The sequence below is a fragment of the Pseudooceanicola aestuariicola genome, from assembly GCF_045763785.1.
Lineage (GTDB): Bacteria > Pseudomonadota > Alphaproteobacteria > Rhodobacterales > Rhodobacteraceae > Pseudooceanicola.
On record NZ_JBJGSF010000006.1, the window covers coordinates 1 to 113,756 of the forward strand.

The 113,756-nt window shown below is 60.5% G+C and carries 110 protein-coding genes and 1 pseudogene; 66 read left to right on the forward strand and 45 right to left on the reverse strand.

Annotated elements, in window-relative coordinates; all coding sequences use genetic code 11:
* Window positions 1-163: 163 nt before the first annotated feature.
* The 16 genes and pseudogenes from ACI3GR_RS16840 to ACI3GR_RS16915 all read left to right on the forward strand — a co-directional run.
* Window positions 164-586: pseudogene (locus ACI3GR_RS16840) on the forward strand (IS66 family transposase); the annotation flags it as partial.
* Window positions 587-640: 54 nt separating this feature from the next.
* Window positions 641-1,921 carry a CaiB/BaiF CoA transferase family protein gene (locus ACI3GR_RS16845; RefSeq protein WP_255552484.1) on the forward strand — a complete coding sequence of 427 codons (1,281 nt, stop codon included), beginning with the start codon at window positions 641-643 and terminating at the stop codon, window positions 1,919-1,921.
* Complete coding sequence (locus tag ACI3GR_RS16850) at window positions 1,918-3,084, forward strand: acyl-CoA dehydrogenase family protein (protein ID WP_185959053.1); 1,167 nt, start codon at window positions 1,918-1,920, stop codon at window positions 3,082-3,084. Before ACI3GR_RS16845 ends, ACI3GR_RS16850 begins: the two co-directional genes overlap by 4 nt.
* A 104-nt stretch (window positions 3,085-3,188) precedes the next feature.
* A complete protein-coding gene (locus ACI3GR_RS16855) occupies window positions 3,189-4,043 on the forward strand; it encodes an SDR family oxidoreductase (protein ID WP_407496255.1) in 855 nt (284 codons plus the stop codon).
* 37 nt (window positions 4,044-4,080) lie between these two features.
* Window positions 4,081-4,887 carry an ABC transporter ATP-binding protein gene (locus ACI3GR_RS16860; RefSeq protein ID WP_036538081.1) on the forward strand — a complete coding sequence of 269 codons (807 nt, stop codon included), beginning with the start codon at window positions 4,081-4,083 and terminating at the stop codon, window positions 4,885-4,887.
* Complete coding sequence (locus tag ACI3GR_RS16865; RefSeq protein WP_204114532.1) at window positions 4,880-6,799, forward strand: AMP-dependent synthetase/ligase; 1,920 nt, start codon at window positions 4,880-4,882, stop codon at window positions 6,797-6,799. Before ACI3GR_RS16860 ends, ACI3GR_RS16865 begins: the two co-directional genes overlap by 8 nt.
* On the forward strand, window positions 6,800-7,687 hold the full coding sequence (locus ACI3GR_RS16870) for a branched-chain amino acid ABC transporter permease (RefSeq protein ID WP_142494382.1): 888 nt from the start codon (window positions 6,800-6,802) through the stop codon (window positions 7,685-7,687). It begins immediately after the preceding gene.
* A 3-nt stretch (window positions 7,688-7,690) separates the two neighbouring features.
* Window positions 7,691-8,764: a branched-chain amino acid ABC transporter permease gene (locus ACI3GR_RS16875; RefSeq protein ID WP_028095207.1), complete on the forward strand. Its 1,074-nt coding sequence runs from the start codon at window positions 7,691-7,693 to the stop codon at window positions 8,762-8,764.
* A gap of 10 nt (window positions 8,765-8,774) precedes the next feature.
* Window positions 8,775-9,584, forward strand: a complete 810-nt coding sequence (locus ACI3GR_RS16880) for an ABC transporter ATP-binding protein (RefSeq protein WP_043753147.1) — start codon at window positions 8,775-8,777, stop codon at window positions 9,582-9,584.
* Between the two features lie 33 nt (window positions 9,585-9,617).
* Window positions 9,618-10,856: an ABC transporter substrate-binding protein gene (locus ACI3GR_RS16885; RefSeq protein WP_407496257.1), complete on the forward strand. Its 1,239-nt coding sequence runs from the start codon at window positions 9,618-9,620 to the stop codon at window positions 10,854-10,856.
* 97 nt (window positions 10,857-10,953) lie between these two features.
* Window positions 10,954-12,204 carry an ABC transporter substrate-binding protein gene (locus ACI3GR_RS16890; RefSeq protein ID WP_043753095.1) on the forward strand — a complete coding sequence of 417 codons (1,251 nt, stop codon included), beginning with the start codon at window positions 10,954-10,956 and terminating at the stop codon, window positions 12,202-12,204.
* Between the two features lie 79 nt (window positions 12,205-12,283).
* Window positions 12,284-13,060, forward strand: coding sequence for an enoyl-CoA hydratase/isomerase family protein (locus ACI3GR_RS16895; protein WP_028284927.1), 777 nt, complete (start codon window positions 12,284-12,286; stop codon window positions 13,058-13,060).
* A gap of 11 nt (window positions 13,061-13,071) precedes the next feature.
* Complete coding sequence (locus tag ACI3GR_RS16900; protein ID WP_142494381.1) at window positions 13,072-13,854, forward strand: enoyl-CoA hydratase/isomerase family protein; 783 nt, start codon at window positions 13,072-13,074, stop codon at window positions 13,852-13,854.
* Window positions 13,855-13,896: 42 nt separating this feature from the next.
* Window positions 13,897-14,655: an electron transfer flavoprotein subunit beta/FixA family protein gene (locus ACI3GR_RS16905; RefSeq protein WP_028284925.1), complete on the forward strand. Its 759-nt coding sequence runs from the start codon at window positions 13,897-13,899 to the stop codon at window positions 14,653-14,655.
* Window positions 14,655-15,581, forward strand: a complete 927-nt coding sequence (locus ACI3GR_RS16910; protein ID WP_142494380.1) for an electron transfer flavoprotein subunit alpha/FixB family protein — start codon at window positions 14,655-14,657, stop codon at window positions 15,579-15,581. The genes ACI3GR_RS16905 and ACI3GR_RS16910 overlap by 1 nt, the downstream gene beginning before the upstream one ends.
* Before the next feature lie 207 nt (window positions 15,582-15,788).
* Entirely contained in the window at window positions 15,789-16,946 is a 1,158-nt protein-coding gene (locus tag ACI3GR_RS16915; RefSeq protein ID WP_081979662.1) for an acyl-CoA dehydrogenase family protein, read from the forward strand.
* A gap of 21 nt (window positions 16,947-16,967) precedes the next feature.
* Here ACI3GR_RS16915 and ACI3GR_RS16920 read toward each other — a convergent pair whose 3' ends face one another.
* Window positions 16,968-18,134 (reverse strand): CaiB/BaiF CoA transferase family protein, encoded by a 1,167-nt coding sequence (locus ACI3GR_RS16920; RefSeq protein WP_142494379.1) that lies wholly within the window; start codon window positions 18,132-18,134, stop codon window positions 16,968-16,970.
* 30 nt (window positions 18,135-18,164) lie between these two features.
* A complete protein-coding gene (locus ACI3GR_RS16925; RefSeq protein WP_142494378.1) occupies window positions 18,165-19,310 on the reverse strand; it encodes a CaiB/BaiF CoA transferase family protein in 1,146 nt (381 codons plus the stop codon).
* Window positions 19,311-19,414: 104 nt separating this feature from the next.
* Here ACI3GR_RS16925 and ACI3GR_RS16930 point away from each other — a divergent pair, with 104 nt between their 5' ends.
* From ACI3GR_RS16930 to ACI3GR_RS16975, 10 genes are all read left to right on the forward strand, one after another.
* Window positions 19,415-19,792 (forward strand): Zn-ribbon domain-containing OB-fold protein, encoded by a 378-nt coding sequence (locus ACI3GR_RS16930; RefSeq protein ID WP_057796766.1) that lies wholly within the window; start codon window positions 19,415-19,417, stop codon window positions 19,790-19,792.
* 3 nt (window positions 19,793-19,795) lie between these two features.
* The gene (locus tag ACI3GR_RS16935; protein WP_142494377.1) at window positions 19,796-20,947 is read left to right on the forward strand and encodes a thiolase family protein; all 1,152 of its coding nucleotides are present in this window, start codon (window positions 19,796-19,798) and stop codon (window positions 20,945-20,947) included.
* Window positions 20,948-20,970: 23 nt separating this feature from the next.
* Complete coding sequence (locus tag ACI3GR_RS16940; RefSeq protein WP_185959052.1) at window positions 20,971-21,828, forward strand: MaoC/PaaZ C-terminal domain-containing protein; 858 nt, start codon at window positions 20,971-20,973, stop codon at window positions 21,826-21,828.
* Window positions 21,829-21,838: 10 nt separating this feature from the next.
* Window positions 21,839-22,975: a CaiB/BaiF CoA transferase family protein gene (locus ACI3GR_RS16945; protein ID WP_142494376.1), complete on the forward strand. Its 1,137-nt coding sequence runs from the start codon at window positions 21,839-21,841 to the stop codon at window positions 22,973-22,975.
* Between the two features lie 63 nt (window positions 22,976-23,038).
* Window positions 23,039-23,758 carry a transglutaminase-like domain-containing protein gene (locus ACI3GR_RS16950; RefSeq protein WP_028284916.1) on the forward strand — a complete coding sequence of 240 codons (720 nt, stop codon included), beginning with the start codon at window positions 23,039-23,041 and terminating at the stop codon, window positions 23,756-23,758.
* A complete protein-coding gene (locus ACI3GR_RS16955) occupies window positions 23,755-24,204 on the forward strand; it encodes a MaoC family dehydratase (RefSeq protein ID WP_027264320.1) in 450 nt (149 codons plus the stop codon). The genes ACI3GR_RS16950 and ACI3GR_RS16955 overlap by 4 nt, the downstream gene beginning before the upstream one ends.
* Entirely contained in the window at window positions 24,191-25,315 is a 1,125-nt protein-coding gene (locus ACI3GR_RS16960) for an acyl-CoA dehydrogenase family protein (protein WP_142494375.1), read from the forward strand. Before ACI3GR_RS16955 ends, ACI3GR_RS16960 begins: the two co-directional genes overlap by 14 nt.
* On the forward strand, window positions 25,312-26,463 hold the full coding sequence (locus tag ACI3GR_RS16965) for an acyl-CoA dehydrogenase family protein (protein WP_136340186.1): 1,152 nt from the start codon (window positions 25,312-25,314) through the stop codon (window positions 26,461-26,463). Before ACI3GR_RS16960 ends, ACI3GR_RS16965 begins: the two co-directional genes overlap by 4 nt.
* Window positions 26,464-26,491: 28 nt before the next feature.
* Window positions 26,492-27,301 (forward strand): enoyl-CoA hydratase/isomerase family protein, encoded by an 810-nt coding sequence (locus ACI3GR_RS16970; RefSeq protein ID WP_028095226.1) that lies wholly within the window; start codon window positions 26,492-26,494, stop codon window positions 27,299-27,301.
* A gap of 27 nt (window positions 27,302-27,328) precedes the next feature.
* Window positions 27,329-28,525 carry a phenylacetate--CoA ligase family protein gene (locus tag ACI3GR_RS16975; protein WP_229669281.1) on the forward strand — a complete coding sequence of 399 codons (1,197 nt, stop codon included), beginning with the start codon at window positions 27,329-27,331 and terminating at the stop codon, window positions 28,523-28,525.
* Between the two features lie 225 nt (window positions 28,526-28,750).
* Here the strand turns inward: ACI3GR_RS16975 and ACI3GR_RS16980 are convergent, their stop codons facing one another.
* On the reverse strand, window positions 28,751-29,728 hold the full coding sequence (locus ACI3GR_RS16980) for an FAD-binding oxidoreductase (protein WP_169739214.1): 978 nt from the start codon (window positions 29,726-29,728) through the stop codon (window positions 28,751-28,753).
* Here ACI3GR_RS16980 and ACI3GR_RS16985 point away from each other — a divergent pair.
* From ACI3GR_RS16985 to ACI3GR_RS16995, 3 genes are all read left to right on the forward strand, one after another.
* Window positions 29,679-29,990 carry an SDR family NAD(P)-dependent oxidoreductase gene (locus ACI3GR_RS16985; RefSeq protein WP_185959051.1) on the forward strand — a complete coding sequence of 104 codons (312 nt, stop codon included), beginning with the start codon at window positions 29,679-29,681 and terminating at the stop codon, window positions 29,988-29,990. The two genes, ACI3GR_RS16980 and ACI3GR_RS16985, sit on opposite strands and share 50 nt — an antisense overlap.
* A gap of 133 nt (window positions 29,991-30,123) precedes the next feature.
* Window positions 30,124-31,320 carry an IS256 family transposase gene (locus ACI3GR_RS16990; RefSeq protein WP_142495134.1) on the forward strand — a complete coding sequence of 399 codons (1,197 nt, stop codon included), beginning with the start codon at window positions 30,124-30,126 and terminating at the stop codon, window positions 31,318-31,320.
* A gap of 72 nt (window positions 31,321-31,392) precedes the next feature.
* Window positions 31,393-31,746 (forward strand): SDR family NAD(P)-dependent oxidoreductase, encoded by a 354-nt coding sequence (locus ACI3GR_RS16995; protein ID WP_268987217.1) that lies wholly within the window; start codon window positions 31,393-31,395, stop codon window positions 31,744-31,746.
* A 10-nt stretch (window positions 31,747-31,756) separates the two neighbouring features.
* Here ACI3GR_RS16995 and ACI3GR_RS17000 read toward each other — a convergent pair whose 3' ends face one another.
* Genes ACI3GR_RS17000 through ACI3GR_RS17010 form a run of 3 tightly spaced genes read right to left on the reverse strand, consistent with a single transcriptional unit; the run spans window position 31,757 to window position 34,983 of the window.
* Window positions 31,757-32,923 (reverse strand): acyl-CoA dehydrogenase family protein, encoded by a 1,167-nt coding sequence (locus ACI3GR_RS17000; protein WP_142494837.1) that lies wholly within the window; start codon window positions 32,921-32,923, stop codon window positions 31,757-31,759.
* A 16-nt stretch (window positions 32,924-32,939) separates the two neighbouring features.
* Window positions 32,940-34,178, reverse strand: a complete 1,239-nt coding sequence (locus ACI3GR_RS17005) for a thiolase family protein (RefSeq protein ID WP_027264384.1) — start codon at window positions 34,176-34,178, stop codon at window positions 32,940-32,942.
* Window positions 34,179-34,194: 16 nt separating this feature from the next.
* Window positions 34,195-34,983 carry an enoyl-CoA hydratase/isomerase family protein gene (locus ACI3GR_RS17010; RefSeq protein ID WP_028288592.1) on the reverse strand — a complete coding sequence of 263 codons (789 nt, stop codon included), beginning with the start codon at window positions 34,981-34,983 and terminating at the stop codon, window positions 34,195-34,197.
* A 113-nt stretch (window positions 34,984-35,096) separates the two neighbouring features.
* Between ACI3GR_RS17010 and ACI3GR_RS17015 the strand changes: the two genes are divergently transcribed.
* Complete coding sequence (locus tag ACI3GR_RS17015) at window positions 35,097-36,200, forward strand: CaiB/BaiF CoA transferase family protein (protein ID WP_036540260.1); 1,104 nt, start codon at window positions 35,097-35,099, stop codon at window positions 36,198-36,200.
* Window positions 36,201-36,225: 25 nt separating this feature from the next.
* On the opposite strand, the gene ACI3GR_RS17020 is transcribed toward ACI3GR_RS17015, so the two are convergent.
* The 18 genes from ACI3GR_RS17020 to ACI3GR_RS17105 all read right to left on the reverse strand — a co-directional run bounded on the left by ACI3GR_RS17020 (window position 36,226) and on the right by ACI3GR_RS17105 (window position 56,971).
* Entirely contained in the window at window positions 36,226-37,014 is a 789-nt protein-coding gene (locus ACI3GR_RS17020) for an SDR family NAD(P)-dependent oxidoreductase (RefSeq protein WP_028288590.1), read from the reverse strand.
* Window positions 37,015-37,027: 13 nt separating this feature from the next.
* A complete protein-coding gene (locus ACI3GR_RS17025) occupies window positions 37,028-37,819 on the reverse strand; it encodes an ABC transporter ATP-binding protein (RefSeq protein ID WP_028288589.1) in 792 nt (263 codons plus the stop codon).
* A gap of 61 nt (window positions 37,820-37,880) precedes the next feature.
* Window positions 37,881-39,119: an ABC transporter substrate-binding protein gene (locus tag ACI3GR_RS17030; protein ID WP_051630972.1), complete on the reverse strand. Its 1,239-nt coding sequence runs from the start codon at window positions 39,117-39,119 to the stop codon at window positions 37,881-37,883.
* 34 nt (window positions 39,120-39,153) lie between these two features.
* Complete coding sequence (locus ACI3GR_RS17035; RefSeq protein WP_336245362.1) at window positions 39,154-40,086, reverse strand: branched-chain amino acid ABC transporter permease; 933 nt, start codon at window positions 40,084-40,086, stop codon at window positions 39,154-39,156.
* Between the two features lie 123 nt (window positions 40,087-40,209).
* Window positions 40,210-41,094, reverse strand: coding sequence for a branched-chain amino acid ABC transporter permease (locus tag ACI3GR_RS17040; RefSeq protein WP_028288586.1), 885 nt, complete (start codon window positions 41,092-41,094; stop codon window positions 40,210-40,212).
* A gap of 15 nt (window positions 41,095-41,109) precedes the next feature.
* On the reverse strand, window positions 41,110-43,065 hold the full coding sequence (locus tag ACI3GR_RS17045; RefSeq protein ID WP_233145719.1) for an AMP-binding protein: 1,956 nt from the start codon (window positions 43,063-43,065) through the stop codon (window positions 41,110-41,112).
* Between the two features lie 46 nt (window positions 43,066-43,111).
* Window positions 43,112-43,891 (reverse strand): ABC transporter ATP-binding protein, encoded by a 780-nt coding sequence (locus tag ACI3GR_RS17050; RefSeq protein ID WP_028288584.1) that lies wholly within the window; start codon window positions 43,889-43,891, stop codon window positions 43,112-43,114.
* 211 nt (window positions 43,892-44,102) lie between these two features.
* Window positions 44,103-44,942, reverse strand: a complete 840-nt coding sequence (locus tag ACI3GR_RS17055) for an HTD2 family dehydratase (RefSeq protein WP_028288583.1) — start codon at window positions 44,940-44,942, stop codon at window positions 44,103-44,105.
* Window positions 44,943-44,952: 10 nt separating this feature from the next.
* On the reverse strand, window positions 44,953-46,116 hold the full coding sequence (locus ACI3GR_RS17060) for an acyl-CoA dehydrogenase family protein (protein WP_028288582.1): 1,164 nt from the start codon (window positions 46,114-46,116) through the stop codon (window positions 44,953-44,955).
* A gap of 3 nt (window positions 46,117-46,119) precedes the next feature.
* Window positions 46,120-46,914 carry a citryl-CoA lyase gene (locus tag ACI3GR_RS17065; RefSeq protein ID WP_100160969.1) on the reverse strand — a complete coding sequence of 265 codons (795 nt, stop codon included), beginning with the start codon at window positions 46,912-46,914 and terminating at the stop codon, window positions 46,120-46,122.
* Window positions 46,914-47,828 carry an SDR family NAD(P)-dependent oxidoreductase gene (locus ACI3GR_RS17070; RefSeq protein WP_028288580.1) on the reverse strand — a complete coding sequence of 305 codons (915 nt, stop codon included), beginning with the start codon at window positions 47,826-47,828 and terminating at the stop codon, window positions 46,914-46,916. The genes ACI3GR_RS17065 and ACI3GR_RS17070 overlap by 1 nt, the downstream gene beginning before the upstream one ends.
* Window positions 47,829-47,840: 12 nt before the next feature.
* Window positions 47,841-48,800: a hydroxymethylglutaryl-CoA lyase gene (locus ACI3GR_RS17075; RefSeq protein ID WP_028288579.1), complete on the reverse strand. Its 960-nt coding sequence runs from the start codon at window positions 48,798-48,800 to the stop codon at window positions 47,841-47,843.
* 4 nt (window positions 48,801-48,804) lie between these two features.
* Window positions 48,805-50,811: an acetyl/propionyl/methylcrotonyl-CoA carboxylase subunit alpha gene (locus ACI3GR_RS17080; RefSeq protein ID WP_142494836.1), complete on the reverse strand. Its 2,007-nt coding sequence runs from the start codon at window positions 50,809-50,811 to the stop codon at window positions 48,805-48,807.
* A gap of 10 nt (window positions 50,812-50,821) precedes the next feature.
* Window positions 50,822-52,429, reverse strand: coding sequence for an acyl-CoA carboxylase subunit beta (locus tag ACI3GR_RS17085; RefSeq protein ID WP_028288577.1), 1,608 nt, complete (start codon window positions 52,427-52,429; stop codon window positions 50,822-50,824).
* Window positions 52,426-53,847, reverse strand: a complete 1,422-nt coding sequence (locus ACI3GR_RS17090; RefSeq protein WP_407496267.1) for a phenylacetate--CoA ligase family protein — start codon at window positions 53,845-53,847, stop codon at window positions 52,426-52,428. Before ACI3GR_RS17090 ends, ACI3GR_RS17085 begins: the two co-directional genes overlap by 4 nt.
* Window positions 53,844-55,004 (reverse strand): acyl-CoA dehydrogenase family protein, encoded by a 1,161-nt coding sequence (locus ACI3GR_RS17095; protein WP_088652160.1) that lies wholly within the window; start codon window positions 55,002-55,004, stop codon window positions 53,844-53,846. The genes ACI3GR_RS17090 and ACI3GR_RS17095 overlap by 4 nt, the downstream gene beginning before the upstream one ends.
* A 9-nt stretch (window positions 55,005-55,013) precedes the next feature.
* Complete coding sequence (locus ACI3GR_RS17100; protein WP_407496269.1) at window positions 55,014-55,793, reverse strand: enoyl-CoA hydratase/isomerase family protein; 780 nt, start codon at window positions 55,791-55,793, stop codon at window positions 55,014-55,016.
* On the reverse strand, window positions 55,790-56,971 hold the full coding sequence (locus ACI3GR_RS17105) for an acyl-CoA dehydrogenase family protein (RefSeq protein WP_407496270.1): 1,182 nt from the start codon (window positions 56,969-56,971) through the stop codon (window positions 55,790-55,792). The genes ACI3GR_RS17100 and ACI3GR_RS17105 overlap by 4 nt, the downstream gene beginning before the upstream one ends.
* A gap of 126 nt (window positions 56,972-57,097) precedes the next feature.
* On the opposite strand from ACI3GR_RS17105, the gene ACI3GR_RS17110 reads away from it, so the two are divergent.
* Entirely contained in the window at window positions 57,098-59,098 is a 2,001-nt protein-coding gene (locus ACI3GR_RS17110) for an NADPH-dependent 2,4-dienoyl-CoA reductase (protein WP_142494838.1), read from the forward strand.
* Between the two features lie 26 nt (window positions 59,099-59,124).
* Complete coding sequence (locus ACI3GR_RS17115; RefSeq protein ID WP_028288571.1) at window positions 59,125-60,645, forward strand: class I adenylate-forming enzyme family protein; 1,521 nt, start codon at window positions 59,125-59,127, stop codon at window positions 60,643-60,645.
* 461 nt (window positions 60,646-61,106) lie between these two features.
* On the opposite strand, the gene ACI3GR_RS17120 is transcribed toward ACI3GR_RS17115, so the two are convergent.
* On the reverse strand, window positions 61,107-61,811 hold the full coding sequence (locus ACI3GR_RS17120) for a glutathione S-transferase family protein (RefSeq protein ID WP_204114574.1): 705 nt from the start codon (window positions 61,809-61,811) through the stop codon (window positions 61,107-61,109).
* Window positions 61,808-62,242, reverse strand: coding sequence for a DoxX family protein (locus ACI3GR_RS17125; protein WP_028288569.1), 435 nt, complete (start codon window positions 62,240-62,242; stop codon window positions 61,808-61,810). The genes ACI3GR_RS17120 and ACI3GR_RS17125 overlap by 4 nt, the downstream gene beginning before the upstream one ends.
* Window positions 62,243-62,340: 98 nt before the next feature.
* On the opposite strand from ACI3GR_RS17125, the gene ACI3GR_RS17130 reads away from it, so the two are divergent.
* Window positions 62,341-62,769, forward strand: coding sequence for a MarR family winged helix-turn-helix transcriptional regulator (locus ACI3GR_RS17130; RefSeq protein ID WP_043753647.1), 429 nt, complete (start codon window positions 62,341-62,343; stop codon window positions 62,767-62,769).
* A gap of 87 nt (window positions 62,770-62,856) precedes the next feature.
* Here the strand turns inward: ACI3GR_RS17130 and ACI3GR_RS17135 are convergent, their stop codons facing one another.
* The 6 genes from ACI3GR_RS17135 to ACI3GR_RS17160 form a co-directional block, all read right to left on the reverse strand.
* Complete coding sequence (locus tag ACI3GR_RS17135; RefSeq protein ID WP_204114573.1) at window positions 62,857-63,357, reverse strand: DNA-3-methyladenine glycosylase I; 501 nt, start codon at window positions 63,355-63,357, stop codon at window positions 62,857-62,859.
* 305 nt (window positions 63,358-63,662) lie between these two features.
* A complete protein-coding gene (locus ACI3GR_RS17140) occupies window positions 63,663-64,118 on the reverse strand; it encodes a PaaI family thioesterase (protein WP_027264411.1) in 456 nt (151 codons plus the stop codon).
* A gap of 21 nt (window positions 64,119-64,139) precedes the next feature.
* Window positions 64,140-64,865 carry an AraC family transcriptional regulator gene (locus ACI3GR_RS17145; protein WP_028288568.1) on the reverse strand — a complete coding sequence of 242 codons (726 nt, stop codon included), beginning with the start codon at window positions 64,863-64,865 and terminating at the stop codon, window positions 64,140-64,142.
* Window positions 64,849-65,703, reverse strand: a complete 855-nt coding sequence (locus ACI3GR_RS17150) for an SDR family oxidoreductase (protein WP_218394044.1) — start codon at window positions 65,701-65,703, stop codon at window positions 64,849-64,851. The genes ACI3GR_RS17145 and ACI3GR_RS17150 overlap by 17 nt, the downstream gene beginning before the upstream one ends.
* Window positions 65,700-67,637: an AMP-binding protein gene (locus ACI3GR_RS17155; protein ID WP_204114571.1), complete on the reverse strand. Its 1,938-nt coding sequence runs from the start codon at window positions 67,635-67,637 to the stop codon at window positions 65,700-65,702. Before ACI3GR_RS17155 ends, ACI3GR_RS17150 begins: the two co-directional genes overlap by 4 nt.
* A 113-nt stretch (window positions 67,638-67,750) precedes the next feature.
* The gene (locus tag ACI3GR_RS17160; RefSeq protein WP_204114570.1) at window positions 67,751-68,512 is read right to left on the reverse strand and encodes a glucose 1-dehydrogenase; all 762 of its coding nucleotides are present in this window, start codon (window positions 68,510-68,512) and stop codon (window positions 67,751-67,753) included.
* An 89-nt stretch (window positions 68,513-68,601) separates the two neighbouring features.
* Here ACI3GR_RS17160 and ACI3GR_RS17165 point away from each other — a divergent pair, with 89 nt between their 5' ends.
* Complete coding sequence (locus ACI3GR_RS17165) at window positions 68,602-70,002, forward strand: TetR/AcrR family transcriptional regulator (protein WP_407496275.1); 1,401 nt, start codon at window positions 68,602-68,604, stop codon at window positions 70,000-70,002.
* Here the strand turns inward: ACI3GR_RS17165 and ACI3GR_RS17170 are convergent.
* From ACI3GR_RS17170 to ACI3GR_RS17195, 6 genes are read right to left on the reverse strand one after another with little or no spacing between them, the layout of a single operon-like run.
* On the reverse strand, window positions 69,984-70,385 hold the full coding sequence (locus tag ACI3GR_RS17170; RefSeq protein WP_204114568.1) for a PaaI family thioesterase: 402 nt from the start codon (window positions 70,383-70,385) through the stop codon (window positions 69,984-69,986). The two genes, ACI3GR_RS17165 and ACI3GR_RS17170, sit on opposite strands and share 19 nt — an antisense overlap.
* Entirely contained in the window at window positions 70,385-70,867 is a 483-nt protein-coding gene (locus tag ACI3GR_RS17175) for a PaaI family thioesterase (RefSeq protein WP_204114567.1), read from the reverse strand. Before ACI3GR_RS17175 ends, ACI3GR_RS17170 begins: the two co-directional genes overlap by 1 nt.
* 12 nt (window positions 70,868-70,879) lie before the next feature.
* Window positions 70,880-71,683, reverse strand: a complete 804-nt coding sequence (locus ACI3GR_RS17180; RefSeq protein WP_204114566.1) for an enoyl-CoA hydratase-related protein — start codon at window positions 71,681-71,683, stop codon at window positions 70,880-70,882.
* Window positions 71,676-72,530 (reverse strand): SDR family NAD(P)-dependent oxidoreductase, encoded by an 855-nt coding sequence (locus tag ACI3GR_RS17185; protein WP_057796873.1) that lies wholly within the window; start codon window positions 72,528-72,530, stop codon window positions 71,676-71,678. The genes ACI3GR_RS17180 and ACI3GR_RS17185 overlap by 8 nt, the downstream gene beginning before the upstream one ends.
* Window positions 72,531-72,539: 9 nt before the next feature.
* Window positions 72,540-73,739, reverse strand: a complete 1,200-nt coding sequence (locus tag ACI3GR_RS17190) for an acyl-CoA dehydrogenase family protein (protein WP_204114565.1) — start codon at window positions 73,737-73,739, stop codon at window positions 72,540-72,542.
* Window positions 73,740-73,752: 13 nt separating this feature from the next.
* Complete coding sequence (locus ACI3GR_RS17195) at window positions 73,753-74,967, reverse strand: acyl-CoA dehydrogenase family protein (protein WP_204114564.1); 1,215 nt, start codon at window positions 74,965-74,967, stop codon at window positions 73,753-73,755.
* Window positions 74,968-75,101: 134 nt separating this feature from the next.
* Here ACI3GR_RS17195 and ACI3GR_RS17200 point away from each other — a divergent pair, with 134 nt between their 5' ends.
* Genes ACI3GR_RS17200 through ACI3GR_RS17220 form a run of 5 tightly spaced genes read left to right on the forward strand, consistent with a single transcriptional unit; the run spans window position 75,102 to window position 81,303 of the window.
* On the forward strand, window positions 75,102-75,887 hold the full coding sequence (locus tag ACI3GR_RS17200; protein WP_204114563.1) for an enoyl-CoA hydratase-related protein: 786 nt from the start codon (window positions 75,102-75,104) through the stop codon (window positions 75,885-75,887).
* 21 nt (window positions 75,888-75,908) lie between these two features.
* Entirely contained in the window at window positions 75,909-77,708 is a 1,800-nt protein-coding gene (locus tag ACI3GR_RS17205; protein ID WP_043753627.1) for an acyclic terpene utilization AtuA family protein, read from the forward strand.
* Between the two features lie 12 nt (window positions 77,709-77,720).
* Window positions 77,721-79,190, forward strand: a complete 1,470-nt coding sequence (locus tag ACI3GR_RS17210) for an acetyl-CoA carboxylase biotin carboxylase subunit (protein WP_043753624.1) — start codon at window positions 77,721-77,723, stop codon at window positions 79,188-79,190.
* Window positions 79,190-79,693 carry an acyl-CoA carboxylase biotin carboxyl carrier protein subunit gene (locus tag ACI3GR_RS17215; protein ID WP_233145717.1) on the forward strand — a complete coding sequence of 168 codons (504 nt, stop codon included), beginning with the start codon at window positions 79,190-79,192 and terminating at the stop codon, window positions 79,691-79,693. The genes ACI3GR_RS17210 and ACI3GR_RS17215 overlap by 1 nt, the downstream gene beginning before the upstream one ends.
* Before the next feature lie 2 nt (window positions 79,694-79,695).
* Window positions 79,696-81,303 carry an acyl-CoA carboxylase subunit beta gene (locus ACI3GR_RS17220; RefSeq protein WP_138424259.1) on the forward strand — a complete coding sequence of 536 codons (1,608 nt, stop codon included), beginning with the start codon at window positions 79,696-79,698 and terminating at the stop codon, window positions 81,301-81,303.
* Window positions 81,304-81,414: 111 nt separating this feature from the next.
* Here ACI3GR_RS17220 and ACI3GR_RS17225 read toward each other — a convergent pair whose 3' ends face one another.
* Window positions 81,415-82,026, reverse strand: coding sequence for an acyltransferase (locus ACI3GR_RS17225; protein ID WP_204114562.1), 612 nt, complete (start codon window positions 82,024-82,026; stop codon window positions 81,415-81,417).
* 253 nt (window positions 82,027-82,279) lie between these two features.
* Here ACI3GR_RS17225 and ACI3GR_RS17230 point away from each other — a divergent pair, with 253 nt between their 5' ends.
* The 11 genes from ACI3GR_RS17230 to ACI3GR_RS17280 all read left to right on the forward strand — a co-directional run bounded on the left by ACI3GR_RS17230 (window position 82,280) and on the right by ACI3GR_RS17280 (window position 93,650).
* Window positions 82,280-83,464, forward strand: a complete 1,185-nt coding sequence (locus ACI3GR_RS17230; protein WP_204114561.1) for a lipid-transfer protein — start codon at window positions 82,280-82,282, stop codon at window positions 83,462-83,464.
* A 24-nt stretch (window positions 83,465-83,488) separates the two neighbouring features.
* Window positions 83,489-84,319, forward strand: coding sequence for an SDR family NAD(P)-dependent oxidoreductase (locus ACI3GR_RS17235; protein ID WP_204114560.1), 831 nt, complete (start codon window positions 83,489-83,491; stop codon window positions 84,317-84,319).
* A gap of 179 nt (window positions 84,320-84,498) precedes the next feature.
* Entirely contained in the window at window positions 84,499-85,128 is a 630-nt protein-coding gene (locus ACI3GR_RS17240; RefSeq protein WP_057817049.1) for a TetR/AcrR family transcriptional regulator, read from the forward strand.
* Window positions 85,129-85,132: 4 nt separating this feature from the next.
* Window positions 85,133-86,731, forward strand: coding sequence for an acyl-CoA carboxylase subunit beta (locus ACI3GR_RS17245; protein WP_204114559.1), 1,599 nt, complete (start codon window positions 85,133-85,135; stop codon window positions 86,729-86,731).
* Window positions 86,732-86,740: 9 nt separating this feature from the next.
* Complete coding sequence (locus tag ACI3GR_RS17250; protein WP_138424255.1) at window positions 86,741-87,535, forward strand: crotonase/enoyl-CoA hydratase family protein; 795 nt, start codon at window positions 86,741-86,743, stop codon at window positions 87,533-87,535.
* Window positions 87,532-89,535 carry an acetyl/propionyl/methylcrotonyl-CoA carboxylase subunit alpha gene (locus ACI3GR_RS17255; protein ID WP_284483209.1) on the forward strand — a complete coding sequence of 668 codons (2,004 nt, stop codon included), beginning with the start codon at window positions 87,532-87,534 and terminating at the stop codon, window positions 89,533-89,535. Before ACI3GR_RS17250 ends, ACI3GR_RS17255 begins: the two co-directional genes overlap by 4 nt.
* Entirely contained in the window at window positions 89,532-90,698 is a 1,167-nt protein-coding gene (locus ACI3GR_RS17260) for an acyl-CoA dehydrogenase family protein (protein ID WP_036540250.1), read from the forward strand. The genes ACI3GR_RS17255 and ACI3GR_RS17260 overlap by 4 nt, the downstream gene beginning before the upstream one ends.
* Window positions 90,699-90,746: 48 nt before the next feature.
* Window positions 90,747-91,313, forward strand: coding sequence for a biotin transporter BioY (locus ACI3GR_RS17265; protein ID WP_043753595.1), 567 nt, complete (start codon window positions 90,747-90,749; stop codon window positions 91,311-91,313).
* Between the two features lie 132 nt (window positions 91,314-91,445).
* Window positions 91,446-92,333 carry an MBL fold metallo-hydrolase gene (locus ACI3GR_RS17270; RefSeq protein WP_308423374.1) on the forward strand — a complete coding sequence of 296 codons (888 nt, stop codon included), beginning with the start codon at window positions 91,446-91,448 and terminating at the stop codon, window positions 92,331-92,333.
* Window positions 92,334-92,541: 208 nt separating this feature from the next.
* Window positions 92,542-92,796: a hypothetical protein gene (locus ACI3GR_RS17275; RefSeq protein WP_141102078.1), complete on the forward strand. Its 255-nt coding sequence runs from the start codon at window positions 92,542-92,544 to the stop codon at window positions 92,794-92,796.
* 107 nt (window positions 92,797-92,903) lie between these two features.
* Window positions 92,904-93,650: a hypothetical protein gene (locus ACI3GR_RS17280; RefSeq protein WP_088626515.1), complete on the forward strand. Its 747-nt coding sequence runs from the start codon at window positions 92,904-92,906 to the stop codon at window positions 93,648-93,650.
* 140 nt (window positions 93,651-93,790) lie between these two features.
* On the opposite strand, the gene ACI3GR_RS17285 is transcribed toward ACI3GR_RS17280, so the two are convergent.
* Together ACI3GR_RS17285 and ACI3GR_RS17290 are read right to left on the reverse strand one after the other, a co-directional pair.
* Window positions 93,791-94,048: a helix-turn-helix domain-containing protein gene (locus tag ACI3GR_RS17285; RefSeq protein ID WP_043753586.1), complete on the reverse strand. Its 258-nt coding sequence runs from the start codon at window positions 94,046-94,048 to the stop codon at window positions 93,791-93,793.
* Between the two features lie 156 nt (window positions 94,049-94,204).
* Window positions 94,205-94,468 carry a hypothetical protein gene (locus tag ACI3GR_RS17290; RefSeq protein WP_202076281.1) on the reverse strand — a complete coding sequence of 88 codons (264 nt, stop codon included), beginning with the start codon at window positions 94,466-94,468 and terminating at the stop codon, window positions 94,205-94,207.
* A gap of 201 nt (window positions 94,469-94,669) precedes the next feature.
* Here ACI3GR_RS17290 and ACI3GR_RS17295 point away from each other — a divergent pair, with 201 nt between their 5' ends.
* The 16 genes from ACI3GR_RS17295 (at window position 94,670) to ACI3GR_RS17370 (ending at window position 107,430) form a co-directional block, all read left to right on the forward strand.
* Complete coding sequence (locus tag ACI3GR_RS17295; protein WP_028093938.1) at window positions 94,670-95,026, forward strand: hypothetical protein; 357 nt, start codon at window positions 94,670-94,672, stop codon at window positions 95,024-95,026.
* Window positions 95,027-95,069: 43 nt separating this feature from the next.
* Window positions 95,070-95,690, forward strand: coding sequence for a lytic transglycosylase domain-containing protein (locus ACI3GR_RS17300; RefSeq protein WP_222481127.1), 621 nt, complete (start codon window positions 95,070-95,072; stop codon window positions 95,688-95,690).
* Complete coding sequence (locus tag ACI3GR_RS17305; RefSeq protein ID WP_009803468.1) at window positions 95,687-95,977, forward strand: TrbC/VirB2 family type IV secretion system protein; 291 nt, start codon at window positions 95,687-95,689, stop codon at window positions 95,975-95,977. The genes ACI3GR_RS17300 and ACI3GR_RS17305 overlap by 4 nt, the downstream gene beginning before the upstream one ends.
* 12 nt (window positions 95,978-95,989) lie before the next feature.
* Window positions 95,990-96,268: a VirB3 family type IV secretion system protein gene (locus ACI3GR_RS17310; RefSeq protein WP_088652952.1), complete on the forward strand. Its 279-nt coding sequence runs from the start codon at window positions 95,990-95,992 to the stop codon at window positions 96,266-96,268.
* Entirely contained in the window at window positions 96,258-98,633 is a 2,376-nt protein-coding gene (locus ACI3GR_RS17315; RefSeq protein ID WP_222481128.1) for a VirB4 family type IV secretion/conjugal transfer ATPase, read from the forward strand. Before ACI3GR_RS17310 ends, ACI3GR_RS17315 begins: the two co-directional genes overlap by 11 nt.
* Complete coding sequence (locus tag ACI3GR_RS17320) at window positions 98,630-98,797, forward strand: hypothetical protein (RefSeq protein ID WP_222481130.1); 168 nt, start codon at window positions 98,630-98,632, stop codon at window positions 98,795-98,797. The genes ACI3GR_RS17315 and ACI3GR_RS17320 overlap by 4 nt, the downstream gene beginning before the upstream one ends.
* 10 nt (window positions 98,798-98,807) lie before the next feature.
* A complete protein-coding gene (locus ACI3GR_RS17325; RefSeq protein WP_407496319.1) occupies window positions 98,808-99,941 on the forward strand; it encodes a lytic transglycosylase domain-containing protein in 1,134 nt (377 codons plus the stop codon).
* Window positions 99,941-100,768, forward strand: a complete 828-nt coding sequence (locus ACI3GR_RS17330; protein WP_222481134.1) for a type IV secretion system protein — start codon at window positions 99,941-99,943, stop codon at window positions 100,766-100,768. The genes ACI3GR_RS17325 and ACI3GR_RS17330 overlap by 1 nt, the downstream gene beginning before the upstream one ends.
* A 12-nt stretch (window positions 100,769-100,780) precedes the next feature.
* Window positions 100,781-101,437, forward strand: coding sequence for a VirB8 family type IV secretion system protein (locus ACI3GR_RS17335; RefSeq protein ID WP_222481136.1), 657 nt, complete (start codon window positions 100,781-100,783; stop codon window positions 101,435-101,437).
* A gap of 123 nt (window positions 101,438-101,560) precedes the next feature.
* Window positions 101,561-102,229 (forward strand): TrbG/VirB9 family P-type conjugative transfer protein, encoded by a 669-nt coding sequence (locus tag ACI3GR_RS17340; protein WP_286200799.1) that lies wholly within the window; start codon window positions 101,561-101,563, stop codon window positions 102,227-102,229.
* A complete protein-coding gene (locus ACI3GR_RS17345) occupies window positions 102,226-103,608 on the forward strand; it encodes a TrbI/VirB10 family protein (protein ID WP_222481140.1) in 1,383 nt (460 codons plus the stop codon). The genes ACI3GR_RS17340 and ACI3GR_RS17345 overlap by 4 nt, the downstream gene beginning before the upstream one ends.
* Before the next feature lies 1 nt (window position 103,609).
* Window positions 103,610-104,608 carry an ATPase, T2SS/T4P/T4SS family gene (locus tag ACI3GR_RS17350; protein ID WP_407496283.1) on the forward strand — a complete coding sequence of 333 codons (999 nt, stop codon included), beginning with the start codon at window positions 103,610-103,612 and terminating at the stop codon, window positions 104,606-104,608.
* Window positions 104,595-104,786, forward strand: coding sequence for a hypothetical protein (locus ACI3GR_RS17355; protein ID WP_407496285.1), 192 nt, complete (start codon window positions 104,595-104,597; stop codon window positions 104,784-104,786). The genes ACI3GR_RS17350 and ACI3GR_RS17355 overlap by 14 nt, the downstream gene beginning before the upstream one ends.
* Window positions 104,783-105,187, forward strand: a complete 405-nt coding sequence (locus ACI3GR_RS17360) for a hypothetical protein (RefSeq protein ID WP_407496286.1) — start codon at window positions 104,783-104,785, stop codon at window positions 105,185-105,187. The genes ACI3GR_RS17355 and ACI3GR_RS17360 overlap by 4 nt, the downstream gene beginning before the upstream one ends.
* Before the next feature lie 6 nt (window positions 105,188-105,193).
* Window positions 105,194-106,273, forward strand: coding sequence for a TrbL/VirB6 family protein (locus ACI3GR_RS17365; protein WP_407496287.1), 1,080 nt, complete (start codon window positions 105,194-105,196; stop codon window positions 106,271-106,273).
* Window positions 106,274-106,866: 593 nt separating this feature from the next.
* Window positions 106,867-107,430: a hypothetical protein gene (locus ACI3GR_RS17370; RefSeq protein ID WP_222481153.1), complete on the forward strand. Its 564-nt coding sequence runs from the start codon at window positions 106,867-106,869 to the stop codon at window positions 107,428-107,430.
* A 70-nt stretch (window positions 107,431-107,500) separates the two neighbouring features.
* On the opposite strand, the gene ACI3GR_RS17375 is transcribed toward ACI3GR_RS17370, so the two are convergent.
* The 4 genes from ACI3GR_RS17375 to ACI3GR_RS17390 form a co-directional block, all read right to left on the reverse strand.
* Window positions 107,501-109,516, reverse strand: coding sequence for a type IV secretory system conjugative DNA transfer family protein (locus ACI3GR_RS17375; protein WP_407496321.1), 2,016 nt, complete (start codon window positions 109,514-109,516; stop codon window positions 107,501-107,503).
* Window positions 109,517-109,524: 8 nt separating this feature from the next.
* Window positions 109,525-111,852: a relaxase/mobilization nuclease domain-containing protein gene (locus ACI3GR_RS17380; protein WP_138424246.1), complete on the reverse strand. Its 2,328-nt coding sequence runs from the start codon at window positions 111,850-111,852 to the stop codon at window positions 109,525-109,527.
* Complete coding sequence (locus tag ACI3GR_RS17385; RefSeq protein ID WP_138424245.1) at window positions 111,839-112,432, reverse strand: transposase; 594 nt, start codon at window positions 112,430-112,432, stop codon at window positions 111,839-111,841. Before ACI3GR_RS17385 ends, ACI3GR_RS17380 begins: the two co-directional genes overlap by 14 nt.
* 565 nt (window positions 112,433-112,997) lie before the next feature.
* The gene (locus ACI3GR_RS17390) at window positions 112,998-113,204 is read right to left on the reverse strand and encodes a hypothetical protein (RefSeq protein ID WP_028093953.1); all 207 of its coding nucleotides are present in this window, start codon (window positions 113,202-113,204) and stop codon (window positions 112,998-113,000) included.
* Between the last annotated feature and the right edge of the window lie 552 nt (window positions 113,205-113,756).

Genomic DNA, 113,756 nt, shown 5'->3' on the forward strand with positions numbered 1-113,756 from the left:
GGAAACCATCGTCCCGATGGACCCGAGACCGGTCATGCACTAACAATCAAACCGGACCACTCAGGTGGGGCTGATCACTTCGGTGCCGCCAAAGACGAGCGCTTCGTCCCGCAGGCCTGAAAGAACGCACGGCTGGCCATAATTCGTGAGGGCACGAAATACAGCGGAACTGCGGCTGGCAGCAGGCCAGGCGCACTCCCGCTCCATGGTCTAGGCCTTCAAGGCATGGACCGAGGCCCAACTGCTACGCATTCCCGGCAAGGGCGATCTCGCGAAGGCCTTCCGCTATGGTCTCAGCTGCTGGCCGTCATTCGAGCTCTTCCTTGGAGATGGCCGCGTCGGCATCGACGACAACACCGCCGAGCGCGTCATGCGCCCGATCAGCATCGGGCGAAAAAACTGGCTTTTTGCAGGCTCCGACAGCGGTGGCGAAACGCTGTCCCGGGCGATGTCTCTTGTCGAGACAGCCAAGATGAACGGCCTCGATCGGCAAGCCTGGCTGGCCGAAATCCTCGACCGCATCCACAATCACATGACCAACCCGCTCAACGAACCGCTTCCATGGAACTGGACGCCAATGAACTGATCCATGGTAACAACCGGGCGGTTACGTTTTCGGGGAGGCGATTACCTTTGAATCTTGAGATCCGACTTCGCCTTTGCTAGGAATCGAACAACCATTAGAAAATTAGCAAAGTCGAAAGTGCAGATGTCTGGACCCCTTGATCAACTGAAGATTATAGAACTTGGTCACGTAATTGCCGGACCACTTGCGGCAGCTTTACTCTCGGATTTTGGTGCAGATGTCATCAAGATCGAAGCCCCCAACCGGACGGATATGATGCGCGACCTTGGACCCAAGGCAGAGGATGGGGTGGGCGTCTGGTGGAAGACTTTGGGCCGTAACAAGAAAACACTAGGTCTGGACTGGAAGTCCGACGAGGGCCGGGACATCCTGCGAAAGTTGGTCGAAGATGCCGACGTGCTGATCGAGAATTTCCGACCGGGTGTGCTGGAACGTGCCGGTGTTGGGCCAGACGTCTTGCACGATTGGAACCCGGACTTGGTTGTCTTGCGGGTTTCAGGTTACGGACAGGACGGTCCGATGCGCGACCTGCCAGCGTTTGGGCGTGCTGCGGAGGCCATGAGTGGATTAGCGCATCTGACCGGTTTTCCCGACGGGCCGCCGATGCACCCCGGCTTTCCGGCGGCTGACAGCACGACAGGGCTAATGGGCGCTTTGGGAATCATGATCGCGCTATTTGCTCGCGAAAAGGGGATAGCACGCGGTCAGGTCGTCGATATTGCAGTATTCGAGGCCCTGCTTCGGTTGATGGATTATCCTGTTCCCGCATTGACTGGCGCGAACCTCTCGCCGCGACGCAATGGGCTGCGCCAGCCGATGGACTTTGCTCCGGGGGGGATGTTCCGAACGTCCGATGGGGTGTGGCTGAGCGTTTCGGCAGGGAGCGCGGAAACCGCGCAGCGCCTGTTGCGGGCGGTCGGAGGCGATGCCCTCGCCGATGACCCGCGGTTCGCGACATTGGGCGAGATGTCGCGGCACATGACGGTGGTCTTTGACGCGATCAATGATTTCGTCACGCAGCACACGGCTAAGGAAGTGGAAGCGGTATTCGCCCGCCATGATGCGGTTGCCTCGCGTGTGTTGAGCGTCGAAGAGATCATGACGAACGAGCAGATACGCCATCGTGGGGACATCGTGTCGGTCGACGGCGAACAGACCCAGGTCATTGGTCCGGTCCCTCATCTCAGCGCGACGCCCGGTCAGCTTCGTTGGCTGGGACGACCGCCTAGCGCAGACAGCCAAAGCATTCTGCGTGATCTTGGTTTTAACGATGAGCGGATCGCTGCCCTATGTGAGGCTGGGCTCGTAAGATTGGAGGGAGGGCGCGCGCTATGACATTTCGATTGACCGCCGACCAACAAGAGATTCGCGACCAGATTCTGCGGATTTGCGCAGGGTTCGACGACGACTATTGGCTGGATCGGGATCGCAACGGTGGTTTTCCCCATGATCTGCACAGGGCAATGGCCGATGGCGGCTGGCTAGGTATCGCCATGCCAGAAGCTGTCGGCGGCGCGGGTCTGGGGATCACCGAGGCGACCATAATGATGCAGGCAATTGCCGAGTCGGGGGCCGGCGCAAGCGGAGCCTCGGCCATCCACATGAACATTTTCGGGCTCAACCCGGTGGTGAAGTTTGGGACCGATGAGCAGCGCGCGCGTATGCTTGGCCCTCTAATAGCAGGCGATGAAAAGGCCTGTTTCGCCGTAACCGAACCGACGACCGGGTTAGACACCACAAAGCTGAAGACCATGGCGGTGCGGCAGGGGGACAGATATGTCGTGCACGGACAAAAAGTCTGGATTTCTACCGCGCAGGTAGCGGACAAGATGTTGCTTCTGGCCAGAACAACGCGGCTAGAGGATGTGAGCAGCCCGACCGAAGGGCTGAGCCTGTTCTATACAGATCTCGACCGAAATTTCGTTGACGTGCGAGAGATCGAAAAGATGGGTCGAAAGGCTGTCGATTCGAACGAAGTCTTCATCGATGGATTGCCGATTCCGGCTGAGGACCTGATCGGGGAGGAGGGCAAAGGCTTTAGGCAAATTTTGCACGGGTTGAATCCCGAACGCATCCTGGTGGCCGGTGAATGCATCGGTATTGCGCGCAACGCACTGGCGCGAGCGGCGCATTATGCAAACGAACGTGTGATTTTTGACCGCCCGATCGGCCAAAATCAGGGTGTTCAGCATCCACTCGCCAAAGCCTGGGCGCGAGTGGAATCTGCCAATCTCATGGTGATGCACGCTGCAGCCCTCTACGATGCGGGAGAACCCTGCGGCGTCGAGGCGAACGCCGCCAAGCTTTTGGCCGCCGACGCCGCGGTCGAGGCGACCGAAGCCGCGCAAATTACGTTTGGCGGATTCGGATATGCTAAGGAATATCACGTGGAGCGACTGGTACGTGAAGCTCTGCTGTTCCGCATCGTACCGGTGACACCGCAGATGCTTCTGTCGTTCATAGCAGAAAAAGCCCTTGGACTTCCAAAGTCTTACTGATCGGAGATAACGGGCGGGGCTGGTGGGAAAAGTTGTCTTGACCAATTTTCTAACACCCGTTAGATTACTGGCAGCTGCCCCTAATGGGAATGGGAGGAGGCGTCATGAATAAGACGCAGTTTGGGTCTTCGAGGGAGGACCTATCAAAACGTGCAACCGTTTACGCAAGCGGTTTATTCACCGGCAAAGTCGTTGTGGTGACCGGGGCCGGAGGCGGATTGGGGCTGGCAATTGCGACCTTGTTCGCAAGGCTCGGGGCCAATCTGGCGATCAATGGACGCAACGAAGAGAAACTGGCTTTGGCCAAGGAGTTCCTTGAAAGTTTCGGGGGCGAAGTTTTCGCTGTGCCTATGACCATCCGGGAGCCTGAGCAGGTCGAGGATTTTGTCGCCAAGACGAACCAGGAGTTCGGGGCGATTGACGTATTGGTGAACAATGCTGGGGGTCAGTTTCCGCAAGCAGCGTTGGAGTTTAGTCCAAAGGGCTGGAATGCGGTCATAGACACCAACCTGAACGGCACGTGGTGGATGATGCAATCCACGGCGCGCCACTGGGTTGCCAACAAGCAATCGGGCTCCATCGTCAACATCGTGGCCGATATCTGGCGCGGCATGCCCGGCATCGCGCATACCTGTGCGGCCCGGGCAGGGGTAGTTTACCTGTCCAAGTCGGTTGCGGTGGAGTGGGCCCCGCACGGTATCCGAGTGAACTGCATGGCGCCGGGTTGCTGCGAAAGCAACGGTTTCGGGAACTACCCTCCGGAGGGTTCTGCGACCTTTCAGGACTCCAACCCGATGCGGCACGCCGGGGACGAATGGGATGTCGCTGAAGGGGTTGTCTATATGGCGGCGAATTCAGGGAAATTCGTAACCGGAGAAGTTCTGAACATCGACGGTGGGCAGCAATTGTGGGGGGATCCATGGCCAACGGGGCGGCCGGACTACTTCCGGATTACCTGATGTTGGCCGTGAACCTTAGGGGGACAATGATATCTAGATGACGACTAAGATTAAAACAGCAATCGGAGCCGATGATGGGGCGATACTGGAGTGCAGCGGGGTCGAGCGACGGTTCGGCGGCATCGTCGCTGTCACCGGTGTGGACCTCGTCATTCGGCAGGGGGAAATCTTTGGACTTGTCGGCCCGAACGGCAGCGGCAAGACAACACTGACGAACGCAATTACCGGGTTCTACCCACCGAATGTGGGGACTGTCCGGTTGGCAGGAAAGGAAATCACGGGTACGGCACCTCACAAGGTTGCCAAGCTCGGCGTCGCCCGGACGTTCCAGAATCTTGCCTTGTTCAACGGGATGAGCGTTCTGGACAACATCCTGCTGGGGCGGCACATCCACATGAAACCGGGCGTTCTGCGCACCGCGCTTTACTGGTGGGCAGCACAGCGTGAAGAAATCGAAAACCGCAAGATCGTCGAAGAGGTGATCGAGTTTCTACAACTCGAGAGCATCCGGCATGAGTTGGTCGATGGCCTTCCGATCGGGTTGAAAAAACGGGTCGAGCTGGCGCGGGCATTGGTGGCCGAGCCACAGATGCTGATTCTCGATGAACCGATGGCCGGCATGAACCAGGAAGAGAAAGGGTATATGTCCCGTTTCATTCTGGATGCCCGTGCCGAACGCGGCGTCAGCGTTCTGCTGATCGAACACCATATGGATGTCATCACCGGCATTTGTGATCGGATGCTGGCCCTGAATTATGGTGAAATGATCGCCAGTGGCATCCCCAAGGAGGTTGTGAAGGACCCGCGGGTCATCGAGGCATATATCGGAGGGTCGCATGACTGATTTGACGAAGAAACAGTCTTCGGGCGGCGACACGATCGGCGCAATTCTGGCGCGGAACGCCTCGAAACACGGTTCGGAAATCGCGCTTCGCGAAAAAGAGCGTGGGATCTGGAAGGAAACCACATGGGCGGAATACGCCGAAGAGGTGCTGGCCTGCGCGGCCGGGCTTGAGAAAATCGGCGTAACACCGGGCAAGGCGGTGCTTATCCTGGGCGACAACCGGGCGCGGCTGTATGGCGGAATGCTGGCTATTTCGTTGCTGGGTGCCTATGCAATGCCTGCCTATCCCGGCGCGACGCTCGAAGAACTCCGGCACTTTCTTGGCGAAGTCGAAATCGTCGCGGCCATCGCCGAAGATCAGGAACAGGTTGACAAGATCCTGGAACTGAAGGACGCGGGCGCCGAGGGCATCGACCACATCATTTATGATGAAGCGCGCGGTCTTGGCTTCTACGAGGTTGAAGGACTGTTGTCCTGGGATCACCTGATCGAAGTTGGTCAGCACGATCTGAACGAAACCCCGGGCCTGCGTGAGGAACTGCTTAGTCGTGCGAAGCCGGAAGATCCGGCCATTTTTCTGCACTCCTCCGGAACGACGGGCGCGCCGAAGGGCATCGTACTGAGTCAGAAGAACGTTCTTGCTGCTGCTCGGAATGGACATGCGGCGGGTGCCTTCGACGAAAATGAGGAGATCCTCGCGTACTTGCCGATGGCCTGGGTGGGAGACTACGCCATAACCGTTGCCGCGGCACTCCTTTGGCGTTTCACCGTGAATGTGCCTGAGCGCCAGGAAACGGTCGTGCGCGACATGCGCGAGATCGCTCCGACATTCTATCTGGCGGCGCCAAGAAGCTGGGACCAGATGCTGACGACAATCCAGGTTGGTATCGAAAATTCGACCCCTTTAAAGAAGTGGCTGTACCATTTTTTCATGGATCGGGCCATCGCGGCGGAAACGCGCAAGCTGAATGGCAAAAGCGGCGGTGTTCTTGAGCCATTGGGCCGGCTTCTGGGCGAGGCGATTGTTTTCGGTCCGATCAAGGACCAGTTCGGGATGAGCCGCCTCAAGAATGCGTTCACCGGCGGTGAAGCGATCGGGGAAGACACCTTTGTGTTCTACCGCGCCCTGGGGATCAAGTTGCGTCAGCTCTACGGCCAGACCGAGAACAGCGCGATCAACGCGATTCAGGCTCCGGGCGAGGTCCGTCTTCATACGGTTGGCAAACCCGCGCCTGGCGTCGAGGTCAGCATTGCCGAAGACGGTGAGATCCTGGTGCGCTCGGACAGCGTGTTTAAAGGGTACTTCAACAAACCCGAAGCGACCGCCGAAGCCCTTGACGGCGGGTGGCTGCATACAGGTGATGCCGGCTATCTGGAGGACGACGGACACCTGGTTGTTCTGGGGCGTGTATCCGAGGTCATGCACACCGCCGACGGTGAACGTTACGTTCCAAACTACATCGAGAACCGGTTGAAATTCAGCCCGTATATCAAGGATGCGGCCGTGATTGGCGCCGGGCTGAAGGAACTGACGGCGATGGTCTGCGTGGATTTCGAGGCCGTGGGGCACTGGGCCGAAGTGAACGGCGTACCTTACGTGTCATATGCCGATCTTTCTCAGCGTGAAGAGGTCGCGACGTTGCTTCGCGAGGCCTTCCAACGGGTCAACAAGGCCGTCACCGAACCATTGCGCCTGCAACGCTTTGTCAGTCTGCCGAAAGAATTCGACCCGGACGATGGTGAAATCACGCGAACCCGAAAACTGCGGAGGAAGGTCGTTCAGGAACGCTATGCTGACGTGATCGCGGCGCTCTACGACGGTTCAAAAGAGGTCCATGTAAGCGCGCAGGTGACTTACGAGACCGGGGAAGTAGGGAAGGTCGAAAGAAGCCTTCCCATCAGGGAGGTATAAATGGACTGGGTCTTTCTATCAGAGCTTGCGATCAACGGAGCCTTGACGGGTCTGCTGTACTCGCTATTCGCCATCGGCCTCGTGCTGATTTACAAGGCATCTTCGGTGCCCAATCTGGCGCAGGGCGGGTTGACCATGGTCGGGGCCTATGTGGTCCTGGCGCTGGCACGCGACGTGGGTTTACCCTTGTGGCTGGCCATCCCTCTGGCTGCGGTTGTAATGTTAGGCCTTGGGTTCGGCATTGAGCGTGTTGCCCTGCGCCGTCTCGCAGGTCGGCCGGTTGTCATGATCTTGATGCTGACACTCGGCCTCGACATTTTCCTGCGGGGTACAACGCTTGCGATCTGGGGCGGGACGTCGCGTTCGATGGAACTGGGCGTCAGCTATGATCCGCTGTTCCTGGGCGACATCTTCATCAGCCGCATCCATCTGGTTGGTGCCGGTGTTGCGCTCGCCTTGTTTGTCGCATTCATGCTGTTTTTCCGAACCCGGACCGGGATCAAGTTGCGGGCGATCGCGGATGATTACATGGCTTCGTGGTCGGTCGGTATCGCGGTTGAGCGCGGCGTTGGGTTGTCCTGGGCATTGGCATCCGTTGTTGCCGTCGCCGCTGGCGTTATCTGGGGCGAGATTCAGGGTGTCGATCAGGCGCTGTCGCTGTTGCTTCTCAAAGGTCTGACGGTTGCCGTTCTCGGTGGTCTCGACAGTATCCTTGGCGCCGTGATCGCAGGCATCATCCTGGGCGTCGTCGAAAACGTTGGCGCTGATTTCCTCGATCCGCTTGTCGGAGGCGGAAGCCGTGAGCTTATCGTCGCTGCCGTGCTCATTCTTACCGTCATGATCCGTCCGCACGGGCTGTTCGGTCGTCACGACATCGAAAGGGTGTAAGGCATGTTTTACAGACTTTCTGGCGTCCATCACGCCAACTACGTTTCGGACAGCCGAATCTTCAAGGTGCCTGCTGACCGGAATCTGACAGCATTCATCTTCTTGATTGGCCTTGCCGCGCCATTCATCATCCCGTCGCTTTATCTGAACAGCTACATGCTTCCTTGGCTGATCTGGACGGCCGCCGCGCTTGGATTGAATCTGGTGACAGGTTGGGCAGGCCAACTTCACTTGGGTTATGCTGCAGTCATGGCCGTTGGAGCGTATTCGTCGATCCATGCCGCGCGTTTCGGGGTGCCGTGGGAATTCGCCCTTATCATCGGCGGATTGACGTCATCCGTGATCGGCAGCCTGTTCGCTTTTGCCGCTTTGCGGGTCAAGGGCCTCTATCTCGCTCTCACTACTCTCGCTATGCAATTCGTGATGGACTGGGTTCTGACCCACTCTCCGGCGATCTCGGGGGGCTCACACGCGTCGCTCCAGTCACCGACATTGGCGCTGCTCGGGCAAGAGATTACCACTGATACTGGCTTCTACTATGTCGCCTTCGGCTGGTGTGTGTTGGTGACGATCTTCATGCTTAATCTCAAGCGGACTGGACTCGGTCGCGCCTTGGTCGCTGTCCGGGAAAAAGACTTTGCGGCCGCGATCCTGGGTGTGAACAGTTTCTACTACAAAATCCTCGCATTCGCGACTTCTTCGTTCATCGCAGGCGTCAGCGGTGCGTTGCTTGTTGCCACCTTTTTCTTTCTCGCCGCACCCGAGCAATTCTCGGTTGCCGTTTCGATCCAGGTTCTTGCGATGGTGATTGTTGGCGGCCTTGGCAGCATTATCGGTTCCTATTTCGGTGTTGCCCTGATCCTTCTTGTTCCGGGTATCGTGAACGGTCTCGTCGTCACGTTGAGTGACGGGCTTGGCATGCAGATCGATGTTGAAACACTCGCTCACATCCCGAACGCAGTCTATGGCGCACTGATCGTCATTATCCTTCTGATCGAACCACTCGGTTTGGGAAAACTCTACGGCAACATCAGAGACTATCTGATGGTCTGGCCCTTCGATCAGTTCAAGAAATAGGGGAATGCCGATGCAAGAAAAAGTTGAAGCCCAGAACATTCTGTCCATGAACAGTGTCGAGGTGCTGTACGACAATGTAATGCTGGCGATCAAAGGTGTTTCGGTTCAGGTTCCAAAGGGCGAGATGATCGCACTTTTGGGTTCTAACGGAGCGGGAAAAAGCACCACGTTGAAAGCGATCAGCGGTCTTTTGAAAGCCGAGCGCGGACGCATCAGCCGAGGTGAGATAACGTTCCAGGGAACGGACATTACCGAAGCGCTCGCGCAAAAACGCGTCGAGATGGGCATCTGTCATGTCATCGAAGGGCGGCGGGTCTTCGAACACCTGACCCCCGACGAGAACCTGACCGCCGCCGCGCCACGCGGAATGTCCCGATCAACGCTGAATGCGGAAAAGGAAAAGATCTACGGATATTTTCCGCGGCTTGCCGAACGCAAAAATTCGCAAGCAGGCTATTTGTCGGGTGGTGAGCAACAGATGCTTGCCATTGGGCGGGCCCTCGTGACCCAGCCGAAGCTGTTGATGCTTGATGAACCAAGTCTCGGGCTTGCTCCGTTCCTGGTCGAGGAAATCTTCGGCATCCTGCAAAAGATCAATAAGGATGAGGGCCTGTCCGTCCTGCTGGTGGAACAGAACGCCTTGGCGGCTCTGGAAATCGTTTCGCAAGGGTACCTTATCGAAAACGGCCGCGTTGTTATGCACGGCACCGCCGAGGCGCTCAAATCTAACTCCGACATTCAGGAGTTCTATCTAGGCGGCGGAGAGACCGATTTTCACAACGTCAAGCACTACAGCCGACGCAAACGTTGGTTGAGTTGAGGTACTAATCAGAAGCTGTTCAGGGAGGAACAAATGAAGAAACTTACCAAAGCGTTGGCCGTATTATCAATGTTCGGCGGAGCAATGTTTGGCACCCAGGCGCTGGCCGAGCCATTCAAGATCGGCATCTGCTACGATCTCAGCAAAGCCTATACCTTTGCCACGCCGCAGGTTTCGCAGGCCGCGATGGACCTTGCCAAGCTCATCAACATGAAGGGCGGCATCGGTGGGGAACCGGTCGAAGTCATCGTGCGTGACCACGGGAACGAACCGCAGCGCGGAATCGAGTGCTACTCGAAACTCAGCCGCGAGGGCGTCTTTGTTTTCGATACCCTGTCCACTCCGGTGTCTCTGGCTATCCTGCCGCGGGCCATGGAAGACGGGCGTATCCTGATGCAGTCTCTTGTCGGGCGCGGCGATGCCGTTGATGGCACCGTCTTCGATTGGGTCTATCCGATCGGGCCGACCTATTGGGGACAGGCCGCCAACGATGTCGCCTACATCAAGCAATTGCATGACGGCGATCTGTCAGATGTGAAGGTCGGGTTTGTTTACTTCGATTATCCCTTCGGGCAGGAGCCGATCGAGATCCTGGAAACCCTGTCCGAGAAAGAGGGTTTCGAGCTTGAACTGTACCCCGTGCCACTGCCTGGCAGCGACCAGGCCGGCGTGTGGTCCAAGGTGCGCCGCGACAAGCCCGATCATGTGATCGTCTGGATGCTGGGCGGTGCCCATGTGGTTGCCTCGAAAGAGATGAAGCGCAATCGCATTCCGATGGACAAATACATCTCGGTCAACTGGCTGAACGAAGTCGATATCGCCAACATCGGTAAAGAGGCCGCCAAAGGTATCAAGCGCGGGACCAATGTCGTGGGCGGTCAGGATATTGCCCTGTATCAGGAAATCATGGCCGAGCTTTATGACAAGGGCGAGGGATCCGGCCCGATCGAGAAGACGCAGGACGTTTTCTACAACACCGGGCTGGCCATGTATTCGATCATGTTCGAAGCCGCGCGCAAGGCGGCGGAAGCCGAGGGGCTGCCGATCACTCCGACATCCTACAAGGCCGGACTGGAGTCGCTTGAGGGCTATGACGCGAACGGGCTGATGGCCCCCATTACGGTGACGGCCGAAGATCATGGCGGCGGGGGCAAGACCCGTATCGAAATGTGGGACGGAGAGACTTGGGTGCCGCAAACCGACTGGATCTCTGAGTACACGGACGTTGTGTGGGGTGTGGTTAAAGAGAGTTCCGCGAAATACGAGCAGTGAATGACTGATTGCAGGAAGTGTGACGCTACGCGGGGCGGCAGTGGCGCTTACGGAACGGTATCACCGCCCTACACTAAACCAACGGGAGATAGATAACATGAAAGTCAAACAGCACATTAAGGCAGTGGCCGTTGCTACTGCACTGGCAGCAAGCGCGACTGTTGCCTCAGCGCAGGACAAGGAGCCTATCCGCTTCGGACTCTGCTTCGACCTTAGTAAATCCTACACGTTCATTTCACCGCAGGTGGCCCAGGCCGCGCAGGACCTGGCGATGTACACCAACGAAAATGGCGGTATCGAAGGTCATCCGGTTGAAGTCATCATTCGCGATCACGGCAACGAACCGCAGCGCGGTGTGGAATGCTACGAGCAGCTCAAGCGCGAAGGCGTGTTCCTGTTCAACTTTCTGTCCACGCCGGTCACGAACGCGGTTTTGCCGCGTGCCATGAAGGACGGTAACGTACTGATGCAGTCTTTCGTTGGCCGCGGTGACGCGGTGGACGGCGAAGTGTTCGAATGGGTTTTCCCGGTCGGTCCGACGTACTGGCAGCAGGCGGCAAATGACGTTGCCTTCATCAAGGGTCAGATGGGCGGTGACTTGAGCAAGGCGAAGATCGGGTTCATCTATCTGGATTATCCCTTTGGCCAGGAACCGATCGAGATCCTGAAAACGCTTTCCGAAAAGGAAGGGTTCGAGTTGGAGCTGTATCCCGTACCCCTTCCCGGGTCGGATCAGGCCGGCGCATGGAGCAAAATCCGCCGCGACAAGCCTGACTACGTGATCAGCTGGCTGCTGGCGGGCGGGCATGTGGTCGCCTCGAAGGAAATGCGCCGCAACCGTTTCCCGATCGACCGCTATCTGTCGGTGAACTGGCTGAACGAAGTCGATATCGCCAATATCGGCGCACAAGAGGCGAAAGGCATCCTGCGCGGGACCAACGTGGCCGGTGGCCAGGAAGTTCCGATCGTCAAGACGATGCTGGACACCTACTATGCCAATGGCAAGGGCAGCGGTCCCGAGAGCCTGGTGCGCGACGTGTACTACAACACGGGCATGGCGATCTACTCGGCCGGTTTCGAAGCCGCGCGGATCGCAATTACTGAAAACGGTTGGCCGATCACACCGGAAAGCATGAAGAATGCCTATGAATCGATCGAGAACTTCGATGGAAACGGCATCATGGCCCCGGTTACAGTGACCGACAAAGACCACGGTGGTGGCGGCAAGACCCGGGTCGAGCAGTGGAATGGCGAAACCTGGGTTCCGCTGACCGACTGGAGCGCCGACTATCTTGACGTTGTTTGGGATGTCATCAAGCACAGCTCCGCGACGTTCACCGTCGAATAAGACAGAGCTTCCCCGCGGCAGACATGTCGCGGGGAAGCTTTCCGCAGTTAGATTGTCCCGAGAAAGCGAAGCAGGTATCATGAGCCCCATTGACGTGAAGATCGAAGACGGAATTGCGACCGTCTGTATCAACCGGCCCGAACGTAAAAACGCGCTTTCCGTGGCGGCGACGAACGGGCTGACCGACGCTTGGGAGAAGATCGAGGCGGATGACAGCGTTCGTGTGGCCATTCTGACTTCTGCCGATTGCGGCGTTTTCAGCGCCGGACTGGATCTGAAGGAAGCCACACAAATCGCACGCGACGAGGGTGTCGATATTCTGACCAAGATGCGCGACCCGTTTCACGAGACCATGCGCGCCTGCAAGAAACCGATCATCGCGGCGATGACAGGGTCGCTGATGGCGGGCGGCATGATGCTGACCTTGAATTGCGATCTGCGGGTCGGTCTCAAGGGGACCAAGGTCGGTATCACCGAAGTAAAGATCGGTCGTGGATCGCCCTGGGCATCGCCGGCACTGTCCATGCTACCGCAGCCCATCCTTATGGAAATCGTTCTGACCGGCGACTTGATGCCGATCGAGCGCCTGCACGAATACGGGTTCACCAACTATATCGAAGACACTCCCGATGCTGTCCGCGCAAGGGCATTTGACCTTGCCAAACGCATTGCCAGCGCGGCCCCGCTGTCGGTTGTTGCCGCGAAAGGCGGCGTTCGCGCGACCATGGACCTGGGCTGTGCGGGTGGCCTGAAAGAGGGCAAGCGCCTTCACGAGGTGGTTTACGCCAGCAACGACGCGATTGAAGGCCCAAAGGCCTTTGCTGAAAAGCGAGCACCCGTCTGGACCGGGACCTGATGGAGACTTGAATGACTGAGCTTATTCGCCTGGACAGGGAAGGCCCTGTCGGAATCCTGCGTTTTCTTCAGCCGACAAAACGCAACCCTTACAGCATCGGGTTCGTCGAAGAACTGGTGGCGCTTCTGCGCGAAGCCGAACGGGACGCTACGATCCGTGTCGTTGTTATGACCGGTGGCAATCATTTCAGCAGCGGCGGCGATCTTGTCGGGTTTCAGTCCGAGATCGCCAAAGGCGCGCGGGCGACGTCGGAAATGGTGGACCTGGTTCACGATGGCGGACGCGCGGCCTATCTGTTTCGCAAACCTCTGATTTCCGCGGTATGCGGCGTGGCTTTTGGCGCGGGCCTCAGCCTGGCCTTGTCGGCGGACATTGTCGTTGCCGCCGAAGATGCCCGGCTGTGCGAAGTATTTGCACGCGTCGGCGGTTGTCCCGACACGGGATCAAGCTGGCTGCTTCACCAGCGCGCCGGTGCGGGCGTTGCCCGGATGCTTGTGCTCACGGGCCGTGAAATCGACGGGCGCACCGCCAGGGACCTGCGCGTTGTCGAAGAATGCGTGCCGGCCAACCAGGTCGAGGTACGGGCGCTGGAAATTGCCCGCGAGATTGCAACGCACCCGATGTTTGGCGTTCAGACCGCCAAGCGTGTGATGCGCGCCGCAGCCGAGTGCAGCTATCTCGAGGCGCTGGATATCGAGCGCGATGCCCAAAGCGTTTTGCTGTGCGCGCATGACTTTCCCGAGGCCATGAAAGCGTTTTCGGAAAAAAGAACTCCAGAATTCAAAGACCGTTAGCTCGGTTGAAACCTTATCGCAAAACTCAAGGAGACCACGCCAATGAAGGTACTCGTGCCTGTGAAACGCGTGATCGACTACAACGTGAAGGTTCGTGTCAAAGCGGACGGAAGCGGTGTCGATCTGGCCAACGTTAAGATGTCGATGAACCCTTTCGACGAAATCGCCGTCGAAGAGGCGATACGCCTGAAAGAGGCCGGCAAGGCCGAAGAGGTGGTCGCGGTATCCATCGGCGTCAAACAGGCGCAGGAAACCCTGCGCACCGCACTGGCCATGGGTGCCGACCGCGCCATCCTGGTCGTTGCAGCGGATGACGTGCACCATGATATCGAGCCGCTGGCAGTGGCCAAAATCCTTGCCAAGGTCGTGGAAGAGGAACAGCCTGGTCTGATTCTCTGCGGCAAGCAGGCGATCGACAACGACATGAATGCCACCGGCCAGATGCTGTCAGCCCTGCTGGGCTGGTCGCAGGGTACCTTTGCCTCGGAACTGGACATCGACGGTGACAGCGCCGTCGTGACCCGCGAAGTTGACGGCGGCCTGCAGACCATCAAGGTCAAGATGCCCGCGATCGTCACCGTGGACCTGCGCCTGAACGAGCCGCGCTATGCGTCGCTGCCCAACATTATGAAGGCCAAGAAAAAGCCGCTGGATGAGAAGACCGCCGATGATTACGGCGTTGATGTCACGCCGCGTCTGGAAATCGTCAAAACCTCCGAGCCCGTGGCACGCGCGGCCGGTATCATGGTCGGCTCGGTGGACGAGCTGGTCGCAAAACTCAAAGAAGCGGGGGCTGTATAATGGCTGTTCTTCTTCTCGCAGAAGTGACCGATGGTGAACTGGCAATCGACGCAACCGCCAAGGCCGTGACCGCGGCCAAGGCCCTAGGCGATGTGACCGTTCTGTGCGCGGGCGCCTCTGCTGCTGCCGCAGGCGACGCCGCCGCCAAGATCGACGGTGTGACCAAGGTTCTGGTCGCCGAAGACGCATCGCTGGGTCACCGCCTGGCCGAACCGACCGCCGCGCTGATCGCATCGCTGGCCGGTGATTATGAACATATCGTCGCCCCGGCCACCACGGACGCCAAGAACGTCATGCCGCGCGTTGCCGCGCTGCTGGACGTGATGGTCCTGTCGGACGTGTCCGGCGTTGTCGATGGCAAAACGTTCGAGCGCCCGATCTATGCCGGGAACGCGATTCAAACCGTCAAATCGTCGGATGCGAAAAAGGTCATCACCTTCCGCACCTCGACCTTTGATGCCGCTGGCGAAGGCGGGTCTGCCTCGGTCGAAAGCATCGGTGCCGGGGACAACCCCGGCCTGTCGGAATGGGTCGAAGACAAGGTCGCCGCATCGGATCGTCCCGAACTGACCTCGGCCGGTGTGGTCGTGTCCGGTGGGCGCGGCGTCGGCTCCGAAGAGAACTTTGCCCTGATCGAGAAACTGGCCGACAAGCTGGGCGCCGCCGTTGGCGCATCCCGCGCCGCCGTCGACTCGGGCTTTGCACCGAACGACTGGCAGGTTGGCCAGACCGGCAAGGTGGTCGCGCCTGACCTGTATATCGCTGTTGGCATCTCGGGTGCGATCCAACACCTGGCCGGCATGAAGGACAGCAAGATCATCGTTGCGATCAACAAGGACGAAGAAGCCCCGATCTTCCAGGTTGCCGATTACGGTCTGGTTGCCGACCTGTTCGACGCCGTGCCCGAACTGACCGACAGGCTGTAAGTCATTGCGAAAAAATTACAAAAAGGCCCGCCTGTTTTGGCGGGCCTTTTTTGTACGAGCCGAATGGGCGGCGCGTGATTAGATAAATCCGGATGCGCACGGTCCGAAGCCTTGTGACGCCCCGTCAGAACGCCTCGGGTTCATTGCCAGGAAATAAAACACTTGTTAGATTTCTTCAATGCAAGCATGAACCGATAGGAATAAAACATGTCTCTGATCAAGAACTCCCCGAGTTGGGCAGTGGATGAACACAAGATGTTCGCCGATAGTACACGCAGGCTTTTCGATGCAGAGATGGCTCCGAAGATTGAAAAATGGGCGGAGCAGGGAATTGTTGACCGCGACTTCTGGAAAACAGTCGGTCAGCAGGGTGTCATGGGTGGCTCGATTGCCGAAGAATATGGTGGGTTCGGTGGCGGCATCGGGTTCGACGCGATTACCGTCTACGAGCAGGGGCGCACCGGTGATACGGGTTGGGGCTATGGGATTCAGTCCATCGTAATCCATTATCTCAACGCATATGGCAGTGAGGAACAGAAGAAAAAGTGGTTGCCGAAACTGGTCAGCGGCGACAGCGTTGCGGCGATTGCCATGACCGAGCCTGGAACGGGCTCTGACCTCCAGAACGTACAAACCTATGCGGAAAAGGATGGCAACCACTACAAGATCAACGGTTCGAAGATCTTTATCACAAACGGGCACACGGCGGATCTCGTTGTTATCGTGGCAAAGACCGATCGCAACGCCGGCGCCAAGGGCGTTTCGTTGATCGTTCTGGAAACCGAGGGCGCCGAGGGCTTTCGCCGGGGACGGAACCTGAAGAAACTGGGTATGAAAGGTTCGGATACTGCTGAGCTGTTCTTCGAGGATGTGCGCGTGCCCACGGCGAACCTGCTTGGTCCGGAAGAGGGGCAGGGGTTCTACCAGCTGATGAAGCAGCTGCCTTGGGAGCGGCTGATGATCGGCATTACCGCGCTCGGTTTTATTGATTTTGCGATCGATGAAACGGTGAAATATGTTCAGGACCGCAAGGCATTTGGAAGCCGGATCATGGACTTCCAGAATACACGCTTCAAACTGGCGGAATGCAAAACCAAGGCCGAATTGCTACGCTCCTTCGTAAATGACGGGCTCGCGCGTCTTGAAGCGGGCGAACTTGATGCGGCCACGGCTTCGATGGCGAAATGGTGGGGCAGCCAGACGCAGAACGAGGTCATGCATGAATGCCTGCAACTGCACGGCGGTTACGGTTTCATGATGGAATACCCCATCGCGCGACTTTATGCCGACAGCAGGGTCCAGATGATCTATGGCGGCACCAACGAGATCATGAAGGAACTGATCGCACGCTCGATGGATGTTTGATCCGTCCGGTGCCGGGTGGGGCTACTCCCTGCCCGGCCCCAGAATTTCGTCGCTGTGTTCCCCAAGTCGCGGGGCCGGGCGATGATCATGTCGCGCAGGGGTCGCCGAAAAGCGAACCGGCGGGCGTGTCGTCCAGATCGCACCTTCGGTCGGGTGATCAATCCGTTGAAAGAACCCGGTTGCGGCAAGATGGGGATCGTTCGGTAAATCTGACAGGTTGCGCACTGGCATGGCGGGTATGTCGGCCTGCTCCATGAGGTCAAGCCACTCATCTGTGGTCCGGGTCAGCGCAATGTGCGCCACCATATCGTATACTGCGCCGATGTTGCGGCTACGGGCGTCCATGTCCGTGACCCAGACATGGTCGATCATGTCATTGCGCCCAACCGTCTTGAAAAACCGCGCCCATTGTACGTTGGTGTAAGGCAGAATTGTGATGTAGCCATCTGCGGTCTGAACCGGACGCCGGTGCGGAACCAGCATGCGGGCATAGCCGAAATCCTGCGGAGCCTCCTCGAAGGTGGCGCCATCCATATGTTCGGCCAGCAGGAAGGCGGCCAGCGTCTCAAACATCGGAACTTCGACATGCTGGGCCTGTCCCGTACGCTCGCGGTGGAACAGGGCGCCCATCACGGCATAGGCGGCGGTGACCCCGCCAAGCTTGTCGGCCAGAATTGTCGGGGCATAAGCGGGCGGTGCCTCGGGGTCGCGCAAGGTTGCCAGGCTGGCCAATCCCGACACCGACTGGACGGAATCGTCGAATGCTGGCTTGGCGGCATAGGGCCCGTCCTGTCCGAAACCGGTGGCGGATACCGTGATCAGGTTCGGGTTTTCCTGGCGCAGGGTTTCGGGTTCCAAAGACAATCTGGCAAGCGCCGCAGGCCGGATGCTCGAAATCATCACATCGGCATCGATGAGCAGTTTGCGCAACTGATCGAGACCGGTTTGTGTTTTGAGGTCGAGTACGACACTGCGCTTGTTACGGTTGGCCCCCAGAAAAGCGGCACCCATTAGCTTGTTGCGCGATGGCTGGACCTGGCGAAGAAGATCGCCCTCGGGGCCTTCCACCTTGATCACATCGGCCCCCAGATCGCCCAGCATCTGCGTCGCCAAAGGTCCGAAAACTACAGAAGTCAGATCGACGATCTTCACGTCTTGAAGGATCGCCGGATTGTTCTCATCGGTCATTTGATTGTCCACTTAGTTGCCTACCGTTTTTTATGAACGACGGCCGAACTCGGCGCGAAGGGCCTTGCCTTGCGCATCGAAGGCCGGGCAGGGGCCCAGTGCCGTTTCGCCGAGGCTGCGCCGGATCGGGGGTGTCGGGACGTTGATTTCACCGGAAGGCGTGCGAATTACGGACCGGTCGAGCTGGGGGTGACCGGACAGGGTCGCCACGTCGTTCACCGCGCCCGAGGCAATGCCCGCAGCGTCAAGCCGCTTCAGCATCTCGGCGCGGTCATGCGAGGCGAACACGGCCTTGATGAGAACTTCGAGCGCGGGTTTGTTTTCAATTCGCGACGTGTTGTCATGGAACCGGGGGTCGGTTGCCAAAGCCGCATCGCCCAGTATGTGTTCACAGAACCGTTGCCATTCGCCGTTGTGTTGCACGGTAATGACGACAAGCTGACCGTCCTTGCATTCATAGGCCCCGTACGGGCAAATGACCGTGTGGTTCAGTCCGACACGAGGTGTCGGCTTGCCAAGGTAATCGTGATACAGCAGTGGAACCGACATCCAGTCGGCCATCACATCAAACATTGCCACGGAAACGCCGCTGCCCTTGCCGGTGCGATCACGCCCGACAAGTGCTTCGCAGATTCCAGCATGGGCTGTCATACCGGTGGCGATATCGCAGACCGACACGCCCACCCGTCCTGGTCCGTCGGGTGTACCGGTCACTGATGCCAGACCGCTCTCGCATTGCACCAGAAGGTCATAGGCCTTGGCGTTGCGCATCGGGCCGTCTTCGCCATATCCGGTGATGTCGCAGGTCACTAGACGCGGGAAGCTCTCTCGCAGACTCGCGGAATCGAGCCCCAGCTTGGCCAGCGCGCCCGGCAGCAGGTTCTGAATAAACACATCTGCGTTTTCCAGCATCCTGAGCAGGATTTCACGGTCTTCGTCGGCTTTAATGTCCAAGGCGACCGATTCTTTGCCTCGGTTCAGCCATGTGAAATAGGCGCTTTCACCGTTGGCGGCGGTATCGTAGGCGCGGGCGAAATCGCCTGCGCCCTTGCGTTCGATCTTGATCACGCGCGCGCCGGCGTCGGCCAGCCGCGAGGAGCAAAAAGGCGCGGCGACTGCCTGTTCCAACGCAACGACGAGTTTGCCGGAAAGGGGGGCTAAGTCTGAACCTGACATGAGTTTCTCTCAATTGATCCTGAAAGGTTGACTAAATCTAACAATTGTTAGAAAGATTATCAATACGCTTAAACAAAGACTGGGTCGCTTGAAGGAGAACGCCAATGCAGGATGCCAAAGGACCAGACCAGCTTTTCCAACGCGCGCTGGCAGAGGGAGAGATCCTGCTGCCCAAGTGCGACGACTGCGGGGCCTATCACTTTTTCCCGCGAGTCCTGTGTCCACATTGTCATGGCACCGCGATTTCGTGGAAGCAGGCCGGCGGCAAGGGACGGGTCCACACCACAACAGTCGTGCGCCGAAAGCCCGAACGGGGCGGCGACTACAACGTATGCGTCGTCGAGCTGGACGAGGGTGTCCGGATGATGAGCCGGGTCGAGGGCATTGCCCCGGGTGAGGTCGTCATCGACATGCCTGTAACCGCATTCGTGGGCGAGGCCGAGGGTGTTCCGGCCGTGCTTTTCAAACCGTCGGAGGGATAGGCCATGACCACTGAACTTCGGGGGAAATCCGCCATCGTGGGAACCGGTCATGCCGGTCTCGGAGAAGCCCATGGCCTGACGGCCTATGATGTCATGGCGCAATCTGCGCTTGCGGCGCTTGGCGATGCCGGGCTGAAACTGTCCGACGTCGACGGGCTGTTTTGCACCATGATGGAAGACAGCATGCCGGCGCTTATGGCGGCGGAGTATCTGGGCATCCAGCCCCGTTTCATTGATGGCACGATGTCGGGCGGTTCGTCCTTCGTAAACTACCTGACGTCCGCGACCATGGCGCTGGACGCCGGTCTGTGTGATGTCGCGCTGATTGTTTATGGCTCCAACCAGCGCACCGCGTCGGGCAGACTGGTGACCGCTTCACGTCCGCCGGCCTACGAGGCGCCGTATAATCCGCGCTATCCGATCTCGGCCTATGCGATGGCGGCGGCGCGGCACATGCATGAATATGGTACCACCCGCGAACAGCTGGCCGACGTGGCCGTTGCCGCGCGGGCCTGGGCGCAGCGCAACCCCGAAGCGTTCGAGCGCGGCCCGCTGACCCGCGAGGACGTGTTGGGTTCGCGCATGGTGGGCGATCCATTGACCGTGCGCGACTGTTGTCTTGTCACCGACGGTGGCGGCGCGATCGTAATGGTCCGCGCGGACCGCGCCCGGGATTTCCCGAAGGCACCTGCCTATGTGCTGGGCAGTGCTGCGGCAAGCTCGCACCGGCAGATTTCCCAGATGAAGGATTTCACCGTGACCGCGGCCCGCGACTCGGGCGCGCGCGCCTTTGCGGCGGCCGGAGTGACCCCTGCGGATATCCAGGCGGTCGAGCTCTATGATGCCTTCACCATCAACACGATTTTGTTTCTCGAAGATCTTGGGTTCTGCGCGAAGGGCGAGGGAGGGGCCTTTGTCGAGGGCGGACGCATCGCGCCTGGCGGCGTGTTGCCGGTGAACACGAATGGCGGCGGCCTGTCCTGCGTGCACCCCGGGATGTACGGCATCTTCACAGTGATCGAGGCTGCCCGTCAGATCCGTGGCGACGCGCCGGGCATTCAGTTGAAGGATATTGATCTGGCGCTGGCGCATGGCAATGGCGGTGTGCTGTCCAGCCAGGTCACGGCAATACTGGGGTCACGAAACACGCTCTGACGGCGATCAAGGGAGGAAAGATCATGCCACTGGATTTCGAAGCACTTTCGAATTGGGATTTCGAAGAGATCAAGCAGACTCTGACCGAGCGGGATACCATCCTTTACGCACTCGGGCTGGGGTTCGGCGAAGATCCGACAGACAAGAAAGAACTGGCCTTTGTCTATGAGGACGGTCTGAAGGCGGTTCCCTCTATGGCCGTTACCCTGGGGTATCCGGGCTTCTGGCTGCGCAATCCGAAAACCGGCGTGAACTGGCAGAAAGTGCTGCACGGAGAACAGTGGCTCGACATCTACAAGCCGCTGCCGACACATGGCCGAATTGTCGGCCGCAGCAAGATCGACTTTATCGCCGACAAGGGCGAGGGCAAGGGAGCCGTCATTTACCAAAGCCGCGATATTATCGACGCGGACAGCGGCGAAAAACTGGCGCGCGTGGCGATGTCGGCTTTCTGTCGCGGTGATGGGGGGTTCGGCGGTGAAAACCAGGCGGGTCCGGCACCCGCAGTGCTGCCTGATCGGGCGCCTGATCATGTATGTGATATCAATACCCTGCCGCGCCAAGCCCTTATTTATCGTCTCAGCGGTGATTTCAATCCGCTTCATGCTGACCCGGATGTTGCCCGTTCTGTCGGGTTCGACCGCCCGATCCTGCATGGTCTGGCGACCTATGGGCTGGCGGCCCGGGCGATTCTCAAGACGTTGCTGGACTATGATTCTGCCCGGCTTGTCGGTCTGGATGTTCGGTTCTCGGCGCCGGTCTATCCCGGCGAAACCGTGCGGTTCGAAATCTGGGAAGAGGACGGCGAGGCCCGGTTTCGAGCATCTATTCCGGCACGCGACGTGGTTGTTCTGAACAACGGCGCGGCGCGCTTCGCCTGAGGCAGTGAAGATGGCTCAACCGCTCAAGGATATCCTGGTGCTGGATTTCAGCACACTTCTTCCCGGTCCGATGGCGACGCTCATGTTGTCCGAGGTCGGCGCCGAAGTGATCAAGTTCGAGCGTCCCGGAGTCGGCGAGGACGCGCGCCAAACCGAGCCCAAGATCGACGGAGAGAGCATCGGATTTGCCGTGTTGAACCACGGCAAGCGATCGGTGGCCATCGACCTCAAGTCAAGGGGCGCAGTGGAACGTCTGCGCCCCTTGATCGAGAGGGCCGATGTTCTGGTCGAGCAGTTCCGTCCCGGCGTGATGGACCGGTTGGGGCTTGGTTATGAAGCGGTGCGCAAGATCAATCCCGGTCTCATCTATTGTTCGATCACCGGCTATGGCCAGACCGGACCAAAGGCCAGCGCCGCCGGCCACGACCTCAACTACGTCGGTGATGCGGGTATCCTGTCGCTCAGTCGTGGACCGGATGACCAGCCAACGGCCCCGTTCGGGCTGGTCGCCGATATCGGAGGCGGAACCTATCCTGCGGTGATGAATATCCTGCTGGCCCTGATTGCGCGGCAGGCAAGCGGGCAGGGAACGCATCTGGATATCGCAATGGCCGAGGGGGCGTTCGCCTTTGCCTATTGGGCCCATGCCGAAGGTGTGATTGCCGGGCAGAACATCGAAAGCGGTGGCAGCCGTCTGACGGGTGGCCTGGCCCGATATCGGCTTTATTCGGCTGCGGACGGGCGTCAGATCGCCGTCGGCGCGTTGGAAGAAAAGTTCTGGCAGTCGTTCTGCGATGTTATTGGTTTGCCGGTGGCCCTTCGCGATGACTGGTCCGATCCCAATGCCTGCGCCGCAGAGGTTGCACGTCGTCTGAGGGAACACCCCTCGACCCATTGGGAGCCTTTGCTGGCAGCGGCAGATTGCTGCTGTTCGGTCGTGAAAACGCCCGCCGAGGCGGCGCGCGACCCGCATTTCAAAGCGCGTGACGTGTTCGGGCGGACAGTAAAAATCTCCGGCCGGGACGCGCCTGCTTTGCCGCTGCCAATTGCGCCGGAGTTCCGTTCTTCCGGAAATTCGGTCGGAGTTGCAGCCACTCTGGGCGAAGACAATACGCGTTATGGCTTGGACCAACCAAAGACAGAGTAAATCCCGTTGACGGGCAGGTTTTGAATCGGTAATCTAACATTTGTTAGAAAAAAGGAGGGGCCAATGGACAAGTCTGACGATGACCTGCCGACTGAAGCTGAGCGTTATGTCATGCCATCGCGCTTTGTGGAAAGCGATAGCTTGGAAGTGCAGGGTTTCGTGACATCGGCTTTGCGTGATCTCCCTGTGGGCGCAACCAATCGCGACAAGGCGATCCGCCTGTTCGAAGCGGTGCGCGACGATATTCGCTATGATCCCTATTGTTTTGCGCTGGATGAGGACTCTTACCGTGCCAGCCGTATCGCTGGGGCGGAAGCGGCGTTTTGCGTTCCCAAGGCAATTCTTCTGGCGGCTTGTTTGCGTGCTGTGGGTATCCCCGCCGCTCTGGGGTTCGCGGATGTGCGCAACCACCTGAATACACCCAAGTTGCAGGAGTTGATGGGGACCGATCTCTTTATCTACCACGGCTATGTTCAGCTGTGGTTGGGGAATGAGGCCTACAAGGTGACACCTGCATTCAACATGGAACTGTGTGAAAGATTCGGGGTCAAACCCCTGGTCTTCGACGGCTATCACGACGCGCTCTTTCATGAGTTCGACGAACAGAATCACCGGCACATGGAATATGTGAACGACCGTGGTCTCTATTTCGACGCGCCGATGGGTGAGTTCCTGGTGGCGTTCAAGGAAACCTATCCGAAGCTGGAAGAATTCAACCGCATCCGGATATCCAAGGATGCGAGCGGATACGATGACGGTTTCGCAAAGGAGGGTGCCTCTTGAGGTATCTGGAAGACTTCTCGCCGGGCCAAGTCTATCGCTTTCGCAGCGCTCCGATGAGCGCGGATTCAATAAAGGCCTTTGCCAAGGAATGGGATCCGCAGCGGCTGCACACCGATGAAGACTATGCAACCGCCATACATGGCAGCCTGATCGCCTCGGGCTTTCAGACCATGCTTGAGGTGTTCAAGCCGGTCATGACCGAGATGATGGTCGATGTTGCCAATATCGGCGGCATGGGCTTTGACAATTTGCGCTGGCTGCGGCCTGTGCACCCGAACGAACCCCTTGATGTCGAACTGACGGTCAACTCGGTCACACCGTCAAAAAGCAAGCCCGACAGAGGTGTTTTGCACTATACGCTCAGCGCCAAAAACCCCGAGGGCGAGGTCGTTTTTTCGACCGACACCCCCGTGATGATCCAGCGAAAACAAAATGACACAAACTGATATCCTTTCCAGCGAACAAGAAGACCTTCGCCTGTTGCGCGAGAGCGTGCGCACGTTGTTTGAACGGGCGGGCGGAAGTGACAGAGCCCGACAACTCCGTGATGCCGGGGGCGGTTTCGATCCGGAGATGGTCCGGGAACTGGCCGAGGCCGGTGTTTTCGGCGTGGCGGTGCCCGAAGATCAGGGCGGGCTTGGCATGGGCCTAGCCGCCGGGGGTGTCATCGCCGAGGAAGTCGGCCGTGTGATTGCCCCGGAACCGGTCGTGTCGACGATCGGTCTGAGCCTCGGCCTTCTGCGCCGCCTTTGTCCGGATCATCCGAAGATGGCACAGCTCATCGGCGGCGAAATTTCATTGGCGGTTGCCTGGCAGGAACGCGGCCCCGACGGGGCGCCTGCCGATGCGACCTGCCGATACGCGGACGGAAAGCTGACCGGTGGCAAGGCCTGGGTCGTCGGTGCGATCGGTTCGCACGGGTTCCTTGTCGTGGCCGAACAGGATGATGGTCCGGTTCTGGTTCTGGCTGAGGCAGACGCGCAGGGGCTTGTCATCGACAAGCGGACGCAGGCGGATGGCAGCTCTCTGGGCGAGCTTTCGTTTTCGGGAACTCCGGCCGCGGAATTGGCCAGCAGCGGTGCGGTTCTCACTGCACTGGCCGAAGCTGTCGCCGATGCAACGGCGCTTGCCGCGGCCGAGCTTGTCGGCCTGAGCGAGCGCGCCTTCGAGATCACGCTCGACTACATCAAGACGCGGGAGCAGTTCGACAAGCCGATCGGATCATTCCAGGTCATCCAGCACCGTGCCGTCGACCTCAACGTGATGTGCGAGGTCGCGCAGGCCGGAGTGCGGGAGGCGCTTGCGCAGATGGACAGCGAAACCGATCCGAAGGTTCGGGCCCCGATTGCCAGCCGCGCCAAAGCGCGCGCCGTCACGGCCGCCAAGAAAATCACCCGCGACGCCATCCAGCTGCACGGGGCCGTCGGGTACACGGATGAGTTCGATATCGGGCTCTACCTGAACCGGGCGCTGGTGCTGTCGGCCTGGTTGGGCGACGATGCCTATCACAGGCGGATATGGTTCGAGGCACGCGAAGCAGAGGGGGCAGCACAATGACCGACTGGAACGCTATGACCGATGCAGAGTTCCGCAAAGAAGTGCGCCAGTTCTTCGAGGCGGAATATCCCGAGGAGCTGCGTCACCTGCCGCACCGACCGAAGTTCGCCGAGATCGAACATTGGCACCGCAAGCTTCACGCCAAGGGCTGGGTCGCGCCAGCCTGGCCCGCTGAATTCGGCGGTATGGGGCTGAACGCCGCCAAGTTGCTGATCTTTTACGAAGAGCAGCAGCGCTGGGGCGTCAATCGCGGCCGCGACATGGGCGTGCAGATGGTCGGGCCGCTGATCATCAAATTCGGCACCCAGGAACAAAAAGATTACTGGCTGCCGCGTATCCTGAGTTGCGAAGATATCTGGTGTCAGGGCTATTCGGAACCCGGCGCCGGGTCCGATCTGGCGAACCTGCGCACACGCGCAGAGATTGACGGCGACGACTTTGTCATCAACGGACAGAAGATCTGGACCACGATGGCGCATGACGCCACGCATATTTTCATGCTGGTGCGCACCGATCCCGATGCGCCGAAGAAACAGCAGGGCATCAGTTTCCTGCTCGCTCCGATGGATCAACCCGGAGTCGAGGTGCGCACCATCACGACCCTGTCGGGCGAGACCGAGTTTTGCGAGGTCTTCTTTGACAATGCACGGACGCCCCGCGAGAACCTCGTGGGCGAGCTGAACAAGGGTTGGACGATGGCCAAGGCTCTCTTGAGCTTCGAACGCATTTTCATCGGTTCGCCAAGTCTGGCCCAGAACGCTCTGGGACAGCTTGAAAGTTTTGCCCGTGGCCGTGGCGCGTTTGACGATCCGGTGTTCCGTGACCGCTTTGCCCAGGCGGCACTGGATGTGGAAGATCATGCCGCGCTTTATGCCCGTTTTGCAGATCAGCTCAAACGTGGCGAGACGCTCGGTGCGGATGTGTCCATGCTGAAGATTTGGGTGACTGAATGCTTCCAGCGCATCACCGAGCTGATGATCGAAGCAGCCGGTCCCGATGGCGGCTCCATCGGGCCGCTTCAGGTCGGCAACGTAAGTGTCGATGTTCTGGCGAGTTTCTACAAGGCCAGACCTACCACGATCTACGGTGGATCGAACGAAATCCAAAGAAACATCCTGTCCAAGGCCGTCCTGGGACTGCCTGGCTGAATCAATACCCCACGGAGGAAATAGAACCATGTCGGATCGTTATGCAAAATACGATAAACTGAAATTTGACTACCCGGCGGATCGCGTCCTGCGCATCACGTTCGACCGGCCCGAGACATTCAACTCGGTCGATGCCGAAACCCACACCCAGATGACGGACATGTGGATCGATATCGACCGTGACCCAGACATCAATTCGGTCATCGTGACCGGTGCGGGCAAGGCATTTTCCGCCGGGGGTGATTTCAGCCTGATCGAAAACATGATTGGCAATTCGCACGAGATCATGAAGACGTGGAAAGAAGCCAAGGATCTCGTCTATAACATCATCAACTGCAACAAGCCGATCATTTCCGCGATCAATGGCCCTGCGGCCGGCGCAGGCCTTGTGGTTGCCATCCTGGCCGACATCTCGATCGCCGGAAAGAAGGCCAAGATTGTCGATGGTCATCCCCGCCTTGGTGTTGCCGCCGGTGACGTCGCGGCGATTATCTGGCCGCTGCTGACCTCGATGGCCAAGGCGAAATACTATCTGATGACCTGCAAGCCGGTGTCGGGCGAAGAGGCCGAGCGTATCGGTCTGGTATCAATGTGCGTCGAGGATGACGAGCTGCAGCAGATCGCGCTGGATACAGCCGTCGAACTGGCCAACGGCTCGCAAAGCGCGATTCGCTGGACCAAGTATTCGCTGAACAACTGGCTGCGCCAGGCCGGGCCGATCTTTGATGCGTCGACCGCGCTGGAGATGCTTGGCTTCATGAGCGAGGACGTCAAGGAAGGTGTGTTGTCGCACCGCGAGAAGCGCGCGCCGAACTTCCGTAAGGACTGCCCGCTTTAACACCAGATTGGACGAGGAGGCATGGAAATGTCTGATGATATCTACAAAGATATAGCTCAAGCCTATGCCGCTGCGGCCGAAAAAGCTCCTGGCCTGAAATCGCGATTTACGGCTGCCGGATTCGATCCGGCAGCTGTCACATCGGTGGCGGACCTCTCGCGTCTTCCAGTGATGAAAAAAGAAGAGCTTCTGAAGATCCAGCGCGAGAACCCGCCCTTTGGCGGGTTCCTGGCCTCGGATCTGAAGGATGTCGGGCGGATCTACGTGTCCCCCGGCCCGATTTTCGAACCGGCCCTTTCGGACGGTGGCGGCCACGGCCTTGACCGGCTGTTCAAGGCGGCAGGCGTGGGGCCGGGGGATATCATCCTGAACACCTGGATGTATCATCTGGTGCCCGCGGGGCTTTTGTTCGACGAAGCGGCACAGGCCGCAGGCGCCACGGTGATCCCCGGAGGCGTCGGCAATACGGAGCTTCAGGCACAGATCATCGCCGAAACCGGCGTGACTTCGATCTGCGCTTCGACCGCGTTTTTCCTGACGCTGGCGGACAAGGTGATCGAAACCTATGGCCGCGACGCATGGAAGGTGAAGACAGCCTTCCTCGGCGGTGAGATGGGCGACTGGATGGCCAAGCGCCGCCGGATCGAGGCCGAATACGGCGTGTCCACCTGGGCCGCCTATGCCACCGCCGATCTGGGCCTTGTCGCCTATGAGGATGGCGGCGAAGGCTACCTGGTTCATCCCGACCGCGTGGTGCAGATCTGCGATCCGGTCAGCGGCGAACAGGTCGCTCATGGCGATCCTGGCGAGGTTGTCGTGACCGCGCGCGATTCCACCTGGCCGATGATCCGGTTCGGCACCGGCGACAGCGCCTTTGCCCTGGAAAGCAACGCGGATGGCACCGTCAGCCGGATTTCAGCATTGCAGGGACGGGTCGGGGCAGCGGTCAAAGTGCGCGAGATTTTCGTTTATCCGCGCGTGGTTGAAGAAGTTGTCATCGGCACGCCGGGCGCAAAGGCCGCGCAGGCCGTGGTAACGCGCGAGAACGATCGCGACATGATCCGCCTCTCGCTTGTGCTGGAAGACGGTGCCGACGCTTCCGCCGCAGAAGCAGCCGCCGCTGATACCTTCAAACTGCATGCACGAATTCGTGCTGACGAGGTGAACATTGTTTCGGAACTACCCGAAAATGCAGAACTGATCGTCAACCAAAAAGACCGCTGAGATCGGGTTCTGTGCGCTTTGCCTGAATCCGACCTTTTAGCCGACACTGGCACGCGGGTTTTCGTGGACCCAAGACTTTCAACTTGGCGAAGGTCTTGGGGATCCCGGCCCCGCGCGCCCGTGGGGTGTCGCGGAAAGCGGCACAGGTCAAACGTGGTCGAAATCGACTGTCAGTTTTTTGGTTTTCGGACGGGCCTGGCAGGTCAGGACAAAGTTCTCCTTCAACTACCGAGGCTCCAAAGCATAGTTCAGCGTCATCTCTGCCTCGCCTTCGATAACTTTGGCGCGGCAGGTGGAACACATTGCGCCCTTGCAGCAATAGGGTAGTTCGATACCTGCTGCGGCGGCGGAGACCACGCTTTCCTGATCAGGTGTCATCACAAAGCTGCGGGCGGTGCCATCAAGGATCGCCGTGACCTGAACTCCTTCTCCAGTGGCGGCTTCCGCCGTAAGCGGCGCAAGCGTGACGGTGGCGGTATTGTCAGCATCGGCGGGAGCGAACAGCTCGTCATGAAAACGGTTCTCTTCAACGCCGAGGTCGCGGAGCGCGGTCTTGAGTTCCTGAATCATCTCGGCGGGGCCGCAAAGAAAAGCATCTTCTATTTCTGCCGGAGCGAACAGGGCACCGGAGAACTTGCGCAGCTTTTCCGCATCAAGCCGGCCCGAGAATAGTGGGGAATCGGTGCCTTCGCGCGTCAGTGTATGAAAAAGAGAGAACCGTCCGGGATAGGTATCCTTGAGATCGTTCAATTCGTCGCGGAAGATGATGGAACTTAGCGTTCGACTGCCGTAAAAAAGGATGAAGTTGGCCCCGGCCTCGGTGGCAAGCACCGAGCGGATGATCGAAATGATTGGAGTAGTTCCACTGCCCGGGGCCAGGGCGAGATAGGTGCGTGGTCCGCCTTGTCGTATCTTTGATCCGAATGTGCCTTCGGGCGTCATGACATCAAGTTCGGTGCCCGGTGGCAGTTCGCTATGAACGAAAGAGGAAAACGCTCCGCCTTCCAGCAGCTTGACCAGAACGCGCAACTCGCCATCGTCTCGGCCGGAGCTGACCGAATAGCATCGCCGCACACCATCGATATCACCGGCACGGCGCAGCGTGACGTACTGGCCCGGGATGAATTGATAGTCGTCCGCCAGATCTTCGGGATTGGGCGAGCATTTCGCCGAACTGCTGGCGGGGCAGGATGTCGACGTCACATTGGCCGCCCGCCGCGTCGCCCGCTTGTCTGAGCTTTCCGCAAAGATAGCGGCGGAAGGGGGGCAGGCCGATGTGATAGAGATGGACGTGGCGGACCCGGAGTCGGTGGAAGCCGCGCTGAAGGGACGGGTCTTTGACACTGTCATCAACAATGCCGGAACGACGGCATCTCTTCCCGCATTGGAACACGGGCCGGCCGAAATCGACGCGATCATAGACACAAATCTCAAGGGCGCATTTCATGTCGCACCGTATCGGTAGTGCCCCGTGGGGTGGTGTAAGAGGCCGCGCGCGAAGCCCTTGGCGTAGCGCAGCGCGCGGCCGGGCTGGCGGCCATCGCGCTTCTTCGTAGTCTGAGGTTGTTCGAAGACCGACGACAACGAAGGAGAGCACGATGACCGAGAACATGATCGACCTTCCGGGCATGATCGCCAAGAGCGATGACGCGGATTTCTTGCGCGAGCTGATCCAGGATGCCGCGCAGCGGCTGATGGATATCGAGGTGGCCACCGTTTGCGGTGCGGGCCATGGCGAGCGCAGCCCGCACCGGGAGAACCAGCGGAACGGCTACCGGCCGCGGCAATGGGATACCCGGGCGGGGACCATCGGCCTGAACATCCCGAAGCTGCGCAAGGGCAGCTATTTTCCGACCTTCCTGGAGCCACGGCGGACGGCGGAGAAGGCGCTGATGGCAGTGATCCAGGAGGCCTACATCCATGGTGTTTCCACGCGCGCTGTCGATGACTTGGTGCGCGCCATGGGGCTGACGGGCACCTCCAAGAGCCAGGTCTCGCGGCTCTGCGAGGAGATCGACGAGCGGGTGCAGGCGTTCCTGAACCGGCCTCTCGAAGGCGATTGGCCCTTCCTCTGGCTCGACGCCACTTATGTGAAGCTGCGTGAGGGCGGGCGGATCGTCTCGATGGCGGTGATAGTGGCTGTGGCGGTCAATACAGACGGGCGGCGCGAGATCTTGGGGATTACCGTCATGCCCTCGGAAGCCGAGACGTTCTGGGCCGACTTCCTGCGGTCTCTTACTCGGCGCGGCCTGCGGGGCGTGCAGTTGGTGATCAGCGACGCACATGAGGGCCTGAAAGCTGCCGCACGCAAGGTGCTCAGTGCCGGCTGGCAGCGCTGCCGCGTGCATTTCCAGCGCAACCTCCTGGCCCGCGTGGGCAAGACCCACAAGCCGGTGGTCAGCGCGGTGGTAAAGACCGTTTTCGCCGAGAAGGACCGCGACCAGGCCCATGCCCGCTGGCGTGAGGTCGCCGACAGCCTGCGGGACCGGTTCCGCGATGTTGCCGAGCTGATGGATGAGGCGGAGCATGACGTGCTGGCTTACATGGCCTTCGACGAGAGCCTGCGCTCGAAGCTGCACAGCACAAACCCACTGGAACGCGTCAACAAGGAGATCAAGCGGCGGACCAATGTCGTCGGCATCTTTCCCAACCGCGAAGCCGTCATCCGGCTGGTCGGCGCGCTCATGCTGGAGCAAAACGATGAATGGGCCGTCTCCCGCCGCTACATGCCGGTGGAAAAGCTGACGGCCGTGTGCAACGATACCGGCGCGGCGACGATGATCGCCGCGCAGTGAACGAGCAGCACCAGCTATGAAGAAGCAGGTGGACGCCAGTTCCTACACCATCTCCCGGGACACTACCCACGTATCGCCGCCAAAGCGATGATTGATGCCGGACGCGGGGGCTGTATCGTCAATGTCGCCTCGATTCTGGGCACACGGGTGGCCAGCCATGTGTCCGCCTATGCCGCGTCCAAGGAAGGGCTGATTCAACTGACCCGGTCTCTGGCGCTTGAATGGGCGCGGCATGGCATCCGGGTGAATGCCATCTGCCCCGGTTATATCGAAACCGACCTGAACCGTGAGTTTTTTGCCACTGACGCGGGACAGGCATTGATCAAACGCGTCCCGCAGCGCCGGTTGGGGCATGATCCGTTGGCCGCCCCCCCGGACCGGGGGCCTACGATAAGGCGACCGGGAATCCCCGGCCGCAATTCTTAGAGTCACGATTTCAGAACGCGTTAAGCCCGGTCAGGTTGCGCCCGATGACCAGTTTTTGGATTTCGGTGGTGCCATCGGGAATCGGCATGACCTTTGCATTGCGGAAGTGCCGTTCAACGGGGAACTCTTTGGTGATGCCGTTGCCGCCGTGGATCTGCACCGCTTTGCCGGCGATTTCGACGGCCATTTCGGTTGCATACCATTTCGCCATCGAGGTCTGGGTGTCACAGCGCACGCCCAGGTCCAGAAGTTGCAGCCCGCGCTGGCACAACAGGCGCGCGGCATCCAGGTGCGTGGCCATGTCGGCCAAGTAGCCTTGAATCAACTGGTGCCCGCCGATCGGCTTACCATGTTGTTGGCGATCCTGCGCATATTTGACGGCACATTCCAACGCCGCCTGCGCTATGCCAATGCTCGTCAGGCCGACAAACACGCGAGCGCTCTCAAACAGTTTCAATGTCTGGAACAGGCCGCCGCCTGCATTACCCAGAACATGGTCAGCGCTGGTTTCGGCACGGTCGAAAAACAATTCGCAGGTCGATGCACCGATAAGCCCCAGCTTGCGCAATTCGCGGCTCTCGTAGTTGCCGGTATCGCGGTCGACGATGACCATGGAAATACCGTCGTCCAGATTGCAGACAACGATGGCGAAATCCGACTGGGCCCCATTGGAAATCCAGAGCTTCTGGCCAGTGACGAAAATCTTATCGCCCTCGCGGTCCGCACGTGTCTTGACCTCGCGTACGTTCGAACCGACCTCTGGTTCGGAAATACAGGTGGCACAGATCCGTTCGCTGCGCAGGAGCGGCTTCAGATAGGCCTCTTTCTGCGCCACATTTCCCAAGAGGTTGACCGCGAACACGGCATGACCCTGAATCAGCACCGCGATTGCCAGATCGGCCCATATCCGGGCCAGTTCCTCGTATAGGATGCCATAGGTCATGCGGTCGATTCCGGCACCGCCGTCCTCTTCGGGGATCAGGCCGCTGATCAGCCCGAATTCCTCGACCTTGGCGAACAGGGACTTCAGGGTTTTCGCATCGGGGGGGTGGCCGAGGTTCTCGTATTTCTCGGCCAGCGGCGCGAACTCTGCCTCGGCCATCTTGCGGAAGTTTTCCAGCAACATGCGTTGCTCATCTGTATAGATTGCCTGAGCGGCGGCGATCACGTTTTCCATGGTTCGTCTCCTTGTTTCAACGGCCCAGAATGGTGACGCAGGCGGCCGCTTCTTCTACCCCGTGCAACCCCCCGCCGTTTTCGGCGATGGCGTTCTTTGCCCCTTCGACCTGACGCGCGCCAGCTTCGCCGCGCAGTTGCGTGACCAGTTCGAAAACCTGCCCTATCCCTGTGGCACCGACCGGGTGGCCCTTGGATTCCAACCCGCCCGAGGGGTTCACCGGAATGCGTCCACCGATCTTTGTCTCGCCGCGCAGACTGGCGGGACCGCCCTCGCCGAATTCGACAAATCCGAGGTTCTCGATCTGGATCACTTCGCCCACGGCCGTGGCGTCATGCACTTCGGCCACCGATATATCCTCGGGGCCGATCCCGGCCTGTTCATAGGCCTCAAGCGCGGCAAGCCGGGTCAGGTGGTTCTTGTAATCTTCCGGCGGACGATCGGTGCCCGAGCGCAGGATCGCGGCCTTGACCTTGATCGCGCGCGCGGGATCTAGGCCCAGACGTTTTATCCCCTCGCCGGTGCATAAAACGGCCGCAGCGGCCCCGTCCGAGATCGGGGCGCACATCGGCAGGGTCAGCGGATAGGTGATCGGCGGCGCGGCCAATACCCGATCGACGCTCATGGCTTCTCGGTATTGCGCCAGTGGATTATGCACGGAATGCGCATGGTTCTTGGCGGCGACGGCGGCGAACTGTTCCTGAGTTGTGCCAAAGGTCTTCATGTGCAGCCGGGCGAAGCCTGCGTAGACATCCATGAACACGCTGTAGGGCTTGGGCGATTTCGATCCTTCGGGTTCCTCGACCCCTGCACCCAGATCGGCCAGCCGTTGCGCGACCTCTTCGCTGTTGCTGACGTCCCAGCCGCTGTCGAAGGCCGAAAACATCAACGCACGGTCGTCAGAATACATCTTTTCGGCGCCCACGGCGAGACAGCAGTCGCCATTGCCGGCCTTGAGGAAATCGACTGCCAGTTTGAACCCGGTCGAGGCGCTGGCGCAGGCGTTTTCGACATTCACCACCGGAATGCCCTGAATGCCCATTTCACGCAGCGCGATTTCGCCGCGGATCATGTGCTGGCCCTCCATGTGGCCCTGCACCGCGTTCGAGAAGAATGCGCCGTCGATACGATCTGCCGTCACTCGGGCATCGGAAAGCGCGGCGGCGACGGCCTCGCCGGTCATGTCCTTGATGGTTTTGTCCCGGAACTTTCCGAACGGCGTCATCCCGATGCCAACGATGTAAATGTCCTGCATCGTTTGTCCTCCTGACCTAGTATCCGCGAAACTGCGGTTTTCGTTTTTCATTGAACGCCGACAGACCCTCGTGCATGTCCCAGGATCGCATGTGCGCGCGCAGGTTCAGCATCTCTTCGGAAAGCGCGGCGGTTTCGTCCACGTCCAGCGACCGATTGGCAACCGTCTTCATGCGGCGTAAGACCGCCGGGCTTTTTTCTGCCAGCCTGTCGGTAAAGGCCTGCACCGCTTGTCGCAGGTCTTCGTCCGCGATGACCTTGTTCACCAGTCCCCAGTCCATCATGTCCCGTGCCGAAACGTTCTCGCCCGAGAACAGCAGGTATTTCGCGCGGTTCAGGCCAATCCTACGCGGCAGGATCGCCGCACCGCCGGCCCCGGGAAAGACGCCAAAGTTGGAATGTGCGTCGCCCAGTTGCGCGCTTTCGGCGGCAAAGACCAGATCGCAGGCCATCACCATTTCCAAACCGCCCGCCATCGCCAGCCCGTTCACTGCGGCGATCACCGGTTTCGGGCCATGTCGCATCAGCCCAAACGTGTGATCGACAAGATCCAGAAGATCCGGCTCGCCTGGTGCATGTTTGGCGCCAGCAACTTCTTTCAGATCGGCACCGGCGCAGAATGCCCGGCCAGAGCCGGTCAGGACAATTGTACGCACCCCATCGTCGGCCAGCGCCGATTCCAGTGCTGCCGCCATCTCGCGCAGCATCTGCGTTGACATTGCGTTGAGCTGTTCGGTGCGCTGGAAGGTAATCCATTCAGTTTTTGCGACCCGCTCAACGAATAGCGTCTGCTTTGCTTCACTCATGCTAAGCTCCTGATAATTATACATATTATTGGTTTTTCGCCTTGTCTTTTGCGGCGATTTGCGCTGCACTCGGGCGGACCCGCACGTGGAAAACAAAAGAGCTGGAGATTGATATGAGCACTGCACCCCTGGCCGGCCTGAAAATTCTCAGCCTTGCCGAACAGTTTCCCGGTCCCTATGCCACAATGCTGTTGTCCGACATGGGAGCCGAGGTGATCATGATCGAACGACCGGGTGTCGGCGATCCGGCCCGGCAATTTCCGCCCTTGTTCCGGGCACTGAACCGAGGCAAGCGCAGCGTTGCGTTGGATCTGAAATCGGCCGAGGGGCTGGCACGGTTTCGCGAACTGGCCAAGGAATCGGATGTCATCGTCGAAGGGTTCCGCCCTGGCAAGCTTGCGGCCTTGGGTGCCGGTTTCGAGGACATGCGTAGTGTCAACTCGCGGCTGGTTTATGTATCGATTTCGGGTTACGGGCAGGACGGCCCCTATCGTGACAGAGCTGGCCATGACCTGAGCTATGAAGGGGTTGGCGGTTTGCTGGCCGATCAGGCCGATGCAAAGCAGCCCGGCCCTGTGCCGCCGATCCCCCTTGCGGATGTTGGCGCGGCGTTGTTCGCGGCGATCGCAATCCTGTCGGCGGTGGTGTCGAGCCAGCGCACAGGGCAGGGGCGTTACGTGGACGTGTCCATGTCGGATGCGGTGGTTTCGATGTTGACCGCATTCCTCGTTCCCGCCGCCAATGGAACACCGCTGGGCGAATTTATCGCCGAGCCGGGCTATGGCGTGTTCACCTGCAAAGACGGCAAGCTCTTGACCTTGTCCATCGCGCATGAGGACTGGTTCTGGAAACCGTTCTGCGATGTGATCAACAGGGCGGATCTTGCGCCGTTGACAGGCCGCGACCGTGTCGCCCGCAAGGCCGCGCTGCGCGAAGAAATCGCGGCGATTTTGGTCAACAAGACGCGCGCCGAATGGGGCGACCTTCTGGATAAGGCGGGGGTGCCATGGGGTCCGGTCAATTCCCTGGTCGAAACGTTGGACGACCCCCATGTGCGTGCGCGCCAGCTGCTGCGCAAGATTACGCATGACGGCGGCAAGGCCGAGACTTTTATTGTCCAGCCGTTGAAATTCGATGGTTTCGAAACCGCGATACCGGATCTGCCCCCCGAGCTCGGGGCAGATAATGACAGCGTTTTTTCGGACAGCTCCAACTAGAGGCGGCAGCCGTCCGATGGCGGCTCTAGCAGGCAAAAGAATACCCGCCATTCACCGGATAAGTTTGACCGGTGATCCAGCTGGCAGCATCCGAGCAGAGGAACAGGATCATTCCGGCGGGGTCTTCCGGCTCGCCCAGACGGCGGATCACGTATTGCGACAATGCCCGCTTCTCGGTCTCTGCATCCGGGATCAGGTCGGCGACAGCCGGAGTTCTTGTGCCCCCCAAGGCGACGCAATTCGCGGTGATCCCGAACCGACCACCGGCTTTTGCAATTGCCCGCATGAAGCCGGCCGCGCCGGCCTTGGCGCCGGAGTAGACCGCCAGATGCGGCTCGCCCACGCGGCCCGCGTCGGAGATGACTGTCACGATGCGCCCATAGCCGCCCTTGACCATCAGGGGCATTGCGTGACGGGTGCAGTTCAACACGCCGTCGAAATTGGTCGCCATCCAGCGCTTCCATTCCGATGGGTCTGAGTCCCAGAAGGGCACCAGATCATCGAGCCGCGAGGTCGGCCCCGCGTTCCCGGCGTTGTTGACCAGGATATCCACGCCGCCGAACGCGGATTGCGCCTCGGCGAAAGCTGCGCCGACCGCCTCGAAGTTCGAGACGTCAAAGGCGATTGGCAATGCCTTGGCGCCAGCTGCTTCAACTTCTGCGGCAACGCTTTCCGCCCGATCGGCGTGAAAATCATTGATCACAACAGCGCCTGCGCCATGTTCCGCCAGATAAAGCGCGACCTGCCGGCCCACGCCCTGTCCGGCGCCGGTCACCAGCGCGGTGCGGCCCTTGATATCCAGGATGGTGCTCATGAATTCCTTCTCCTCAGCCCAGCCATCTCTTCCGGCGGCGATAGTGTTTGATATCTCGATAGCTTTTGCGCTCGCCCGATGCGGTGACGCCGAGATAGAATTCCTTGATGTCCTCGTTGTCAGCGAGCTTGTCGGCAGGGCCGTCCATCACGATCCGGCCGTTCTCCATCACATAGGCATAGTCGGCGATCGATAGCGCCGCGGCGCTGTTTTGTTCGACCAGGAAGAAGGTCGTGCCTTCTGACTTGAGCTGCTTGAGCACTTCATAAACATCCCGGATCATCATCGGGGCCAATCCCAACGACGGTTCGTCGATCGCGATGATCTTGGGGCTGGCCATCATGGCCCGGCCGATCAGCAGCAGTTGTTGTTCGCCACCAGACATGAAGCCAGAGGTGCGGTTGCGCAGGTCCGCAAGCCGGGGCATCAAGGTGTAAACATGGTCCAAGCGCTTTTTCAGCTCGGCGGAGTTGGGCACCATGTGCCCGCCGACGATCAGGTTTTGCTCTGACGTCAGATGCCGCAAAACGCGCCGCCCTTCCATCACATGGATGAGACCGTTCTTCACGACTTCCGAGGCTTCCATGTTCTGAATGGGAGTTCCGTCCAGAACGATGGACCCCGCCGAAACGGTTCCATCCTCGGATTTGAGCGTTCCCGAGATGGCTTTAAGCGTCGTGCTTTTTCCTGCGCCATTGCCACCGAGCAGAGCAACACATTGTCCCGCACGGACTGTCATGGACACGCCTTTGAGCGCCAGGATGACGTCGGAATATGTCACCTCTACGTTGTTGAGTTCCAGCATGGTCATATTGCCCGGGGCTAAGGATCAGAACGGGCGCCGCGACTGCGGCGCCCGGATTAATTCACCATTTCTCAACTTGCGGAACGTCGACACCCGTTGCCGCGATGGTGATTTTCCCATCTTTGACGGTGCCCACATTCACTTTGAGGCCTTCCAATGGGAACGGTGCTTCTGGCGTAAAGGACAAGGTCGGCAGGAACCCATGGGTTTCTTCGGTGGTGATCGGTTTGGCAAAAAGCGCCTCACGTACCATCTCTCCGGTCAGGCCCTCGGCGCCGTTCGCCTCGATCGCGTGATCGATCACGGTCACGGTATAGAGACCCTGAGATACGCCCATTGCGGTCACGACGTTCCAAGGTGCTTCGAGTCCGTAATCGGCAACCAATGTCTCGTAGAATTGTCGCGCGGGAGTGTCCTCATCGGCCGCAATCGCCATGCCGTAGGCTTCAAAGTCCCCCTCCATTTGCTCAAGCCCGCCAAGCGCGCCACCCGAGGCTGGAAGCCCGTTATGCGAACTCATCATGATCGGGATGTTCGCCCCGTTGGCCTGCAGCCCACGTTTCGCGGCAACCACGATAGAGGTGTTCGTTTGGATTACCAGCGCCTCGGCCCCGGCTCGTACAACGCGGCGCATTTGCCCCGTCAGATCGGTGGGTTGAACTTCGGTATAGATGACCTCGACGAGGTCGATCTCCTCGGGGTGCTCTTCGGCATAGAGTTCAAGGCCCTTTGCCATGTCGACATAGGCAGGCGATGCTTCGGAGGCGAGGATCGCAACCTTGAGCGGTTCGTCTCCTCCGCGCTGTTCACGCATCCAGTTTAGAAAGCCGACACTTTCGTGCGAATAGGTCGGACGTGGGTTGAAAATCCAGGCATCCGGTTGCCAGGCAAAACCGTAGGCCGCTGTGGCCATGAACATCGGGATTTTGTCTTCCGGCAGGCGTTCGGAAAGGGCCGCGACGTCAGGCCCGCCGAGGCCGACAACCGCAATCGGGTCCAGTTCCGATTTGATCCCGGGCCAGAGACTTGCCACCTGTGCCGCGTCATAGCGGGTTTCGTAGTTTTTGTAGTTCAGCGTGACGCCAAGTTCCTTGCCGCGGGTTTCATTCCACCAGGTGAACACAGCTTCGCGTCCGCCTGCCAGGATGGGCATGATGTCAGCATAAGGGCCGGAAAAGTCCGACAGCAGGGCCAGATTATAGGTCTCTTCGGCCTGCGCCTTCAAAGGCATGGTCGCCGCGGCCGCCAAGGCAGCCGCTGCCAGTAAGCCGCGAAGACCTCGATTCGATTGGTAAGTCATATTCTTCCTCCCAGGTTTAGAGCCGCTCTATTTCTCAGTAAGGAAACGGCCAGATACGGTATGACGACTTCAGGATGTTCCAGCGGTGCATCAGCCCCTTGGGTTCGAGGATCATAAACAATGCGATCACGCCGCCAAGAACGACATTCATGCCAGCGAACACGATGTCACCGCCAAGGAATGATACCGAGTCGGCGATATTGGGGCCGACCGTCGCGATAATTTCCTGGATGATGCGGATAATGAAGACGCCGATCAGGGCCCCCACGATTGAACCCATCCCGCCGACGATGATCATCGCGACGAAGAAGATCGAGTGAAACAGGGTGAACTGGTCTACCCCCACGAAGCGGATCAGATAGGCCCAAAGCGCCCCGCCGACGCCCGCATAGAAAGCGCCGATCAGGAAGGCATTTGCCTTTGTGGCCGCGACATTGATCCCCATTATACCCGCGGCCACGTCATCATCCCTGACCGCCACGAAGGCACGGCCGAAGCGTGACCGAACGATCCCGAACGCGCCCGCCACCATGATCGCGGTCACGGCGAAATTCAGATAGAACTGCGAAGATTCGCTGACAAATCGCTGCCCGAAAAGCTCGGCCGGGGGCACGGTGATACCGTTCGATCCACCCAGCCAGGTTGACGGCAGGTTCAATACGGCAAAGTGGAACAGGAACTGAGCTGCAATCGTGGTCAGTGCCAGATAGAACCCCTTGATCCGCGCCGCGGTCAAGCCAAAGAGAAAGCCGAACAGCGCAGCCGAGAGCCCGGCCAGAGGAATGGTCAGCAGAAACGTAAGGCCGGTCTTCGAGGCCAGTATCGAGGCCGTATAGGCGCCGACCCCCATGAACGCCGCCTGACCCAGGTTGATCTGGCCCGCATAGCCGGTGCAGATCTGAAGCCCGACGGCGATGACGGCGCTGATCATCATCATATTCAGGATAGCGATGATACGGCTGCTCACCAGGTAAGGCGCCAACAGCAGTAGAGCCATGAATACGACGAGGGCCAGAAACTGCCAGCGCGTTCGGATCAAACGTCTGTCACTGCGATAGCTTGTCGGGAATACGCCAGAAGGATCCATGGATTACACCCGTTCGATTGTGCGCCAGCCGAACAGGCCGGTCGGCCGGATCAGCAGAATGGCAAGCATTATGATATATGGAACGACACTGCCGAGCGAGCCACCGATCAACGGATCAAGGTAGTTGGTGGTCAAGCTCTGCGCGATGCCGATGATTATTCCTGCCAGGATAAGCCCGCCGATGGATTCCAGCCCGGCAAAGAGCGCCACCGGCAGGGCCGCGAACCCGATATCCGAGGCCAGGAAGGTCAGCGATTTGCCGCTGAGAAAGATCATCGCACCAATTGTGGACAGGATTGCCCCGAGAACCCAGGCAACGGCAATCGAGCCTTTCACCGAAATGCCCATCGAGGAAGCTACGACGTGGTCCTCCGCCACAGCGGTCATACGGAGGCCGGACCGGGTCCGGTTGAAGAACCACGACAGGCCGACGGCCGCGACAATGGTGATGATCCCACCTATCAGGAGGTTCATCGGGATCAACATATCGCCGAGGAACAAGGGTTTCAGCGGAAAAATGATCGGGAAGGGTCTTACCGCGGGACCGAACACAAGCAGCACCAAACCGCGCAGCAGGATCAAAAGGCCGACGGTGACCATGACCATCGAGAAAACCGATTCACCGATCAGCTTTGTCAGGAAAATCCGTTCGATTGCGTACCCGACCAGCCCGGCCAGAACCAGCGAAAGGGGTATCGACAACCAAAGGCTAAGCCCCGCTTGCATCGTTGTGAACCAGACGATGAACCCGCCGATGATCACAAGCTCGCCCTGCGCGAAGTTGAACACCTTGCTGGCGCGGTAAATCACAACAAAGCCCATGGCCACCAGCGAATACAGAAGGCCGATCAAAGCCCCGGTAATGATGTCATTGATGAAATAGACCATTGTCGCCGACCTCCTTTAAGATTTGGACTGCCGCTTGGCAGCCTTCGATGCGTTTTCAACATCCGACACGCGAACCGTGGTCTTGAGAACGCCTTGACGGCCGTCCTGATAGGTCACAGCGATTTCGAGATCTGTCTCGTCATCGCCAGCATAGATCGCCTCGACGAGCTTGGCATACCGTTCCTCCAGAAAGGCCCGGCGAAGCTTTCGGCTGCGGGTCAACTCGCCTTCATCCGGGTCGAGTTCCTTGGGAAAATTCGCAAAACGTGCCACGCGCGAGCCTTCGGGCAGGAGCGCATTGATGCGCGCCACTTCGCCTTTGATAAGGTCCAGAACTTCGGGTTTCTGCGAGAGATCGGTGTAGGTCGAAAAGCTGATCTTGTTCTCTTCCGCCCAACGCCCGAGAACTTCCATATCGATATTGATAAGCGCGCTGACGAAGCTCCGGGTTTCGTCGCCCAAGGTCATGAGATCCTTGATGAAGGGGCTATACCGCAACCGCGTTTCGATGAATTGCGGCGGATAGCTGTGCCCATTTGCCAGGCGGCGCATATCCTTGACACGGTCAAAGAACAAAAGCTCGCCGTCGTCGGTCATCGACACCGCGTCACCGGTCTTGTACCAACCGTCTTCGGTCAATTCCTCTGCGGTCTTTTCGGGCTTGCCGTGATAGCCACCGAAGCCCGATCCGCCACGCACCTGAAGCTCCCCTTCGTCCGAGACCCTGTATTCCAGCGGTTCGCCGTAGTTCGTGTTGCTTTGCATCCAGCTGCCGCTGGTTTCCAGCTGATAGCTTTCGCCGACATGCGCGGTCAGAAGGCCGATTTCGGTCGCGCCATACACGTTGCGCAGCTTAACCCCCATCGCGTGGAACATACGAAAGACGTCAGGTGCCATCAGGGCGCCGCCGCTCATTGCGTTTTTGGCCTTACCAAGGCCAAGATTGTCGCGCAGGTGATGCAGCACCAGAGCTTCGGCAAAGGGAAGCTGCAGGCGTGCGGCAAGGCTGGGGCTACGCCCCTCCAGCCGTTCCACATAAACGTCGTGGCCGACCTTCATACCCCAGTTGTACATCGCATTGCGGATTTTACCCGCCCCCAGCATCCGGGCCTGAACGATGGAGGCGAGATTTTCCCACTGGCGCGGGCTGAACACCAGTGCGTCGACCGCCAGTTCGCGAATGTTGGTCAGTACGTCTTCAGGGCCTTCGGGGAAGTTGACGACCATGGGCGCGATCAAACCGATCGACAGGCCGAAAATCTGTTCCGTGACCCAGGCCGGCGAAATGTAGGTCAGGTATTCGGTGCCCGGCGCGATTTCGATTGCCCCCATCACCCGCGAGCAATTGTCGAACAGGTAGCGATGGCTGATGACAACGCCCTTGGGTTTTCCCGTGGTACCCGAGGTATAGGACAGCAAGGCGGTATCGTCCGCCCGTCCACGTTTTACGTGTTCTTCAAATCTGGCGGGTTCCTTGGCGTGGATCTGACGCCCGGCCGCGCTCACACTTTCAAACGAATGCAACAGGGGATGATCATAGCCCCACAGACCGGAATCGTCCCAGTAAACGACCGCCAGGGCGCCCGAGTACTTGCCCGCAATCTCGATGCATTTATCGACCTGCTCCTGATCCTGTGCCAGAAAAATCCGCGTTTGCGAGTCTTCGGCCAGATACAGAATCTCTTCAGCGTTTTGATCCGGATAGACAGACAGGACTTTGCCGCCTAACGACTGGACGGCGTATTCAGCCCAGAAATGTTCGGGTTCGTTTTCGCCAATCATCATGACGGATTCGCCAGCCGACAAGCCCAGGTTCTCCAACCCGAGAGCCAGGGCGCGAACCCTGTCAAGAACATCGGCCCAGGTGAATTCACGCCAGATGCCCAGGCGCTTGTGCCGTTCGGCGAGGTTGGTCGGTGTGGATGTCGCTCGCGCGAGCAAAACCTGCGGCAGGGTTTCGCTATGTGTCACTGCTGGGTCCGAAAAGACCATTGCTGTCCGTTGTTTGACCATGCCGCTACCCCAGATATGCCTTTATGACAGCCGGGTCCTTCTGGATTTCTTCCGGGGTGCCTTCAGCGATGACCCGCCCGAAATCCAGCACCACGATCCGGTCGGCAAGGTCCATCACGACGCCCATGTCGTGCTCCACCAGAACTACCGGAATCTTGCGCGCCTCGCGCACATCGAGAATGAAGCGCGCCAGGTCTTCTTTTTCCTCCGAGTTCATGCCGGCCATCGGTTCATCCATCAGCAGGATCGACGGTTCCTGCGCCAATGCACGGCCCAGATCGACACGCTTGCGCAACCCATACCCCAACGTGCCCACGGGCCGGTTGCGGATTGCCTCGATCTCGAGAAAATCGATGATCTCCTCTGCGGCTTCACGATGTTCCGATTCCTCGCGCATCACGGGACCGAACTGGAAAAAAGCCTGGACTACATTCGATTTCATCAGCATGTGGCGGCCGATCATAATGTTTTCCACCACCGTCTGCCCGGCAAAAAGATGGGTGCCCTGAAACGTCCGCGCCAGACCGCGCCGGGCGATCTGGTCAACACGCAGGCCGGTCACGTCCTGCCCGGACAATTCGACACGGCCCTTCTGCGGACGGTAGAAGCCCGCAGTCACGTTTAGAAGTGATGTTTTTCCGGCTCCGTTCGGTCCGATAATTGCAAGCAATTCATCGTCGGCCACAGAAATGCTCACATCGTCGAGCGCGGTCACACCGCCAAATTTCAAAGTTGCACCACGCACCGCAAGCGGTGAGGATACGTGCCCGTTATTCGTGGTCATGTTGCGGCCCGTGCTTTTGCCCCACACCTCATGGAGGCGCGCATAGCCTGACCGCACGGTTTTTCGTTGGTTACGAGTTTTCCTCGCATTGTTCCTCCTCCCACCTCTAAATTCAGAGGTTTGCCTGGTTTATTTACCAAGTCTCTCCGCGAAGCTTAACAGATGTTAGAAAAATTGGTCAACAACTGAATTCGCTACCGAAGAAGACCGATCAGACGGCCGCGTACTCTGCGGAAAAGCTTCGAAGACCTTTTTGATCCTGACACCAGACTGTCCCGGAGGTGCCGGTCCCTTCATTGTGCAGTTGCAATTCGCAGGGCAGGGTGAGTGGCGCGAGGCCACGGAACGAAAACCGGTGGGGCGATGTTTTCAACGCACCCGCCGCCAGATTCAGAAGCAGCGTGGCCTGCAATGGGCCATGCACAACAAGTCCGGAATAGGCTTCGGTTTCGGTGGCGTAGACGTAATCATAGTGAATGCGATGGGCATTGAACGTCAGCGCCGAATAGCGAAACAGAAGAACAGGATCCGGTGTCAGCGTCGATCTAAGCGTGTTGGGGTCACCCGCGTCAGCTGCGCTCTCGCCCGTGCGGGGGGTGGAAATCTCACGATAAACGATCGTTTGCTGCTCCCGGATACAAAGCCGGTTGCCACTCAGATACTCATGTTCGACGGTCACAAAGACCAATGGTCCACTACGGCCCTGCTTGGCCACAATATTCCTGATCGAAGAGCGTCGGGTGATGGTTTCGCCGATTTTCAGCGGCGCGATATGCGTAACATCGCCGCCAGCCCACATGCGGGCGGGCAGCAGAACAGGGGGCAGAAATCCACCCCTCGCGGCGTGGCCGTCTTCTGACAGGGCGGCAGCTGGCACGGTATCAAGGGCAAGGCACCAATGAACCCCCAGCGGGACATCGCCGGCTTCGTCCCAAAGATGCGGACCGAGCGTGGCGCGGAATTTGTCGATCAGCCCCTGCGTCAGAACATCTTCCTTGGTCTCGGTGCGTCCCAGCCAGGGCGCCAGCGCGTCAAGGTCGATCTCACCCATGTTTCTGGCCTCAGAAGGATCGGGGCATGCCGAGGATATGTTCGCCGACATAGGAGAGGATCAGGTTGGTCGAGATCGGGGCGACCTGATAGAGGCGCGCCTCGCGAAACTTGCGCTCAACATCGTACTCCCGTGCGAAACCGAAGCCGCCGTGGGTCTGGATGCAGGCATTGGCCGCTTCCCAGCTGGCTTCCGAAGCCAGCAGCTTGGCCATGTTCGCCTGTGCACCACAATCCAGTCCGGCATCGAACCGCCTGCAGGCTTCAAAGCGCATCAGATTGGCGGCCTCGATGTTCACATAGGACCTGGCGATAGGGAATTGCACACCTTGGTTCTGGCCGATGGGACGGTCAAAGACCACGCGGTCGCCGGCATAGGCGCGGGCCTTGTCAACGAACCAGTATCCATCACCGATGCATTCCGCCGCAATCAGGGTCCGTTCGGCGTTCAGCCCGTCAAGAATATGGTAAAACCCGCGCCCCTCGGTGCCGATCAGGTTCTCGGCGGGGATTTCCAGGTTGTCGAAAAACACTTCATTGGTTTCGTGGCCGGGCATGTTGGCGATGGGGCGGACCTCCATCCCGTTGCCGATTGCCTCTTTCAGATCGACCATAAAGATCGACAGGCCCTGCGACTTTTTCTTGACCTCGCTCAGCGGCGTAGTGCGGGCCAGCAAGATCATCAGGTCAGAATGCTGGATACGGCTGATCCAGACCTTCTGGCCATTGATCTCATACCGGTCACCCTTCTTGACTGCGATGGTCTTCAGTTTGGTGGTGTCGGTCCCGGTTGTCGGTTCGGTCACGGCCATGGATTGCAGGCGCAACGCGCCGCTGGCAATACCGGGCAGGTATGTCTGCTTTTGCTCATCCGAACCATGCCGCAGCAGCGTGCCCATGTTATACATCTGCCCGTGGCAATGGCCCGCGTTTCCGCCGCAGCGGTTCACCTCCTCCATGATGATCGAGGCTTCGGTCAACCCCAGACCCGAGCCACCGTATTCCTCTGGGATCATCGCGGCAAGCCAGCCCTCGCGGGTCAGCGCATCGACGAATTCCTCGGGGTAGGTTTCGTCTTCGCCGAACTTGCGATGATACTCTGGCGGAAACTGCGCGCAAAGTGCGCGCAAGGCATCGCGCAGATCGGTGTGAGTGTCTGGGGCTGACGTCTGCATCGTTCAAGCCGCTCCCGGGCCGGAGGTTTCGAGGATTTCCTCTTCGGCGCGCTGCCACAATTCATAGGAGATCGGGTTTTCGCTCTCTTCGAGGATATGACCGACCAGGCCGATGGCGCGCGCCATGACGCCAAAGCCCCGCACGATCTTCCAGGGAAAGCCGAATTCACAGCAGATCGCTCCGATCGCACCAGTGGCGTTAATCGGCAGCATCTTACCCGATTTTTCTTCGGCAACGGCCTGAATTTTCTGGATCAACTCGATGTATTCACCGGACTTGCCGTTCTCGGCAGCGATCTGGAACAGGCGCGGGGTGCGCGGATCGACCGGTTTGTGCACCGGATGTCCGAGCCCCGGCACGATCATCTTGCGGGCGCGGAATTTTTCTACCGTCTCGACGGCCAGCGCATCCAGATCGACACCGGTGCCCAACTTGTCCTGTGGCAGTGCCTCGTAAAGCATTTTCGAGGCACCTTCCATAGAACCGACAAAGACGGTGCCCAGCCCACACAAGCCAGCCGCCACAGCCGCCTGAAGCGATTCCGGCGCCCCCATATAGGTCATCCGCGCCGCCAGGGCCGAGGGCGTGATACCATGTTCGACCAGGGTAATGACGATGGCGTTGAACACCCGGCTTTCCTCGGGTGTGGCCTTGCGGCCCGTCAGTTGCAGGAACGCCAGATCGCCGAGGTTCATGTGGCCCAGGATCTCGTTGGGCAGGTCGAGGCCACGCACGCTGATCTTGTCAGGGGTGCTCCAGGCAATGCTGGAGCTGATTTTTTCTTTGCGTTTTCCCATTAGACCGGATCCCATGAAAAGACATCCGCCGAAACTTCGAGCGGCGTGAACTGCGATTTGAGCGCGGGAATGGCGCGATCGGCGATTTCATCGGCGGTCCAGCCATCACCGGAATGAACCGACCGCACCGGGCGGGGCTGGTTGAACAGGAAGATCTCGTTCTTGCGAACCGCAAAGATCTGTCCTGACACGTCAGCCGCGCGGTCGCTCATCAGGAAACAGGCCATCGGTGCAACCTTGGCCGGTGTCATCTCCTTGATCTTTTCGACCCGTGCCACCTGTTCCGGGGTGTCTGTCTTGATCGACGAGATCATCCGGCTCCAGGCGAAGGGCGCGATGCAGTTTGACCGCACGTTCCAGCGCTTGAGATCAAGCGCAACAGATTTTGAGAAGGCCGCGATGCCCAGCTTCGCGGCAGAGTAGTTCGCCTGGGCAAAATTGCCGATCAGCCCCGAGGTCGAGGTCATGTGCACGAGCGCGCCGCTTTCCTGTTCGCGGAAATAGTCGGCGGCCGCGCGGCTGGTATTGAAGGCACCATAAAGATGGACCTTCACCACCGCGTCGAAATCCTCATAGGTCATCTTGTGGAAGTAACCGTCGCGCAGAATGCCGGCGTTGTTTACCACCGCGTCGATGCGACCGAATTCCTTGACCCCGGCTTCGATCATCGCGCGCGCGGCATCGGGATCGGTGACAGAGCCGCCATCGGCAATGGCATCGCCCCCAGCGGCCCTGATCTCTTCGACGACTTTCTGCGCCGCAGTTTCTGTCTGACCGGTGCCTTTCAGGGATGCGCCCAGATCATTGACCACCACGGCGGCGCCTTCGGTAGCTGCCATCAAGGCGATATCACGCCCGATCCCACCGCCGGCCCCGGTGACCAGAACGACCTTTCCGTCAAGTGCTTTTGTCATCTTCTTGCTCCCTCAGAGTGACTTGCGGTATTTGTCCAACCCGCCGGTGTGCATGACCCGGCCCATGAGCGGCACACCGATGATCTCTTCTGCTTTGACCGCCGCTGCGATCAGCTTGTCCAGATCAATGCCGGTTTCGATGCCGAGCTCGTGACACAGGAACACTGCATCCTCGGTGCAGACATTTCCTGCGGCGCGCGCGTGGCCGTGGCCCGCGAAAGGACAGCCGCCAAGACCGGCGACGGAGCTTTCGAACATGTCCACGCCCATCGACAGGGCCGCATAAACGTTGGCGATCCCCAGCCCACGTGTGTCATGGATGTGCATACCGATGCGCGCCTCGGGCGCCAATTCGCGCAGGGCGCCGATCATCCGTTTGACCGCCTCGGGGTTTCCCCAACCCATGGTGTCGGCGACCACGAGGATCGGCACGGGGATGTTCTCTTCTTCGCATAGCTGAAGGATAAAGCGGAAATCGTCCAAGATGCGTTCTTGGGGGATGGGGCCCTCGAGGTTGCAGCCGAAAGCGGTCATCACATAGGCCGCGTCGACGGTATATCCCTCTTCCTTGTAAAGACGGACCCAGTCACGTTGTTTTTCCCGCATCTCGGCCGAGGAACAATTGTTGTTCGATTGGGCGAATGCTTCGGAAGGATAGAACAGCAGACGCGGGTCGATATCGACCTCATGCGCGGTCAGGGCCTTGCGAAACCCTTTGTCGTTCAGCCACAGCGATGTGTAGTTCACGCCCGGTTTGCGCTTGATACGCTGGAACAACTCGCCGGTGTCCGCCATCTGAGGAACGTATTTCGGGCTGACAAAGCTGCCGACCTGAATGCGTTTCAAGCCGGTTTCGCTGAGCATGTCGATCAGTTCGATCCGCTCTTCGATCGGGTAAATCTTCTTTTCGATCTGAAAACCCTCACGCGGGCCTTCTTCACGAAATTCTACGAATTTGGGAAAGTCGCTCATTTCATCACTCCTCGGATGGCAGGATCTCGGCGATGACCTGGCCGCGATCGACCATGTCCCCATTCGAGACGGATATATTGCTGGCGATCCCGGCCGCGGCCGCCCGGATCGAGATTTCGAGTTTCATGGATTCCATGACCGCGACCACGTCGCCTTCGGCCACGCTCTGACCATCGGAGACCTTGATTTCGACAATCATGCCGGTCAGCGGAGAGGTCACGGCGCGATCCGCCGCGGCATCGCCGCCGGCAAAGGCAAGGGGCGCGGCGGGCCGAAAGACCAGGCGGCCTTCGGGCGTATCCAGTTCGATCACGCCCGCGTGCAGGCGCGCGTCGATCAGATGGACGGTGTCGCCTTCGCCGACACGCCAACGGCCCGGGGTCAGTTCACGTGCCGACAGTATCAGCGCCTCGCCTTTCTCCGAATGGATGGTGTACTTGGCACCCGGTTTGACTGGACTGACGCGCAGTTCTTCGGATACCTCGTCAGAATCGGTAAGCGTCACGCGCTGCCCCGCTTCAATCGCATCGCCGCCCAGTCCAAGCCGCCAGCCGGTAAAGGCATCACGGTTGGTCCAGGGATTGGCGTCTGTGTCGCTGCGCGACTGGGTCACGAAGAGAATGGCAGCGGTCGCCTTCCACAGATCTGGGCGGGTCAGGCCGGGTGCCTGTGTCAGCTCATCCAGCCTGCCGTCGATCCAGCGGGTATGCACCTGCATCCGTTCGAATTCATGGTTTCGCGCCAGCGCCGTTAGAAAGGCGCGATTGGTCTCGACACCTTCGACCGCGACATGATCAAGCGCCGTGGCCAGACGTGCCAATGCGGTTTCCCGGTCGGGCGCGTGCACGATCAGCTTGGCGATCATCGGGTCGTAGTAGGGCGTGACGGCATCGCCTTCTTCGACGCCGCTGTCGATGCGCAGGCCCGATGGCAGGCTGAGCGTGGAGAGCGTGCCCGTCGACGGGGCGAATTGCATCGCCGGATCTTCGGCGTAAAGCCGCGCCTCGACCGCGTGGCCGTTGATCGTCAGATCGTCCTGCACCAGTCCAAGGCCCGCGCCTTCGGCAATCCGCAGGTGAAGCGCGACAAGGTCCAGCCCGGTGATCGCTTCGGTGACGGGATGTTCCACCTGAATGCGCGGGTTCACCTCAAGGAAGAAATACTCGCCACCCGCGACCAGAAATTCGACCGTGCCCAGCCCGCGATAGTCCAGCGTTTCGCCCAAGCGCACCGCGTCGCGTGCGATGTCGTCCAGAAGCGTTCGGGGCAGACCCCAGGCCGGGGCTTCCTCGATGACCTTCTGGTGGCGGCGCTGAAGCGTGCAATCGCGTTCGAACAGATGCACCACATGGCCCTTGCCGTCACCTGCGATCTGCACTTCAACATGGCGCGCCTCGGGCAGGAAACGCTCCAACAGCAGCCCTTCGGAGCCGAAGGTGGATTTTGCTTCGCGCAGCGCGCCTTCGATGTCCTCGACCAGCGTGGTCTCGTCAGTGACGAGCCGTTGTCCGCGCCCACCACCGCCGCCGACCGCCTTGAGCAGCACCGGCAGGCCCATTTGGCGCACCTCCTCGGCAATCTGCTCGGGATCGGACCGCGCACCTTCGGCGCCCGAAATCACCGGGACGCTGGCCGCCACGGCGGCCTCTTTGGCGCTGGCCTTGTCGCCGAAACGTTCAAGCGTTTCCGGCGTCGGCCCCATGAAGATCATGCCGGCGGCTTCGACCGAACGAGCAAAATCGGGGTTTTCGGCCAGAAAGCCATAACCGGGATGGATCGCATCCGCGCCCACTGATTGCGCAGCGGCAATCACCGCGTCGATTTTCAGATAGCTCTCGGATGCAGGCCCGGCACCGATACAGACAGATTTGCCGATCTCGCGGACATGCAGGGCATTGGCATCGGCCTGCGAATGCACGCCGACAGGGGTGATACCGCTGGCCCGCGCGGTGCGCGCGATCCGGCAGGCAATTTCGCCGCGGTTGGCGATCAGAAGCGTTTTGATTTTCACGGTTCGCTCCTCACATCCTGAACACGCCGAAGTTGGTATCGACCTTGGGTCTGCGCGATGTCACATCCAGCATCAGCGCCATGACGTCACGGGTCTCACAGGGCTCGATCACGCTGTCGATCCAAAGGTTGGAAGCAAAATTATAGGCTCCCTGAAAATCTTCGTATTCCTTGCGGATCGGTGCCTTGAAGGCTTCCTCCTCCTCGGGGGTCCAGCTTTTGCCTTCGCGTTCGTTGATCTGCGCGCGGACCTGAGCCAGCACGCTGGCGGCCTGTTCCGGCCCCATGATTGCCGACCGTCCCGTCGGCCAGGCGAACATTGCGTCCGGCTGGAACGGGCGGCCCAGCATCGCCAGGTATCCGGCCCCGTAAGAGCCACCGGTGATGATTGTGAATTTCGGCACCCGGGCCGAAGACATGGCCGTGATCATCTTGGCGCCAGCCTTGGCAATGCCCATCTGCTCGACCTCGCGGCCCACCATGAAGCCGTTCACATCGGCCAGGAACAGCAGCGGAATATCACGCTGGACGCAGAGATTGATGAAATGCGTCGCCTTCAGCGCGGCTTCGACGAAAAGCACGCCTGTATTGGCGATGATCCCGACCTCGTGGCCGTGGATGCGCCCCCAGCCGGTCATGATCGTGTCGCCATAAAGCGGCTTGAATTCGTGAAAATCGCTCTCATCGACCAACCGAGCCACGATTTCGCGGTTGTCGGTCGGCACCTTGGGGTCGCGGCTGATGAGCCCATAAATCTCTTCGACCGGGTAGGCGGGCGCACGGGGCGTTTCGGGCGTCTTGCGGGGTTGGGGTTTTTCGCCAAGATGGCTGACAATTTCGCGCGTGATGGCCAGAGCGTGGGCGTCATCTTCGGCCAAATGGTCGGTCACACCGGAAACGGACGAATGCATCTTGCCGCCACCCAGTTCTTCGGCTTCGACCTTTTCGCCGGTTGCGGCAAAGGTCAATTCCGGTCCGCCCAGATACATAAAGCCCTGACCGCGCACGATCACCACTTCGTCACAGAGCGCGGGGATATAGGCACCACCCGCGGTGCAGGGCCCCATGACCACGGCGATTTGCGGCACACCATCGCCAGACATGCCGATCTGTTGGTGAAAGATGGAGCCGAACTGGCCTTCGTCGGGGAAAAGGTTGGCCTGGTCGGGCAGGAAGGCACCGCCGGAGTCCACGAGGGTGATGACGGGCAGGCGGTTTTTCCAGGCAATTTTCTGTGCCCGGACGTGTTTGCGGCAGGTGATCCCGAAATAGGTGCCGCCCTTTACGGTGGCATCATTGGCGATGATCATGCACTGACGGCCTTCGATCACGCCAATACCGGTAATGATGCCGGCGCCGGGTGGAACTCCCTTGTGCATATTCAGTCCGGCCAACTCGCCGAGTTCCAGAAATGGTGTGCCCGGGTCGATCAGCCGTTCGATCCGTTCGCGCGGCAGGATTTTGCCTTTGTCCACATGACGTTTGCGCGCCATTTCGGGGCCGCCGACGCGCTGTAAGAGCCGGAGGGCATGTAGTTCATCGACCTTTTCGCGGTAAGACACGTCGTTGGCGCGGAAGTCGTCCGACCCGCTGTCGAGAAGGGATTTCATTCTAGTCATGGCAGGTCTGGATATTTCCTGAGAACGAAGGCGACCTTAGCGGCGCCAGGTTTTTCGAAAGTGTCGGCCGCAACCAGGTGAACGTCGGCCTTGAAGACCAAGGAGTCGCGAAGCCGCTGCTCAATTTTCTTTTTGAGGGTGACGTCATCGGCCGGATCGCGATCGGGGCCCCGTTCGACAATCACCGTCAGCGCGCCCTGCGTGGTATGGCCCTCGAAATCGGCCACGATGCGCATGACGCCGTTGGTGTCCGGCACCATTTCGGTAACGATGCTGTTGATCGCCGACGGGAAGACATTGGCCCCGCGCACGATCAGCATGTCGTCGGTGCGGCCGGTGCAGCGGATCTTCGGTCCGGTGCGGCCGCAGGAGCATTCGGTATCGATCACTTCGATATAATCGCCTGACCGGAACCGCACGAGCGGGCTCGCCTGGCGGCCGAGCGCGGTATAGACCATCTCGCCTTCTGCGCCTTTTTTCCAGGGAATGATCCTGCCGCTCTCCGGGTCGAGCAGCTCGGTCAGGACATAATCCATGTTGACCATGTGCATACCCGACTGGGCGTCGCACTCGGCCCAGTATGTCACGCCCAGATCGGTGCCGCCCAGCATCTCGGTGCATTTCGCACCCCAGGCCTTTTCGATCTTTGCCCGAATTGCGGGAATGCCGCCGCCGGGTTCGCCGCCGACGATCACGCGCTCGATACCCAGTTCGCTGGCCTTGCAGCCAAGTACCTCGGGAGCCTTTTCGGCCAGGTGCAGAACGAAATTCGGAGCACCAACGATGCAGCGCGGGCGCGTATCCGCGCAGGCACGCAGCAGCCGTTCGGCACCGCCATCCGCCCCCACCGGCACATCGATCGCGCCCATATACTGCAACCCCTGCATCACGGGGATGCCGCCGACAAAGCCCTTGGCCAGCGAAAACGCGTGCAACACCATGTCGCCGGGGCGCACGCCATTGGCAAAGAAGCAGCGCGCTGTCATCTCGTGCCACATCTCGGCGTCGGATTCTGTCAGGGCCACATATGAGGGGCTGCCGGTCGTGCCCGACGAGGCCTGCATCTGGATGATGTCCGACATGGGCGCGGCACGGTGCTTGCCAAAGGGCGGCTCGGCAGCGAGGCTTTCGCGGATCTCGGTCTTGTAGGTATAGGGCAGTTTTTGCAGGTCTTCGATGGTGCGGATATCGTCGAAGTCCACACCGGCCTCGGCGAACTTTTCCTGATAGAAGGTCGAGTTCGCCTTGAGATACGCCATCTGATCGCGCAGCCGCTCTTCCTGAATACGGCGCACCTCGTCGAGCGGTGTGCCCTCGATCGTGTGCCAGAAGCGATCATTTACCTTGTCGGCGGCATCCTGCCGCCTGAAGCGCATTCCAAATTGCATGTCGTTCTCCATGTCGGGCAGAGCGATCAATAAGACCGCGGCAGACCCATGACCTTTTCGCCGATGAAGCTGAGGCACAGCTCGCGGTTCACCGGCGCCGTGCGCAACAAGCGCACCAGCGGGTACATCTCGTATAGTCCCGTATCCTCGGTGAAGCCCGATCCGCCATGCGCCTGCAGCGCGGCGTCCACCGCTTCGATCCCGGCTTCGGCGGCGGCGTATTTTGCCATGTTTGACGACGCCCCTGCCGGCAGTTTGTTGTCAAACTCCCAGGCCGCGCGACGGGTCATCAGGCTGGCCATCTCGACCGCTGTGTGCGCCTTGGCCATCGGGTGCTGCACGCCCTGATGCGCACCGATGGGTTGGCCGAACACATTGCGTTCGGAGGCATAGGCCACGCCCTTGTTCAGGGCGAACCGGCCGATGCCGCAGCACAGGGCGGCCAGGATGATGCGTTCGGGGTTGAGACTGTCGAACAGGATCGAGAACCCTTCGTCCACCTCGCCGACCACATCCTCCGGGCCCAGATCCACCTCGTCGAAGAACAGGGTCCACTGTTCCTCGGGCAGGGGGATCGAGATCTTCACCCGCTGCTTGTCGACGCCCTTTTTCTTCAGATCCACGGCGAACAGGGTAAAGCCGTCGGTCTTGCGGCTGACCTCGGTATGCGGCTTGGTTCGCGCCACGACTAAGCAATAGTCCGAGACCTCGGCGCCAGTGATAAAGGTCTTTTCGCCCGACAGGCTGAACCGGTTGCCCCGACGTTTGGCCAGCGTAGTGGCCTTCATCGTGTTCGACCCGGCGCCCGGTTCCGTGATCGCAAAACAGAACTGGATATCACCGCGGCAGGCCGCCGGCAGCAGCTCTTTCTTGTGGAATTCACTCCCGTGGCTGGCGATATGAGCCAGCGACATGGTCGGCCCGACCACCATCATCAAAAGCGGAATGCCGTGATTGGCGGTGCCTTCCATGAACAGCGCCATTTCGGTCATACCGAGGCCCGCGCCGCCGTATTCCTCGGGCACCATGATGCCGAGAAAACCGTCATCGGCAACCTGCTTGAACATATCGTGGGGAAACTCGTGCTTGCGCGCGTGTTCCAGCCAATAAGCATTGTCATATGTCTGCGCCAGCTGACCGCCATATTCGTAAATCTGGCGCTGTTCATCGTTCAGAGTGAATTCCATGTTTCGTCCTCAAGCCTTGAATTCGGGGGCGCGCCGGTTCTCGAATGCATCGAGCCCCTCGGCGACGTCATCGCTGGGCAGTGCGCGCACGGCGGCGTCACGCTCAAGCCGCATCTGCTGGTCGATGCCGAGATCTGCACCTTCGCGCGCCAGCCGCTTCATTTCCGCGATACCTGGGCGCGAGCGGGTCGCGATCTTTTCGCAATATTCCAGCGCGGCCTGGTGCAGATCCGCATCCGGTACGATGTAGTTGACCAGCCCGACCTCCTTGGCCTCGTCGGCTTTGAGCCAGCGCGCTGAGAACATCAGGTCAAGCGCCCGGCGCTGCCCCATCAACCGCGTCAGCCGCTGCGAGCCACCCCAACCGGGAATCAGCCCGAATTGCGCATGCTGATCGCCAAACTGGGCGCTTTCGGCCGCAAAGCACACGTCGCAGGCCAGCATCAGTTCGATCCCGCCGGCCAGACACAACCCCTGCACTGCGACTACGACAGGGAGGGAGGAGGTTTCGAGCGCACGCAGGTTTTTCATGCCAAAGGCGATGAAATGGTCCAGCGCGGCGGGATCGTTCAATTTACCTTTCACTTCCACCAGATCGGCACCGGTGCAAAAGTGCTTGCCCTGCGCCCGGATGAGGATCGCCCGAATAGCGGGGTTCGCCTCGAATTCCGCACGCGCGACAGAAATACGCTCATGCACCTCAAGTGACAGGCAATTGAATTTCTCGGGGCGGGCCAGTTCGATGATGCCGGTGTTGCCCTCGGAAGTGACGAGGATGGGGTCGCTCATTTCGAGGCTCCCTTCGCCTTCTTGTCATACTGCAGCGCCATGCGACCGACCTTCTCGCGGGCGATCACCAGCTTCTGGATCTGCGCGGTGCCGTCACCGATCTGCAAGCCGAGCACATCGTTGTAGCGCTGGTGGTGGGGCAGGTCGGTGGTGTAGCCGTAATGTCCGTGCAGGATCAGGCACTGGTGCAGGATCTCGCAGGCGGTTTTGGGCAGGTACCATTTGCACATGGCGGCCTGAGAGGTGTGGGGCAGGCCACGGTCGCGCAGGTCCAGCGTGTAATAGCAAAGCTGGCGCATCATGGTCAGTTGGGTCTCGGCCTCGGCCAAGGGAAAGCTGACACCCTGATACTGCACGATCGGGGCTCCGAATGCCTCGCGCTCCTGAACGTAGGCCCAGGTTTCATCCACCGACGCTTGCGCGGCCCCCAGGCACTCCAGCCCGATCAGTGCGCGGGAATAGTCGAAGCCCGCCATGATCGTGCCAAAGGCACGGTCCTGTTCCGCCATCATGTTTTCAGCCGGCACGTAAACATCGTCAAAGAAAACCGAGCCGCGCCCGACAGGCTTGGTGCCGATGTCGTCAAAATGGGTGCGCTTGATGCCTTCCTGGTTCAGATCGACGAAAAAGGCGCTGACCCCGCGTGAGCCGCCGTCAGGATCGCCGGTACGGGCAAAGACGACCGCCGCATCCGCCTGACTGGCAAAACTCATGGATGTCTTTTCACCGTTCAGCCGCCAGCCGTTGCCGGATTTCTCGGCCCTCAGAATCAGGTTCGCCGCATCCGAACCGCCGCGCGGCTCTGTCAGGCCCAGGCCAATGACCGCATCACCCGAAACAACCTTGGGCACCCATTCCGACGCGATGTCCTTGGAGGCATGTTTGGCAACCATTCCGCCCATGAGAGAGCCCAGAAGCTGCACGTAACTTGCGTTGAAATCGGCATAGGCGATCTCTTCGACGATCAGCCCTGACGTGACAGAGCTTTCGCCGAGACCCCCGAATTCCTCGGGCAGATCGGCCCCGATCAGCCCCAGTGCGCCCATCTCCTTGATCAGCGCACGGTCGAATGTATGGCCGCTGGCGCGTTCTTGATATGTGGGCGAAAGCCTTTCAGTTGCGAAGCGCTTTGCGGTCTCGCGAAACGCCTTCTGATCGTCTGTAGGCTGGAATTGCATCGGTGCTCCTCCTCGTGAGCGAAAATCTTCTTTCCAAAAATCTAACAAATGTTAGAATGTATATCAAGTGCAGTTTTGAGGAGGAGAACCAAAGTGAAAAATAGACCAGATGGAAGCTTTGAAACCATGCTCTCGCCCATCCGCGCAGGCCAGCATACATTGCGAAATCGTGTCATCATGGGGTCGATGCACACGCGGTTGGAAACCGAGCCTGACGGCATAGCTAAACAGATCGCTTTTTACTCTGAGCGGGCGCGGGGGGAGGCGGCGATTCTGGTCACCGGCGGGTTTTCGCCCAATGCCGAGGGCATATTCGATCCAGAAGGTCCGAGAATCGATGACCCGGAAGAAGCGCTTGACCTGCGCCCGATCTGCGAGGCGGTGCAGGCCGAAGGCAGCCTGATCTGCGCGCAACTCCTCCACGCCGGGCGCTATGCCAAGATCGAAGGGTGTGTGGCCCCGTCGCCGATCCGCGCCCCGATCAACCGTTTCATCCCGCGTGAAATGACCGAAGCCGACATTCTCCGTACCATCGAGGATTTTGCCGTGGCGGCCGCCAATGCGCTGGCCGCAGGCTTTGATGGCGTCGAGATCATGGGGTCCGAGGGATACCTGATCAACGAATTCACCGTCACCCACACCAACAAGCGCCAAGACGACTGGGGCGGCAGCGCCGCGAACCGCCACCGATTCCCGGTCGATATCGTGCGCGCGGTGCGCGAACGTTGCGGCCCCGACTTTCTGGTCATCTACCGGATTTCGGCGGCCGATCTGGTCGAGGGCGGCGCGCCCGCCGATGAAATTGCCGCACTGGCCCGCAAGATCGAGGCTGCGGGTGCGGATATCCTGAACACCGGCATCGGCTGGCATGAGGCCCGCGTGCCGACGATCGCCTACCCGGTGCCGCGCGGTGCCTGGCGCAAGGCGGCAGCCAACGTCAAAGCGGCGGTGTCGATCCCGGTAGTCGCCTCGAACCGGATCAACACACCCCAGCTTGCAGAAGACATACTTGCCTCTGGCGATGCGGACATGATCTCGATGGCGCGCCCGTTTCTGGCCGATCCGCATTTCGTGAAAAAGACGCGCGAGGGCCGCGCAGACGAGATCAACACCTGCATTGCCTGCAACCAGGCCTGCCTGGATTTCATTTTTTCGGACCGGCCGGTCGGATGTCTGGTCAATCCAAGGGCCGGGCGTGAAACGGAATTCCGGGATACGCCAACCGACACGCCAAAGAAAGTGGCCGTCGTTGGCGGTGGTGCCGCGGGCATGGCCACAGCCGCCGAGGCGGCACGGCTGGGCCACGATGTCACCCTGTTCGAAGCGCAGGACAAATTGGGCGGTCAGCTGAATCTGGCCCGCGCCGCACCAGGCAAGGACGAATTCGACGAAACCCTGCGGTATTATGCCGGTCAGATGCAGAAACACGGGGTCACGCAGCGTCTGGGACAGCGGGCAGAGGCGAGCGATCTTGAGGGATTTGACCATGTGGTCATCGCCACCGGGGTCACGCCGCGCATTCCCGACCTGCCGGGTATCGACCATCCCAGCGTCGCGACCTACGCCGAAATTCTGTCCGGTGACCGCGAGGCGGGCGACCGTGTCGTGGTGATGGGGGCGGGGGGCATCGGTCATGATGTGGCCGAGTTCCTAGTGACCAAACCCGCCGAGACCGCGAATTCCGACGTCTTTTGCGAAACCTGGGGAGTGGACCCCGAATTTGTCTCCTCGGGTGCCCTGGCGGGCGACCCTCTGGCACCGAAGCCGTCGCGCCGCAAGGTCGTCATGCTGCAGCGCAAGACCGCTAAACCGGGCGCGGGGCTTGGTGTTTCGACAGGGTGGATCCTGCGCAACGCGCTGCGCAAACATGGGGTCGAGGCAATGGGCGGGGTGACCTATGAACATATCGACGATGCGGGGCTGCACATCGTCGCGGACGGAAACCCGACGGTCATCGCAGCCGATACAATTGTGCTGTGCACCGGTCAGGAACCGGAACGGGCCCTGGCCAAAGAGGTTGTAGCGCGCGGCGTCCTGGTTACGATGATCGGCGGGGCAAAGGAGGCCGCCGAACTGGATGCGCTGCGCGCCATTGATGAGGGCGTGCGCCTGGCGCAGGATCTCTGAACCGAGGCTCGGGCAAGGGGGAAACTATGCTGACCGGCGTCATCCGCGCGGGGCGCGCTGATCTGTATTCGATCTTTCGAACCCGCGCACATGACTGCGCCCGCGCCCTCGCCATCGAGGACGGCAGCAGGAAACTGACCTATGCAGAACTGCTGGAGCGGGTCGATCGTCTGGCGGCTGTCTTTCTGGCACGAGGCGTGGCGCCCGGAGACAGGATCGCGATCCTGTCGCATAACCGCTCAGAATACCTGGAGGTCGAACTTGCAGCAGCGGGAATCGGCGCGATCGTCGCCTGTCTGAACTGGCGGCTTGCCCCCGATGAACTGCGGCACTGCATCGATCTGGTCGAGCCGGTTCTCGCGGTTGTCGAACCGGAACTTTCAGAAGCTTACCGCGCCGTCGCGTCGACACCCTGTCTAACCGTCGGGCCAGACCTGGAAACGGCCATTGCCGGGGTCGAGCCGGACCCGCGCACCGGAACCATGGTTGACGACCCCGAGGCCGGTCTGACGATCCTCTATACCTCGGGGACCACGGGCCTGCCCAAGGGGGCGCATATCAGCCACCGCGCGCATATCGCCCGATCCATGGTTTTTGCGGCCCAGCTGGCGCTGGATCCCGGCGACGGGTTCATCGCCTGGGCGCCGATGTTCCACATGGCCTCCACCGATCATGCGCTGGCAACGATCCTGCGGGGTGGGACCGTGGTGATGGTGGACGGGCTGCAGCCCGCCGTCATCAACGAGGCGCTGTCACGCCACAGGATCGGCTGGTTCGTGATGATGCCCGGGGCACTGGAGGCTTTTATTAACGAACGGCACGCCAACCCTTTGCCGCTGAAGGGGATCAAGGTTTGCGGCGCAATGGCTGATCTGGTGCCGCCGCATCAGATCGCGGAACTGACCGGTCTTCTGGACACGCCCTATCTGAATTCCTTCGGGGCGACCGAAACCGGCCTGCCGCCGGGAACCGCCGATCTGATCGCGCCGGGTGTGACCCCGGACCGGCTGTCCAAGCGCATCAGCGCCTTTTGCGAGGTGCGGCTGGTCGATCCCGACGACCGCGAAGTCCCCGATGGAACGCCGGGCGAAATGGCGCTTCGGGGTCCGACGCTGTTTTCCGGGTACTGGAACGCCGACGACACCAATGCCCGTGACTTTCGCAACGGCTTTTTCCACATGGGCGATCTGTTCCGGCGCAATGCGGACGGCACCGTCGACTTTGTGGATCGGGCGAAATACCTGATCAAGACCGGAGGTGAAAACGTCTATCCGGCGGAAATCGAACGTGTGCTTCTTTCTCATCCCGATGTGATCGATGCCGCCGTGGTAAGGGCCTTCGACGCGAAATGGGGGGAAAGCCCGGTGGCCTTTGTCGCCTGTGACGATGACGGGCCGGATGCCGAGGCGCTGCTGAACTTGTGCCGCGAAAGCCTCGCTGGCTATAAGCGACCACGCGAAATTCGCTTCATCGCGTTCGAGGATTTTCCCAGATCGACCAGCGGCAAGATCCAGCGGCATATCCTCGAAGCCCGGCTCGCAGATTAATTTTCGCTCTGACCCGATCGTCAGCCAGCCACGCCAGTTCGCCCCAATAGCGATAAAAGCGTTCTTATCCTCGTTGCCACGAGCTTCTTATCCCCGCCCTTTGGAGTAACCCCCTGAAAGTGATCCACCATCTGGGATAGATTGACCCGCGATTGATGCGCAGCCCTCTGTCGGACTACACGGCTAGGGTTTTCCGGGTGTTTGAGCTCAGGAGGATTCGTAGATCCCTGAGCCATTCATCAATGCGATCGGTGGTTTGTTCCCGGTTTCGCTGTGGGGGCAGCAGTAACCCTGCGCATCGCACGGACGGGCATGGACTGCCGGCAATTGCCGGTTGGGGCTGCTGCGGGCCTTCAAGGGAAAGTCGGCGACTATCCGATGTGCGGGACAAAGCGGACATTCGCCAAGCGACCTCAAACGTCCGGTTCTGTACTGCGGCCCGACAAAACGATATCAAGTGATCAGCGGTCAGCCGATCGCACCTGTGTAACTGTCTTCTTCGGCCCTCCTGTCTGCATGATCTGGGACAGGTAAGAATTGCGCCGTCTGATGAAGTCACGCAGAAGGGTCGGGTAATCTTCACTGACGGCATTCTTCACAGAAACCCGACGCTCCAGTTCATGTCGCCAGGCCCTTACACGGGCAAGCCCTGTGAAGACGCCAAACTCTCCGATGGTGTCAAAAACGTCGAAATAGCGGAAGACCGGGCCGAATACGACATCGACGAGGCTGAACCGGTGGCCATCGAACCATGGTCCCTCCCCAAGCTCCGCGTCCAGCCGAAGGAACTTTGCGCGGAGCGCCGCCACTTTTTCTTCCAACGCTTTCTCGTTCGGCGCCGAGTAGAACCCCGCAATGTCGTTCAAGACAGCAGATCCAAATTCAATCCAGGCACGGTGGCGGGCGCGATCAAGAGCGTCGTGCGGATGAAGCGCGTGGGGTTGTGTATCCTCAAGATATTCGAGGATAACCGCAGATTCGAAAATCGGCGTCCCGTCCACAACCAGGACAGGCGTCTTGCCCAGCGGAGATATGGCAAGAAACCAGTCGGGCTTGTTCGAAAGATCGATGTCAGTTCTCTCGAACGTGACACCTTTCTCAGTGAGCGAGATCGCCGCGCGCTGCACATATGGGCAGGCCGCATGGCTAATGAGGTGGAGGCTCATGTTGTCTCTCCCTCCATCTGCACGTTACCGGGCGCGAAGGAAGGGCTGAGGGCGAAACGGCCGTCGCCCAGAAGCCCTTGCACGATGGCAAGCAGCGTCAGATAGGCCGGGTATTCCCACCCGCCGTTCTCGTATCCGAACATCCAGCCGTTTCCGGAGTGAGCCCAGGTCGCTCCGGCCAGGATGGGCACGGTCGCCGACGCGACCCACCGCGCCTGTATGCCGAGGACCAAAAAGGCACCGGCAATCGCCTCGACTGCAAATACCATATAAGCAAACCAGCCGGGCAGCCCGATCGAAATGAAGAACTGCGCCGTTCCGGGAAGTGTGAAAATGAAGAGCTTGAGAAACAGGCTGTGCGCCAGGAACATGATACCGAGTGCTATACGGAGCAGGAATATCCCAAATTCTGTGAGGTGCGATTTTGACATGATATGATCCCATATGTCGATGCATTTGCATCTATATATAGCGCGTTACATGCGACGTCAAGGTTGATGCACTTGCATGCACATGATAGGTGCTGGATATGAACGAGATTGACCATGCTACTGAGGCCGCCTGGACAGCCCTCATGACTAAAAGCCGCGTTTTGCTTGAGGCTGTCGAATCGTCTCTGAAATCGGCAGGATACCCGCCACTTGCATGGTATGACGCGCTTCTCGAACTCGAGAAGGCAGGCCCGGACGGACTCCGTCCATTCGAACTCAAAGACCGGATATTGTTACCCCAATACGGTACATCGCGGTTGCTGGACCGCATGGTGAAAGCAGGGCTGGTGGACCGACGGGACTGCTCGGAAGATGGGCGAGGTCAAAACATTTCTATCTCTGAAAAGGGTAAATCTGTCAGGAGGGCGATGTGGCCGATCTATGAACGGGTTCTGTCGGAAAGGATCGGCGCAAAGCTGAAACCCAAAGACGCCGCTCAATTGGCCACGCTACTCTCAAGGCTCTGAAGTCTCGGTCGACTGACGCGAAACCTGTCTGTGACTTTCCACGCTAAGTGGCCTTGATTTTTTTCACGTTAATTGGCCGACAGTTGCCTATGTCGGTGTGCGAAGGGTATTTCGGGCTGTTTCGACGTCCTTTCGCATCCAACAGACTTCTGCGTGATCGTTGATACATCCCATGGCCGGCATGAATGCATATACGGTGGTCGGTCCCACGAATTTGAAGCCAAGCTTTCGTAGGTCTTTGGAAAGGGTCTCGGACGCTGTTGATTTGGACCGCATTTGTGGCAGTGCGTCGTCCTTGGCAGGTTCATATAGCCAGATGAATGCGGCGAAGGAGCCTTCCTCTTGGACGACCTCGAAAGTACGGCGAGCGTTGTTGATCACGGCTTCGATCTTGCCTCGATAGCGAACAATTCCTTCATCGGCAAGTAGGCGCTCAATGTCGTTGTCGTCAAAGTTCGCAACTCCCCGAAAGTCGAACCCGGCGAAGGCAGCACGAAAGTTCTCGCGCTTGGCCAGAATGGTGCGCCAGCTCAGCCCTGACTGGAAACTCCGGCGTGACGGCAGCCCATCGGCACCGTGGGCGTCCATCCGTTCCAATTACGGTTGCAGCATCAGGCCGCTGCCGCATAAACTTGAACAGAAACCGAACCAGATCCTCCGTTACGATACAGTCTCAGCTCTCCGAAAAACCCTGACGACGGACAATCGGCGACCGCACTGCTAAAAGCTAACATTACCGCTTGACAGGTCTGAACCTGCTGGCGGCGATCTGGATACCGCGCGCGCCTACGGGAAACGGTTGGCCGAGGTCGCGAGCCGCTGGAACAGCTGATCCAGCTGTCTGAATAATCGGCCCGGCCGCCCGGATCGGATGTGCTGCGGCCGGGTTGCGCTCAGTCCGCGACCCCCGCCCGCCCGATCAGCGCCATGAGCGTTCCGGTCATCGTTGCGACGAGCTTTTCATCCTGGCCCTTCACGGCATAGGCACGCGCCTCGCATATGGTCAGCGTCCTGCCTGGTTTCACCACGTCAGCGACGAAGCGAAACCGTTCGCCGTCCGCCGGGTTGAGTAGGTTGATCTTGAATTCGGCCGTCAACACTGCCGCGTCCGCTGGCATCAGCGAAAAGGCCGCGTATCCGCAGGCGCTGTCCAGCGCTGTCGACACGATTCCGGCATGCAAAAACCCATGCTGCTGGGTCAGTGCAACCTGATGTGCCATTTCCAGAACGATGCGGCCGGGTAACAACTCGGCAATGCTGATCCCCAACGTGTTCATCACCTTCTGGCGATCGAAACTGTTGCGCACGCGTGCGTCATAGTCGGGGTTTTTCGGTTTGAATTGTGTCATGGCGGGTCTTCCTCTTCGATTTCATTCGTCAATGACCAATCTTAGGCGGTCTTTGAGGCGCGTATCTTGTAGCGAAAGGTCAAAACGACGCGGAATAGACAGAGCGCGCAACGCGCCGGGCGGTTTGCCGGCGAAGATCCGGCAAGCGGCGGACAAGTGAGATTGATCGTAATATCCGGCGTCCAGCGCCAGATCGCTCAGCGGCAGGGTCTTTGACGCAAGCTGCCCGAGAGCCCGGCGAAAGCGTCGCAAGGTCGCAAGCCGCCGCCGCGACACGCCGGTTTCCGCCCGCACCTTTCGACGTTTGGTCCGGTCGCTGTAAGCTCCGGGTGGTGCGGCAAAGCGCAGGTCTCTCGCAAGGCCGTCAAGCACCGCGATGAGCGCAGGCAGGTCATCGTCCCCGGTCTGAACCCGGGCCAGTTCTGAGGCCAGCATGTCCAGCCCTTTGGAGTCGGGAAATCGCTGCGGTCGTGACGACAGTCGCAGCCCGGCCACGACACCCTGGAATGGCCTTGGGCGGGGCGAAAAATAGGGGCGCGGTTCTGCCAGCGATACGCGCCCGCCGCCGCTGTCGTCGCGCGTTACCGAAAGGGTAAAGAGGTCGGTTGCGAACCGCCCGCGTCCACCACCGCTCAGCACACCGGTATCGCGGAACACGAACAAATGGTCGATCTGTTTGGCCGCTTCCTCAGGCGGCGCCAGTTCGAGATAAAGCGGCGCCGCCATCAGGTTACTTGACGAAAGCATCCCGGTTCTCGGCGACGAAATCGGCAAATCGGCGCGCCGGGCGTCCCATCACATCGCTGACCGTGGTCTCGATGCCGGCAAGGTAGCCCTTGGGCGCGATGGAAGCCAATTCGACCATGGCTCTGGCGACCTCGTCCTGCATTCCGCCAGCCACCATGCCCGCCTTGGCATTTTCGGCCGGCAGGGGTGCGCAGGAGACAGTGCGCCCGGTCACCCTGGACAGGAGGGCGGCGATATCTTCTCCGGTAAGAGCTTCGGGCCCGGTCAGACCAAGAGCCTTGCCTTCGTAACCCGGAGCGGTCAGCGCCTCGGCGGCGACATCCGCGATGTCGCGGGCGTCGATCCAGGCCACGGGGCCGCCCAGATCGTCATAGTACACGGCGTCCTTTGCAATGTTACCGGCCTGCCACAGCAGGTTCTGCATGAAATAGGTCGGCTGGACAAAGGTCCAGTCAAGGCCGCTTTGCTTCAGCAGCTCCTGGGTTTCGGAATGCCACTTTCCAAAGGTCAGCCCCGCCTTGGGCGACGCGCCAAGCCCCGTGGCCACAACGATATGGCGCACGCCCGCGGCCTTGGCCGCCTCGATCACGTTCGCCTTCCACTGGCGCATGTTCAGATGGGCAGGCGTGACCAGGTATATCTTTTCTGCCCCGTCACAGGCCCGCGCCAGCGCGGCAGGGTCCGTGAAATCCGCGACGACCGCCTCGCATCCTTTGGCCTTTAGCGCGTCTAACTTTGAGAGGTCGCTGGTGACAGCGCGCACGGTCGCGCCTTTTGCCAGAAGCGTGTCGACGAGGGGCGCACCAGTCGTGCCCGTGGCTCCGAAAACAGTGATCATGACTTTTCCTTTTGCAGGTCTGCGATGGGCTGAATGGTTTCCGGGTTGCTGATCGACGACAGATCGCCTGGATCTTCACCGAGAAAGGCGGCGCGCACGACACGGCGCATGGTTTTCATGCTGCGGGTCTTGGGCAGCGCTTCGACAAAGTGGATCTCGCGCGGGCGGAAGGGTTTCGAGACGATCTCCCCGACACGATCCTTGAGCCGGTTCACGAGCTCCGCGTCCGGCGACACATTTGGTGCCGCCACGCAGACGCAGACGACAGCCACGCCCTTGATGTCATCAGGTGCCGCGATGGCCGCGGCGTCCACCACCTCTCCGGTTTCGGTCAGGGCCGCCTCGATCTCGGGCGGGCCGATGCGTTTGCCGGCGATGTTCAGCGTGTCGTCCGACCGGCCCAGGATATACCATGTCCCGTCCGGATCGCAGCGCACCCAGTCGCCGTGCCGCCAGAGGCCGGGGAAGGTGGACCAGTAGGTGTCAAGGTAGCGATCGCGGTCCCCCCTGATGGCCGGGGTCAGACCCAGAGGCGGCTGGGTCACGACCAGTTCGCCGACCTCGCCCGGTGCGGCTTCGCTGCCGTCCTGGCGCAGAACCTTGGCCCCGACACCCAGGGCCTGGGCCGAAAATCCGCCGGGCTTGAGCTCGTGCAGCACGGTCGAGGTCAGGATCGCGCCAAAAAGCTCGGTCCCGCCCGAGATGTTCAGCGGCACGGCGCGGCGGCGACAGATATGATCGAGCTGCCAGAGCCAGGCATCCTCGGTCCAGGGCTCGCCGGTCGAGGCGACGATGCGCAGGGACGACAAGTCGTAGCCCGACAAAGATTCAGTATCCTGCGTCATGAACTGCCGTACCAGGGTCGGGGCCACGCCGAGATGCGTGACCTCCATCTCGGACGCAAGACGCAGCAGCCTGAAGGGATCGCCGGGCATTGATGGTGCGCCCTCGGCCAGCACCAGAGTCGAACCGGACAAGAGCACCGATAAAAGGGTGAGCGGTCCCATGACCCACCCCATGTCGGTCATCCAGAGGTGCCGGTCATCCCGTTTCATGTCGAGGCAAAGCAGGAAATCGGCCGTGGCCTTGGCCTGCACGCCCAAATGGGTATGCACGACACCCTTGGGCCGCCCGGTGGTGCCCGATGTATAGGCGATGAGAAAGGTGTCATCGGCACTGACGGGAACGGCGGCAAACTCCGGACTGGCGCGGCCCACTGTTTCGGTCCAGTCCAGATCGCGGGCCGGATCGGCCACCGCATCGCCGAACCGTCGCAGGCTGATCACGGTATGAACCGATGGTACGTCGGTCAAAGCTTGGGCAAGGGTCGCTTCCATCCAGACCGGCTTGCCTCGCCGGGGTGTGGCATCCGCCGTCAACACCGCCACGGCATCCGCGTCGTTCAGGCGCGATACGATGGCATGGGGCGCAAAACCGGAAAACAGCGGCACCGCAACCGCGCCCAGCCGGGCAATACCCAGAAGCGCGGCCTCGATTTCGGGGATCATCGGCATATAGATGCCCACCGCCTGACCGGGCCTTACACCGCGCGTGGCAAGGGCCGAGGCGACGCGGGAGGCTTCGGCGGTAAGGTCGGAATAGGTCCAGCGGCGGCGGCTTCCGTCTTCGCCGACCCAGTCGATTGCGACCTTGTCGCCCAAGCCATCGGCAATTCGGGCGTCAAGACAGGTTTCCGTCAGATTCAAAGTACTCCCGACGGCCCACCGGATCGATTCGGGCCCTTCGGAGATATCTCGCAACCGGCTGTAGGGCCGCGCGAACCGTATCCCGGCATGGTCAATGATCTGCCCCAAGAACCAGTCTGGGTCTTCATTCGAACGGCGGACGAGTTCCTCGTAACTGTCAATGCCGCAGCCCCTCAGAAATGCGGTCAGCGTGCTTGTCCGCTGGATGTCAGAGCCTGGCTGAAACATTCGCAACCTTTCTAGAATGAAAAAGGGCCGCATATAAGGCGCGGCCAGTCGGGGAGGTAACTCTTGGCACGGTATGGCAGCAGCGCCTTGAGTCCGGCGCTGCTGCCAGCGTTTTAACCGTGCATGGACAGGCCGCCCGAAACCGAAATCACCTGGCCGGTAATGAACCCTGCGTCGTCCGACGACAGGAAGCAGATGATGCCAGGGTAATCCGTCGGCTGCGCAAGACGCTTCATCGGAATCGCCCGCTTGAGACCTTCGGCGATCTTTTGACCGGCCTCGCCCTCGGCAACCTGAGCGAACAGCGGCGTATCGGTCGGGCCGGGGGCGACCGCATTCAATTGAATACCTTTACGCGCCAGTTCGCGCGCTACGGTTTTGGTGAACGAGATGATGCCACCCTTGCAGGCCGAATACACGGCTTCGCCGGATGATCCGACGCGTCCGGCGTCGGACGCGATGTTGACCACACGGCCGCCGCCGTTCTTGACCATGCCCGGAAGCACCGCGTGATGCATATTCAGCGGACCGTAAAGATTTATGTCGATGACCTTTTTCCAAAGGTCGGGATCGGTGTCGAGGAACGGTTTGATCACGTCCCAGCCCGCGTTGTTCACCAGCACATCAATCGGTCCGCCGGATTCGAACTCGGCGACGGCCTTGTCGACCTGTGCGCGATCGGTGATATCCGCCTGAAATGCAGTCGCTTTTCCGCCGGATTCAGTGATTAGTTTGGCGGTTTCATCCGCTCCGGCTTTGTTCAGATCGAAAACGGCGACTTCGGCACCCTCCGCGCCGAACCGTTCGCAAACCGCTCGGCCAATGCCGCTCCCACCGCCGGTCACGACGACCCGTTTTCCACTCAACCCTCGCATGTGGAGGTCCTCCTCTTCCGTTGCACCTTGAAAAGAGCTTGATTCGACACTCTCTCCGATGTAATCTAACAGTTGTTAGATTAATTGCAATGGACAGCCTCATCTACGACAAGTATCGACACTGGATGGCACGACAGATTGAAGATACCAGGATAGTGAATGACGATCTAAGCATGTCGGAGAGGACCCGCGAAGCCATACTCGCTGCGGCCGCGCGACTTTTTCGGTATGAAGGCTATCACGCAACGACTATGCGCGACATCGCGCAGGAAGCTGGCATTGAGGCCGGCAGCATTTATTATCATTTTCAATCCAAGGACCAGATTCTGAGCGAAGTTCTCGATCTTGGCGTCCGTCAACTATATCAGGCGGTCAGTGAAATTGTTCGGTCGGCACCGACAAGTTCGGAGGATTTTCGCAAGACTTTCGGACTGCTGATTGAAACACATCTGACCTATCTCTTGACCGACAGCGACTTCACGTCAGCCAATATTCGGAACTATCCGATGTTGTCGGACGAAACACGCGCCCCGCATCGCGAATTGCGTGCATCATATGCAGGGGCCTGGGGCAAATTCCTGAATGACGCCAAACGCGCCGGCCACCTTCGAAGCGACATATCCACTGCTGTGATCCGCCAGTTCATCCTGAGTGCCATGAACTGGACCGTAGAATGGTACGATGTCGACAAGTATCCGGTGCGCATCCTCGCGGAACGAATGAGTAAGCTGATACTTGACGGAATGTGTCCACATCGCAAGGCGGGTACCGAAGGCTTGAAGCTGTGCCCCGCCACTCCCGCCAAAACCCCGGATCCCGACAGCAAGGCGGCTAAGACCCGTGCAGAAATTCTAAAGGCCGCAGCGCGCGTTCTGAGGGACAATGGCTACAAGGCGACCACGCTGAGAAAGATCGCGGAAGAAGCGGACATGAAAGCGGGCAGCGTCTATTACCATTTCAACTCCAAAGAAGCGATCGTTGACGAAGTTCTAAACGCCGGACTGAGGGACTTGCTATCAGGTGTCGAAGCCGCCGTTCGGAAATTCGATGCCCCGTACGATCATCACGCCAAGATAGCGACTGCAATCTGGGCGCACCTGGATTTCCTCTTCAAGGCAAGTGAATTCACCTCGGCGAATATCAGAAGCTATGGAATGCTCCCCAATCATTTCAGGGAGAGGCACAGGGGTATTCGCCATGAGTATGGAAAACTCTGGAATCGGATACTCCGTGAAGCTCAGGACGACGGTGCCATACGGTCGGATATCAAGATCGTCCCCTTGCGCCAGGTGATGTTGGGTGCCTTAAACTGGACGGTGGAATGGTTCGACCCGAACAAGGCAGGAGTGGAAGGATATCTATCACTGCCTGAATTCTCCAGCATGCTCATCTATCTGTTACTGGAAGGCATTTGTAACCGGGAAGCGGCCCCGTCCACAGGACAAGGTAGCCCTGAAAGCGGTTGCCCCGGTCAGACCAGAAGGAAGTGATACAGCCCTTCGGCAACCGCCTTTTCCCGATCCGTCTGCCAGCTGAGCACGCTGACGCTTGCCATCCGCTTGCCTTTGCGCGTGACGTTAGCGCGCGCAAAAAGCGGTCCCTTCACACCGGGTCTGAGGTAATCGACGGTCAGGTTGATCGGCTTGGCCGGAACGTCGGCGAAATCGGGCTGTACCGCGATGGCGGCAGTGGCCTCCATAAAACTCGCGATTATGCCGCCATGGTAGTACTCCATGATCGGGTTACCGATATGGGGGTCATCAAAGGTCATCTCCGCCTCAGCATGGAGACTGTCTAGACTTCTGACCTCAAAGTTGAGAAATCGGAAGAACGGCACCCGGGAAACATTGGCATTGACAGTTTGCACGTCCATCACGAGGTTTTTCCTTTTGTCATTGCGTCAAACAGGCTGGTTTCGCCGCGCGTCAATGCAAACGAGGCGGTTCCCCTGGCTATTTCAGCATCCTCATGGCCCGCGAACCAGACGCTGCCGGAATTGAAGGCGATGTGGCGGGTCTTGCGAAAACAATGCGCTTGAACGATGACATCCGCGCGCGAACGGGCCGGGCGCAGGTAATCAACTCTGAGGTCAAGAGTGGCCATGGTACTGACGCCTTCGATGGCAACAAAGTTCGCCAGTCCAAAGACACTGTCCAGAAGTGCCGTCAGGATACCACCGTGGAGCAGCGATTGTTCCGCATCGACGCAAAAGTCCGGATTGAACGGCATCCGAACCCGAACACGTTCGGTCGAGACCTCTTCGATCTCAAGCGCCATATGCGTTATCAGACCCTTGCCGCGCGCATTCCACATCTGCGCGATTTGCTCCATCTTCTTTTGGGTGATGTCTGACATGCGATCTTTCCTTTAACGCCCCGTGAAATTGGGTTTTCGTTTTTCGACGAACGCAGCAACCGCCTCGTGGTGGTCTTCGGTCTGATGCATGAGCGCCTGATAGGCCGCCGCGGAATTCAGAAAATCCGGCAGGTCCATCCGTTCGGCATTGCGCATCAGACGCTTGGCGACCCGCACCGCGCGCGGCGGTTTCGCGGCGATGACAGCGGCCCGTTCGCGGGCCCGTTCCATCAATTTTTCATGAGGCACAAGTTCAAGCACCATACCAAGCTCCAGCGCTTCCTTGGCCTCGACCATGCGCCCTGAGAAGGTCAGATCGGCGGCCTTCTGGTGGCCCAGACGACGCAACAGGAACCAGCTGCCCGCATCGCCCGGAATGATTCCGAGATTCAGAAACACTTCGCCGAACCTTGCTTTTTCCGACGCGATGCGCATGTCGCACATCATGGTCAGGTCGCACCCCGCGCCCACCGCCGGGCCGTTGACTGCGGCGATGGTCGGAATATCCATGTTGTAGAGCGCAAGCGGCAGCCGCTGCACCCCATCAACATAGCTCTGCGCCGCCGCCAGCGGCTCCTTGCGGAACACGCTGTCGGGATCGTTCATTTCCTTGATGTCGCCGCCGGCACAAAAGGCCGGGTCGGCGCCGGTCAGGATCATCACGCTGACCTGAGGATCGGCCTGCACCTTGGCGAAGGTCTCCAGAAGGGCAGCGATCATGTCGTTTCCGGTGACCGGGTTGCGCCGCTCGGGATCGTTCAGCGTAACCGTGGCGATCCTGCCGGAAATCTCCAGAAGGACTGGGTGTTTACTCATTCTTGCCATCTCCCCGTTCGCGTTTCTCGAACATCGCGGGGTTGATCATGTCCCGCGCGTCATGACCCATATGCAAGGTCTCACCGCCGTCTACATAAATGTCTTCTCCGGTGATGAAACCGCCAAGTTTCGAGGCCAGGAAAATGATCGTGCCTGCGATGTCCTCGGCCGCCCCCATCCGGTTTAGCACCGAGCGGTTCAGCTTTTTCCACTGTTCCGGCGGAATCGGATAGCGGCCAAGCGCATCGGTCTTGATCGTGCCCGGCGCGACACAGTTCAGCCGGATGCCGTACTCGCCCCATTCGGCGGCCAGCGTTTTCATCATGCCCGTTACACCGGCGCGGGCGGCGACGGTGTGTGTAAAGCCGGTAAGCGCGGTGCGCGCCGAGATGGCGGTGACAAACACAACCGATCCACCATTGTCGTACATGAAGTGATCCGCCGCTGCCCGGGTCATCTGCCAAGACCCGATCAGGTTGTTGCGGATCACGGCTTCGAAGCCCTTGTTGGTGATATCGCGGGCGGCCGCGATATACTGGCCGCCGGCATTGTTCACCAAAACATCCAACTGCCCATAGTGGTCCTTGATCCGCCCCATCGCAGCTTCGATACTGTCTTCGTCGCGGGTGTCTCCGGGCACGACAAAGGCCTCGCCCCCCGCCGCCCGGATCATTTCGGCGGTCTCTTCCAGCGGCTCTTCGCGGCGCGCGAACAGCGCAAGCCTGGCCCCGCAAGCGGCCATTTCGATCGCCGTCGCCCGGCCCATTCCAGATCCGGACCCCGTGACCAGGGCAACCTGGCCCGCCATGAGATCCGACGCGTAACGCCTTGATTTCGCTTCGCTCATGTTCCGCCCCTAATTCTTCAGCAATTCGCCAGAAATGATGAGTTTGCGAACCTCCTGGGTGCCTGCGCCGACCTCAAGCACGCGACCGGTCCGGTACAGCCGGTTCACTTCTGTATCACGCATGTAACCCGAGCCGCCGTGAATCTGGACAGCTTTGTCCAGCACGAAGGATGTCGCCTCAGCGGCCTTGTAGATCGCCGCAGCGGTGAGCTTGTGGATTTCGCCGCGCCCGCCTTCGCCCTCTTCGAGGCCTTCACACATGGCAGCGGTGCGCAAGGACAGGCTCCGCGCGGCCTCGATCTGCGTATACATGTCGGCCAGCATCGCCTGAACCATCTGAAAACTGGCGATCGGTTTGCCGAATTGCTGGCGTGTCTTGGCGTAGTCGATGGAAATATCCAGCGCCCGCTGCGCAATGCCCAGAGCGTTGAAACAGACGATGGCACGTTCCAGATCAAGTCCGGACATGGTAACGGCAACCCCGCCATCCAGCTTGCCGACCATGTTTCTGGCCGGAACACGGCAATCTTCGAATACCAGTTCGCCCGTCGGCGAGCCGCGGAATCCCATCTTGTTGAGCTTCTGCGCCACCTTGAAACCGGGCGTGTCGGTTTCCACGATAAAGGCGGAAATGCCCTTGGCCCCTTTTTCGGGCGATGTCTTGGCATAGACCAGCACCAGATCGGCAATCGGCCCATTGGTGATGTAGATCTTGGCGCCGTTCAGGATGTAGTCGTCGGCATCCTTTTTGGCCGTGGTCCGCATCGAGCCAAGCGCATCAGACCCCGCGCCGGGTTCGGTCAGACCCAGGGCGCCGATCAGCGTTCCGTTGCACAGACCTGGCAGGTATTTTCGGCGCAGATCGTCATTGGCGTTGCGATAGATGTTGTTGACGCACAAATTGTCATGCGCCACATGAGTCAGCCCAATCGCGGCAGAGGCCCGCGACAGCTGTTCGGTGATGATGCAGGCCGAGGTGAAATCCAAACCAGCGCCGCCGAATTCCGGCGGCACGTTCAGTCCCAGATAGCCCATTTCGCCCAGCTTGGGGAAAACCGAAGACGGCAGGTCATCAGTATCGTCCATTTCCGCATTCAGATGGTGGAATTCGGACATGAAGAACTTGCCGGCCTGATCGGCCAGGGCCTGCTGTTCGTCCGTCATGAAATGTGTTGGCAGAGCGGTGTCGTTGCGCAGTTGCTTGTTCATTGTCTCGTCCCCCTCAGGCGCGCAAAAGTTCTTCGGCAATGATGATCTTGCGGACTTCGCTTGTTCCCGCGCCGATCTCCAACAATTTGTTGGCGCGGAACAGCCGGTTGATCTCGGTGTCCTGCATGTAGCCAGAGCCACCATGAATATGACAGGCTTCGGTCACCGCCTTGTTGAATGCCTCGCCTGCGTAAAGACAGGCCGCCGCGGTCAGTTTGTGGATTTCGCCACGGCCCCCGGCCCCTTTTGGTAGGCCCGTACAGGCGGCCAGTGCCCGATAACCGAATGCGCGCGCGGTTTCGACCTCGGTGTAGATCTCGGCCAGTTTCGACTGCATCATCTGGAAACTTGCAATCGGTTTGCCGAATTGTTCGCGAATCTTGGCGTATTCCAGCCCTAGTTCCAGGGCGCGTTCGGCCATGCCAACGCAGACTGAGGCAACCATAGCACGCTCCAGATCCAACCCGCTCATTACCACCGAAACGCCGGTGTTTTCCGGTCCAACCATGGCGGATGCGGGTACGCGGCAATCCTCAAACACCAGTTCTCCGGTTGGCGAGCCGCGAAAGCCCATTTTGTCAAGCTTTTGCGCCACCTTGAAACCGGGATTGTCCGTCTCGATGATGAAAGCAGAAATGCCCTTGGCGCCCTTCGACTTGTCGGTTTTGGCATAAAGCAGGATCACATCGGCAATGGGGCCGTTGGTGATGTAAATCTTCGAGCCGTTGATGACATAATCATCACCGTCGCGGCGGGCAGTGGTGGCCATGGATCCGAGCGCATCGGATCCCGCACCCGGTTCGGTCAGGCCCAAAGCACCGACGAGCTCGCCCGAGCAAAGGCCCGGCACGTATTTCTTCACCTGCTCTTCGGAGCCGTTGCGCAGCAGGTTATTCAGGCACAGGTTGTCATGCGCCCCGTGCGAGAGGCCCACAGCCGGGTTCCACTTCGAAATCACCTCGGACACCAGCGCCTGGGTGAACTCGTTCTGCCCCGATCCGCCCAGCTCCTCCGGCGCGGTAATCCCCAGCAGGCCCAGCTCGCCCATCTGCTTGAACAGATCATCGGGCCACCATTCCTCGTCATCCATGCGCGCCTGCAGCGGGTGCAGCACCTCGCGCGATACCCGATCCACGTGATCGACGATCTGGCTTTGCTCATCAGTCAAAGAATAGTTCGCCCTGATGGCTTCCAGATCAGCCGCGATAGCCTCACTTTGAGTGGTCATATCATCCTCCCGAAAAATGTCGTCCGCAGTGTTGACCAAAATCAAACATATGTTAGAAAATAGATCAAGCCAAGCTTTTGACGACCTGACGTAAGAAAGCGCGGTGTCCTGAATACAGGGGGGGAGCTTCGGAAATGACTGAGAGCGTTGTTCAATCGCAGGCGCTCGGCAAAGAAGTGCGTATCACGATTCGACGTCCTGACAATCGAAATGCCCTCAACCGTGAGGTCGCAGACGGGATCATGGCCGCCATATGTGCTGCCGAGACGGACAGCGATTGCCGCGTGATCGTTCTGACCGGCGAGGGCGAGCGCGCCTTCTGTGCCGGGGGCGACATCAAGGCGGGGGCGGATGGCGGCCCGTTTGTTCAGGATCCGGCGGACCCGGATCATTTTGCCGGAAGGTTGTTCGAGACGATACAGGCGTGCCGAAAGCCAACGATCGCGCGCATCAATGGCGTCGCGATGGGGGCGGGAGCGGGCATCATCTGTGCCTGCGATCTGGCTGTGATGGCGGATCATGCCCGCATCGGAACGCCGGAAGTGAAGGTAGGTCTGTTTCCCATGACGATCGTGCCACCCATGATGCGCGTGCTGCCCCGGCGGAGGCTGATGGAGATGTTCATCACCGGCGTTCCTCTGACGGCCGAGGAAGCCCTGCAGTTCAATCTGGTCAACTATGTGACCGATGCCGCGGGGCTGGACGACAAGGTTGCAGAACTGGTTGCCCAGATCGCCGCGCAGTCGCCGAGCGCGATCCGGCTGGGAAAATACGCCTGTCACGCGATGGAGGACATGACCTATCCGCAGCAGATGCGGTTTGCAGAAACACTGTTACCGCGTGTGGCGCAGACCGAAGACGCGCGCGAAGGCTTTGATGCCTTTATTGAGAAGCGCAAACCCGAATGGACGGGCCGCTGATCAAACGGGGAGGAGAGGAATATGTCGGAACGAAAGCTGCGCATCGGATGCGCGTCGGGCTTCTGGGGCGATACGCCGGAAGCGATCGGTCAACTGGTCTCAAAGGGCGAGATCGACTATCTGGTGTTTGACTATCTGGCAGAGGTGACAATGTCGCTGATGGCGCGGGCCCGCGCCAAAGCGCCCGAGTCGGGCTATGCGCCGGACTTCGTCAAGGCGCTGGCACCCTGGTTGTCGGATATCAAGGCAAAAGGGATCAAGGTCGTTGCCAATGCAGGGGGCGTGAACCCGCGTGGCTGCAGCGATGCGCTTGCCAAAGCCGCCGCCCAGGCCGGGATCGATCTGTCCATCGGAGTCGTGCTAGGCGATGACCTGTTGCCTAGGGCCGATGAAATTCGCAAAAACGGTCAGACGGAAATGTTCTCGGGTGTCGCATTTCCAGATGATATCTGGAGCATGAATGCCTATCTGGGTGCCCGCCCCATCGCTGCCGCGCTGGATGCCGGGGCCGACATCGTGATCACCGGACGCTGCGCCGACAGCGCGGTCGCGCTTGGTCCCCTGATGCATGAATACGGTTGGGGCGACGATGACTGGGACAAGCTCAGCCAGGGATCGCTGGCCGGCCACCTGATCGAATGCGGCCCCCAGGGAACCGGCGGCAACTTCACCGACTGGCAGGACGTGCCGGGTTGGGACAATATGGGCATGCCCATCGTCGAGGTGTCCGAAGACGGCAGTTTCATCATGACCAAGACGCCTGACACCGGCGGGCTGGTCGTGCCCGGGTCAGTCGGAGAGCAGATGCTCTATGAAATCGGGGACCCGCGCGCCTACCTGTTGCCCGACGTGATCTGCGACTGGTCCGGGGTCACCCTGGAACAGGTCGGACCCGACCGGGTGCTGGTCAAGGGCGGCAGGGGGCTTGGGCGCACCGACAGCTACAAGGTGTCGGCGACCCATGCCGATGGCTGGCGCGCGGTCTCTACCCTGACACTGGCCGCGATTGACGCACCCGCCAAGGCCGAACGTGTGGCCGAGGCGATCCTGACCCGCTGTCGCCGGATTTTCCGCGACCGCAACATGGGAGATTTCCGGCAGGTCAGCGTCGAGGTGCTGGGGGCCGAGGCGGCCTATGGCGCAAATGCGCGCGCCCGGACCCGCGAGGTGGTGCTCAAGATCGGCGCGGTCCATGACGATCGCGCCGCGCTGAACATCTTTGCCGGCGAAATCGCACCGATGGCGATTTCGACCGCGCAGGGTCTGACCGGGTTCTTCGCCGGACGGCCAAAGGTGCAGCCGGTGGTCCGTCTATTTTCCTTCCTTCAGAGCAAGGCCGAGACCCCCGTCGCGGTCGAGGTCGACGGCAAGGATGTGCCCGTGAGCGTGGCCGCCACGCCAGTCCACCTTGATCCGCCTGCCGCACCGCCCGCAGATAGCCGCGAGCCCGGTCCGGACGTTGTCAAGGTCCGCCTCGTCGATCTGGCCTGGGGCCGCTCGGGCGACAAGGGGGACATCGCCAATATCGGCATCCTCGCGCGCAAGCCGGACTACCTGCCATATATCCGCTCGGCTCTCAGCGAAGAGGTGGTGAAGGACTATTTCGCCCATGTCTGCGACGGCAGGGTAGAACGGTTCGACCTGCCCGGAAGCCATTCGCTGAATTTCCTGCTGCATGACTCGCTGGGCGGGGGGGGCATCGCTTCGGTCCGCATAGACCCGCAGGGCAAAGGGTTCGCGCAGATGCTGCTTGATATCGAAATTCCCGTGCCAGCCGATCTGGCCGCACGTGACGGACTGAATGCCGCGGCCCGGAACTAAGAGGACGACACCATGACCATTTCGAAACTCCTGGTCGCCAATCGGGGCGAGATCGCGGCGCGCGTGTTGCGCACCGCTAAGGCCCGCGGGCTTGCGACTGCCGTGTTGCGTCATGTCGCCGAGCAAGAGGGGCCGGCGCATCTGATTGCAGATGAGGTCGTGATGATCGACGGCCCGACGCCCGTGGCCGCCTATCTCGATATTCCTCAGATCGTCGAAGCCGCCAAAGGGATCGGCGCGGACGCGGTTCATCCCGGCTATGGCTTTCTGTCAGAGAATGCCGGTTTTGTCGCGGCGCTGGAAAAAGCCGGAGTGACCTTTGTCGGCCCGACGTCCGAGGTCATCGACCTGATGGGGGACAAGGTCCGCGCCCGCGCCTTCGTCGAGGAACGCGGGTTTCCCGTCGCCCCCTCGGCCATCGAGGATGATGATCCGGCGAGCTTTGTCGAACGCGCCCGCGCCGTTGGCTATCCGCTGCTCATCAAGCCCTCGGCCGGCGGTGGCGGCAAGGGCATGCGCGTCGTACGCGAGGACAGCACGCTGGAGACCGAAATCGAAACCGCGCGCCGCGAAGGCGAACGATATTTCGGCGACGGGCGGCTTTTCGTCGAACGCTATATCGAACGCCCGCGCCATATCGAGGTGCAGGTGATGGGCGACGGACAGGGCAACGTGGTCCATTTCTGGGAACGTGAATGTTCGATCCAGCGCCGGTTCCAGAAGATTATCGAGGAAACGCCGTCACCGGCGCTGACCCCCGAGCAACGGGATGAGATCTGCGAGACCGCTGCCGGAATTGCCCGCGCCGTCAAATACCGCGGGGCAGGGACTGTCGAATTCATCTATGCACAGGATGGGGCCTTTTATTTCCTGGAAATGAACACCCGCCTTCAGGTCGAACATCCGGTGACCGAGATGGTAACCGGCTTTGATCTGGTTGCCGAGCAGCTGCGTGTCGCGGCGGGCGACGGGCTGAGCGCCGTGCAGGCGGATATTCCCCAAACCGGACACTCGATCGAACTGCGCATCTGTGCCGAGGATGCGACCGCCGATTTTCGCCCCGCGATCGGCAATATCCTGCTGCTGGACGAACCCCAGGGCGAGGGGATCCGCGTAGACAGCGGCATTCTGGATGGCGGCAAGGTAACGACCGACTTCGACCCGATGTTGTCCAAGCTGATCGTGCATGGCCCGGATCGCGCGCAGGCCATCGCCCGTGCCCGGAGCGCGGTGCAAAGCTATGTGATTCTCGGGGTAACGACCAACACTGGTTACCTGGATGCAATCCTTGCACATCCGGATTTCGCCTCTGGTGACGTTTCAACTGGCTTCCTGGCTGAACAATCCGAAACGCTGACCGCGCCGGGCGAAGATGTCTCTGACTTGCTGATGGCGGCGGCGGCCCTATCGGACGAGCGCCTGGTGAGTGACGTAATGCAGATACCGGAAATGTACCGCAAGATGGGTGGGTGGAGAAACTGATGCAACGGATTTTTCAGATGGACGGAGAAGAGACTGATTGCTGGCTGGGTCATGATGGCAGCCGGTTCGTGCTCAATACCCCCACTGGCGCTGTTGCCTGCCAATTGGACCCGACGGGTCTGCCGGGCGGTTACAAGCTGAGGGCCAAGGGTGTTGTGCGCGAATTGCGACTGGCCGTGGGGCCGGAAGCAACTTTTGTGCACATGGACGGGCGAACCTACGAAGTCGGGCGGGTTGATCCCGCCGAACGCCTGGCCGGAAGCGACGGTGGCGCGAGCGACGACCGATTGGTGGCGCCCATGCCGGGTGTCGTGGTGTCGGTTGCGGTTAAACCCGGCGATGCGGTTGAAGAAGGCCAGCCGCTTCTGGTGATCGAAAGCATGAAGTTGGAAACCACACTGACGGCCCCGCGCGACGGGGTCGTTGCCGAAATGCCATTCGCCGAAGGCGACAGTTTTGGTCTGAAAGACATCCTGGCCCAATTGGCCCCGGAGGAGGAGTGACAATGCGCAGGATTGAAAGTCTGATCGACACCAATGCCGCCGACTACAAGGCAAACTATGCCGCCATGTCTGAACGGCTGAAGGAATTCCACGCCCGCCAGCACGCGGCGCGTTTCGAACGCCCGCAACGCGATATCGACCGCCTTGCCCGCCAGAACAAACTGGGCGTGCGCGAGCGGTTGAAACTGCTGCTGGACCCCGGCACTCCGTTTTTGGAGTTTTCCACACTTGCCGCCTGTCGCGAATACGATGGAACCGTGCCTGGCGCCGCTGTGGTGACGGGCATCGGTATTGTGCAGGGTCGCGAGGTCGCCATCCACGCCAACGACGCTAGCGTCAAGGGCGGGGCTTGGTATCCACATACGGTCAAAAAGGTCGTGCGTCTTCTGGATGTCGCGCTGGAAAACCGCCTGCCGGTCATCCATATCTGTGACAGCGCGGGCGGTTTCCTGCCGCTGCAGCACGGGGTGTTTCCCGACCGGTATCTGGGCGGGCGGGTGTTCCGCAACCAGGTCAAGCTGAGCCAGGCCAATATCCCGCAGATTGCCGTGGTCGGCGGTCACTGCACGGCTGGCGGCGCCTATGTGCCGACGCTGAGCGACTACAACATCATCATCGAAGGCACAGGGGCGATTTTCCTTGGCGGTCCCCCGCTGGTCAAGGCGGCTACCGGCGAAGAGGTCGGTGTTCAGGAGCTTGGCGGCGCGGTCATGCACACCTCGGTATCGGGCACCGGCGACTATCGCGCCGCGACCGAAAAACACGCCTTTTCACTGGCCCGCGAGATTGTCGGCCAGTGGAAGCGCACGCCGAAAACGATCATCGAAACCGCGGCCTATGAAGAGCCTTACTATGACCCCAAAGAACTCTACGGGATCATTCCAAAAGACCGGAAAACCCAGTTCGACATGCGCGAGGTTCTGGCCCGGATCGTGGACGGCTCACGCTTTCACGAATACCAGCCGGACTATGGCACCACGATGGTGTGCGGCTTTGCCCATATCTGGGGTTACAAGGTCGGCATCCTTGCCAACAACGGGGTGCTGTTCAACGACAGTTCGCTCAAGGCAGCGCATTTCATGCAGTTGTGCAACCAGAACCGCACGCCTCTGGTCTTTTTCCAGAACATCACCGGCTATATGGTGGGCCGCGAATACGAAGAACGAGGCATCGCCAAGGATGGCGCCAAGATGCTGATGGCGCAGGGCGGCTCGGTCGTGCCGAAGTTCACAGTAATCGCCAATGCGTCTTACGGGGCCGGCAACTACGGGATGTGCGGACGGGCCTGGGACGCGCGCACGCTGTTCATGTGGCCCCAGGCCGAGATCGGCGTGATGGGGGCGGATCAGGCCGCAAATACCATGGCGGACGTCAAGATTCGGCAGCTTCAGCGCGAAGGCAAAGAGCTGACCGAAGAAGAAATCGCCGCGATCCGCGAACCGGTGCTGGAAAAATACAAGCGCGATGTCGAGGCTTATACCTCGACCTCGGAATTGTGGGACGACGGCATCCTCGACCCGGCGGACACACGCAACGCGCTTGGCATGTCGATTTCTGCCTCGCTCAATGCACCGATCGACGATCCGCACTACGGGATCTTCCGTCTGTAAAGGCTTGAGGGACGGCACACCGGGTCGGGGGGTGCCGTTCCGCGTCAAGGCGCTTGCATCTGGCGCTTTCGGAATCTGAAGTAGTCCTGACCGGTCCGGTTCCCGGACAGGTCAGGACGATGTCCGCCGCGCCTCCTGAATGGAGACGACGTCAGAGGCCGCCATGCCGGGCCGGTCTGCCTCGACCGCCTTCAGCGGCTCGACCGGCCTCAATCCGGCCAGACAATCGCGCGCAAGTTGCTGGTATTCCGCGGTGCCGCGCGTTTTCCACGCGATTTCTTTCTCGCTGACCTCGCGGATCACCTTTGCCGGCGATCCCACCACCATCGAACGCGCCGGAATCACGGTTTCGCCACGCACAAACGCCTGCGCGCCGACAATCGATTCCGCCCCAAGCTCTACACCATCCATAATGACGGAATTCATTCCGACCAGAGCGTTCCGGCCCACTGTGCAACCGTGCAGGATCGCGCCATGGCCGATGTGGCCGTCGCTTTCCACCACGGCGTCGCGGCCGGGAAAGGAATGGATGATGCAATTGTCCTGAACATTGGCTCCATCCCCGATCACGATCCTGCCGAAATCGCCCCGCAAGCTTGCTCCGGGGCCGATGTAGCATCCATGACCCAAGATGACATTTCCGATCAGAACGGCCTGGGGGTGGACATATGTATCCTCGGGCACGACGGGTATAAAACCCTTGAACTCATAACAGTATGCCATTCCGACCACCTTTCGTAAGCTGAGTGCTAAACGCTTGTCAGCGGTTGCGCCGGGACCAGAATCCCTCAATTGTGCCGCCGATCAGGGCGTGTGGCCCGAAAACAAACACAAGTTAGAAAATAGCGCAAGCTCCCTACGTCACAGCTTGGCGATATTGACACTTCCCAAGGTTGGGATTTAAAATCTAACAAATGGTAGAAAATAGGCTGGCGGACCGATTAGGGTGGCCTGACCGAACTAGGGAGAGAGAGAAATGACAGACAAAGCCTATGTTGCAGGCGTTGGGATGGTCCCGTTCCAGAAGCCGGGAAAATCCGAAAGCTACGATGTGATGGCGACCGCTGCGACCCGGTCCGCTCTGGCAGACGCGGGGTTGGATTATGATAAAGTCCAACAGGCCTATGTGGGCTATGTCTATGGCGACAGCACCTGCGGTCAGCGCGCCTTGTACCATGTCGGAATGACAGGCATCCCGGTTCTGAATGTGAACAACAACTGCTCGACCGGATCGTCCGCCCTGTTCCTGGCCAGGCAGGCAGTTGAAAGCGGCGCGGTCGAATGTGCTCTGGCACTTGGGTTCGAACAGATGCAGCCTGGCGCAATCGGTGCGATGTTCCATGACCGGGTCAGCCCGTTTGCGGCATTCGACAATGAAACCGACGAACTGGTTGGCAGTGCCGAGATCCCGCTGGCGCTGCGGTACTTCGGCGGTGCCGGCAAGGCGCATATGGACGAGTTCGGCACCCCCCTAGAAACCTTCGCAAAAATCCGCGCCAAGGCCAGCCGACATGCTGCGAAGAATCCGGTTGCCCTGTTCCGGCAGAAGGTGACGGCGGAAGACGTCATGGCCGCCCAGGTCGTCTGGCCCGGCGTCATGACCAAGCTCATGGCCTGTCCGCCAACCTGTGGCGCGGCCGCCGCGATCATTTGTTCCAAGGAATTCGCCGACAAGCACGGACTGGACAGTTCGGTTCGGATCGCGGCGCAGGCCATGACGACCGACGGCCCGGAAACTTTCGAAGCCCATGACATGCGCGAAGTGGTCGGCTTTTCGATGGCCAAGCGCGCCGCCGATCAGGTTTACGAGGACGCGGGCATCGGGCCCGAGGACGTGGATGTGGTCGAACTGCACGACTGTTTCGCCCACAACGAGCTTATCACCTATGAGGCGCTTGGCCTTTGCGGTCGCGGCGAAGCGGCGAAATTCGTTGATGATGGCGACAACACCTACGGCGGAAAATACGTGACCAACCCGTCGGGCGGTCTTTTGTCCAAAGGCCATCCGCTTGGGGCGACCGGCCTAGCGCAATGTACCGAGCTCGTTCAGCAGCTTCGCGGCCAGGCAGATGCGCGCCAGGTTGATGGCGCACGTCTGGCGCTTCAGCACAATCTGGGCCTCGGCGGGGCCTGCGTCACCACGCTTTATGAAAAAGCCTGATAGCGCCTTTCGGGAGGAATCAATATGACTGGAAAACTCGACGGGCGCGTGGCGCTGGTCTCGGGCTCGGGCCGGGGCATTGGCCGCGAAATCGCTCTCAAACTGGCCTCGGAAGGGGCCCGGCTGGTGATCAACGATCTGGACGCCGGTCCGGCCAATGAAACCGCCGAGGCGGTGCGCGCAATGGGAGCTGAGGCCGTGGTCTGTGCCGGCAGCGTTACCGAAGTCGGTTTTGCCGAACGGTTCATCAAGACCGGCGTGGACAGCTTTGGCGGGTTAGACATCATCGTGAACAACGCAGGCTACACTTGGGATAGCGTCGTTCAGAAGATGTCCGACGAACAGTGGCAGGCGATCATCGACGTCCACCTGACGGCACCTTTCAAGATCCTGCGCGCTGCCCAGCCGGTGATCAGCGCCAAGGCCAAGGAAGAGGCCGCCGCCGGGCAAGAGGTGTTCCGCAAGGTAGTCAACATCTCGTCCATCGCAGGGACCGGCGGCAATGCTGGCCAGATCAACTATTCCGCCGCTAAGGCCGGTATCCTAGGGGTCACCCGGACGATGGCCAAGGAATGGGGCCGCTATAAGGTCAACGTCAACGCCGTCGCCTTCGGCCCGATTCGCACCCGCTTGACCGAAGGCAGCGCGGATGGCGACAGCACGATCAAGGTCGAAGAAAAAGAGATCAAGGTCGGCGTGAATCCCGATCTCCTGTCCCAGATGGAGCGCATGATCCCGCTGGGCCGGGTCGGCACTCCGGAAGAAGCTGCCGGTGCCGTCTATCTGTTCTGTGCGCCGGAATCGAACTTCATTTCAGGCCAGCACGTCATCTGCGGTGGCGGTTTCGTGATCTAAGGCAGTTGCCCGGACCCGATGACGTGGTCCGGGCAAGCACATTAATGTCTGGGCGGCCTCTTGGCGGTCGCCAATGCGGAATTTTCCGCAAACTCTAGTCTGGCACGATCACGACGATTGACTCACTTGAGTTATTAACCTAACAGGCGTTAGTTAGGCGTTGGGGGATACGAAAGTCTATGGCACAAAACACGGCAATCAAAGTCAACGAGACATCGCGCAGCGCGGTTGGACGGGACGGGGTGCTGGACATTGCCGCGCGGCTTTTCCGCGAACAAGGCTACGGGTCCGTTTCGCTCCGAAAAATTGCCGAGGCCGCCGGGATCAAGGCGGGTAGCATATACTATCATTTCGGTTCCAAGGACGAGATCGTCGCGGCCGTTCTTGATGCAGGGATTCGAGTCGTTCACGCGAGCATGAGAGACGCCATCACCGACCTGCGGGCCGATACCGACGGCGAAACGGTACTGCGCGCCGCGATCCGGGCGCATCTGCGCGCACTTCTTGATGTGAGCGATTATACATCGGCGAATGTGCGTATTTTCGGGCAGGTGCCGCAATCCGTCCGGGATGCCAACTTGCCTACGCGAAGGGCCTATGAGGCAGAGTGGGACAGTCTTCTGTCCCAGCTTAAGAAAGACGGCACGCTGAAGCAAGACGTCGATATCCGTCGCCTGCGCCTGATGCTGATCGGTACATTGAACGCCACGCTCGATTGGTTCGACCCGGACCGCGGTAGCGCCGATGCGTTGTCACGCACCTATGCCGATGTGTTCCTCAACGGGATACTCCAAAGACAGGATACCTGACTTCATGGCACGTCTTGAAACAGCGGTGCTGACCGCATCAGAGACCTACACCCGCAACCACGCCGCACTAAGCGAGCGCGTCGAAACGCTGCGCGCGCGGATCGCCGAAGCAACGGCTGGCGGCCGCCCCGATATGGTCGCGCGGCATCGCAAGCGCAGCAAGCTGTTGGTCCGCGAACGGATCGACCTGCTGGTGGATCCGGGCACTGCGTTTCTTGAGCTGTCGTCGCTTGCCGCCTACGGTCAATACGGGGGCGAGGTGCCCGGTGCGGGGATCGTGACCGGTATCGGGATCGTCCACGGGCTGCCCTGCGTTGTGATCGCCAACGATGCGACAGTGAAGGGTGGGTCTTTCTATCACGAAACCGTGCAGAAACACATCCGCGCCCAGGAAATCGCAGCCGAGAACCGGCTGCCCTGCCTCTATCTGGTGGATTGCGGCGGTGCCTATCTGCCAGAGCAGGACCGGGTTTTCCCCGATGCCCGCCATTTCGGCAATTCCTTTTATCGTCAAACCAACATGTCCGCGAGCGGCCTGCCGCAGATCTCGGCGGTCTTTGGAGGCTGCACGGCCGGTGGGGCCTATATCCCGGCCCTGTCGGACGAAGTCATCATGGTACGCGGCAACGCACGCATCCATCTGGGCGGCCCCTCGATCGTCAAGGTGGCGATCAACGAAGAGGTTGATGGAGAAACATTGGGGGGGGCCGAGATGCATTCGCGCTTCTCCGGTGTGTCTGACCATCTGGCCGAGGACGAGTATCATGCGCTTGCTCTGATGCGCGACATCGTATCCGAACTGGGCCTGTCGCGCCCGATGGGTCCCGATGCAACCTGCGCGCCGCCGGCGCGCAACCCAGAGGAACTGCTTGGCGTCATCAGCGCCGATCGCAAACAGCCCTATGACATGCGCGAGGTTCTGCTGCGCATGATCGACGCCGGCGAATTCCGCGAATTCAAGCCCGGATGGGGTGAGACGCTGGTCTGCGGCACCGCGCGGATTCACGGCTATCGAGTGGGCATTCTCGCAAATAATGGGGCGCTTGTGTCCGACAGTTCGCTCAAGGGCGCGCAATTCGTGTCGATGTGCGATCAACGCAACATCCCGCTTTTGTTCCTCCACAACATCTCGGGCTTCATGGTCGGCACCGAAGCCGAGCGCGGCGGCATTGCCAAAGACAGCGCCAAGCTGGTCTATGCCATGTCGGTTGCCAAGGTGCCGCGCCTGTCGGTCCTCTTGGGCGGCTCATACGGGGCAGGCAACTACGGCATGTGCGGACGTGGTTTCGCCCCGAATTTTCTCTTCGCCTGGCCCACGGCGGAACTGGCCACCATGTCTGCCGACATCGCCACAAATGTGATGCTGGAACTGCGCCGCCAGAAAGGGGGCGACCCGGGCAAGATGGAGGCCGACATGAAGCTAATCGAGGAGCAGGTTCGGGCCCAGTACGGTGAACAGTCCGATCCCTATTATGCCACCTCGCGGCTTTGGGATGACGGGCTGATCGAACCCGCGCAAACCCGCGATATCCTTGGCCTGTGTCTGGCCATCGTGACATCGGTGCCCGAAGCCGGTCGCCATACGCCTGTATTCAGAATGTGAGGCTTCAAGTTGACCAATACCTACAACACGATCCTTATCGAAACCGATGCGCGTGGCGTCGCCAGGCTGACGCTCAACCGCCCCGACAAACACAATGCGCTGAATGGCGAATTGATCGCAGAGCTATACGATGCCGCCGAAAAGCTGGCTGCAGATGACGATGTGCGTATTGTGGTCCTGACCGGCGCGGGCAAGAGCTTCTGCGCGGGCGGCGATTTCAACTGGTTCGCCTCTAATGTCGAGAAAACCCGTAGTGAAAGGGTCGCACAAAGCGCCACGCTGGCGCGGCTGTTGCGCCGCCTTGACACGCTGCCCAAGCCCTTGATCGGGCGGATCAACGGCCCGGCCTACGGTGGCGGTGTCGGCATGATCTCCGTCTGCGACTACACCATCGGCGCCGAAGGCGCGCGCTTCGGTCTGACCGAGGTCAAACTGGGCCTTCTGCCCGCGAATATATCGCCTTATGTGGTGGCCCGCATCGGCAAGGTGCATTCGCGTGAAACCATGCTGTCGGGGGCGTTGTTCGACACGGCCCGCGCCGAGCGGATCGGTCTGTTGACCGAGGTTGTCGCGCCGGGCGACTTGGACGCCACGGTGAACCGGGTGGTGCATGATCACCTTCAGGCCGCGCCGGGTGCCGTGGCCGATACCAAGGCGCTGATCGCCTATGTCGCGTCCCACGATCTGGAGACCAACATGATCTACACCGCCGACCGGCTGGCCGATGCGTGGGAGACGGAGGAAGGTATCGAAGGCATCAACAGCTTCATCAACAAGGGCGTTCCGTCATGGCGGGTGAAATGAGCTTCACCCGCGTTCTGATCGCCAACCGGGGCGAGATTGCCCGGCGCATCCAGCGCGGGTGCCGCAAACTGGGGCTGGAAAGCGTAGCGGTGTTTTCGGACGCGGACCGCGACGCGCCCTTCGTGGCCGAGGCCGATCATGCCGTCTGCATCGGTGGGGCCGCCCCGTCAGACAGTTATTTGAACGTCGAGGCCATCCTTGAGGCCGCGCGGGCGACGGGCGCGGGTGCGGTGCACCCGGGATATGGTTTTCTGTCTGAGAATGCCGGTTTCGCGGCGGCGGTCGAGGCGGCGGGCCTTGTGTTCATCGGGCCGGAACCCGACGCTATCGCGCGGATGGGCTCCAAGATCGAGGCCAAGGCTGCCGCCGAAGCCGCAGGCGTGCCCGTCCTGCCCGGCTATCGCGGCGAGGATCAGTCCGATGCGCGCCTGCTACAAGAGGCCGAGGCGCTTGGCACCCCCTTTCTGGTCAAGGCCAGCGCCGGCGGCGGCGGACGCGGGATGCGGCTTGTCTCCGATCTGGGCGACGCACCCGAAGCGATTGCATCTGCCCGGGCCGAAGCGCAGAGCGCCTTCGGCGATCCGGCGGTGTTCCTCGAACGCTATGCGCCCCGTGCCCGCCACGTCGAAGTGCAGGTTCTGGGCGACACTCACGGCACCGTGCTGCATCTGGGCGACCGCGATTGTTCGCTGCAACGCAACCACCAAAAGCTGATCGAAGAAGCCCCCGCCGCCGATCTTCCCGAGGCTGTGCGCGACCGCATGCGTGCGGCAGCGGTGCGGTTGGCGCAGGCGATCGGCTATCGCTCCGCCGGAACGGTGGAATACCTCTATGACCCCGGGCGCGGTGAATACTACTTTCTGGAAATGAATACCCGGTTGCAGGTGGAACACCCCGTGACCGAGGCGATCACCGGCATCGATCTGGTCGAATGGCAGTTGCGCATCGCGCGGGGCGAGCCGCTGGCGCTGACGCAAGGCGATGTGCAGTTTGACGGGCACGCCATTGAAATCCGCATCGCCGCCGAAAACCCGGCCGAGAATTTTCACCCCGAAACGGGCGAGATCACCCTTTGGGCGCCGCCTGCGGATGTGCGGCTGGACACTGGGGTAGAGTGCGGTTCGGTCGTCGGCCACCACTACGATTCCATGATTGCCAAGCTGATCGTCCACGCGCCGGATCGGACCGGGGCGATCCGCCGGGCGATCACCGCGATCGATGCTTTTGCCGTCGGCGGCGTCGGCCTGAACCTGGCCTATCAACGCGCGTTACTGGCACACCCGGATTTTGCGGCGTTCCGTCACCATACCTCGGGCCTGCCCGAGATGTTTCCAGGCGGCTGGACTGAACCGTCCGCTGATCCCCGGGACATGGCCTTTGCCGCGATGGCGCTGCATCTGCGTCTCGTGCCGGCGGGCGCGTCGCCCTGGGAAAGCCTAGGGTCATGGCGACTCACAGCCCCTGCGGGACAGTCCGGCGCGGCCTTCTATTGGGACACAACCAAAGACGAACCGATCCGCATGTACGGCTCCGGGTCGGGGTTGACTGCCATTCAACCGGACGGCCAGACCATCACGGTCGAGAGTGCCGTTTTAACAGGATGCCGTCTGAGCGGACGCATCGACGGGGTTCCGTTTTCGCGCATCGCTTACGTCGTGCGCGCGCCGAGTCACTGGCGAGTGCACCTGCAAACCCCTGCTGGAATGACCGCGACAGACCTGCGTACGCTGGAAGACCAGCATCTGCAACGTGCCACCGGCGGGTCTGGCGTCGCTGACCTGTTGTCCGCACCCATGCCCGGCGCCGTGGCCGAGGTGCGCGTCGCACTCGGCGACCGCGTCAAAGCCGGTGACACGCTGGTGGTGCTTGAGGCCATGAAGCTGTTGCAAAGCCTGCCCGCGCCGGTCGCGGGCGTGGTGACTGAAATCTATTGTGCACCCGGCGATACGGTCGCCGGGCACGCCCCACTTATCAAACTCGATCCAGAGGAAAACACATGACCAGACAAGACAGCATTACTCAGGTCACCGGCCCGTTCAACGAAGACCTCGAGATGATCCGCAACCAGTTGCGCCGGTTCATTGAAGCCGAGGTGACCGCCAAGGCCGAGCCTTGGGAGGAGGAGGGCAAGGTACCCCGCGACGTGCTGCGCCGGATGGGTGATCTCGGCGTGCTGGGGATGCGCTATGACGAACAGTATGGCGGCGCGGGGCTGGACGTGATGTCCAGCGTGGTTTTGGCCGAAGAGGTCGGGCGATCCACTTTCGGCGGGTTCTCGGCCACCGTTCTGGTCCACACCGACATGGCCTCGCCGCATCTGGAAAACGCCGGCACGCCCGAACAGAAGGCGCGCTGGATGCCGTCGATCGTCTCGGGCGAAATGATCACCGCCGTTGCTGTGACCGAACCGGGCGCGGGCTCGGACGTGGCGGGCATGCGCTCCCGCGCGGTGCGGGACGGGTCGGATTGGGTGCTGAACGGCACCAAGATGTTCATCACCAACGGCGTGCATGGCGATCTCTACTTTGTCGGTGCCAAGACCGATCCCGATGCCAAGGGGTCGCGCGGGATCACCATATTTGCGGTCGAAAAAGGCACGCCGGGCTTTTCGGTCGGACGGGCGTTGAACAAGACCGGCTGGCTGTGCTCGGACACTGCCGAACTGATCTTCGAAGATGTCCGTATCCCGGCCGAAAACGTCTTGGGCGAGGTCAACCGCGGTTTCTATTCGGTAATGAAGAACTTCCAGAACGAACGCATTGTGCTGGGTGCGATGGCCTGTGCCGAAGCGCAAACCGCGCTGGACATGACCGTGGATTATGTCAAGCAGCGCAGGGCCTTTGGCGGCGTTCTGTGGGACAAGCAGGCCGTGCGCCAACGGCTGGCCGACTGTCAGACGCGGATCGCTGCAGGACGTCAGCTGGTCTATCACGCCGCCGGTCTGGATGCCGCGGGCGGTGACTGCGTGAAAGAGGTCTCGATGGTCAAAGCCTATTGCGGCGAACTGGTGAACAGCGTGCTTTATGACTGCGTCCAGTTTCACGGCGGTATGGGTTATATGCGCGAAACACCGGTGGAACGCATGTCACGCGATGCCCGTGTGCAGGCCATCGGCGGCGGGGCGAGCGAAGTCATGTTGGAAGAAGTCGCCAAGCGCATGTGAGCTTACTATCCAAAAAATTAACAATCTACAGAAACAAGGACGAAAAAGATGAATCTGGAAACCACTCAAAGCCAAACACTCGCAAAACTTACCCAAGAGATCTCGATAATTCTCGTCGGCACAATTCTTCTGACACTATCCGCCAAAATCGTGGTGCCGTTCTACCCGGTTCCCATGTCTACACAAACCCTGGTTGTCTTGGGTCTGGGCCTTTTCCTGGGGCCGGTGCGCAGTAGTCTTGTTGTTGTGACCTACCTTTTTGAAGGTCTGCTTGGCCTGCCGGTCTTCGCAGGCACGCCTCCGGCTCTGGCCGGACCGGCGTATATTGCGGGTCCCACAGGCGGATACTTGGTAGGCTTCGCACTTGCGGCGGCCGCCGCCGGGTGGATTGTTCAAGCACTGCAAGGACTTCGGCCTGCGTTCAGAGCATCTGTCGCGGTCTTTTTGGGTTCGATAGTCATGTATTGCGCAGGGCTGCTCTGGTTGGGTGGCTTTGTCGGCTATGGCGAAAAGTTGCTGAACGCCGGTCTTTACCCGTTCCTTCTCGGGGATCTGACGAAGGCGACAATTGCTGTAGTTCTGTATACTGCTTACCATAATCGCCGCGCTGTGTGACTGCCAGCCCAAGACTGTATCAGACTGTTTCAGTCTCATACGGGCCTGGTCCAATGTAAGTTGAAATAGTCCGATGCCGGATTTGACAGGCATCGGACGCCAGCCTGAGGTTTCCGGCGCCATGCGAGAGCAATGCGCAAAACTGTGCGAACCAAATTGTTCGCAATCAATACCTGGTCGCACACAATGAAAAGAAGCAGCATGTTTTTCTCAGAGCCGGAGCCTTGCCGCGCGAAGGGAGTCGAATTGGCCCCTGGAATTCTGAGGATCGTCGCGAACAATCCCGGAAAGATGACCTACCACGGGACAAATAGCTACATCATTGATACGCCTGATGGTCGGTTCATAATCGACCCCGGCCCAGCAGAAGACAGTACACATTTCGGGGCAATCATCGAAAATTTGGGGGCCAAACCATCTGGGATTCTGCTCACACACCACCATTCTGATCATTTTGGAGTCGTCCCAGCCCTGCGAGCACGGACAGACGCACCTGTTTATGCCTCACGGGCATTCCCTGACGATGCATTTCGACCTGACCGGTTTCTGGAGGACGGACAGGTCATTGCCGGTCTTACCGTCCTGCACACACCTGGTCACGCGAGCGACCACCTTTGTTTCGCGAGACCTGACGGAGTGCTCTTCACGGGCGACCACGTTATGAGTTGGAACAGTTCGATCGTCAGCCCCCCTGACGGAAACATGCACGACTACTGCGCGCAGCTACAGCGGCTGATTGAGCGCGACGATAGGATCTACTTTCCGGGGCACGGACCTATACTCCGGGATCCGCAACCTTACGTCAAACGGTTGCTTTCCAACCGCATGCGTCGCGAGGCGGAGATCCTCGCCCACCTCTCAAACACCCCGGATTCGGTCCAGAATATCGCCGCTTCCGTCTACAAGAAAACCGACCCACAAATCGCAATGGCCGCAGGACGAAACGTTGCGGCGCATCTGGAGAAGCTGTTGTCTGAGTCGCGGGTGGTACAAGATGGCGGGGTCTGGAAATTAACATAAGAAGGATTATGCGCAACATGAAATTCCCCTATTTTCAATAGGTTTCGCCCTCTACCACCTCCCTGTGGGCGAACCTCTGGCGGCACCGACGCGGTCGGTGTCGCCCCTTTTTAACGAGCCAGGAATAAGTTCAACCGAGATCAGATCACGGGAACGTCCCAGCCGAATAGGACTGAAGAACCGAAGCAGAAAAGGCGGACACGAACCGGTGAGCATCGAAAAGGAAGAAGCGGTTCCGGTCGCGCGGCTTGTTGACGGTCGCAGTGATCGAACCGTTGGTTGGGTCTATCGCTGGAATACGTCAGAACTGTCCATCCTCTGGCTCGATCCCAAACGTACGGCACACCATATCGATCCCCCGTTAAGCCGGAACACGATTGCGAATGCAAAGACTGTCACCACCGATGAGGTTACTGACCTTTTGGAGGAGCTGTCGCTCAGGGGCTCAGCCGATCTGCTTTAGCATCAAGGCGCTCCAAGACAGTTACAAAAATTCGAATTTGACCGCTCGACGATAGTATATTATCGTAATCCTCAGATTCTGCATCACAGTCAATCGAGCTCTTGGATATGCGCAATTTCCTTCGTAATTTTTTTCTCGCTGTCGTCGCGGGAACGGCCTCGCTGAGCGGAGGTGGAAACAGCGCGTCGGCGCAGACCTACCCGATCGATTGCGCCATCCTGCTCTGCCTCTCCGGCGGCTGGCCGGCATCAGAGCCCTGTTCGCGGGCACGTGCAGAGTTCATACGACGGATCACGCCATGGCCTGTCGAGCCTCCCCTCCAGATCTGGCGTTGCCCCATGGGGGCCTCCTTCGAACCTGTAGACGACCCCGGTCGCACTCGGCGTGTCATTGACATCCTCTTCTCCAACGCTTCTACCCTGCCCCAGAACCTCGCGGAATCTGACCCCGAAAAAGCTGGCGCCCTCTTGCCTGCCGTCGTGCGGTCGAAAGGCGTCGAGCCACTACCTCACCCTGACGGGTTTGCGTTACATCTGATCCAGGACCGAGCCGACATCGACATCAGTGGACCGGAGTTCAACTTCATCCGCTCGATCCGTGTCTTCGATGTTCGGTATGCGCGCCAACACGAATCCCGCGACAGCGATTGCAGCCGTTTCGAAACAGTCCTTCTCGGTTCCTATGGAATCCAGGGCGATTTTTACTGGTCTCGTTCGTCCGTCGCCGCGTTGCCCGAGGCGCATGTCGGCTTGGAACGTTGGGGCGATCATTGCCCCTCCATCTATCACCGCTCGGTGTTCGTCGACTGGCGAGACTATGAGGGCAATTACGGGTTCGAGCAGGTGAACTACTAAGACGTTGTCCTCTGCACCAAACCTGCATTAGAGACCGTGGATCGCAGCGTCCCATAACAATCCGCTGTTATTATTGCCCTTCGGTCCCACCGAGGCTTGATTTCGTCATACCATCCGAGGCGACAGCCCTTCGCCTCGTCTTAAATCCGGTGATCGAGTTCCGTCGCCGCCTCGGCCGCTGCCAGTAGCGTAACCGCATCGATCTGCAGAGCACGCGCGAGTACGATCAACTCAACTACGTCGACCCTACGCTCTCCGCTCTCCAGACGAGCGACGAAGGACTGGTGGCATCTGAGACGTAAAGCGAGCTCGGCCTGCGTTAAGCCAGCCGCCTTCCGCGCCGCAATCAAAGCGTCGCGAAGTGCCTCATGTCCCGAACTCCTGATCGTTTTCGCCACGTGTCACAAACCTCTTGTGACAGGGCTAATCTACTTTATAGATTATCTAAAAAGTGGATAGTGGGCGTTTACATGATGATAGAGACTCCGAACTGCACGCCGCCGATACGGCCAGATTTCACAAGACGGCGGCCCTTCGAAAAGGTCGCGGCCAATTCACTCGTCCATCAATTCCAGGAAGCGTCCGTAGTCCTGGCTCACCTCGCGCGCCTCTTCGAACGCCCGCGCGCGCTCAACCTCAAGGCACCGAAAGTAGCTCTGGATGTCCCGCATGTAGATCTCAAAGTCGCTGCGGATGAGATCGACATAGTCCCGCGCGGCTTGAGAATCGCTTGGCACGAACGGCCTGGGCGGCGGCAAACAGGACGCGGCGGAGACTTCGCCTGCCAGGCACGCGACCAGAAGTATAGCTTGTGCCATGATCGACACGCACAACCTGAAGGCGTCCAAGCCCCTTATTTTCTTGATCAAATGCATGGGAACCGTCTATTCGTTAATTGAGCAAGAATCCGCTTGTCGCATCAAAAGTTTATCTTGTGCGTCAATACTATATCATCGTATGACTTGGCTTCAACACCTGAAGCCCGGTCATTCGCCCTATTGGAGAACGTGATCCGGGTGATGGACCTAGAAAAAGAAGCCCCGAATGTGGTCACCGAACCCAGATTCCGCGATCTGGTCGCCAGCGGCTATCGCGTCGAAGTTGTCTGCAAGGAAGACGCCTTCAAGAAAGGCCCCAACTGGCATGGGGTCTGGATCATGCGCGCTGTCAGCGACGACGGGATCGAGAAACTTCTGGTTACGGCCCGGACCCGAACCTCGCGCAACGACATCAAGATCCGCGAGATCAAGACCGTCACCGGGGTCATCTCCTTCTTGCAAGGGATCGGCTTCTCACACGCCGACGTGCCACTGGAAGAGGGCAAGCGGACGGTTCACAAGCTTTCCAGCGAAGAGATGGCTGCCAGCCGCGCTTAGCGCCCTTTTCCTTTCCTCGCATGGCCTCCCGGCATCGGCAGACATGGTTCTGGTGATGGCGGGCGACGGCTCTCTTGCGCCGTCACACCCCCAGGAACGGTTCGCGCGCAACTACAGTGACGGGATCGGCGTTGGCTCTACCTCAGACGGGTTGCGCATCTTGGGCGAGGAGCGCCGCACCGAGGGACGTGAAGGGGTTCGCGTCGCGACCTTGGCCCCTCGCGCGCTCACGCCACGCGCAGATATCCTCGCCGCGATCGAGGAAACCGGACTACGCTATGCGAGCCACCCTGGGCTCCGTGCGGCGGATATCACTGTCACGGACTGGCTCCACCTCTATCGCGCCAACATCGAGATCGAGAGTGCGTACAATCCACACGCCGTCTCCCATGTCGGGGCGGTCGGGCTCGGGCAGTTGATGCCCGATACCGCCCGCGCGCTTGGTGTCGACCCTCACGATTGGAAGCAGAACCTCGACGGATCGGCCCGTTACCTTGCTCTGATGCTGGCTGAGTTCGGCGATGCGCGCCTCGCGCTCGCTGCCTACAATGCCGGACCCGACGCCGTGCGCGAGTATTCCGGCATACCCCCTTACCGGGAAACCCAAAACCACGTCCAGCGGGTGCTGGCCGTCTTCAACCGGCTGGAAGGAGCGTCCCCATGAAGCCATTGACGAAATCCCTGATCACCCTTGCCGCTCTCCTCATCGTTGCGGCAGAACCGGCCCTGGCCCAGAGCATTGACCTTTCTCCTATTCAGAGCCTCTTGCAGGGCATCGTGGACGCGCTAACCGGGCCGCTTGGCGTCGTCATCGCCACCCTCGCGGTCCTCGGCGTGTTCCTCAGCTGGTTCTTCAACATCATCGATCTGCGCCAGGCCCTCTGGGTGCTGGTGGGCATCGCCGGCGTTGCCGCCGCACCGACCATCGTTGCCGCCGTCTTCGGGTCGTGAGAGGGGGCGAACGTGGCAGAACGATCGCCGCTCTTTCTGGGCCTCGTACGCCCACCCAAGCTGCTCGGCCTGCCGATCATGTATGCCATGGTCTGGCTCTTCGGGTCGGTGCTGCTCTTCGTCTGGGTGCAGCACCTGGTTGTCCTGGGCATCGCGGCGGTGCTCTATCCGGTTCTCTGGAAGGCGGCGGATTGGGATCCGCGTTTCATCGACGTGATGATGACCGCACTTCAGGAAACCCCGCCGACACGGAACCGGTCCATCCACGGGGGCGACAGCTATGCGCCATAGTAAAGCCCTGCACGAGACCGTCGATGAACGCACCCTCATGCCAGACTGGTATGCCCGCGAGAAACGCCTCGCGCATATGCTGCCCTATGTCAGCCTCGTCGATGATCAGACAGTCCGCACCCGGGTCAACGAACTCTTCCAATGCATTCGTCTCAGCGGGGTCAACAGCTACACGACGGACGATGCCTATCTCGACAAGGTGACGGCGCTCTTTGCCCGGATCATCGCGCAGCTCGGACCTGAGTTCAGCTACTACGTGCACAAGGTCTCGAAGTCGATCACCCCGGACTTGCTCCCGGTTCAAGGTGACGGCTTCGCTCACGCCGTGGATGATGCCTGGCGCGCAAAGCTCGCCACGGCCGGTCTCCGGGACAAGACCCTCACACTCACCATCATCCACCGCCCGCCGCCCAGGAGTTTTCTTGGTTTCGTGAAGCGTTCCGCACCGGAGCGGTTCAAGGAAGAGACCGCCAAACGGATCAGACGTCTCAAGGAAGCGGTTGGCGTCTTCACCTCCGGCCTTGCTGAGCTCAAACCCCGCATCCTTTCGGCGGCCTCTGGCGAGCTTGTTGGTTTTCTCGGCGCACTCAACACGGGCCGGGAACTTCCACTATACCCCGCAAACCGCTACGGGTTTCTGGCCTACAACGTTGCCAACACGCGGGTGACGTTTCTGGAGGATCACTTCGAGCTCTCTGACGGCGTGGTCGGTCACCGTTTTGGCAAGAGCTTCACCATCGGCGAATATGCCGAAGGCACCACCTGCACGATGTTCGACATGCTGAACCTCCCGGTCGACATGATCGTCACCCACTCCTTCACGCCGATCAATTCGAACTTGATGGCTGGCCGGATCAAGCGCCAAAAACGGCAGATGCAGGCCTCCCAAGATGCCGCTCTGTCGCTCCTCGAGGCGCTCGACATCGCCCATGATGATCTTGAAGCCAAGCGCCAGAGCTTCGGCGAGCACCACATGGTGGTGACCGTCTTCTGTGACAGTCTCGACGAGTTGCAGTCCCTTGGGGCAGAGATCGTCAACGCCGCGGCCGCCGAGGGCGTGAAGATGATCGGCGAGCGGATGGCCGCGAAATCGCACTACTTCAGCCAGCATCCAGGCAACCAGCCAAAACGGGTGCGCGCCAGCGCCGTCACCAACCGCAACTTCGCGGATTTCGCAGCACTTCATCGCACCCAGCTCGGAAAGGAAAAACACCAACTGTCCTGGGGCCAGGAGATCACACTCTTTCCGACGCCGGAACAGAGCGCCTATCGTTTCTCCTACCACGAGCAAGGCTCGCCCGAGAAAGAGCCCACCAGCGGACATACTCTCATTCTCGGGCGTCCCGGTTCCGGCAAATCCGTACTCTCGGCCTTCCTCATGACGCAAGCCCGGCGGGTCGGCGCCCGCATCTTCGTCTTTGATTATCGGCTCGGCATGGAGATGGCGGTCCGTGCCAATGGCGGGCGCTACGCGTCGATCAAGGCGGGACAGGCGACAGGCCTCAACCCGCTCTGGACCGAGATCGATGAGCGCGGCATGGCCTGGCTTTCGGACTGGCTCGCCTCCCTGCTCTACCGCTCGGACAAACCCCTGACACCCGCCCAAACCAATCGCATCCAGGAGGTGGTCCGCCAGAACGCCACTGCCAGTAACCCCGCTCTTCGGAACTGGAAGGATTTCGCCTCGCTCTTTGTTTCGACCGACGACAATGGCGACCTTCACCAGCGCCTTCTCGAATGGACTGAGGACGGCCGCTACGGCTGGATATTCGGCCAGAGCTTTGAGGACACCTTCTCCCTTGATGGCGATGTCGTGGGGTTTGACCTGACCGGCATTCTCGACAGCGAGAGCGAGAAGGAGCGCATGGCGGTTCTCTCCTATCTCTTCCGCCGGATCGAGCGGGAGATCGAGGACCGGCGACCTACCATCATCGTGATCGACGAGGCATGGAAGGCGCTCGACAACCCGTACTTTGCCGAACGGCTCTCGAACTGGCTGGTGACCGCCCGAAAACAGAACACGGTCGCGGTGATGATGACGCAATATACAAGCCAGCTCGAACGCACGCGGACCGGCAAGACCATCGTCGAGGCGGTGCCGACGCAGATCCTGCTCCCCAACATCCGGGCCCATGCCTCAGATTACGCTATGCTGAACCTCTTCGAGAAAGAGCTCGACGTGCTCCTGAACACCGGCAGCGACAGTCGCCTCGCGCTCATCCGCGACGACAGCGGCTCCGTGGTGGTCGATGCCGACCTCTCCGCCCTCGGTCCCCTCCTCACAATCCTCGGCGGCATGGAGAAGGGCGAGGCCCTTGTCGGCCCCGACTACCGCGACCGTCCTGAATTCTGGAAGCTCCCATGATCCGACCCCTCATCCTCCTCGCCGCGCTCGGCGTTCTCTCTTCCTGCGCCGAATATCGCGAACCTCAGGCCAACTGTTTCGCCTTCCGCGCCTCGCTAGATCAGGTCGAGCCGGATTGCATCTTCACACCCATCGGAAACGCGGAAGACGGCGTTGAGGTCTAGGGTCGCACATATCCTCCTGGCGGCTCTCCTGCCGGCGGCCGCGCTCGCCCAGGGCGTTCCCACCAACGATTCCGGGCTGACGGCCCGCGATATCGTCGAGACGGGCGACCGGGACGCCGACCTCGCCGTCCAGCGTGAGAAACTCACCGTCGAAGAGTTGCTGACCGAGATCGAACGGGAACAGCTCGCCACGCTGCGCGCCATCCTCGACGCGCAGACGAGCTTCGGAGGCCAGGGTCTTCCGGGCATGGTCGCCGATCTGGAAAGCGGCAGCGGCGATCCGGACCGGTCCGCAGCGGCGGTCTACGGCTCGGGCGACATCGATCCCAACCCCGGCGGCGCGGGTATGTTCGGGGATGCGGCAGAAAACATCGAGCAGCTGATCATCCGGGTCGCCCAGGAGACCCACGGGCGGCCCGGGGTCGGGCGTGCCGGTCTTTCCGTCGTGCAATGGCGCGCCCTCCTGCAGGCGCTCATCTGGCAGGAGAGCCGCTTCTCCATCGGCGCACGCTCGCCCGTGGGCGCTTTCGGCCTCACCCAAATCATGCCGGGCACCGCGAGCGACCTCGGGATCAACCCGGAATATTATGACAGCCCCTACCTGCAGGTGACAGGCGGCGCGCGCTACCTCGCGGCCCAGCTCAACACCTTCGACGGCAACGTCGTCAACGCGCTCGCGGCCTATAACGCCGGGCCTGGCCGTGTGTTCGAATATGGCGGTGTACCGCCCTTCAAGGAGACCCAGCACTACGTCAGGGTCATCCCCGAACGCTACAATCTCTACCTCGCGCGGATCGGCGGCATCGAAGCGCTCGGCACGATCGACCCCGCGCTTCTCGCCAACGCCAATCTCTCGTTCAGCGGGTTCGGCGCCGCCTTCTACGGCAGCAATTCCCCCGCCGCCATCCGGCAGGCCGCCCTGCGCGTCCAGGACATCGTCACCCGGATCGGCGCGACCCAGGACATCCAGGAGAGCATGGCGCTCAACACCTACGCCCGCGCCGAACTGGTCCGGCTGATGGCCGCGCGCATTCGCCTGAAAGCCGCACGGACCCAACCGCTCAGTGCGGCCCAATTGGCCCAGGCCGCGGCCCGCATGGTCGAGAACGAATTCATGGAGTTCACATTGGAGGATCTGGATTGATGCCCCGCAGAATGTTCATTTCAGCACCACTTCGCACATTGACCCTGGCCAGCGTCTTGGCGCTTTGCTCGCCTTTCGTGACCTGTGCCCCCGTCCTGGCCCAGGGCGTGCCGGTCGTGGACACCCAGAACATCGCCCAAAACATCCAGCAGCTCCGGCAGATGATCGAGGACGAGATCCTGCAAAACGAGCAACTCGTGCAGCTCCGCGAACAACTCGCGACACTCACGGACCAACTTGCGGAGCTGCAACGAACCTATGAGGCTTTGACGCGTCTGGCAGAGCTGCCCGAGATCATCCGGACACAGATGGAAGACGAGCTGAACGGTCTCCTGGACCAGGAGTTCGGCGACATCATCGCCACGATTCAAGCCATCAAGACAGGGGATTTCTCCGGGCTCACCGGATCCGGTGCCGGCGAGATCGAAACCCAGATGGACCGGGTGCTGGCCGATCTCGGCTTCGACGAGGACACGCTCTCAGAAATGGCGCGCAGCGGGAATCCCGGTGCCGAGCGCGTGGCGACACAGGCCACGACCGGCGCGCTGGTCTCGGCCGCGGCCCAGAACAGCTACGAGGATGCCGGGCAATCGCTCGAACGCGTCGACCGCCTCGTCGGGCTCATCGACGACATGGATGAGCTGAAAGAGAGCGTCGATCTCAACACGCGGGTGACGGCCGAGCTTGCCATCGCGCTCGTCGCCATGTGGCAGCTCGAAGCGATCCAGACCGTAGGGGATGGTACCGGCGGCGTGATCGATGCCGCCACCATCGCCGAAGAACAACGCTTCATGGAGTTCACGCTCCCCGAACTGAGTGCAGAGTAAGAGTTTAGAGCATTGGACGAAGAAACCGCCATCATCGAGGAGGAACTGGTCTACGGCGCGCTAAGACGGGAACGGCTCTGGCAGCGCCTGGGACTCTTCGGCCTTGGCTTTGGCATCCTGGGCTGCCTCAGCGCGGCCGCCGTGGCCATCCTCGATGTCGATCCGCCCCCTGTCGTGGTACCTTACGATCCCGCCACCGGCTTCACCCTCCCCGAAGCCTCGGTCGGCGCCACCACCGTCACCGAGAACCGCGCCATTATCGAGGCGGAGGTCTTCCGCTACGTGACCGACCGCGAGGTCTACAACCAGCTCGACAATGACGTGCGCATCCGCAGCGTGCTGCGCCGTTCGGACCGCGCGGCCGGGGCCTCACTGCGCCAGATCTGGAACTCGGCCAATGCCGACTATCCCCCGACCGTCTATGGACCCAACGCTCGTCTGGACGTCGAGATCCTCAGCATCAACCTCATTGGCAACAACCGGGCCACGGTGCGGCTTCGCAAGCGCCTAACCTCGATCCAAGGGGTCCAAGCGGGCCTCTTCACCGCGACGCTCCTCTTCGAGTTCCGCCCCGAGGAGAGCCGCTCCATCGACCAGGTCTGGACCAACCCGTTTGGCTTCACGGTTGTCGAATACGCGATCCGCTCGGACAGATTGGAGAACCAGTAAGTGCGCTTCCGGAACAAGAAATCAGGGAACGCCTTGCCAGCGTCCCAAAAGCGCGAGACGCGCCAGGGTATTGGCAATGCGAAACACACCGCACACGCCCGGGCGTTCCTCGCGGCCTTTTTTTTGGTCTCCCTGTTTGCGTCCCACGCGTCAGCCGAGGCGATCCCGCGCGGGGGACCCAACGACCACCGCGTGCGGGTCGCCTCCTATCAGGAAGGACAAGTCTACAGACTGAACGTTTCCCTGACCCATGTCACGACCATCGAGTTCGGCGACGGCGAGAGCATTCGCTCAATCATCGCCGGCGACACGGAAGGATTTGAGATCGACGGTGTGCCCGGCGGGCGGGCCTTTGCGATTAAACCCGTCGCGCGCGGCGTCCACACCAATGTAACCGTCTACACCAACAGACGGAGCTATTATTTCAACGTGAACGAGGTCTCGAGCCCGACCTTCTATGTCGTGCAGTTCCGCTACCCCGAGGACAATCGCCGCCCGGCGAGCGCCATCGCGCGCGCCGCACCGAACACCAATTACGGGGCCAGCGCACGGACGGAGTTCACGCCGACCCGGGTCTGGGACGACGGCACCTTCACCTATTTCGCCTTCCCTCGGAACGCACCCGTCCCGGCGATCTTCCGGTACACGAACGGGCGCGAGCGCACGGTGAACACAGGCGCGGTCGAAGACGGTGTGATCCGTGTCTCGGGCGTGGGGCGCCAATGGGTGCTGCGTCTGGGCGAGGACGTGGTCTGTATCGAGGCGACGCCGCCCGCGGAGGCCGCCTCATGAGTGACAATAACGCCGATCTCGAACAGCGCCTCGCCGCGCTCGAACGGGGCAACCCGCGCCTCGGACCCGCCCCGAAACGCCGCTCACCGCTCCTCGCCCTCCTCCTCACAGGACTGATCCTGGCGGGCGGCTTGGTCCTCTTGCTATTCTCGGGCCCTGGGGAAGAGGTCGCCCTGCCGACGGCCACACCGGACGAGTTCCAAACCGAGGGTGACGGGTTCGGAGAGATCGAACCCTTCGTGCCACCGCCCGCCCCGGAACCCGAGATCGTTCTCGTCGAACCAGAACCCAACGCCGAACTTCTGGCGCAGATCGCCGCACTCCAAGCCCAGATCGAGGAGCTACGCGACGCTCCGGGCACCGACGTCGAGGCGGACAGCGCGGCAGCGGAGGCGATCGATGCGCTGACCGCACGGATTGCCGCCCTGCAGGACGCCTCCGAGAATGCTCAGGAACAATTTCAGGCCGAACTGGCCAAGCGAGATCGGGAGCTGCAACAGCTGCGTATGGACCTGGACCTCGCGCGGCTGGAGGCCAACAAGCCGACACCCGCACCGCTCGGCCCCACCGACGAAGAGTTGCGCGCCCGAGAAGAAGAGAGGCTGCGGCGCGAGGAAGAGGCGCGACGGCTGGCCGAACTGCAACGCCGGGCCGAGGAGGAGCGTGCCTTCCAGGAACGGCGGATCTCCTCCCCCGTCATCGCCTTCGGCGGAACGGGCGGCGCCAATGCGGGCGAGACAGAACTTACCGAGCGCACCTTCGGCGAGGTGACAGACTTCGTGCTGAACGGCGCGTTGCCGAGCGCCATCACACAAGCCGAAGTCATCGCAAATCCCTCGAACACCGTCATCCAGGGCACGATGATCCAGGCCGTGATGGAGACCGCACTCGACAGCTCGCTCCCTGGGCAGACCCGTGCCATCATCTCAGAAGACGTCTTCAGCTATGACGGCTCACGGCTCCTGATCCCGCGCGGCTCGCGCCTCATCGGACGCTATCGTTCCGGCATCGAGATCGCGCAGCGCCGGGTCACCATCGCCTGGGACCGGATCATCCTGCCCAACAACCAGACCGTTCAGATCAGTTCCTTCGGCGGCGACGAACTCGGGCGCTCGGGCGTCACCGGTTTCGTGGACACGCGCTTCGACGAGCGTTTCGGCTCTGCCGCACTGATTTCGATCATTTCGGCCGCCCCGAGTGTGGCCGCCGCCCAGGTCGAGGATGAGACCACCGCGGACGTACTTGAAGATGTGGGCGATGACCTGGCCGACGCCACCGACAGTGTGATCGGCGAATATCTCTCCATCGGTCCCGTCATCTACGTCGACCAGGGCGCACGCGTCACCGTCATGGTCGACCGGGATCTGGAGATTTTCTGAGATGGCGCTCTCCTACCTCCAGACCTCGCTCGATAAGCTCAACGACGCCGCCCGCGCTGACGTCATCGAGATATGCATCAACCCGGATGGCTCTTGCTGGGGTGAGTTCCAGGGGGACCACTTCATGCGGGCACTGGATCAGCGACTGTCGGTTACGGAGGTGCGCGATCTTGGCAACCAGATCGCCTCCTCAGCCAACACGACAATGAGCAAGGACAAGCCCATCGTCTCGGTCTCGATCACCTATCGCGACCGTCCCATCCGCGCCCAGGTCGTAACCCCGCCCGCGGTGCTCGCGGGCATGTCGATCTCGCTCCGCTTCTTCTCAAGCCTGCCGCTTGATAAAATCGATCTTCGTTTCCTTTACGGCGAAGAACGCAAGCTCGAGGAGTTGCGACAGGAGAAAAACCGCGCCCTGCGCGAGGTCGTCGCTTCCGGTGACATCTACGCGGCCATCCGCTTCTGCGTCGAGAACAAGCTCAACATGATCGTCTCGGGCGGCACCTCGACGGGCAAGACCGTCGCGGCTCGGAAAATCCTCTCCTACGTTCCCGATGAGGAACGGATCGTCACCATCGAGGAAGCCGCAGAGTTGCTCCCCGCCCAGCCGAACGCGGTGACCCTGATAGCAAACCGGGACGCTGAGTTCCAATCCGCCGATGTGCTTCTGACCGCGACGCTGCGCATGAGGCCCGACCGGATCATCCTCGGAGAGGTGCGCGGCAAGGAGGCCATGACCTTCCTCGAGGCGATCAACACCGGCCATGGCGGTTCGATGACAACCCTCCACGCCGAAACCCCGCAGCTCGCCGTCCAGCGTCTCGCCATCGCCGCGCTCAAGACCGAAATACCGATGACCTATCATGACATGGTCCAATACATCGAAAGCTCGATCGATGTGATCATCCAGGCGGGCCGAGAGGACGGCCAACGCGGCATCACAGAATTCTATCTCCCCGGAACCGACCTCAGCGGAGGCATAAAACATGAAGCGGTTTGAGTACGACATCCTGTTCTGCAAGGTGAAGAAGCAGAAGGACTATGACGAGATGCGGCGCACCCTGAACGAGCGAGGTGCCGAAGGCTGGGAGGTGATCTCCGCCGAGGCGGGCGATTATGGCTATACCGCGTTCATCAAACGCGAGGTCGCGGACCGGCCGGAGGAGGCGGTGACATGAAACGCGCGACCTCTCTCGTCTGCTTATTTCTTTTTTTGACGGGCACCATTGCATCGGCCGAGCGCGACTTGGTTCCGACGCTCGATAATCGACCCAATGTCTGCCCCGATCAGCCGCCAGAGCCGGAATGGATGCGAAACACCGAGGCGCGCGATGCCTACAAGCGGCTTCTGGTCCAGCAAATCTACAGTTTTCAGAGCATGGAACGCATCGTCGACGCGCAGAGCTGCACATGCGCCACCCGGTATCCGTCTTGGGAGGCCGCCGAAGCGGTCTATTTTGATCGCTATTCCGCGGCTGACTATTGGAGCGTGGTCGAGGCGACGTCAGACTATCGTCGACAGGCGAACGATCTCCGAAAGCAGGCCATGCCGATCTGCGAAGCGGCCGGCAACTGGTAGCGGGTCATGAGCGTCGTCGCGTATTTCGTGGAAACGGCCGAAGGCTATCTTGATTCCGCTGCGGAAACCCAGTTCGGGGCCGTGGCCGCCACGGTCGGAACGATGCTGGTCCTCGGAACGACGCTCGTGGTCATCCTCGTCTGTTTCAACATGATCTACCAATACCGGTCCATGGACGGCAGGACCGCCTTCTGGCTCGCCGTGAAGATCGGCCTGATTGGCATATTCGCGACCAACTGGGTCCAGTTCAACGCACTCGCATCCGCCATCCTGAACGGGATAGACAGCATCGCCGGATCGCTGGTCGCGTCGGTGGGCGGCGGGACGCCCGGACCGTCGGGGACCTTCGCCGAGGAATTCGATCAGCTGATAGCCGCGCTTGGGGATTACCTGAACGCAGCAGGCTCCGAGCTGAACTGGATGGCTGGCGCGCTTCTCGACACGCTCGGCGTTCTCCTGCTCTCGATCCTCGGAGGGCTGGCGGCCTTCATCGTTGTCGCCTCCAGGCTCATGATCACGCTTTTGATCGGGATCGCTCCGGTGATGATCTTCCTGACCCTCTTCGAGGTGACCAAGGATTATTTCGCACGCTGGCTCTCGGCGCTGATCTCCTTCGCGATCTACCCCATCGTCATCGCCGGCGTTTTCGCGACCATCACCGGAGTCTCGCGCGCATTGCTCGCCGAACTTGGTGATCCGGAGGGGGCTTCGAACATCGGCGCCCTCCTGCCCTTCTTCATGATGGTCCTCATGGCTAAGGGGTTCATCATCGCCACGCCCTTCATCGTCCGGTCGGTCTCCGGAAACATCATGATGCCGGCGCTTTCGGCGGGCTTTGGCGGAAGCTACGCCTTCGCCCGAGGCTTGGCAGGAAGTCAGCAAGTCTATAACCGATACGCCATCGGAGGCGCGACAGGCGCCGAATATGCCGCGCTTCGGGCCAGGCAGTTTCTCGGCGTTCAGGCGCTCCCGACCCGCCCTAATGCCGCGGGTGGCGCGCCGGCTGCACCTTCAGACAACTCATCCGGCACCGGTGCCCGCATGCTTGCGCAACTGGCACGGCTGAGCAGGTTGGGCAGACGGTAGCGCAGACCGGACGAGGCAGGTCTACCCGGAACAGGCTGTCCGCGGACAAAATCTTTGCTGCCTGCTGGGATCATGACAAACAGCATGAATGGTTTTGCGTTGGTGGCATCGTGCCGCGTCTGGGGACGCCACTCTGCTATAGGATCAGGCGCTACGGCATCAGCGCCGGTGTTGCTGTCTGGGACGTCCGTCCTGTATCCCGTTCTCAGATCAAAGCATTTGACGGCAAGCTTCCTATGGGAAATTGCCGGTAGCGGGCAGTAAATTGCAGCGATGTTCTCGTTGAATTTTAACTTGTCACTTGACAATTTAAGAGAGTGGAGTATCTAAGGTGCCAAGGAAGAAGCACACATCAAAGGAAATCGAGGCTGTCATCCAGGAGCTCGAAGAGTTGGGGTGGGACCTTATTGAGGGCAAGGGGCACGCGTGGGGAATCCTCCGATGCCCGGCCAACGATAAGGATTGCCGCTGTGGCGAGTTTTGTCAGATGTCTGTCTGGTCGACCCCGAAGAACCCGCAGCAGTTCGCGAAAAGGATCCGACAGAAGGCCCTGGCCTGCGTGAAGCTTCAGAAGAACGACGAAGGTAATGCCAATGGCTGAAGAATTCGAATTCGAACTGGTCTTTGCGCTCCCCGACGGGGAGCACGATGCGTTCGCGCTCTCTGACGCGATCTTTGAGGCGGGTTTTGAAGATGCCCTCGTGGGCACCGGCAATGCTGGTCTTCTGGGTGTAGAACTGGAACTTGAAGGGGATGAGGCCGAAAGCGCGATCCTTGAAGCGGCGCGGGCGCTGATCAAGGCGCTGCCGCAGGGCACTGTCCTGCGCGAGGTCCGTCCCGACCTGGTGTCTCTCGCGGATGTCGCCGAGAAGCTCGAGGTGAAGCGACAGGCGCTCCAGCAGCGCAAGATGCCCCTCCCCGTTGCGGGTGGCCTCTACCGCATCGATGAGATGATCGAGGTGCTGATGGAAGCCTCAAAGCCGGCGAAGGGGCAGCGTCGTCCGCGTTTCAATCTCGCTTCCGCCGCGAAGTGGTTTCGTGCAGGCCCCGCGGCCCGCAGGGTGAACGCTCAGTTGACGATGCGTGAGATCGACCCTGCGACGATTGAGCGAGCCCCTCGACCAGAGCGCGACGATCCTGGTTTTCTTCACCCGTGACAATGGTCGGCTCAACGGCGCGGCCACAAGACGCCATCGCAGCATTCTTTCGTGTCACCCGCATGTCGGCTTAGCCAAGCCCGAATTTCTCGCCCGCCTCGCTGACGTTTGCTTCCGAACCGGACATCTCCGCCTCCAACCGCTCCAGATCACTCACGGCGTCCTGTACCCGGACGACATCGTCTTCTGTCGCAGCCTGCACCTCCAGATCTGCCTGCCGCCCGAACTCCATCTCCAACTGCCGCCGATCGTCCGCAAGAACAGCGGCACGACCGCGCCGAGGCGCTTGAGCCGGGCCGGGCTCAATGGGTGCATTCCCTCCGGTTTCTGTAAGCCCCATCCTGGCCTCGAAATCGCGTTCCGAGAGACCTGACCCACGCGGAGCCGAAGGCATCGCCCGGACACTCAGGGGCAATTCCCCCATCGGAGGGACCGGCCCCTTCGGAAACGGCAGATCCCCCTCCTGCGCCGCGTGGATGCCTTTGAAAAACGGATCCTCGTAGTAAACGACCCGCTTCGCCCGGACCGGCATCTGCGCGTCCACGACCACCACGATCTCATCAAGCGGCAAACGTCGTGCCTCATCTTCCGGCAGGAGCGCGACCTCCTCCGTCCGCTCGGACTGGCTGCGGCCCTCGAACGGGTTCTTGCCGACCGCGCGGGAACGTGTGACCACGGTTTTGGTGGTCTTGCCGACAGCCTTGCTCAACTCCTCGACGGTCTTTTCGTCCGAGGGCGTGAGGTAGAGCTTGATCCCGGCGTTGCCCTGCAAGGCCCGCCGCGTGTTCTCGCCGTAGATCTCGTCGATGGCCGGGATGGTTTGGGTGACCACCGCGAGATGCCCGCGATAGGCGCGCAGCACTTCGATGCTCTCGGCCACGATCGGCATCTTTCCGAGCCGGTTGAACTCGTCGAGCATGATCATGACCGGCCAGGGCTCGTCCGGACCCGGCTCCTTGTCCTGAAGCGCTGAAAGCAAGTCCGAGAAGAAGAGCCGGATCAACGGTGCCAGCGGTTTCACCATGAGGGGCTGGACCACGAGATAGACGCTGAAAGGCTTCTTGCGGATTGTCCGAAAGTCAAAGTCTGAGATCGCCGTCGCGTCATCGATCGCCGGGTTCTGCCACTGGTCCAAGCCGGACGTCATCAGGAGCGAGACATAGGAGGTCAGCGTGTCGTTGTTGGTCGAGGCCAGCCGCGTGAAGATCAGCCGCGCCGCGGCGTTTTGGACCTCATGGGCGCGCGCGAGATATTCCTTCTGCTTCTGCCCACCGGAGGCGGCGATGCGGTAGATCTCGCCGAGCGTCGGCCTACGGCGTTGGAACGCGAGTAGCCCGGCCGCGACGAAGAGATCGATCCCGCCTTTGAGGAGCCCCTGCACGCGGTCGTTGTCATTCTGCAGGAAGAGCGTGGCCAGGAGCTGCAGCTCCATCTGCTGGCGGGCCGGGTCCTTGAGCTCATAGATTCTGAGAAGCGGGTTGTAGCGATGCGTGCGCCTGTCCTCCCAATCCGTGGGCGCGAACCGGAACACTTCGTCGCTCTGTGCCGCCCGGTGGCGGGCCGAGGCCTCGAAACACTCGCCCTTCACATCCAGCACCACCGCCGAGCCCTGCCAGGTCAGGAGGTTCGGAATGACGAAGCCGGTGGTCTTGCCGCGCCCGGTTGGGGCCACGATAAGAGCGTGCGGGAAGTTCTTGGAGCAGAGAAAGGGCGCGCGGGATCCGGGCTTGCCCAGTTTCCCGATGACAAAGCCGGTGCCGGGCGCGCCGAAGAATCCGTTCTTCTTCATCTCTCGTCGGGTCTGCCAATGGGTGTAGCCGAAGCGGGTGAGCGCCGAGCCCGACATCGCAAGGCTCATCATGAGGCCCGCCACCCCGGCCCCGCCCATGATCAGGTTGATCAGGCGAAAATCATCGGGGCGGGCGGCCCCGATGGCGCGGTAGTTCTGGGCGATATAGAAGAAGTCGATCTCGGCCCGGAAACCCAGGTCCCGGAACGTCACCACGGCCGAGGCGATGACATAGCCGATCGCGATAGCGACCAGTGTGGCCAGCGCGACGCCGAGGGCGAGGCGGCCCTTCCCCACCCCTCCCATCAGTGCGTCTCCCCGCGCTCGGTCTCACCATCGACAAGATCGGCACGGTGGAGATCGAACTCGCGATCGGCGATCTCCTCCACCACGGCGCGGGTCGCCTCGCTATTGGCGGTGGCCGCGTCCGACTGCAGGTAGGTCTTTGCGGCGTATATCCTGTCGAGACGGTCTTCGATCTGGGTCTTCAGCACGTCGACATCCCCGTCCCGGAGCCGTTCGATCTGCGCCGCATCGAGCTCGCGCTCGACGGCGTCGCGGTAGGCCAGTCGCTGACCATCATCCTGGAACGGCGAATGCAGATTGCCGGCGCGTTCGTGATCTACAACCCGCCGCAGATCGGCATCGGCAATCGGTGCGGTTTCAGCGGCTTCAGTTTCGCGCTCGTCGCCAAACCGTTCCTCGCGCTGGTCGAACTGCGTCTCCCGCAACTCGTTTTCGCGGCGGACCTGGTCGATGGCCTCGCTGTCGCGCAGTTCAGTGACGGCTGCATAGGTCACGCCAAACCCACGGGCAAGATGCGACGGCATATCGGGATAGCGCGCGCGGAACGCGTCCGTGACGGCATCCGCAACCGGGGTCCGCGCGTCGCGACCTTCCATGATCCGGTCAACCTCGCGGGTGATCTCGCGGGCCCGGGCCTCGTCGGTGATGCGCTCCCGGTAGGGCTCGGACCGGTCGATCACGTCGCCCGGGCGCGCGAGCAGTTCGGGATGAGCATCGAGGTAGCTGCGTTGCTCTTCTTCGATACGCCGCTCCGCGCGGGAGACGATCTCCCACTCCCGCGCCTCGATCTGGTCTTCGGTCAGACCTTCCGAACGCATGTCCTGGCGGATCGCGCGCTCCATGTCCTCAGCGGCGTCCCGATGATAATGGACCCTCTCCGTCACGGTGCGATCTTCCACGACACCGTCCTCACGCAAGACCCCTGCCCGCTCCAGCGTGACGCCGAGCTGGACATGGGCCCGGTTGAGGGTCTCGCGCGCCGCCTCCAGATCCGCGCGGCGCTCGAGGTTAAGACCGTCCCTCTCGGCCACGCGCGCCAGATCGTCGGCGATCCACTGGCGTTCCAGCGCGGCATTCTGTGCGCCCGTCTCCATCCGCGCGACGACGACGGACGAACTGATGCCGGTTCCGCGCAGCGCGGTGTCGACCTGCGCCCGTACCTCGGGGTCGCGCAACCGGTCGAGCCGGGCCGCATCGATATTCGTCTCGGAATAGACCCCGCCGTCGGACGGCTTTTCGGTCAGTGTCACGGAGCGGAGCCCCAAGGGCTGCATGTGCGCGAGCCGCGACTGGATCTCGTTGAGGCTGCGCTCGAGCCTCGGCCGTTCGGCCTCCGGCTTCGCATCGATCATGCCCTGAACGCGCGCGACCTGATCGGCATAACGGGTCCGCAGATCCTCGAACGATTGCTCCTCTGCCATGTAGACGCCTCCTTCCGATGTGAGTTTGCCGCCCTTCGCCAGAAGCTCTCCCGAGCGGAACAGCGCATCGGCGATATCTTCGCGGTTGTCTGCGGAGGCCTCGGCGGCGAGCGAGTGATAGATGATCCGTGTATTGGCGATCTCTTCCAGAGCGCGATCCAAGTCTGCTCCGACCCGTGGCCGCGGCTCCGTGGCCCGCCCCTCAACCTTCGCCGCATAGACCTCGCGGGTGCGCGGCGGGTAGTGCACGACACCCCGATCGAGCCGCCGCGTGGCCTCGAGTCGCACCCCGAACCGCTCGGCTTCCTCGACCATCGCGAGGCGGAAGTCGTCGTAGTTGAACCGGTGGTCCCGCCCAAGGAAGAAGAACTCGCCCTCCTGCGATCGGCGGTTCAAGACTATATGCGCGTGGGGATGATCCCGGTCCTCATGGACCGCGATGATGTAGTCGAAATGCCCCTCTTCGGACTGAAAGAACCGCTCCGCCACATTGGCGGTGATGTCACGAACATCCTCGCCCCGGGTCCCGATCGGATAGGACATGAGCATGTGGGTCGTCTGCCCGAGCTTGGGCTTGAACCCCGCACTCCAGCGCTTGGCGAACCGCTCCGTCAGGTCCTTGATCTCCGATCCCTCAAGCCTCGTCTTCCCATCCAGGAACCCGCTGCTGTCCACGATATGCGAGGACTTGGTGGTGAGGTAATCAAGCTGGTTCATGAGCTGGGATTTGGTATGCGTGCCCCCGCCCCGGATCGCCTTGAAGACCGCCGCACGATGCCCCGCAGCGGCGCGCACGAGCTGCCTCTGCCGGGACGCCTGCAGCCCCTGCATAGAGCCCCGGATGCGACTCCAGCCATCCCGGAAGATCTCTCCGGTGACGTCATGGACGGCATCATTCAGCCGCATGGGCGAACTCCCTCAGAGCGGCAGTGGCGAAGAGCCGCATCCCATCCCGACGACGGCGCAAAAGCAGGTCGATCTCGTCAGCGGAATCAAGGATGAAACGGGCCAGACCGCGCATCTGCGCGAGGCGCAGTTCGGACAACTCGGCGTTCGGTGCGGAGCCTTCCCCCTGCCCCATTTGGTTGGCCTTCACCATCTGCTTGGCGATCTGCACGACGCCGTTGCCGACCTCATGCAGGGAGGCCCGGTAACGCGCCATCTCAGCCGCCAGCTGCGCGTCCGGAACGAAGGTTCCGCCCGCCGCCTGGATCAACCGCCGAACCCCCTCCGTGCGGGTCTCGATTCCCGCCGCGGCCAGGACCTCATCCAGCGCCCCAAGCTCTTCAGGGGTCAGCTTCACCGTCACGGCGGCCGTCGCCACGGCCGCATCCCGCTGGCGTTCATCATCGGCTTTCAACGTGTATTGGATGGCCCGCGGCGTAACCCCGAACCGCTCCGCGAGCACCGAAGTCCCCACTCCTTCTCCGGCCTCACGGACAATCTCCGCTCGCTCCGTCTGTGTCAGTCTCTTGGTCTGGCTCATACGAAGAAAGCCCCCCTATTTCCTGCCACCTTCATTCAAGGTCGCCCTCATCATACAAAACTATATAATACGGTCAATGAAATATTATTGTAGATTGCCCGCAGGCGACCTTGAATTCCGCTTCAAGCCGAGCGCCGCAGGTGCGAGGCCCGGCCCGCAGGGCCCAGAAAACCCGACCATCTCCAACCGCACCTCGGCCGCCCGTTGTCATGCCCGCGCCCGAGGTTCTGACCGAACACGGACCCGTGTTCGGACGGAAGCGAGGGGCGGCGCAACTCTTCACCAACGGGGCTGACGGACAGGGTCAAGGGCGGCCAGATTTGGCCCGCCAAATCTCTGCCGGAAAAACCGGCGGGCTTCAGCCCGGCTGTTATTCCGGATGGCCCCCTTGAGGCTGGCCGGCAGACCTGTTCCAGGCGATCTCTGAAATCCCCCGTCAGGACCGCGGACGGTCCTGACACCTTATCGGGGACACCGGCCGAAGGCAGGGGTCCCCGGTCTTGGCGCAGCCTTCCCTGAGACAGGGAAAGGGCCGCCTCTAGGGCGGCCCATCCTCCTGGGAGGATTATTCCTGCGGCTCCTTGGAGCTCGGCGGGAACATCACCAGCTCCTGGACCGCGACGGGGAAGTCGAGCTTGAGGCTGAAGAACTCCGAGCCGTCCCCGTTGCGGGTGTTGCGGAACATCGCGCCGACGCGCTGGAACCGGGTGCGCTCCTGACCTTCGTTGTCGGTGAACTTGACGGGAACGGTGGCGACGTAGTGGTTGGTCATTTGGGTCTCTCCTTTTTGCGATGGGGATCACCCGGCACGGGGGGCAAGGGAGGTCCGCAAACACAAATGCGGAGGGTCCGCGCGCCCCGCGCGTGGAAACCGTATTTGTGTTTGCCGGAGCGTGAGCGGAGGGCACGGACCGCCCGACCCCGTGCGATCCACATCTATGAGCAAAGAGGGGAGACCCAAATGTGCACCCCGCTCCTCAGCCGCCTTCGGTCCTGTCGAGTTATGTCAGACCTGACCAGGTCCGCGCCCCTCTCATCCAACGCGTCGGCGCGATGGTTCGCGTGCGCCCGATCGGAACGTCCGCGATCGTCTGCCTCAAGCTCAGCATCCCCATCGCCTGTGTGGCGATCCGGGGCGGTGATACAGCCGCGGGTCTGGCTGCAGGGTTGTCGGCCCGGACGGGTCGCCGTCATCGGGCGGCGCGGTCGTTGCGCTGCGCCCGCCCAAGCGATCTGCACCCGGACGGGCGGATCGCGGGGTTTCCGGCGCGCATGAGGGCAACCCCGCCGGCTGGCTCCGTCAGGAGACCGCCGCCGGGGTATG

Bases quoted from the DNA above. Each gene is read 5' to 3' on its own strand.
- ACI3GR_RS17305 (WP_009803468.1), top strand. From the start codon at position 95,687: ATGAAGCCATTGACGAAATCCCTGATCACCCTTGCCGCTCTCCTCATC.
- ACI3GR_RS17055 (WP_028288583.1), bottom strand. From the start codon at position 44,942: ATGGGTGAGATCGACCTTGACGCGCTGGCGCCCTGGCTGGGACGCACC.
- ACI3GR_RS17100 (WP_407496269.1), bottom strand. From the start codon at position 55,793: ATGAGCGACCCCATCCTCGTCACTTCCGAGGGCAACACCGGCATCATC.
- ACI3GR_RS16915 (WP_081979662.1), top strand. From the start codon at position 15,789: ATGTCTCTGATCAAGAACTCCCCGAGTTGGGCAGTGGATGAACACAAG.
- ACI3GR_RS17095 (WP_088652160.1), bottom strand. From the start codon at position 55,004: ATGGAATTCACTCTGAACGATGAACAGCGCCAGATTTACGAATATGGC.
- ACI3GR_RS17015 (WP_036540260.1), top strand. From the start codon at position 35,097: ATGAGCACTGCACCCCTGGCCGGCCTGAAAATTCTCAGCCTTGCCGAA.
- ACI3GR_RS16930 (WP_057796766.1), top strand. From the start codon at position 19,415: ATGCAGGATGCCAAAGGACCAGACCAGCTTTTCCAACGCGCGCTGGCA.
- ACI3GR_RS17270 (WP_308423374.1), top strand. From the start codon at position 91,446: ATGCGCAAAACTGTGCGAACCAAATTGTTCGCAATCAATACCTGGTCG.
- ACI3GR_RS17125 (WP_028288569.1), bottom strand. From the start codon at position 62,242: ATGTCAAAATCGCACCTCACAGAATTTGGGATATTCCTGCTCCGTATA.
- ACI3GR_RS16960 (WP_142494375.1), top strand. From the start codon at position 24,191: ATGACACAAACTGATATCCTTTCCAGCGAACAAGAAGACCTTCGCCTG.
- ACI3GR_RS16935 (WP_142494377.1), top strand. From the start codon at position 19,796: ATGACCACTGAACTTCGGGGGAAATCCGCCATCGTGGGAACCGGTCAT.
- ACI3GR_RS17000 (WP_142494837.1), bottom strand. From the start codon at position 32,923: ATGGAAAACGTGATCGCCGCCGCTCAGGCAATCTATACAGATGAGCAA.
- ACI3GR_RS17020 (WP_028288590.1), bottom strand. From the start codon at position 37,014: ATGAGCACCATCCTGGATATCAAGGGCCGCACCGCGCTGGTGACCGGC.
- ACI3GR_RS17040 (WP_028288586.1), bottom strand. From the start codon at position 41,094: ATGGTCTATTTCATCAATGACATCATTACCGGGGCTTTGATCGGCCTT.
- ACI3GR_RS17215 (WP_233145717.1), top strand. From the start codon at position 79,190: ATGCAACGGATTTTTCAGATGGACGGAGAAGAGACTGATTGCTGGCTG.
- ACI3GR_RS17345 (WP_222481140.1), top strand. From the start codon at position 102,226: ATGAGTGACAATAACGCCGATCTCGAACAGCGCCTCGCCGCGCTCGAA.
- ACI3GR_RS17360 (WP_407496286.1), top strand. From the start codon at position 104,783: ATGAAACGCGCGACCTCTCTCGTCTGCTTATTTCTTTTTTTGACGGGC.
- ACI3GR_RS16970 (WP_028095226.1), top strand. From the start codon at position 26,492: ATGTCGGATCGTTATGCAAAATACGATAAACTGAAATTTGACTACCCG.
- ACI3GR_RS17135 (WP_204114573.1), bottom strand. From the start codon at position 63,357: ATGGACGCCCACGGTGCCGATGGGCTGCCGTCACGCCGGAGTTTCCAG.
- ACI3GR_RS16905 (WP_028284925.1), top strand. From the start codon at position 13,897: ATGAAGGTACTCGTGCCTGTGAAACGCGTGATCGACTACAACGTGAAG.
- ACI3GR_RS16875 (WP_028095207.1), top strand. From the start codon at position 7,691: ATGTTTTACAGACTTTCTGGCGTCCATCACGCCAACTACGTTTCGGAC.
- ACI3GR_RS17165 (WP_407496275.1), top strand. From the start codon at position 68,602: ATGGACAGCCTCATCTACGACAAGTATCGACACTGGATGGCACGACAG.
- ACI3GR_RS16910 (WP_142494380.1), top strand. From the start codon at position 14,655: ATGGCTGTTCTTCTTCTCGCAGAAGTGACCGATGGTGAACTGGCAATC.
- ACI3GR_RS17140 (WP_027264411.1), bottom strand. From the start codon at position 64,118: ATGACACAATTCAAACCGAAAAACCCCGACTATGACGCACGCGTGCGC.
- ACI3GR_RS17200 (WP_204114563.1), top strand. From the start codon at position 75,102: ATGACTGAGAGCGTTGTTCAATCGCAGGCGCTCGGCAAAGAAGTGCGT.
- ACI3GR_RS17010 (WP_028288592.1), bottom strand. From the start codon at position 34,983: ATGAGTGAAGCAAAGCAGACGCTATTCGTTGAGCGGGTCGCAAAAACT.
- ACI3GR_RS17105 (WP_407496270.1), bottom strand. From the start codon at position 56,971: ATGCAATTCCAGCCTACAGACGATCAGAAGGCGTTTCGCGAGACCGCA.
- ACI3GR_RS16860 (WP_036538081.1), top strand. From the start codon at position 4,081: ATGACGACTAAGATTAAAACAGCAATCGGAGCCGATGATGGGGCGATA.
- ACI3GR_RS17350 (WP_407496283.1), top strand. From the start codon at position 103,610: ATGGCGCTCTCCTACCTCCAGACCTCGCTCGATAAGCTCAACGACGCC.
- ACI3GR_RS16865 (WP_204114532.1), top strand. From the start codon at position 4,880: ATGACTGATTTGACGAAGAAACAGTCTTCGGGCGGCGACACGATCGGC.
- ACI3GR_RS17155 (WP_204114571.1), bottom strand. From the start codon at position 67,637: ATGTTTCAGCCAGGCTCTGACATCCAGCGGACAAGCACGCTGACCGCA.
- ACI3GR_RS17065 (WP_100160969.1), bottom strand. From the start codon at position 46,914: ATGGGAAAACGCAAAGAAAAAATCAGCTCCAGCATTGCCTGGAGCACC.
- ACI3GR_RS16945 (WP_142494376.1), top strand. From the start codon at position 21,839: ATGGCTCAACCGCTCAAGGATATCCTGGTGCTGGATTTCAGCACACTT.
- ACI3GR_RS17190 (WP_204114565.1), bottom strand. From the start codon at position 73,739: ATGAACAAGCAACTGCGCAACGACACCGCTCTGCCAACACATTTCATG.
- ACI3GR_RS17050 (WP_028288584.1), bottom strand. From the start codon at position 43,891: ATGACCACGAATAACGGGCACGTATCCTCACCGCTTGCGGTGCGTGGT.
- ACI3GR_RS16880 (WP_043753147.1), top strand. From the start codon at position 8,775: ATGCAAGAAAAAGTTGAAGCCCAGAACATTCTGTCCATGAACAGTGTC.
- ACI3GR_RS17300 (WP_222481127.1), top strand. From the start codon at position 95,070: ATGGTTCTGGTGATGGCGGGCGACGGCTCTCTTGCGCCGTCACACCCC.
- ACI3GR_RS17390 (WP_028093953.1), bottom strand. From the start codon at position 113,204: ATGACCAACCACTACGTCGCCACCGTTCCCGTCAAGTTCACCGACAAC.
- ACI3GR_RS17160 (WP_204114570.1), bottom strand. From the start codon at position 68,512: ATGCGAGGGTTGAGTGGAAAACGGGTCGTCGTGACCGGCGGTGGGAGC.
- ACI3GR_RS17290 (WP_202076281.1), bottom strand. From the start codon at position 94,468: ATGGCACAAGCTATACTTCTGGTCGCGTGCCTGGCAGGCGAAGTCTCC.
- ACI3GR_RS17195 (WP_204114564.1), bottom strand. From the start codon at position 74,967: ATGACCACTCAAAGTGAGGCTATCGCGGCTGATCTGGAAGCCATCAGG.
- ACI3GR_RS17115 (WP_028288571.1), top strand. From the start codon at position 59,125: ATGCTGACCGGCGTCATCCGCGCGGGGCGCGCTGATCTGTATTCGATC.
- ACI3GR_RS17005 (WP_027264384.1), bottom strand. From the start codon at position 34,178: ATGCAGGACATTTACATCGTTGGCATCGGGATGACGCCGTTCGGAAAG.
- ACI3GR_RS17255 (WP_284483209.1), top strand. From the start codon at position 87,532: ATGAGCTTCACCCGCGTTCTGATCGCCAACCGGGGCGAGATTGCCCGG.
- ACI3GR_RS17025 (WP_028288589.1), bottom strand. From the start codon at position 37,819: ATGCTGGAACTCAACAACGTAGAGGTGACATATTCCGACGTCATCCTG.
- ACI3GR_RS16925 (WP_142494378.1), bottom strand. From the start codon at position 19,310: ATGTCAGGTTCAGACTTAGCCCCCCTTTCCGGCAAACTCGTCGTTGCG.
- ACI3GR_RS17210 (WP_043753624.1), top strand. From the start codon at position 77,721: ATGACCATTTCGAAACTCCTGGTCGCCAATCGGGGCGAGATCGCGGCG.
- ACI3GR_RS17175 (WP_204114567.1), bottom strand. From the start codon at position 70,867: ATGTCAGACATCACCCAAAAGAAGATGGAGCAAATCGCGCAGATGTGG.
- ACI3GR_RS17130 (WP_043753647.1), top strand. From the start codon at position 62,341: ATGAACGAGATTGACCATGCTACTGAGGCCGCCTGGACAGCCCTCATG.
- ACI3GR_RS17110 (WP_142494838.1), top strand. From the start codon at position 57,098: ATGCTCTCGCCCATCCGCGCAGGCCAGCATACATTGCGAAATCGTGTC.
- ACI3GR_RS17030 (WP_051630972.1), bottom strand. From the start codon at position 39,119: ATGACTTACCAATCGAATCGAGGTCTTCGCGGCTTACTGGCAGCGGCT.
- ACI3GR_RS17120 (WP_204114574.1), bottom strand. From the start codon at position 61,811: ATGAGCCTCCACCTCATTAGCCATGCGGCCTGCCCATATGTGCAGCGC.
- ACI3GR_RS17205 (WP_043753627.1), top strand. From the start codon at position 75,909: ATGTCGGAACGAAAGCTGCGCATCGGATGCGCGTCGGGCTTCTGGGGC.
- ACI3GR_RS17185 (WP_057796873.1), bottom strand. From the start codon at position 72,530: ATGAGCGAAGCGAAATCAAGGCGTTACGCGTCGGATCTCATGGCGGGC.
- ACI3GR_RS17260 (WP_036540250.1), top strand. From the start codon at position 89,532: ATGACCAGACAAGACAGCATTACTCAGGTCACCGGCCCGTTCAACGAA.
- ACI3GR_RS17295 (WP_028093938.1), top strand. From the start codon at position 94,670: ATGGACCTAGAAAAAGAAGCCCCGAATGTGGTCACCGAACCCAGATTC.
- ACI3GR_RS16900 (WP_142494381.1), top strand. From the start codon at position 13,072: ATGACTGAGCTTATTCGCCTGGACAGGGAAGGCCCTGTCGGAATCCTG.
- ACI3GR_RS17150 (WP_218394044.1), bottom strand. From the start codon at position 65,703: ATGATCACTGTTTTCGGAGCCACGGGCACGACTGGTGCGCCCCTCGTC.
- ACI3GR_RS17180 (WP_204114566.1), bottom strand. From the start codon at position 71,683: ATGAGTAAACACCCAGTCCTTCTGGAGATTTCCGGCAGGATCGCCACG.
- ACI3GR_RS17070 (WP_028288580.1), bottom strand. From the start codon at position 47,828: ATGACAAAAGCACTTGACGGAAAGGTCGTTCTGGTCACCGGGGCCGGC.
- ACI3GR_RS17170 (WP_204114568.1), bottom strand. From the start codon at position 70,385: ATGGACGTGCAAACTGTCAATGCCAATGTTTCCCGGGTGCCGTTCTTC.
- ACI3GR_RS16920 (WP_142494379.1), bottom strand. From the start codon at position 18,134: ATGACCGATGAGAACAATCCGGCGATCCTTCAAGACGTGAAGATCGTC.
- ACI3GR_RS17075 (WP_028288579.1), bottom strand. From the start codon at position 48,800: ATGAGCGACTTTCCCAAATTCGTAGAATTTCGTGAAGAAGGCCCGCGT.
- ACI3GR_RS16850 (WP_185959053.1), top strand. From the start codon at position 1,918: ATGACATTTCGATTGACCGCCGACCAACAAGAGATTCGCGACCAGATT.
- ACI3GR_RS16965 (WP_136340186.1), top strand. From the start codon at position 25,312: ATGACCGACTGGAACGCTATGACCGATGCAGAGTTCCGCAAAGAAGTG.
- ACI3GR_RS17330 (WP_222481134.1), top strand. From the start codon at position 99,941: ATGCCCCGCAGAATGTTCATTTCAGCACCACTTCGCACATTGACCCTG.
- ACI3GR_RS17240 (WP_057817049.1), top strand. From the start codon at position 84,499: ATGGCACAAAACACGGCAATCAAAGTCAACGAGACATCGCGCAGCGCG.
- ACI3GR_RS16950 (WP_028284916.1), top strand. From the start codon at position 23,039: ATGGACAAGTCTGACGATGACCTGCCGACTGAAGCTGAGCGTTATGTC.
- ACI3GR_RS16855 (WP_407496255.1), top strand. From the start codon at position 3,189: ATGAATAAGACGCAGTTTGGGTCTTCGAGGGAGGACCTATCAAAACGT.
- ACI3GR_RS17245 (WP_204114559.1), top strand. From the start codon at position 85,133: ATGGCACGTCTTGAAACAGCGGTGCTGACCGCATCAGAGACCTACACC.
- ACI3GR_RS16885 (WP_407496257.1), top strand. From the start codon at position 9,618: ATGAAGAAACTTACCAAAGCGTTGGCCGTATTATCAATGTTCGGCGGA.
- ACI3GR_RS17220 (WP_138424259.1), top strand. From the start codon at position 79,696: ATGCGCAGGATTGAAAGTCTGATCGACACCAATGCCGCCGACTACAAG.
- ACI3GR_RS17085 (WP_028288577.1), bottom strand. From the start codon at position 52,429: ATGACTAGAATGAAATCCCTTCTCGACAGCGGGTCGGACGACTTCCGC.
- ACI3GR_RS17315 (WP_222481128.1), top strand. From the start codon at position 96,258: ATGCGCCATAGTAAAGCCCTGCACGAGACCGTCGATGAACGCACCCTC.
- ACI3GR_RS17370 (WP_222481153.1), top strand. From the start codon at position 106,867: ATGGCTGAAGAATTCGAATTCGAACTGGTCTTTGCGCTCCCCGACGGG.
- ACI3GR_RS17280 (WP_088626515.1), top strand. From the start codon at position 92,904: ATGCGCAATTTCCTTCGTAATTTTTTTCTCGCTGTCGTCGCGGGAACG.
- ACI3GR_RS17230 (WP_204114561.1), top strand. From the start codon at position 82,280: ATGACAGACAAAGCCTATGTTGCAGGCGTTGGGATGGTCCCGTTCCAG.
- ACI3GR_RS17380 (WP_138424246.1), bottom strand. From the start codon at position 111,852: ATGCGGCTGAATGATGCCGTCCATGACGTCACCGGAGAGATCTTCCGG.
- ACI3GR_RS16940 (WP_185959052.1), top strand. From the start codon at position 20,971: ATGCCACTGGATTTCGAAGCACTTTCGAATTGGGATTTCGAAGAGATC.
- ACI3GR_RS16975 (WP_229669281.1), top strand. From the start codon at position 27,329: ATGTCTGATGATATCTACAAAGATATAGCTCAAGCCTATGCCGCTGCG.
- ACI3GR_RS16990 (WP_142495134.1), top strand. From the start codon at position 30,124: ATGACCGAGAACATGATCGACCTTCCGGGCATGATCGCCAAGAGCGAT.
- ACI3GR_RS17385 (WP_138424245.1), bottom strand. From the start codon at position 112,432: ATGAGCCAGACCAAGAGACTGACACAGACGGAGCGAGCGGAGATTGTC.
- ACI3GR_RS16870 (WP_142494382.1), top strand. From the start codon at position 6,800: ATGGACTGGGTCTTTCTATCAGAGCTTGCGATCAACGGAGCCTTGACG.
- ACI3GR_RS17320 (WP_222481130.1), top strand. From the start codon at position 98,630: ATGATCCGACCCCTCATCCTCCTCGCCGCGCTCGGCGTTCTCTCTTCC.
- ACI3GR_RS16890 (WP_043753095.1), top strand. From the start codon at position 10,954: ATGAAAGTCAAACAGCACATTAAGGCAGTGGCCGTTGCTACTGCACTG.
- ACI3GR_RS16895 (WP_028284927.1), top strand. From the start codon at position 12,284: ATGAGCCCCATTGACGTGAAGATCGAAGACGGAATTGCGACCGTCTGT.
- ACI3GR_RS17235 (WP_204114560.1), top strand. From the start codon at position 83,489: ATGACTGGAAAACTCGACGGGCGCGTGGCGCTGGTCTCGGGCTCGGGC.
- ACI3GR_RS17225 (WP_204114562.1), bottom strand. From the start codon at position 82,026: ATGGCATACTGTTATGAGTTCAAGGGTTTTATACCCGTCGTGCCCGAG.
- ACI3GR_RS17355 (WP_407496285.1), top strand. From the start codon at position 104,595: ATGAAGCGGTTTGAGTACGACATCCTGTTCTGCAAGGTGAAGAAGCAG.
- ACI3GR_RS17365 (WP_407496287.1), top strand. From the start codon at position 105,194: ATGAGCGTCGTCGCGTATTTCGTGGAAACGGCCGAAGGCTATCTTGAT.
- ACI3GR_RS17145 (WP_028288568.1), bottom strand. From the start codon at position 64,865: ATGCTTTCGTCAAGTAACCTGATGGCGGCGCCGCTTTATCTCGAACTG.
- ACI3GR_RS17265 (WP_043753595.1), top strand. From the start codon at position 90,747: ATGAATCTGGAAACCACTCAAAGCCAAACACTCGCAAAACTTACCCAA.
- ACI3GR_RS17060 (WP_028288582.1), bottom strand. From the start codon at position 46,116: ATGCAGACGTCAGCCCCAGACACTCACACCGATCTGCGCGATGCCTTG.